The 115,343-nt window shown below is 45.9% G+C and carries 93 protein-coding genes, 3 rRNA genes and 1 riboswitch (2 of these 97 running past the window's edge); of the genes, 65 read left to right on the forward strand and 31 right to left on the reverse strand.

The genetic code is table 11. From position 1 onward, the window contains the following. The 3 genes from V6668_RS04240 to V6668_RS04250 form a co-directional block, all read right to left on the reverse strand. Positions 1 to 743, reverse strand: partial view of a response regulator gene (locus V6668_RS04240; protein ID WP_053061355.1) — the 5' portion only. It extends 379 nt beyond the left edge of the window; the window shows 743 of its 1,122 coding nt (coding positions 1–743); it begins with the start codon at positions 741 to 743; the stop codon falls past the left edge of the window. Further along, the gene (locus tag V6668_RS04245) at positions 740 to 3,871 is read right to left on the reverse strand and encodes an ATP-binding protein (RefSeq protein ID WP_338707774.1); all 3,132 of its coding nucleotides are present in this window, start codon (positions 3,869 to 3,871) and stop codon (positions 740 to 742) included. The genes V6668_RS04240 and V6668_RS04245 overlap by 4 nt, the downstream gene beginning before the upstream one ends. Before the next feature lie 120 nt (positions 3,872 to 3,991). Next, positions 3,992 to 4,939 (reverse strand): AraC family transcriptional regulator, encoded by a 948-nt coding sequence (locus V6668_RS04250; protein ID WP_338707775.1) that lies wholly within the window; start codon positions 4,937 to 4,939, stop codon positions 3,992 to 3,994. A gap of 171 nt (positions 4,940 to 5,110) precedes the next feature. On the opposite strand from V6668_RS04250, the gene V6668_RS04255 reads away from it, so the two are divergent. The 9 genes from V6668_RS04255 (at position 5,111) to V6668_RS04295 (ending at position 18,419) form a co-directional block, all read left to right on the forward strand. Continuing rightward, a complete protein-coding gene (locus V6668_RS04255) occupies positions 5,111 to 6,130 on the forward strand; it encodes a glycoside hydrolase family 88/105 protein (protein WP_338707776.1) in 1,020 nt (339 codons plus the stop codon). A gap of 13 nt (positions 6,131 to 6,143) precedes the next feature. Then, positions 6,144 to 8,324, forward strand: a complete 2,181-nt coding sequence (gnpA, locus tag V6668_RS04260) for a 1,3-beta-galactosyl-N-acetylhexosamine phosphorylase (protein WP_338707777.1) — start codon at positions 6,144 to 6,146, stop codon at positions 8,322 to 8,324. Between the two features lie 210 nt (positions 8,325 to 8,534). Next, the gene (locus tag V6668_RS04265; protein ID WP_338707778.1) at positions 8,535 to 9,383 is read left to right on the forward strand and encodes a GNAT family N-acetyltransferase; all 849 of its coding nucleotides are present in this window, start codon (positions 8,535 to 8,537) and stop codon (positions 9,381 to 9,383) included. A gap of 199 nt (positions 9,384 to 9,582) precedes the next feature. Next, entirely contained in the window at positions 9,583 to 11,385 is a 1,803-nt protein-coding gene (locus tag V6668_RS04270) for a sensor histidine kinase (RefSeq protein WP_338707779.1), read from the forward strand. Positions 11,386 to 11,396: 11 nt separating this feature from the next. After that, the gene (locus tag V6668_RS04275) at positions 11,397 to 12,971 is read left to right on the forward strand and encodes a response regulator (protein WP_100526369.1); all 1,575 of its coding nucleotides are present in this window, start codon (positions 11,397 to 11,399) and stop codon (positions 12,969 to 12,971) included. A 175-nt stretch (positions 12,972 to 13,146) separates the two neighbouring features. Beyond that, a complete protein-coding gene (locus V6668_RS04280; RefSeq protein ID WP_235200699.1) occupies positions 13,147 to 14,820 on the forward strand; it encodes an extracellular solute-binding protein in 1,674 nt (557 codons plus the stop codon). Positions 14,821 to 14,955: 135 nt separating this feature from the next. Then, on the forward strand, positions 14,956 to 15,930 hold the full coding sequence (locus V6668_RS04285; RefSeq protein ID WP_036606005.1) for an ABC transporter permease: 975 nt from the start codon (positions 14,956 to 14,958) through the stop codon (positions 15,928 to 15,930). A gap of 15 nt (positions 15,931 to 15,945) precedes the next feature. Then, positions 15,946 to 16,845 (forward strand): carbohydrate ABC transporter permease, encoded by a 900-nt coding sequence (locus V6668_RS04290; protein ID WP_100526371.1) that lies wholly within the window; start codon positions 15,946 to 15,948, stop codon positions 16,843 to 16,845. Beyond that, entirely contained in the window at positions 16,842 to 18,419 is a 1,578-nt protein-coding gene (locus V6668_RS04295) for a glycoside hydrolase family 43 protein (protein WP_338707780.1), read from the forward strand. Before V6668_RS04290 ends, V6668_RS04295 begins: the two co-directional genes overlap by 4 nt. A gap of 109 nt (positions 18,420 to 18,528) precedes the next feature. Here the strand turns inward: V6668_RS04295 and V6668_RS04300 are convergent, their stop codons facing one another. Next, positions 18,529 to 19,473, reverse strand: a complete 945-nt coding sequence (locus tag V6668_RS04300; protein WP_100526373.1) for an alpha/beta hydrolase fold domain-containing protein — start codon at positions 19,471 to 19,473, stop codon at positions 18,529 to 18,531. A gap of 193 nt (positions 19,474 to 19,666) precedes the next feature. Here V6668_RS04300 and V6668_RS04305 point away from each other — a divergent pair, with 193 nt between their 5' ends. From V6668_RS04305 to V6668_RS04315, 3 genes are all read left to right on the forward strand, one after another. After that, the gene (locus tag V6668_RS04305) at positions 19,667 to 19,996 is read left to right on the forward strand and encodes an ArsR/SmtB family transcription factor (RefSeq protein WP_091038881.1); all 330 of its coding nucleotides are present in this window, start codon (positions 19,667 to 19,669) and stop codon (positions 19,994 to 19,996) included. Between the two features lie 166 nt (positions 19,997 to 20,162). After that, the gene (locus V6668_RS04310; RefSeq protein ID WP_100526374.1) at positions 20,163 to 21,926 is read left to right on the forward strand and encodes a SulP family inorganic anion transporter; all 1,764 of its coding nucleotides are present in this window, start codon (positions 20,163 to 20,165) and stop codon (positions 21,924 to 21,926) included. Between the two features lie 132 nt (positions 21,927 to 22,058). Beyond that, complete coding sequence (locus V6668_RS04315) at positions 22,059 to 23,048, forward strand: phosphotransferase (protein WP_338707781.1); 990 nt, start codon at positions 22,059 to 22,061, stop codon at positions 23,046 to 23,048. A 113-nt stretch (positions 23,049 to 23,161) separates the two neighbouring features. On the opposite strand, the gene V6668_RS04320 is transcribed toward V6668_RS04315, so the two are convergent. Together V6668_RS04320 and V6668_RS04325 are read right to left on the reverse strand one after the other, a co-directional pair. Continuing rightward, entirely contained in the window at positions 23,162 to 24,154 is a 993-nt protein-coding gene (locus tag V6668_RS04320) for a DUF4003 family protein (protein WP_100526376.1), read from the reverse strand. 72 nt (positions 24,155 to 24,226) lie between these two features. Continuing rightward, positions 24,227 to 24,592 (reverse strand): DUF6713 family protein, encoded by a 366-nt coding sequence (locus V6668_RS04325; protein ID WP_338707782.1) that lies wholly within the window; start codon positions 24,590 to 24,592, stop codon positions 24,227 to 24,229. 228 nt (positions 24,593 to 24,820) lie between these two features. On the opposite strand from V6668_RS04325, the gene V6668_RS04330 reads away from it, so the two are divergent. From V6668_RS04330 to V6668_RS04355, 6 genes are all read left to right on the forward strand, one after another. Further along, a complete protein-coding gene (locus tag V6668_RS04330) occupies positions 24,821 to 26,734 on the forward strand; it encodes a serine hydrolase domain-containing protein (protein WP_338707783.1) in 1,914 nt (637 codons plus the stop codon). A 54-nt stretch (positions 26,735 to 26,788) separates the two neighbouring features. Next, complete coding sequence (locus V6668_RS04335) at positions 26,789 to 27,463, forward strand: response regulator transcription factor (RefSeq protein WP_036605998.1); 675 nt, start codon at positions 26,789 to 26,791, stop codon at positions 27,461 to 27,463. Then, positions 27,460 to 28,812 (forward strand): sensor histidine kinase, encoded by a 1,353-nt coding sequence (locus tag V6668_RS04340; RefSeq protein WP_100526379.1) that lies wholly within the window; start codon positions 27,460 to 27,462, stop codon positions 28,810 to 28,812. The genes V6668_RS04335 and V6668_RS04340 overlap by 4 nt, the downstream gene beginning before the upstream one ends. A gap of 306 nt (positions 28,813 to 29,118) precedes the next feature. Next, positions 29,119 to 33,228, forward strand: a complete 4,110-nt coding sequence (locus V6668_RS04345) for an S-layer homology domain-containing protein (protein WP_422395267.1) — start codon at positions 29,119 to 29,121, stop codon at positions 33,226 to 33,228. Between the two features lie 193 nt (positions 33,229 to 33,421). After that, a complete protein-coding gene (locus V6668_RS04350) occupies positions 33,422 to 34,801 on the forward strand; it encodes an amino acid permease (protein ID WP_076319983.1) in 1,380 nt (459 codons plus the stop codon). A gap of 417 nt (positions 34,802 to 35,218) precedes the next feature. Next, entirely contained in the window at positions 35,219 to 36,748 is a 1,530-nt protein-coding gene (locus V6668_RS04355) for an acetylhydrolase (RefSeq protein WP_338707785.1), read from the forward strand. 26 nt (positions 36,749 to 36,774) lie between these two features. Here V6668_RS04355 and V6668_RS04360 read toward each other — a convergent pair whose 3' ends face one another. Next, positions 36,775 to 37,758 (reverse strand): MerR family transcriptional regulator, encoded by a 984-nt coding sequence (locus V6668_RS04360; RefSeq protein ID WP_338707786.1) that lies wholly within the window; start codon positions 37,756 to 37,758, stop codon positions 36,775 to 36,777. Positions 37,759 to 37,970: 212 nt separating this feature from the next. Between V6668_RS04360 and V6668_RS04365 the strand changes: the two genes are divergently transcribed. After that, the gene (locus tag V6668_RS04365) at positions 37,971 to 38,873 is read left to right on the forward strand and encodes an SDR family oxidoreductase (RefSeq protein ID WP_017690578.1); all 903 of its coding nucleotides are present in this window, start codon (positions 37,971 to 37,973) and stop codon (positions 38,871 to 38,873) included. Between the two features lie 255 nt (positions 38,874 to 39,128). Beyond that, the gene (locus V6668_RS04370; protein ID WP_338707787.1) at positions 39,129 to 40,124 is read left to right on the forward strand and encodes a hypothetical protein; all 996 of its coding nucleotides are present in this window, start codon (positions 39,129 to 39,131) and stop codon (positions 40,122 to 40,124) included. A 70-nt stretch (positions 40,125 to 40,194) separates the two neighbouring features. Here V6668_RS04370 and V6668_RS04375 read toward each other — a convergent pair whose 3' ends face one another. Beyond that, positions 40,195 to 42,717: a transglutaminase domain-containing protein gene (locus V6668_RS04375; protein ID WP_338707788.1), complete on the reverse strand. Its 2,523-nt coding sequence runs from the start codon at positions 42,715 to 42,717 to the stop codon at positions 40,195 to 40,197. A gap of 305 nt (positions 42,718 to 43,022) precedes the next feature. Here V6668_RS04375 and V6668_RS04380 point away from each other — a divergent pair, with 305 nt between their 5' ends. Together V6668_RS04380 and V6668_RS04385 are read left to right on the forward strand one after the other, a co-directional pair. Beyond that, positions 43,023 to 43,442: an ester cyclase gene (locus V6668_RS04380; RefSeq protein ID WP_047840564.1), complete on the forward strand. Its 420-nt coding sequence runs from the start codon at positions 43,023 to 43,025 to the stop codon at positions 43,440 to 43,442. Between the two features lie 129 nt (positions 43,443 to 43,571). Beyond that, complete coding sequence (locus V6668_RS04385; RefSeq protein ID WP_338707789.1) at positions 43,572 to 45,950, forward strand: GH36-type glycosyl hydrolase domain-containing protein; 2,379 nt, start codon at positions 43,572 to 43,574, stop codon at positions 45,948 to 45,950. A 186-nt stretch (positions 45,951 to 46,136) separates the two neighbouring features. On the opposite strand, the gene V6668_RS04390 is transcribed toward V6668_RS04385, so the two are convergent. Further along, the gene (locus tag V6668_RS04390; protein WP_338707790.1) at positions 46,137 to 46,892 is read right to left on the reverse strand and encodes a GNAT family N-acetyltransferase; all 756 of its coding nucleotides are present in this window, start codon (positions 46,890 to 46,892) and stop codon (positions 46,137 to 46,139) included. A 148-nt stretch (positions 46,893 to 47,040) separates the two neighbouring features. Here V6668_RS04390 and V6668_RS04395 point away from each other — a divergent pair, with 148 nt between their 5' ends. Then, positions 47,041 to 47,703, forward strand: a complete 663-nt coding sequence (locus V6668_RS04395) for a M48 family metallopeptidase (protein ID WP_100526388.1) — start codon at positions 47,041 to 47,043, stop codon at positions 47,701 to 47,703. A gap of 112 nt (positions 47,704 to 47,815) precedes the next feature. Here V6668_RS04395 and V6668_RS04400 read toward each other — a convergent pair whose 3' ends face one another. From V6668_RS04400 to V6668_RS04415, 4 genes are all read right to left on the reverse strand, one after another. Continuing rightward, positions 47,816 to 48,655, reverse strand: a complete 840-nt coding sequence (locus tag V6668_RS04400; protein WP_306821969.1) for an IS3 family transposase — start codon at positions 48,653 to 48,655, stop codon at positions 47,816 to 47,818. Positions 48,656 to 48,675: 20 nt separating this feature from the next. Beyond that, complete coding sequence (locus V6668_RS04405) at positions 48,676 to 48,996, reverse strand: transposase (protein WP_076319340.1); 321 nt, start codon at positions 48,994 to 48,996, stop codon at positions 48,676 to 48,678. Between the two features lie 126 nt (positions 48,997 to 49,122). Continuing rightward, entirely contained in the window at positions 49,123 to 50,205 is a 1,083-nt protein-coding gene (locus V6668_RS04410) for a saccharopine dehydrogenase (protein WP_338707791.1), read from the reverse strand. A gap of 99 nt (positions 50,206 to 50,304) precedes the next feature. Then, the gene (locus V6668_RS04415) at positions 50,305 to 50,625 is read right to left on the reverse strand and encodes a metalloregulator ArsR/SmtB family transcription factor (RefSeq protein ID WP_338707792.1); all 321 of its coding nucleotides are present in this window, start codon (positions 50,623 to 50,625) and stop codon (positions 50,305 to 50,307) included. A gap of 184 nt (positions 50,626 to 50,809) precedes the next feature. Between V6668_RS04415 and V6668_RS04420 the strand changes: the two genes are divergently transcribed. Further along, the gene (locus tag V6668_RS04420) at positions 50,810 to 51,196 is read left to right on the forward strand and encodes an iron chaperone (protein ID WP_036668305.1); all 387 of its coding nucleotides are present in this window, start codon (positions 50,810 to 50,812) and stop codon (positions 51,194 to 51,196) included. 3 nt (positions 51,197 to 51,199) lie between these two features. After that, positions 51,200 to 51,691: an isochorismatase family protein gene (locus V6668_RS04425; RefSeq protein WP_338707793.1), complete on the forward strand. Its 492-nt coding sequence runs from the start codon at positions 51,200 to 51,202 to the stop codon at positions 51,689 to 51,691. Between the two features lie 184 nt (positions 51,692 to 51,875). Here V6668_RS04425 and V6668_RS32200 read toward each other — a convergent pair whose 3' ends face one another. After that, positions 51,876 to 51,956, reverse strand: a complete 81-nt coding sequence (locus V6668_RS32200) for a putative holin-like toxin (protein WP_373888078.1) — start codon at positions 51,954 to 51,956, stop codon at positions 51,876 to 51,878. A 96-nt stretch (positions 51,957 to 52,052) separates the two neighbouring features. Next, complete coding sequence (locus tag V6668_RS04430; protein ID WP_076253750.1) at positions 52,053 to 52,340, reverse strand: DUF6809 family protein; 288 nt, start codon at positions 52,338 to 52,340, stop codon at positions 52,053 to 52,055. Positions 52,341 to 52,482: 142 nt separating this feature from the next. Between V6668_RS04430 and V6668_RS04435 the strand changes: the two genes are divergently transcribed. The 4 genes from V6668_RS04435 (at position 52,483) to V6668_RS04450 (ending at position 56,419) form a co-directional block, all read left to right on the forward strand. Next, entirely contained in the window at positions 52,483 to 52,692 is a 210-nt protein-coding gene (locus V6668_RS04435) for a helix-turn-helix domain-containing protein (protein ID WP_036668302.1), read from the forward strand. A 198-nt stretch (positions 52,693 to 52,890) separates the two neighbouring features. Beyond that, positions 52,891 to 54,474 (forward strand): ArnT family glycosyltransferase, encoded by a 1,584-nt coding sequence (locus tag V6668_RS04440; protein WP_338707794.1) that lies wholly within the window; start codon positions 52,891 to 52,893, stop codon positions 54,472 to 54,474. Between the two features lie 4 nt (positions 54,475 to 54,478). Further along, positions 54,479 to 55,027, forward strand: coding sequence for a hypothetical protein (locus tag V6668_RS04445; protein WP_338707795.1), 549 nt, complete (start codon positions 54,479 to 54,481; stop codon positions 55,025 to 55,027). A 405-nt stretch (positions 55,028 to 55,432) separates the two neighbouring features. Then, entirely contained in the window at positions 55,433 to 56,419 is a 987-nt protein-coding gene (locus V6668_RS04450) for a phosphotransferase enzyme family protein (RefSeq protein WP_338707796.1), read from the forward strand. A gap of 128 nt (positions 56,420 to 56,547) precedes the next feature. On the opposite strand, the gene V6668_RS04455 is transcribed toward V6668_RS04450, so the two are convergent. Both V6668_RS04455 and V6668_RS04460 read right to left on the reverse strand, forming a co-directional pair. Then, entirely contained in the window at positions 56,548 to 58,788 is a 2,241-nt protein-coding gene (locus V6668_RS04455) for an S-layer homology domain-containing protein (protein ID WP_338707797.1), read from the reverse strand. 236 nt (positions 58,789 to 59,024) lie between these two features. Further along, complete coding sequence (locus tag V6668_RS04460; protein ID WP_235193727.1) at positions 59,025 to 59,591, reverse strand: hypothetical protein; 567 nt, start codon at positions 59,589 to 59,591, stop codon at positions 59,025 to 59,027. Between the two features lie 274 nt (positions 59,592 to 59,865). On the opposite strand from V6668_RS04460, the gene V6668_RS04465 reads away from it, so the two are divergent. From V6668_RS04465 to V6668_RS04495, 7 genes are all read left to right on the forward strand, one after another. Further along, a complete protein-coding gene (locus tag V6668_RS04465; RefSeq protein ID WP_036668294.1) occupies positions 59,866 to 60,438 on the forward strand; it encodes an RNA polymerase sigma factor in 573 nt (190 codons plus the stop codon). Further along, positions 60,413 to 61,261, forward strand: coding sequence for a hypothetical protein (locus tag V6668_RS04470; protein ID WP_036668293.1), 849 nt, complete (start codon positions 60,413 to 60,415; stop codon positions 61,259 to 61,261). Before V6668_RS04465 ends, V6668_RS04470 begins: the two co-directional genes overlap by 26 nt. Further along, on the forward strand, positions 61,242 to 62,117 hold the full coding sequence (locus V6668_RS04475; protein ID WP_036668291.1) for an ABC transporter ATP-binding protein: 876 nt from the start codon (positions 61,242 to 61,244) through the stop codon (positions 62,115 to 62,117). The genes V6668_RS04470 and V6668_RS04475 overlap by 20 nt, the downstream gene beginning before the upstream one ends. Beyond that, on the forward strand, positions 62,114 to 63,181 hold the full coding sequence (locus tag V6668_RS04480) for a hypothetical protein (protein WP_338707798.1): 1,068 nt from the start codon (positions 62,114 to 62,116) through the stop codon (positions 63,179 to 63,181). Before V6668_RS04475 ends, V6668_RS04480 begins: the two co-directional genes overlap by 4 nt. A gap of 216 nt (positions 63,182 to 63,397) precedes the next feature. Next, positions 63,398 to 63,874, forward strand: a complete 477-nt coding sequence (locus tag V6668_RS04485) for a GyrI-like domain-containing protein (protein WP_036668288.1) — start codon at positions 63,398 to 63,400, stop codon at positions 63,872 to 63,874. 25 nt (positions 63,875 to 63,899) lie between these two features. Next, complete coding sequence (locus V6668_RS04490; RefSeq protein WP_036668287.1) at positions 63,900 to 64,349, forward strand: hypothetical protein; 450 nt, start codon at positions 63,900 to 63,902, stop codon at positions 64,347 to 64,349. Continuing rightward, on the forward strand, positions 64,346 to 64,786 hold the full coding sequence (locus V6668_RS04495; protein WP_036668285.1) for a hypothetical protein: 441 nt from the start codon (positions 64,346 to 64,348) through the stop codon (positions 64,784 to 64,786). The genes V6668_RS04490 and V6668_RS04495 overlap by 4 nt, the downstream gene beginning before the upstream one ends. 114 nt (positions 64,787 to 64,900) lie before the next feature. Here V6668_RS04495 and V6668_RS04500 read toward each other — a convergent pair whose 3' ends face one another. Beyond that, positions 64,901 to 65,305 (reverse strand): CBS domain-containing protein, encoded by a 405-nt coding sequence (locus V6668_RS04500; RefSeq protein WP_036605969.1) that lies wholly within the window; start codon positions 65,303 to 65,305, stop codon positions 64,901 to 64,903. A 177-nt stretch (positions 65,306 to 65,482) separates the two neighbouring features. Between V6668_RS04500 and V6668_RS04505 the strand changes: the two genes are divergently transcribed. Next, the gene (locus tag V6668_RS04505; protein ID WP_338707799.1) at positions 65,483 to 67,555 is read left to right on the forward strand and encodes a penicillin-binding transpeptidase domain-containing protein; all 2,073 of its coding nucleotides are present in this window, start codon (positions 65,483 to 65,485) and stop codon (positions 67,553 to 67,555) included. A gap of 113 nt (positions 67,556 to 67,668) precedes the next feature. On the opposite strand, the gene V6668_RS04510 is transcribed toward V6668_RS04505, so the two are convergent. Then, entirely contained in the window at positions 67,669 to 68,424 is a 756-nt protein-coding gene (locus tag V6668_RS04510) for a class I SAM-dependent methyltransferase (RefSeq protein WP_338707800.1), read from the reverse strand. 278 nt (positions 68,425 to 68,702) lie between these two features. Here V6668_RS04510 and V6668_RS04515 point away from each other — a divergent pair, with 278 nt between their 5' ends. The 5 genes from V6668_RS04515 to V6668_RS04535 all read left to right on the forward strand — a co-directional run bounded on the left by V6668_RS04515 (position 68,703) and on the right by V6668_RS04535 (position 73,717). Beyond that, entirely contained in the window at positions 68,703 to 69,119 is a 417-nt protein-coding gene (locus V6668_RS04515; RefSeq protein WP_036606080.1) for a VOC family protein, read from the forward strand. 286 nt (positions 69,120 to 69,405) lie between these two features. Next, positions 69,406 to 70,581, forward strand: coding sequence for an FxLYD domain-containing protein (locus V6668_RS04520; RefSeq protein ID WP_338707801.1), 1,176 nt, complete (start codon positions 69,406 to 69,408; stop codon positions 70,579 to 70,581). Positions 70,582 to 70,595: 14 nt separating this feature from the next. Beyond that, on the forward strand, positions 70,596 to 71,744 hold the full coding sequence (locus tag V6668_RS04525; RefSeq protein WP_338707802.1) for a S1C family serine protease: 1,149 nt from the start codon (positions 70,596 to 70,598) through the stop codon (positions 71,742 to 71,744). 120 nt (positions 71,745 to 71,864) lie between these two features. Further along, the gene (locus V6668_RS04530; RefSeq protein ID WP_036606079.1) at positions 71,865 to 72,464 is read left to right on the forward strand and encodes a TetR/AcrR family transcriptional regulator; all 600 of its coding nucleotides are present in this window, start codon (positions 71,865 to 71,867) and stop codon (positions 72,462 to 72,464) included. A 32-nt stretch (positions 72,465 to 72,496) separates the two neighbouring features. Beyond that, positions 72,497 to 73,717 (forward strand): MFS transporter, encoded by a 1,221-nt coding sequence (locus tag V6668_RS04535; RefSeq protein WP_036668281.1) that lies wholly within the window; start codon positions 72,497 to 72,499, stop codon positions 73,715 to 73,717. A gap of 101 nt (positions 73,718 to 73,818) precedes the next feature. On the opposite strand, the gene V6668_RS04540 is transcribed toward V6668_RS04535, so the two are convergent. From V6668_RS04540 to licT, 3 genes are all read right to left on the reverse strand, one after another. Continuing rightward, positions 73,819 to 75,228, reverse strand: coding sequence for a glycoside hydrolase family 1 protein (locus tag V6668_RS04540; RefSeq protein WP_036605965.1), 1,410 nt, complete (start codon positions 75,226 to 75,228; stop codon positions 73,819 to 73,821). 42 nt (positions 75,229 to 75,270) lie between these two features. Next, complete coding sequence (locus V6668_RS04545; RefSeq protein ID WP_338707803.1) at positions 75,271 to 77,169, reverse strand: beta-glucoside-specific PTS transporter subunit IIABC; 1,899 nt, start codon at positions 77,167 to 77,169, stop codon at positions 75,271 to 75,273. 184 nt (positions 77,170 to 77,353) lie between these two features. After that, positions 77,354 to 78,214, reverse strand: a complete 861-nt coding sequence (gene licT, locus V6668_RS04550; RefSeq protein WP_076319961.1) for a BglG family transcription antiterminator LicT — start codon at positions 78,212 to 78,214, stop codon at positions 77,354 to 77,356. A 312-nt stretch (positions 78,215 to 78,526) separates the two neighbouring features. On the opposite strand from licT, the gene V6668_RS04555 reads away from it, so the two are divergent. The 9 genes from V6668_RS04555 (at position 78,527) to V6668_RS04595 (ending at position 88,503) form a co-directional block, all read left to right on the forward strand. After that, positions 78,527 to 78,694 (forward strand): DUF3934 family protein, encoded by a 168-nt coding sequence (locus tag V6668_RS04555; RefSeq protein WP_074093608.1) that lies wholly within the window; start codon positions 78,527 to 78,529, stop codon positions 78,692 to 78,694. A gap of 165 nt (positions 78,695 to 78,859) precedes the next feature. Further along, positions 78,860 to 79,291, forward strand: a complete 432-nt coding sequence (locus tag V6668_RS04560; RefSeq protein ID WP_036605963.1) for a MarR family winged helix-turn-helix transcriptional regulator — start codon at positions 78,860 to 78,862, stop codon at positions 79,289 to 79,291. A gap of 80 nt (positions 79,292 to 79,371) precedes the next feature. Continuing rightward, positions 79,372 to 80,547: a YhgE/Pip domain-containing protein gene (locus tag V6668_RS04565; RefSeq protein ID WP_076319960.1), complete on the forward strand. Its 1,176-nt coding sequence runs from the start codon at positions 79,372 to 79,374 to the stop codon at positions 80,545 to 80,547. A 701-nt stretch (positions 80,548 to 81,248) separates the two neighbouring features. Next, positions 81,249 to 82,801: ribosomal RNA gene (locus V6668_RS04570) — 16S ribosomal RNA — on the forward strand. A gap of 311 nt (positions 82,802 to 83,112) precedes the next feature. Next, positions 83,113 to 86,038: ribosomal RNA gene (locus tag V6668_RS04575) — 23S ribosomal RNA — on the forward strand. A 78-nt stretch (positions 86,039 to 86,116) separates the two neighbouring features. Beyond that, positions 86,117 to 86,233: ribosomal RNA gene (gene rrf, locus V6668_RS04580) — 5S ribosomal RNA — on the forward strand. The 16S, 23S and 5S rRNA genes sit together here, the layout of an rRNA operon. A 185-nt stretch (positions 86,234 to 86,418) precedes the next feature. After that, a complete protein-coding gene (locus V6668_RS04585; RefSeq protein WP_076329815.1) occupies positions 86,419 to 87,042 on the forward strand; it encodes a deoxynucleoside kinase in 624 nt (207 codons plus the stop codon). Then, entirely contained in the window at positions 87,039 to 87,695 is a 657-nt protein-coding gene (locus V6668_RS04590; protein ID WP_036672670.1) for a deoxynucleoside kinase, read from the forward strand. Before V6668_RS04585 ends, V6668_RS04590 begins: the two co-directional genes overlap by 4 nt. Positions 87,696 to 88,020: 325 nt before the next feature. Beyond that, entirely contained in the window at positions 88,021 to 88,503 is a 483-nt protein-coding gene (locus V6668_RS04595; RefSeq protein ID WP_338707804.1) for a hypothetical protein, read from the forward strand. Positions 88,504 to 89,057: 554 nt separating this feature from the next. Here the strand turns inward: V6668_RS04595 and V6668_RS04600 are convergent. The 4 genes from V6668_RS04600 to thiM all read right to left on the reverse strand — a co-directional run bounded on the left by V6668_RS04600 (position 89,058) and on the right by thiM (position 92,410). Next, positions 89,058 to 89,801 carry a MerR family transcriptional regulator gene (locus V6668_RS04600; protein WP_338707805.1) on the reverse strand — a complete coding sequence of 248 codons (744 nt, stop codon included), beginning with the start codon at positions 89,799 to 89,801 and terminating at the stop codon, positions 89,058 to 89,060. A 322-nt stretch (positions 89,802 to 90,123) separates the two neighbouring features. Then, the gene (gene thiE, locus V6668_RS04605; RefSeq protein WP_338707806.1) at positions 90,124 to 90,789 is read right to left on the reverse strand and encodes a thiamine phosphate synthase; all 666 of its coding nucleotides are present in this window, start codon (positions 90,787 to 90,789) and stop codon (positions 90,124 to 90,126) included. Further along, positions 90,789 to 91,601 (reverse strand): bifunctional hydroxymethylpyrimidine kinase/phosphomethylpyrimidine kinase, encoded by an 813-nt coding sequence (gene thiD / locus V6668_RS04610; RefSeq protein ID WP_338707807.1) that lies wholly within the window; start codon positions 91,599 to 91,601, stop codon positions 90,789 to 90,791. The genes thiE and thiD overlap by 1 nt, the downstream gene beginning before the upstream one ends. Then, positions 91,598 to 92,410: a hydroxyethylthiazole kinase gene (thiM, locus tag V6668_RS04615; RefSeq protein WP_338707808.1), complete on the reverse strand. Its 813-nt coding sequence runs from the start codon at positions 92,408 to 92,410 to the stop codon at positions 91,598 to 91,600. Before thiM ends, thiD begins: the two co-directional genes overlap by 4 nt. A 323-nt stretch (positions 92,411 to 92,733) precedes the next feature. On the opposite strand from thiM, the gene V6668_RS04620 reads away from it, so the two are divergent. Continuing rightward, on the forward strand, positions 92,734 to 92,883 hold the full coding sequence (locus V6668_RS04620; protein ID WP_179087934.1) for a hypothetical protein: 150 nt from the start codon (positions 92,734 to 92,736) through the stop codon (positions 92,881 to 92,883). Positions 92,884 to 93,336: 453 nt separating this feature from the next. Here the strand turns inward: V6668_RS04620 and V6668_RS04625 are convergent, their stop codons facing one another. The 3 genes from V6668_RS04625 to V6668_RS04635 all read right to left on the reverse strand — a co-directional run bounded on the left by V6668_RS04625 (position 93,337) and on the right by V6668_RS04635 (position 96,162). Further along, the gene (locus V6668_RS04625) at positions 93,337 to 94,410 is read right to left on the reverse strand and encodes an ABC transporter substrate-binding protein (protein ID WP_338707809.1); all 1,074 of its coding nucleotides are present in this window, start codon (positions 94,408 to 94,410) and stop codon (positions 93,337 to 93,339) included. Between the two features lie 167 nt (positions 94,411 to 94,577). Further along, entirely contained in the window at positions 94,578 to 95,408 is an 831-nt protein-coding gene (locus V6668_RS04630) for an ABC transporter permease (RefSeq protein ID WP_338707810.1), read from the reverse strand. Next, positions 95,398 to 96,162, reverse strand: coding sequence for an ABC transporter ATP-binding protein (locus V6668_RS04635; RefSeq protein WP_338707811.1), 765 nt, complete (start codon positions 96,160 to 96,162; stop codon positions 95,398 to 95,400). Before V6668_RS04635 ends, V6668_RS04630 begins: the two co-directional genes overlap by 11 nt. A 157-nt stretch (positions 96,163 to 96,319) precedes the next feature. Then, a riboswitch (TPP riboswitch) is annotated at positions 96,320 to 96,422 on the reverse strand. Positions 96,423 to 96,639: 217 nt separating this feature from the next. On the opposite strand from V6668_RS04635, the gene V6668_RS04640 reads away from it, so the two are divergent. From V6668_RS04640 to V6668_RS04695, 12 genes are all read left to right on the forward strand, one after another. Continuing rightward, positions 96,640 to 97,515 carry a radical SAM/SPASM domain-containing protein gene (locus tag V6668_RS04640; RefSeq protein WP_076329806.1) on the forward strand — a complete coding sequence of 292 codons (876 nt, stop codon included), beginning with the start codon at positions 96,640 to 96,642 and terminating at the stop codon, positions 97,513 to 97,515. A gap of 347 nt (positions 97,516 to 97,862) precedes the next feature. Next, a complete protein-coding gene (locus tag V6668_RS04645; protein ID WP_076329805.1) occupies positions 97,863 to 98,531 on the forward strand; it encodes a pectate lyase in 669 nt (222 codons plus the stop codon). A gap of 512 nt (positions 98,532 to 99,043) precedes the next feature. Then, on the forward strand, positions 99,044 to 99,637 hold the full coding sequence (locus tag V6668_RS04650) for an ECF transporter S component (RefSeq protein WP_338707812.1): 594 nt from the start codon (positions 99,044 to 99,046) through the stop codon (positions 99,635 to 99,637). Next, positions 99,638 to 101,209, forward strand: a complete 1,572-nt coding sequence (locus tag V6668_RS04655) for an ABC transporter ATP-binding protein (protein ID WP_338707813.1) — start codon at positions 99,638 to 99,640, stop codon at positions 101,207 to 101,209. Next, on the forward strand, positions 101,184 to 101,978 hold the full coding sequence (locus V6668_RS04660) for an energy-coupling factor transporter transmembrane component T (protein ID WP_338707814.1): 795 nt from the start codon (positions 101,184 to 101,186) through the stop codon (positions 101,976 to 101,978). The genes V6668_RS04655 and V6668_RS04660 overlap by 26 nt, the downstream gene beginning before the upstream one ends. Positions 101,979 to 102,079: 101 nt before the next feature. Continuing rightward, the gene (locus V6668_RS04665) at positions 102,080 to 104,383 is read left to right on the forward strand and encodes a PQQ-binding-like beta-propeller repeat protein (protein WP_338707815.1); all 2,304 of its coding nucleotides are present in this window, start codon (positions 102,080 to 102,082) and stop codon (positions 104,381 to 104,383) included. A 131-nt stretch (positions 104,384 to 104,514) separates the two neighbouring features. After that, entirely contained in the window at positions 104,515 to 105,324 is an 810-nt protein-coding gene (locus tag V6668_RS04670; protein WP_338707816.1) for a methionine ABC transporter ATP-binding protein, read from the forward strand. Beyond that, on the forward strand, positions 105,321 to 105,992 hold the full coding sequence (locus V6668_RS04675) for a methionine ABC transporter permease (protein ID WP_047841707.1): 672 nt from the start codon (positions 105,321 to 105,323) through the stop codon (positions 105,990 to 105,992). The genes V6668_RS04670 and V6668_RS04675 overlap by 4 nt, the downstream gene beginning before the upstream one ends. 46 nt (positions 105,993 to 106,038) lie before the next feature. Then, a complete protein-coding gene (locus tag V6668_RS04680) occupies positions 106,039 to 106,896 on the forward strand; it encodes a MetQ/NlpA family ABC transporter substrate-binding protein (RefSeq protein ID WP_422395241.1) in 858 nt (285 codons plus the stop codon). Positions 106,897 to 107,232: 336 nt separating this feature from the next. Beyond that, positions 107,233 to 109,230 (forward strand): methyl-accepting chemotaxis protein, encoded by a 1,998-nt coding sequence (locus V6668_RS04685; RefSeq protein ID WP_338707818.1) that lies wholly within the window; start codon positions 107,233 to 107,235, stop codon positions 109,228 to 109,230. Between the two features lie 69 nt (positions 109,231 to 109,299). Continuing rightward, positions 109,300 to 109,605, forward strand: a complete 306-nt coding sequence (locus tag V6668_RS04690) for a PAS domain-containing protein (RefSeq protein ID WP_338707819.1) — start codon at positions 109,300 to 109,302, stop codon at positions 109,603 to 109,605. A gap of 259 nt (positions 109,606 to 109,864) precedes the next feature. Continuing rightward, positions 109,865 to 113,017 carry a response regulator gene (locus V6668_RS04695; RefSeq protein ID WP_338707820.1) on the forward strand — a complete coding sequence of 1,051 codons (3,153 nt, stop codon included), beginning with the start codon at positions 109,865 to 109,867 and terminating at the stop codon, positions 113,015 to 113,017. Between the two features lie 19 nt (positions 113,018 to 113,036). Here the strand turns inward: V6668_RS04695 and V6668_RS04700 are convergent, their stop codons facing one another. Next, entirely contained in the window at positions 113,037 to 113,711 is a 675-nt protein-coding gene (locus V6668_RS04700) for a response regulator transcription factor (protein ID WP_338707821.1), read from the reverse strand. Between the two features lie 151 nt (positions 113,712 to 113,862). Beyond that, complete coding sequence (locus V6668_RS04705) at positions 113,863 to 114,726, reverse strand: helix-turn-helix transcriptional regulator (RefSeq protein ID WP_338708890.1); 864 nt, start codon at positions 114,724 to 114,726, stop codon at positions 113,863 to 113,865. 138 nt (positions 114,727 to 114,864) lie between these two features. Here V6668_RS04705 and fabF point away from each other — a divergent pair, with 138 nt between their 5' ends. Beyond that, positions 114,865 to 115,343 carry the beginning of a beta-ketoacyl-ACP synthase II gene (gene fabF / locus V6668_RS04710; RefSeq protein WP_338707822.1) on the forward strand. It continues 760 nt past the right edge of the window, so the window shows 479 of its 1,239 coding nt (coding positions 1–479); it begins with the start codon at positions 114,865 to 114,867; the stop codon falls past the right edge of the window.

The following is a 115,343-nucleotide window of genomic DNA, read 5'->3' on the forward strand; positions in this document are numbered from 1 at the left end:
CGCATCTGCCGGAACAAAGTCTCGAACTCGTACAGATCACAGTTAATCGCTTCCCGGTCGATACGGATACCGTTTCTGTCCTTGAGAATGATCGGCACGTCACTGTTATCACCGATGGCACGTCGCACGTAGTACAGTGTGGAATTGATGTTGGTCCAGGCTTTCTGCGGACTGAGGTCCTTCCACAACGTATCGGCCAAGGCATCGCGGGTGGTTGATTTGGTATACAGCAAGAATGCAAGTAACTCTTCGGTTTTGGGCGTTCTAAGCTTGATGGGACTGTCTGCTCCGGCACCGCCAAACACGGTGAATTCACCGAACAGACGAACGTTCAGTTTGGGTCCAGGCACCGCTGGTTCAGGTGTTGTCACGGACTTGTGAAGCTTTTCCTGCAACCGTTTGATGCTGCGGTTCAGTCGCTCAGCCGTGACCGGCTTGATGACGTAATCGATGACCTCTTTGTCGAAGGCCTGCACCGCATATTCCTCATAACCGGTCACCAGCACGATTGGAAGCGAAGGATGATGTTTACGCAGTTCACCAATGAGTTGCATACCCGAGATGCGAGGCATCGTAATGTCCAGAAATGCCGCATCGAAGCTATTCTCTGCCGCATATTCACAGGCTTCCTCCGGGTCATGAAACGCACGAGATACCTTGACTTCTCCGCTTTCTGTCAAAATGCGATTCAGTCGCTTCAGCGACAAATCCTCATCGTCCACGATGATGACTTTCATCTTCATGTTTCATAACCCCCGTTCCCATCTGTGCTTAGACGTTGATTTGGAAGATCAAATGTAATCCGCGTTCCCTCGCCGTCCAGACTTTCCATCTGAAGGTGTCTGCCATACAGCAGGTTCAACCGGCTGGAAATATTCCATAGTCCAACGCCGTTACTGCCGTCCGTGGATTGCCGAATTTCGTCCATCCGTTGCTTGGTTATGCCAATTCCGTTGTCCTCGATGGTGAACCGTGTTTCCGTATCATTCAGGTTGCGGATAGACAACATGACCCGACCACCGCGAATGCTGGACATCAGCCCATGCCGAATTGCGTTTTCGATCAGGGGCTGTAACGTGAGCGGTGGAATGTCCATGTTCCGGTTCACATCAGCATCCACATCGATAATGACCTCCAACCTTGAGCCAAAGCGGGCTTGCTCAATCGCTACGTATGCCTCGATCATCTCCAGTTCGTTCATTAGGCTAGTTTTTGAGTCCAGATGTTTAAAGTGCACACTCCGTCGTAAGTAACTCGATAATTGCAAAATCAATTGTTCTGCCCGATTTGGCGCATCCACGCACAATTCGGCAATGGCGTTCAGGGCGTTATACAGAAAGTGCGGGTTCATCTGTGACCGCAAAAAAGATATTTCCGCATCTCGCGCAGCTTGCACGGATGTTTTCATCCGAGTCAAACCGCCGATCCGTGCCAGCAGTTCCTCCGATTCGAACGGCTTGGATACAAAATCATTGGCGCCTTTCTCCAAGGCCAGCTTCAATTGATGGGCTTTATTACTCGCCGTCAGCATGAGTACAGGCAACTCGGAAGGAGAGAAGCGCTCCCTGATCCGTTCCAGCAATTCGTAACCCGACATGTCAGGCATCATGATATCAGCAATGACGAGTTGCACGGCAGGTAGCTTGTCCAGCAGCTCCAGTACTGAAGGTGAGCGTGAAGTGACTGCATAACTGTATCCTTCCAGCTTCAAGAGATTAACAATCGTCTGCAAATTAGCCGAGTCGTCATCCACAACGATGATCCATTCGTCTTTATTCCCTTGTACAATCGTTGGTTCTTCGAACCGGAGTAGCCGATTACCAGGACCTGTAGGAGCGATGGTAAGTGGCATGACGTTGGAACGTTTCTCTCCTTTATTCTCTGCCAGCGGAAAGGTCAGGATGAACGTAGCACCCATGCCGGGTGCTGATTCCGCATGAATGGTTCCGCCATGCAGCTCGACCAGCTTGCGCGTAATGCTTAGTCCTAGACCGGTGCCTCCAGCAACGACTGGCCCCGTATCCGCTTCCTGCTCGAACGGCAGGAAGATATGTTCCAGCTTGTCCGTACCGATACCACGGCCGGTATCCACAATGCGTATTTCCGCTTTGCCTTGCACAACCGTAGCTTTGATGCTTACCGTGCCACGTTCCGTGAACTTAACGGCATTGCCGATCAGATTATGCAAAATCTGAATCAGTCGGTTGCCGTCTGCATAGATCGGCGGGAAATGCGCCGGGATGCGGTTGATAAGCTCCACCTTTTTCGCGCCAAGCAGGAAGGAGTGCATACGCATGACCGATTCGACAAACGAGTACAGATCGGTCGAAGACCGGTGGAGCGGGATGTCGCCATGTTTCATTTTCGAATAATCCAGTAATTCATCGACCAGATAGGTTAATCGTCTGCCACTTCCCGTCACGATCGCCAGATTGTGCGCTTGCTCATCGGTAAGGGGACCTTCTGCGCCTTTAAGCAGGCTTTCACTGATGTTAACAATCGCGTTCAGCGGTGTTTTGAGCTCATGCGAAGTATTGGACAGGAAGTCGTCCTTCACCTTGTCCAGCAAGAGCAACTGATCTTTGAGGGTGCGGACCGTACGATAGGCCTCGAAGAACCGAAGCACCGCCAGAAACAGCATCAGGATGCTGAACAGGACAATGGAAGCCTGTCCGATGTTCATATTTTCCTTGAGCGAGATCGAGAAGAGATTAATGTCCAGACAGTACAGCATGATGCTTAAGAGAGCTGCGTACCACAGAAAAGTAGACAGCCGTTCGCCCTTCTCACTGGTTAGGAATTGTTTTGCACATTGATACAGCAACCAGAGCAGCATCAACGTGTACATAACGACGACGTAAGGTGCAGCCAGCCCATAGATGGAAATAGGCAGGAGCGTGACCATACATAAGTAAGCTCCGAAGATGATCAGGATCACCGCCGTGAGCAAACCGGACAGGATGCGTGTTTTGAATCGGTAGAAGTAAAAGGTTAACAGACCCAGACATGCGACGGAGCAGAAATCTTTTAATTTATAGAGCGTGCTAAAGGAAATTTCCGTGCCGGCCATGGATAACACACGTTCGCTGATCATGCCGTTATAGAGTGCATACAGCAGACAGATTAGACCAAGCAGCAGCAGGGAATCGTCCCTGTTTCGGTAGAGCGCAGACCCCAGGTAACTGATGAGGAATATGATCGAAATGGTAGCCAATACAGCAAGCGTGCCGAATTCAACGGCTGTGCTGATTTGATGTTTTTTCAGCATGGCTGCTTGTTCGCCGAAAAAGAGTGGCCCCGGAATGCCAGCGTCCGTGTAATCATAATTAGCCACCCGGATCAGAATCTCAATGTCACCGCCATGATAAGGGAAAAAGCCAATCTGGGGGGAGTTTCCTGGTCGGTAACCTGCGGATTTCTCCACGGCATGCCCATCTTCCAGTAGCTTGTTGCCATTGATATAGATTTCGCTGGCAAAACGAATGTTCATTTTTTTGATCGCCAGCGTTCCTTCAACAGGTGCATTACGCAGCACCAGTCGATACGTGGCGAAGCCGTGGGTTGGCAGTCGTTCACCATCCACTTTAAGTCGATTCCAGGAGCCGGGAACGGTTGCATAAGTGTCGGGTGCTTTCGTTGGACCAGCCTGATTCGATGTTGCAGATTCGTCAGGAAGCAATCGCTCCCAGTAAAATTCCCACTCCCCGTCCAGCTTGATCCGCTCGTCTTGTTCAGGGTCCCAAGCCGAGAGGTCCAGAACACCTTGACGGGCATGAAGCGCAGCAGATTGTGGTTCTCTGATTGTTGACAGGAGCAGTACGGTAACAGCGACTACAACCGTCAGGACAACGCCTGAAATTTTTAATAACACGAAATGCTGCTCCTTTAGAGATTGTTCAATCCTTTGGTAGCTTCGGACAAAATCTCTTGTATTCTATCGGCATTGTAGCGAATATCTCTGGGGGGTGCAATCACATTTCGACAAATTTCTTCATACCCACCCCGTGAATTCCAATATCGACGCTTTTGCAGACTGTGCTTCTGTATGAGCGCCTTTGCGCCAGGCTTTGGGTGATTCTCCCATCAGTTTGGCGAAGCAACGGTTAAAGCTGGAGATGGATTGGAAGCCGACCTGCTCAGAGATGGACAGAACGGAGGCCTCCGTGCTTTTTAATCGCTTGCACGCCTCTTCGACCCGGGTACTATTCAGAAAATCGAGCGGTGTGGTTCCCATAATTTCATGGAACTTGCGGCGAAAATGCGTTGTACTCAGATGACACAGTTCAGCGAGGTAATCGATGGTCACAGGCATCATATAGTTTTTGGTGATAAACTCCAGCACGGGTGAGATGACCAAGTTACCTTGGAGGTCTCGTTCCCGTTCCTGATCCTGAGATGACAAGCGCTCGCTGCTCGCATGAATTCGAAGCAGTTCGATATATAGAGACATCAACAAGCCGTACGCGCTCTCCCGATAGTAGGGGGACTGCTGCTTCATTTCTTCTACTACTGATGTTGCGAGCATGTGAATTTTGGGATGTTGTTCTTTATTCAGGATGCAATTGGTCCCCTGAATCGCCCATAAATTCGGTTCAATGTGAGTTTGTGCTGCTTTGAGCGAATGGCGGAAGAGTTCTTCCGGTGAAAAAAAGATATAAGCCCACAGGCTGGCGTTATTAGGTGAACTGTACGTGGTATGCGGAAGATAGCGGGGAATGAACGTGACATCGCCTGCTCGAAAAGGCACAGATTCTCCCTTAATCTCCATGATTCCTCCATCGGAATAACAGATGCCAATCTCCATGTGGTTATGGAAATGAAGATGCTCACTCTTGATATCGGATATTCTCCAGCGGTCTCCACTGAGTAACAGGACAGGAAAATCAATGGGCAGGCTATAGTGACGATATTCAATGACAGGTTTCTTCGGTTTAGGCATTTTCGAGGACTCCTATGTATAAATGATTGAAATTGCACAGTTTTGTTGTGAATATGCTTAGATTGAGACTATTTTACTGCGTACAATGGAATAAGTAAAGCGTTTACAAAAATGGACGGACACCTCTCAGGGTGCACTTGGGGGCGTGTGCGCAGGGAGAGGGGAATAACAATGCTTCAAGTGAAATATGACAGAGAACAGATTCTGAACGTAATCGAGAACGTTACCAAGAAAACACTGGATATGGATCTGACATGGGATTGGCCCGGCGGTGTGGCGTATTACGGTGTATCCAGAGCCTATCAGACGACAGGCAACCAAGAAATACTGGACAGGCTGGTGAAATGGGCGGACGAATATATCGAGCTGGGTCTGCCAAGTTGGACTGTAAATACATGTGCCATGGGTCATGTGCTCATCACTTTATATGAAGAAACCGGGGATCAGAAATATTGGGATATTGTTCTCAGCAAAGTCGATTATCTCCAGAATCATGCGCTTCGCTTTGGAGACAACGTGCTTCAGCATACAGTATCCGTTTCCAATGATTTTCCGGAACAGGCTTGGGCGGATACCTTGTTTATGGCGGCATTTTTCCTGCTCCGTGTAGGTAGCAAATTAAAAGACGAAGCCATGATCCAGGATGCGCTGAATCAGTATTACTGGCATATCAAATACCTGCAAGATCCGAGCAGCAGTCTGTGGTATCACGGTTATAACCATATCAACAAGGACCACATGTCCGGATTTTACTGGGGAAGAGCGAATGCTTGGGGAGCCTATACCATGTCTCAGGTGAAACCGCAATTGAACGACTGGTACTTGTATCCGCAATGTATGGATGTAGAGTGTGCCCTTCGCGATCAGTTGGCGGCTCTCAAGCTGGTGCAGACCGAGAACGGCTTGTGGCGTACGGTTTTGGATGACGAAGAATCGTATGAAGAGGTGTCGGCTTCCGCGGGTATTGCAGCAGCCATGATCAATAACGGTAATCCACTGCATACGAAATATGTGCAAAAAGCACTGGAAGGTATCCTGAACAACATTAGCGAAGATGGGCGTGTGCTTGGTGTATCTGGCGGTACGGCGGTAATGAAGGATCGGGATGGCTATCGCAATATTCCAAAAGACTGGATTCAGGGCTGGGGTCAGGGCCTGGCGCTCGCTTTTCTGTCCGATATGTTGAGATAGGGAGGGAACCACATTGTCCAAAACAACCAAAGGCTCCTTTACACTACCGGGAGAATCCGGTTATGAAGCACTGACGCTGGAACTTGCCGATCGCTGGGGTGCCGATGTAATCCGTGACAGTGACGGTACGAAATTGTCCGATGAGATTATCAATGCCGGATATGGCATCTATTCAACCATTTGCATTATTCGGGATCATAATGAGTGGGCATCCCGTAATCTGGATAAACTGCAGCAATGTTTTCTCATTACGAATCCGAAGGTCGCTGTGCAAGATTATGTATCCATCTATCTGATGGAGGACTTCTTCGCTGAACAATTCAGGGTGAATGATTCCAAAGAAGCGTTTAAATATTGGCAGGTTTATGATCGAACGACTGGGGAAGAGGTACCTAGAGGACAATGGAATTATGAAAGGGAATCTGGCAATGTTGTCATTACTGGTGTTGCTCCTTGGCATAAATACACGGTGAGTTTCATGGTCTATCGGATATGGGAAGAGATTTCCATGTACAATCATACGACGAATAACTGGGATAAAGAGCATCTGATGCAGATTGACCCGATCTATACGGAAACGCAAACGTATCTACTAGATTGGATGGAAACATGGTGTCAAAACCATCCGGAAACAACGGTTGTACGTTTTACCTCCTTATTCTATAACTTCGCCTGGATCTGGGGCAGTGATGAACGGAATCGCCATCTGTTCTCGGATTGGGGTTCATACGATTTCACGGTAAGTTCGAGAGCGCTGGATCTGTTTGCTCAGAAATTTGGGTATTCACTCTCAGCCGAGGACTTTGTGAATGGCGGTAAATATCAGGTCACTCATATGCCTGCGGATCAGCGCAAACTGGACTGGATGGCATTTATCAATGATTTTGTCATTGAATTCGGTAAGAAATTAATTGATATGGTGCACAAACATAACAAGCTGGCGTATGTCTTCTATGATGACAGCTGGGTGGGAATGGAGCCGTACAATGATCGCTTTCAGGAGTTTGGATTCGACGGCATGATCAAATGTGTGTTCTCCGGTTATGAGGCTAGAATGTGCTCAGGCGTTAAGGCTGATACCCATGAGATTCGATTGCATCCCTACTTGTTTCCGGTTGGCTTAGGCGGGCTTCCTACCTTTAAGGAGGGAGGAGACCCTACCCTGGATGCGAAGAAATACTGGATTAATATCCGGCGTGCGCTGCTGCGTGAGTCGATTGACCGGATTGGATTGGGTGGATATTTGCATCTGGTTGAGCCTTACCCGGACTTTGTGGATTATATCGAGAAGATTGCCCATGAATTCAGGGAAATGAAAGAGCTGCATCAGGCTGGAAAGCCTTATCAGATCAAAACAAAGGTAGCCGTGCTGCATAGCTGGGGCAAGTTAAGATCGTGGACCTTGTCCGGTCATTTTCATGAAACACATATGCATGATCTGATTCATGTGAATGAGGCCTTAGCCGGGTTGCCTGTTGACGTGCAGTTTATTGATTTTGATGATATTCAACAGGGGGCATTGAAGGATGTAGATGTCGTCATCAATGCCGGCTCTGCAGGTTCAGCATGGAGCGGTGGAGCGCATTGGAGTGACCACAAGTCTGTGGACTTATTGACCCAATGGGTGTATGAGGGTGGTACCTTTATTGGCATTAACCAGCCTTCGGCAATGGACGGGTACGACAGCTATTTTAGAATGGCCCACGTGCTTGGGGTGGATGAGGATACAGGCGCCAGAGTTGTCCATGGAAAATGGTCGTATGAGGTTAGTGATGAGTATGGTTTGGTGCCTGAGGGGGCTAGCATACTTCCGAAAAATAACATTTATCTTACTGATGGATCAGCAGCTGTAGTGAGTGAAACGGATGGTCAGATCACACTGTCCACACATGCTTTTGGAAAAGGAAAAGGGATCTACCTGCCTTCCTTCGAATTCAGCTGGGAAAATACAAGGCTACTTCTGAATTTGATTCGATTTGCGGGCAATGAATTCCATGAAACAAAGTACATCACGGATAACTTGTATACGGAGTGCGCCTACTACCCCGAGAGCAACATATTGGTTGTGATCAATAATAGCAATCAGGTTCAGTCCACGACGATCAATACAGAGCATGGAAAACAGACCGTGGAATTGGAGCCGTATGATACGGTGATCACCAAAATTGGTTTAACAAAATCGGTATCCCCATAGAATGATGACTCGATAGACCGTATTCCTTAACCAGGAAGCGGTCTATTTTAGTTATTAGGGCGTGTCTGAAAACTTCGAAGGAAGAAGATTTTATCTTACGGATTTCACTGTATAGTGTTAATACTATTTAGTAGAATATTTAAATAAGGATAGGGATCATGAGCCCTAATATTTTATTGTTTTCATCTTTTTAAAGGAGAGAGTGCCCTAATGTACAGTTATAAATTGTTGGACACAATAAGCATGGAGACACTTCACGAGGCGTTTGTGGATGCGTTCTCCGACTACCAGGTTAAAATGGATTTGCCTTTTTGGAAGTTTCAACAGATGCTTCAACGAAGGGGTTATCACCCCGAAATATCTATGGGAGCCTTTAAGGATGAGAGAATGGTCGGATTTGTTATCAATGGACTTCGAAGCTGGAATGGAAAGACAACTGCATATGATCTTGGGACAGGCGTTGTAAAAGATTGCAGACGGCAAGGCATTACAAGCAATCTGCTCTTGAATATTCAAAAGCTGTTAAAAGAAAAAAATGTAGAGCAATATTTGCTGGAAGTCATCCAATCCAACGAATCTGCAGTTCAGCTGTACAGTAAACAAAACTTCAAAATTCAAAGGGAATTTTCATGTTTCCAGTTGCAAAAAGATCAATTCATACCGCAAACGACCTGCACGGTGGAATGTGTGGAGAGAATCGATGTAGAGCAGTTTAAGGAATTTTGGGATGTGGAGCCCTCCTGGCAAAATTCAATTGATTCCATCTACGCTGTACCGGAGGCTTTTATCTATGTGGTAGCACGTCAGGATCACAGCATTGTTGGTTATGGCATTATAGATCAAAAAACAGGTGATATTCCCCAGCTTGCAGTGAACCAAAATTACCGGGGCAAAGGTATTGCAAGCAGCATCCTGACAGAGATGGTCCAACGCACAGAATCTCCTAGAATCAGTGTCCTCAATGTGGAGTCTCATCTGAAACCGATGGAAGATTTCCTCCTGGTCAAATCAGGTTTTACATATCATGTGGGCCAGTACGAAATGCTCTTGAAATTATAACGAGATACCCGTTTCGACTTAAGATCAGATCGGGTTCATACGAAAATATGTGGGGTGTTAGTGTCTGTCTTGTTGGGCCAGTTGAACGGGAGGTTGATTAAAGGCTTCCCGGAAATCCTGGATTGCAGTATCCAACCCATCCTGTACTCGTTATAATAATGTTGATATATGACATGGTTAGAGGAGACAAAGACATAACATGAGCCGAAAGAAATACTGTAAGCGTATTCAGTTTCTGGATGATTGGAGTCTCAAAACCAAGTTGTACATATTGTTCATTTTTTGTGTGCTGATCCCGGTCCTGGTCACAAATACCGTGTTTTACCAAAGCATCAAAGGTAACATTGAAGAGAAGGAGCATAGCCGATTCAATGAAATGCAGCAAAGGATCAAGTTCAACCTGCGGAACAGTATAGACAATAGCTTGTATGTGTCCAATTTTCTCTATACCGATGGAACGCTGAACCGGTTCATGGAGTTCAAGTATCGCGATCAGGAAGACTATTACTCTGCCTACTATGATATGCTTAGCAACAACAATCTGGTCAGGTACTATTACAGCTACCAGCAGGTGAATCAAATTACGTTTTATGTTGGCAATGATACCTTCGTCAATGGAGGAAACTTCATTAAGCTGGATGAAGAGGTGAAGAAAAGTGATTGGTATCAAGCGCTGATGAAAACGAGCGACCATATCATGATCTATTCGTATTTTGACAAACAACAGGCGGAGATGTCGCAAAGTCAGGGAGGACGCAAAGTAAGCATTATTCGTAAGCTGGATTACTTTGGGGAGCAGCAGGTTGAAAAGGTGTTAAAGGTTGATCTGGACTACGCTTTCATCAACAAATCGCTTAAAAATGAGGGAGCAAATGGGAAGGTGTATGTCGTTTCGGATGGCAGGGTCATTTTCTCGAACGATTCAAAAATGAATCAGATGCGCAAGCCATTTAATCTGATTGCAAACAGTCCAATTGATCCTGTTCAATCCATGCAATCGATTCCAGTCGTATCCGAGGATTGGCAGATTGTCGTCAGCACGGAGAAATTGGACGTTCTGTCGGAGATTGTTAATTCCAAGCTTAATTTGACTTTACTAATCATTCTTAATCTGTTGGTGCCGACACTGCTAATCTGGTTGATATCCAGATCACTGGTCATCAGAGTTGATCGGATAGCGAAGCACCTGGATCAAGTGAAGCATGAGAAATTTGAGGTGATATCGGGACCTGTGGGCAAAGACGAGATCGGCAGCCTGACCCATAGTTATAACATGATGGTCATCAAGATCAAGAACCTGATTGAGATTGTGTTTAAGGGTCAGGTGGAGCGGCAAGCCCTTGAGCTCTCCAAGAAGCAGGCGGAGCTGAAAGCCCTTCAGAGTCAGGTGAATCCCCATTTCATGTTCAACACGCTTGAAACGATCCGTATGAGGAGTCTGATCAAGGACGAGCTTGAAACCTCCGATGTCATTCATAAACTGGCACTGCTGTTACGTCAGACGATCAATTGGGGCGATGATCTGATTACAATCGCAGAGGAAATCAATTTTGTGGAGAGTTATCTGAGTATCCAGCAGTATCGCTTTGGCGAAAAGCTGCAATTTGCAATCCGGATCACAGACGAATCCATTGCTGCCATGATGATACCCAAGTTAACCGTTCTCACCTTTGTGGAGAATGCTTGTATCCATGGTATTGAGGGGACGTCGAATGATGGGGTCGTGGAGGTATTATTCGAAATTCGAAGTAATGAGCTGTACATTTCCATTCGAGATACCGGAGTCGGTATGGATCAGGACAAGCTGGCCTCGCTCCGCAAAATGATGCAAGACCCGAGTATGGATCAGATGAGCGAGCTTAGCAGCATTGGTATGATGAATGCATATATTCGGCTGCGGATGTATTTTGATGATTTCGTTCAGGTGCACATATTCAGTGAAAAGGGGAAGGGAACAACGATTGGCATTCAAATTCCTCTTATGCAGGCATCTCAAGAATAAGGAGCGAGGATATGATCAACGTGCTGATTGTGGACGATGAGCCATTTATTCGCCAAGGACTTCTATTGTTAATTGATTGGGAGTCTTACGGATTTCAGATTTGCGGTCAGGCCTCCAATGGTATGCAGGCATTGGAGTGCATACGCGCTGTGCAGCCCGATCTGGTGATTTCCGACATTAAGATGCCGGAAATGGACGGAATGCAGCTTGCCAAAACCTTGTACGAGCAATATAACGGTGACATCAAGCTGATTCTTCTAAGTGGATTCTATGAGTTCGGATATGCCAAGCAGGCGATTAAATACCAGGTGGATGACTACATTCTCAAGCCTATTGTGAAGACCGAACTGGTTCAGGTGCTTGAGGAGTTCAGGGTCGCATTTAATGCGCGGACGGAAGAGAAGCGATATCAGCAAAAAAAAGATCGAATTATTATGGCTCAGCATATGCAGTCAATCTTGCTTGGGGTGGCTGAGGAGGATGCTGTTACGAGTCTGCAGCCCCACTATCAAGATGCCGGCATACTGCGTTGCATCCTGATTGAGGCGGAAGCCGGTCCAGAACAGGGAACGGATTGGTGTGCTCGGGTTGAGGCATGGGTGGGCAAGCCCTTGCCGGGACAAATTTTGAAGCCCTTCACAGGTGATAAAAATGCGGTTCTGCTTATGGTTACGGACCTGATGGTGAACCGTGAGGCAGTGACCTTGGAGCAATATTTGACCCGATTACATGCCGATCTGAGCCATGGTCAAGAGGCGGCTATTGCTTGTTATGTCGGGAAGGAAGTACATGAGTTGGAGGCGCTGCACGAGTCTTATCAATCCTGCGGCATAATGAAAAGCTTACGTTTCTTCACCACTTGCAGGCCCATTTATTACTTCGAACTTATGGATACGACCTTATTTGTTAATCGGCCGGGACAGTTCGAAAAACAATTGTTTGATGGGCTAGTCAAGTCTATTGAGGAACAGCAGACGGATGAGTTATACAGTCATGCAAAGGCCATTTTTCAATTTTTTCTGGATGAGAGAATCGAGCCTGGTATGGTCCGCATCCACTTGCATTATTTGGCATACACTTTGCTGGATCTCGTGAATAACGATGCGGTTACTCCAGATTCCGGGCTGATGGAATCGACTTTTCTGAAGGTGAACTACGCGATGTTATCCATGGAGGAAAACATTGATCATTTATGCGAATTCTCGCTCATGTGCGCAGAGAAACTGAAGGAGCAGCAAAAGTCAAATGCGATGGGCGTATTAGCCAAAATTGAGGCCTTCATTCACGAGCATTACAGAGAAAATATCAGCCTGAAATTGCTCGGGGAGCAGTTTTACATGAATAGTGCATATCTGGGTCAGATTTTTAAAAAGCATTTCTCGATCAGCTTCAGTGATTATTTGAATCAATTGCGTATTGAGGAAGCCGCCCGGCTGTTGCGCAGAACAGATCAAAGAGTATACGAAATCGCAACAATGGTGGGATATCGGGATTCCGATTACTTTATTAGCCGGTTCGAGAAACTCATGGGGGAGACTCCTGCACAATATCGTAAAAGTGCCCATGCTGCGTACTCTCTTGATTAACATCCTGCACTCCTTGAAGGAGCGGCGGGATATTTTTTTTCGCAGATGCTGGAATTAGTGGGATTCCATCTATAGTTTATCCCGTTGAGAGGGGCATGGAAGCATGATAATTTTAAGTCAGCCTTTGGAAAGCGCTTTCCAAAAAGCTTCTGTCAATATAATCGATGGAGGGGTCATGATGAAAAAGGATGTTAGAAAAAGAATCAAGTATAGTGCTCTGCTCGCTTTAATACTGGTCATCGCACTCACTGGATGTACACCGGGATCGTCCTCGAAAGGGGAAAAGACAGCAGATGGAAGGGAATTGAAACAATTTTCCGCATTTTTTGCCGTACCGGGAAAAATTGCGCCTGACGATAATCGGGTGTTAAAGGCTATTGAGGAGAAAACAGGCGCCAGAGTCACGATGGACTGGCTTACGGGCCAAACAGCCAAAGAGCGGATTGGTGTACTCATTGCAGGCGGCGAATATCCCGATTTTATCGATGGGAGTGATGGTACTCAGCAACTGGTAGCAGCAGGAGCGTTAGTACCTCTTGAGGATTACATCGATAAATATCCAAACATCAAAAATTACCTGGGCGAAGACTGGAAGAAGATGAAAAATACGACGGATGGACATATCTACTTCATTCCTCAATTCGGCAATATACAAGAAAAGTCGATGAAAGTATCCCATGACGGAGAAGCATTCTGGATTCAGAAGGCCGTACTGGAGTGGGATAATTATCCGACAATCAAAACGCTTGACCAATACTTCGACTTGATTGAACGGTATAAAGCAGCTCACCCGACCGTTGATGGTCAGCCCACAATTGGATTTGAAATTATCTCCTATGACTGGCGTTATTTCGCACTGGAGAACCCTCCGCTCTTCATGGCTGGTTATCCTAACGAAGGCGCAGCCATCGTTGATAAAGAAACGCTGACGGCCAAAAACTATAATACCATTCCGGAAGCGAAGGCATATTTCAAGAAGATCAATGAGGTATATCATCAAGGTTTGGTCGATAACGAAACCTTTACAGCAAACTATGATCAATATATCTCCAAAATTTCAACCGGACGTGTGCTGGGCATGGTGGATCAAGGATGGCAGTTCCTTGATGCCGAGGCATCACTCGTGAAGCAAAAATTGTATGACAAAACCTATGTACCGTTGTCCATTACACTCTCCGAGGATGTTAAAGGGCGTTATCAGAACAATCCAATCCTTAACGTGAATGGTGGCTTGGCCATTACAAAAAGCTGCGAGGATATCGAGGGAGCACTTCAATATATTAATGATTTGCTGGACCCTGAGATGGAGGTATTGAGAACCTGGGGGCAGGAAGGCGTGGATTACCAAGTCGATGACAAAGGTGTGTTCTCCAGGAATGAAGAGCAACGTGCGAATTCCAAAGATCCGGACTGGGTGCTGGCAAACACGGGAAGCCCGTTGGTCTATTTCCCGCATCATGAAGGCATGACCGCTGACGGGAAGAATGCCCTTGACCCTAAGGAGCAGCCGGAGGAGTACCTTGCCACATTGAATGACATCGACAAAAAAGTGCTGAAGGCTTATGGATATACGAAGTTTACCGACTTCCTTGAGCCTGCGGAGGAAAATGAACCGTGGTTCCCAATCTATACCTATAATTTTGAACCGAATAAACCGGAGACCATCGCCAGACAGAAAATGGACGATGTAAAACGCAAATGGCTGCCAAAAGTGATTATGACTTCACCAGCCGAATTTGATAAGGCTTGGGAAGAATATCAAGCCACGCTCAAGGAAAGTGCAGATATTAAAGCGTATGAAGATGCGCTGACGGAAGAAGTCCGCAGACGTATGGAACTGTGGGGATAAAGGCCTGTCACACAGAAAGGCTATGGGGAACCCCGTAGCCTTTCTTACACGCTAGATTGGGAGATTGGATAGGAATGGAATCGATTCACCCAGACTGGGTGATATAGATAAACTCGTAAGCAAGGAGAGAAAAACATGGCCAAAAAGGAGTTGCAGCCTTCGTTAAAAACCAGCCATATCCCAGCGGGAACAAGCTGGATCGGGTACAACCTGTCCAGAATGAAAAGTCAGCGACAATTAATGTGGATGTCATTTCCGTTTATTGCGTTTATCGCTATTTTTGCGTATGGACCATTATGGGGCTGGTTGATGGCGTTTCAGAATTATAGACCGGGCATTGGTTTTATGGAGCAGGATTGGGTTGGGGTGGATCATTTTCGAACGTTATTCACGGACCCTACATTTTTACGTGTCATTCGCAATACGCTGGCGATGAGCCTGATCAGTCTGTTTCTGGGATTTGTCGGCTCGATTGGTCTGGCGCTCTTATTGAATGAACTGCGAATGGTATTGTTCAAACGCGTGGTACAGACGGTTTCCTACCTTCCGCATTTCCTGTCATGGATCATCGTAACAGGTATTGTTGCGAATGTATTATCAACGGAAACAGGAATAGTGAATGTGCTGTTGACGAAATTGGGCCTGATTGATGCACCGATCAATTTTTTTGCCGAACCAAAGTACTTCTGGGGGATTGTAGGTCTGTCCAGCATGTGGAAGGAAATCGGCTGGGGCACGATTATTTATCTGGCGGCCATGGCGTCGATTAATCCGAGCTTGTACGAGGCAGCTTCCATCGACGGAGCCGGACGGTTTCGTAAAATGTTCAATGTCACACTTCCAAGCATCAAACCAACAATTATTATCCTGCTCATCATCAACGTTGGTAACGTACTGAACGCAGGTTTTGAGATTCAATACTTGCTGGGGAACGGACTTGTGCAGGATGTATCCGAGACGATCGACATTTTTGTTTTGAAATACGGGATTAATCTCGGCAACTACTCACTTGCCACCGCAGCAGGCATTTTCAAAAGTGTGGTCAGTCTGGTGCTCATATTTATCGCCAACGGGATTGCCAAGTCTCTTGGTGAAGAGCGATTGATATGATAAGGGGGCAGAACTGTGAAGCGATTTAGCAGAAAACGAAGCTTGAGTGACTCTATTTTTTCCATCACCAATGGCATATTTATGTTGCTTGTCATGGTTGTTACGTTATATCCTTTTTTAAACACCATTGCCGTATCTTTCAATAACGGGCTGGATACGATCCGCGGGGGGATCTATCTCTGGCCGAGGGAATGGACGCTGCAAAATTACGTCTCCGTATTCCAAAACCCGAATCTGACACAAGCCGCATTTGTTTCGGTCGCCAGAACTGTGGTGGGAACGGTTGTACAGCTGTTCTGTACAGCCATGCTGGCCTATGTGCTGAGCCGCAAGGAGTATATGTTCAACAAATTGGTCACAACGCTGTTTGTCATGACGATGTATTTCAGCGGTGGTTTAATTCCGGGATACATGCTGATCAAACAAGTGGGGCTGCTGAACAGCTTCTGGGTATACATTATTCCCGGGTTGATCGGGGTGTTCAACATGATCGTCATTCGTACCTACATTCAGGGACTGTCGGAGGGATTGATTGAATCCGCGAAGATGGATGGAGCCGGAGATTTTCGGATTTTCATGCGTATCGTGCTTCCCCTATCCAAGCCGGTTCTGGCTACGGTTGCACTGTTTATTGCTGTAGGTCAGTGGAACTCCTGGTTTGACTCCATGTTGTACACGGCAGGAAATCGGAATTTGACCACCTTGCAGTATGAGCTGATGAAATTGTTATCCTCTGCGACCTCACAGGGGGGAACCGTCAACGTGGATTCATTCAAAAATGTAACCAACATGGTGACGCCTGTATCCATTCGGGCAGCAATCACGGTTGTGACGGCAATGCCGATTGTTTTACTGTATCCGTTCTTGCAAAAATACTTTGTGACTGGACTAACCATTGGAGGGGTAAAAGAATGAAGAATGCAAATCAAGGCGAAAAATGCACGTATAACAATCCGATTATGCCCGGGTTTTATCCAGATCCATCCGTATGCCGGGTGGGTGAAGATTTTTATCTGGTGACATCAACATTTGCCTATTTTCCTGGCGTTCCGATCTTTCAGAGCCGTGATCTAGTGAATTGGAAACAGATTGGCAATGTGCTGGACCGCCCTTCACAGTTAAATCTTCAGGGAGCAGGCCATTCACAGGGGATATTCGCACCAACGCTCCGGTATCATGAAGGCACCTTCTATATGATTACAACCAATGTATCACATGGCGGCAATTTTGTTGTAACCGCTACCGACCCGGCTGGGCCATGGTCTGATCCTTATTTTATTGAAGGCGCAGAAGGCATAGACCCTACGATTTTCTTCGATGATGGCAAAGCGTATTACCTTGGTACACGTCCTTGCTCCGAGGGAGTTCGTTACAATGGGAACTGGGAAGTGTGGCTGCGGGAGTTGGATCTGGGCAGTATGAAGCTGGTGGGAGACAGTTACGTTCTGTGGCGCGGGGCGATGGTGGATGTCATCTGGCCGGAAGGCCCGCATCTGTATAAGATCGATGAATATTACTATTTATTGATTGCAGAGGGAGGCACAGGGCCAAACCATGCGGTGACCATTGCTCGTAGTAAAAATTTGACCGAAGGATACGTCGGGAATCCGAATAATCCAATCATTACACATCGCCATTTGGGTAAACGATACCCTGTTGTTAATGTAGGACATGCCGACTTGGTGCAGGCTGCGAACGGTCAATGGTTCATGGTCATGCTTGCTTCGCGTCCATATGGAGGGAGCTATAGCAACCTGGGGCGGGAGACGTTCCTTGCTTCTGTCGTTTGGGAGGACGGATGGCCTGTTGTCAATGAGGGCCGCGGAATCCTGGAGGAGCAGGGCACGTTGGATTTGAAGCCTGTTCCGGTAGAGCCGCAACTGCGTTTTGACCATTTTGACAGTGATAAACTGGGCTTGCAATGGATGTTCCTGCGCAATCCTCAGGAAGATCTCTATTCATTAACCGAACGAAAAGGATACTTGCGACTGAAGCTGAAACCGCAAACATTGAAGGAAAAAGAAAATTCCAGCTTTGTTTGTCTGCGTCAAAGGCATATGGATTATGTCGCAGCTACAGCGATGGAATTTGTGCCCGGGAATGCCAACGAAACGGCTGGTCTTGTCGTCATTCAGAACGATCTGTATCACGTACGGATTGAGCGTGCTCTGGCGGATAAACAGCAGGTGCTGCGTGTGGTGACCATTATAGATGGTCAGGATAGCCACATTGCGCAAATCGCGCTGGAGGGTGATGTATCGCGGGTGTATATCAAACTGGCCGCAACAGGTCAGCAACTAAACTTCTATTACAGCACAGATGGAAGTCAGTATCATCTGGTGGCGGAACAGGTGGATACAAGCAGCCTGAGCACCGAAGTAGCCGGCGGTTTTGTTGGCTGTTGTATCGGAATGTTTAGCAGCAGCAACGGTATTTCTTCCGATCAGGTAGCGGACTTTGACTGGTTTGAATATGGTTCATATAAATAATATTTAGATGATAGAATAACAGAAAGTAAGCTCAATCCGGTGGCGGTAGTCCAGGGATTGAGCTTTTTTTCGTTCTTTTTGCCAAACGGCTATGGGGAGGCGTTACAGTTTATTGTCCAGCTTCATGTGCTGAGCTTTTTATGATGTTAACCATTTTACGCTGAGCATCCCTGGCCTCCGGAATCGGATAGAGGACAAAGACATGGTTCATTTTGGGGTAAACGTACGTTTGATGATCGATTCTTTGATCCGTCAGCAGTTTGTCGAGCTTCATATTATCAGGAAACAAACCCTCGTGGGTTCCGATAAAGATGCTGATTTTGCCCAGACCGGCGAAATCTCCGTAGATTGGACTGATTAACGGATCGTCCAACGGTTTGTCAGCTGCCCAGATCCGCCGGATGACATCATACCCTTCCACAGCGAGCATAGGGTCTCGGGTCTCGTAATCAAATATGACCGGATTGTCCAACACCATATCCACACAAGGTGATAACAAGATGATATCTTTGGGCTGCGGGAGATCATGCATCTTCAGATAATGGGCCAAGGCTAGGGATATGTTCCCACCTGCGGAATCCCCCATAATGGTGAGTTGTGCCGGGTCGTCCACGGAGGCAAGCAGATCCCGGTATAGATTGAGCAGTTTCGGATATGTGTGCTGATAGTTAAAATGAGGAACCTTTGGATAGATGGGAGCAACAACTTTGGCATTCAGGGCCTGAGCCATATGGTCCATGAATTTCCAGTGTAAAGACAGCGGCTGGTGTGTATGCGCCCCGCCATGAATGTAGAGAATGACTCTCTGTTCACGGGAATGCTGATCGTTTAAGGTGAACACCTGCATGTCTTCATGGGAGCGCTCTTTGATGGAAGATGACAGTTTTGTTTTACCCAAGATATAAGGTTTAATGTTTTCCAAGCCCATATGATCCAGGTGTTTGCGGGTAAGCTCGCGTGTTGAAAAAATTTTCTTGGTATCTAACGTTCCGATATATTTCTCGAATAGAAAGCTCGTCAACGAGCGTTTGTGATTATGGATATACATGTTCATTGAGGAATCACCCTTCCTGATGGAGTTCAGATATACGGTCTGTGGAGACTATAAGTAAAGTATAAAGGTTGAAGTGTACTTCAAGGTCAATCTTAATTTTTCCATCAAACCGTTATGGTTAGAGTAAAGCATGGTACCCGTTCTATGTTATGATATTTGCATCTTCAAAAGTTCGATTGAAGGGGCATAGCGTATGAATCAGAGCATACAACAGTTTAAAGCGGATTTTTTCAAAGCATTGGCACACCCGATGCGGATTCAGATTCTGGAACTGCTGAGTGAAGGAGCCAAGAACGTGAATGAACTGCAAAGCATTCTGGGATCGGAAGGCTCTGCCGTTTCACAGCAACTGGCTGTATTGCGCAGCAAAAACGTTGTCCAGGGAATTAAAGAAGGGACAACCGTCACCTATTCGCTGCGTGATCCGCTGATTAAGGACCTGCTGGCAGTCACCAAACAGATTTTTGACAATCATCTGGTTGATGCCATTTCCATGCTGGAAGATATTCGTAAAGAGTCCTGACACAATAAACAAGAGCAACTGGGTGTAAGCTCCGGAGGTTCTTGTTTTTTTGTGTTAGGTTCCTGCTGGGATTGTGCGTAATCCGATTGACAAGACGTATGCAGGGGAGTAGTCTTTTAAATATATTCAAATATTCAAATATATGAAGAAAAGAAGGTTTTGGTACATGAAATGGATGGGGAGATATGCAGGGTACAATGCTGCCGCTTTTCGCAAGGATCTGTTATCAGGACTGATTGTAGGTATCATTGCGATTCCACTCGGTATGGCCTTTGCCATCGCTTCCGGGGTCAAACCGGAGTATGGATTATATACCACAGTAATCGCAGGGATTCTCATTTCCTTGCTGGGTGGGTCCAAGTTCCAGATTGGCGGGCCAACGGGGGCATTCATTCCGATCCTATTTGCCATTGTGATGCAGTATGGATATGAGAATCTGCTGATCGCCGGAATGATGGCCGGTTTGATGCTTGTACTAATGGGCGTATTCAAGCTCGGGGCATTAATTAAGTTTATTCCAAAGCCGGTGACTATCGGTTTTACGGCAGGGATCGCCGTCATTATTTTTAGCGGACAAATTACGAACTTTCTGGGACTTCGAGGCATCGAGAAACACGAGGATTTCTGGTCCAATATGAAAGAAATCGGGATGCATATCTCGACGATTAATATATACAGTGTGCTTACAGCTGGAATCTGTCTGGCTGTTCTTCTGCTTGTGCCCAAGTTTGCACCAAAGGTGCCTGCATCACTGGTGGGGCTGGTTCTTTCGACGGTAGTCGCGGCGTTCTTTTTTGAAGGGCAGGTGGCTACAATTGGTTCGTCCTTTGGCGCCATACCTAACTCTTTGCCTCAGTTTCATGTGCCTGAGATCACTTGGGGACGTATCGTGAACTTGCTGCAACCCGCTTTTGTCATCGCCATGCTGGGTGGAATTGAATCGCTGTTATCCGCAGTTGTTGCCGATGGCATGACTGGAAGTCGGCATAACAGCAATCGAGAGTTGATTGGGCAGGGGATTGCTAATATGGTGACGCCGCTATTCGGGGGTATTCCTGCAACAGGAGCGATTGCACGTACAGCAACAAATATCAAATCCGGCGCAGTATCGCCATGGTCTGGCGTGATTCACGGTGTAGTGGTTTTGCTGGTACTTGTTCTCTTTGCGCCATATGCATCCCACATTCCTCTTGCCAGTATGGCCCCCTTTCTCATGCTGGTTGCTTGGAATATGAGTGAACGAAGATCCTTCATACATGTTATGAAAACCAAAACGAGTGATTCACTCGTTCTGCTGATTACCTTTTTGCTGACCGTATTTACAAGTTTAACAACGGCTGTAGAGGTTGGGTTGATTCTGGCTGTCCTTTTATTTGTTAAACGGATGAGTGAGATGTTGAAGGTTGCCAAAGTACTGCCCGATCCCGATCATAAACATGAGAAAGTCATGGCCCACATGGTTCAGGAAGGACATGACTGTCCGCAAATAAGCCTGTATACAATTGAAGGGCCACTGTTTTTCGGCGCAGCGGATATGTTCGAGAAGTCGGTCATGGATTCGATTCATCGGCGACCAGGCACTCTGCTGTTGCGAATGGGTAAGGTGCCTTTTATGGATACAACAGGTGAATCCAATCTGGCCCGTGTTGTCAAACATATGGAGAGATCGGGGGGCAGGATTTTACTTTCAGGCATTCAGGCGCAACCGTTGGAGATGTTGAAGAGAACAGGTTTGATTGAACGGATTGGTCCCGATCATATGTTTGAGCACACGGGTGAAGCCATCAATTATGCATTATTGCATCTGGATGTTCAGAAATGCAGGGGGTGCAAACATTTTGCCTTTCGTGAATGTGCTGCATTGTCGAGCGCTGGCACCGACCCAGAGTGTAATAACCTGCTGATGAGAGATGGAGCTATAAGAGTCTAGAGAGTATTTGCTTATCAAAATATATATTCTGGAAAATAAACGAAAAATATACTATGTTATAGGTTGATAGGTGAAAGGATTACATCGTTCATCAGATGAGAAATAATCATATTAAACCGAAGGAGCAACCATATGTCCATTCAACCGACTGCTTTACGTTCAGTGCTTAACCCCAGGTACCTGGAGTCTACATTGAGTAATCAATATGACATTGGAACATGGGAAGAATGTTTGTTTTGGCTTAGAGGATTAAATGATACTTACCGGGTTCGCACGTCCAGTGGCATGTACATTCTCCGTATCTACCGCACTGAAATCACGGAGGCAGATGTTCAGTATGAGCTTTCAATATTGTCTCAACTCAAGAACGTTCTAGGTTCTGCGGAACATACCGACATTGGAGAATACATCGAGAAGAAAGATCATACGGGATATACGGTGTTGGAGGCTGCGGAAGGCAAGCGGGTTGCTGTGATGTTTCGGTATATTGAGGGTACGGAGAACAACCTGGAGGATGAGGAGTCTTGTTACGCCTTTGGCCAATCTGCCGCTGAATTGCATGAGGCTATGGATCAGGTGAACATGGAGCTGCCACGATATGAGCTGGATCTGAAGTTACTTATTGACGAACCTCTTGAGCGAATTATTCACTATATCGGTGAGAACAATGAAGCAGCAGCATTTCTCCATACGTTTGCCACAACATTAAAAGAACGCATCGTTGCCACTTCCAGGCAAGACCTGGACTTTGGTCTGTGCCATGGCGATATGCATGGGAATAACAATGTATTTCAACAGGAACATCAGTTCATCCATTATGACTTCGAGTGGGCAGCCAAAGGCTGGCGTGCCTATGATTTAGCTCAAGTAAAAGTTCGAAAAAGACAGTCTGATGAGCGAAAAGCAGCATTATGGGATGCGCTCATGGCAGGATATCGTTCAGTCAGAAGTTTCTCTGCCGAAGATGAGCAGGCGGTTGATCTCTTTATTGTTGCTCGCCGATTTTGGGTGATGGGACTAGATGTTGCTTTTATTGAGAGTGATACGGGTGCGCTGGACTATGGTCCGGATTGGCTGGATAGTTTCGTGGAAGAATTCCGGGATACGGGGATTATATCCTAGCGAATGATGAACATTATTTTAGGTGTAGGTTTGAATGCTTTAAGACCCTTCCGAGTCAACTTAAACTCGGGAGGGTCTTTTTCATCTTATATTGAAGGTAACAGGGTCACTTATTAATTCGATGATGATGAAGAAGCGGCAGCAGCCGATGCTGCGGCAGTTGCGGCCATGGCGGCCTGCTGGGCGATGATAATATTTGTGATACTGGTTGAGATTGCTGTCGTAAGCACACCGTTCCGCAGATTCTCCACATGTTGAATGGCTACCAGAGCAGACGAGAACAGGAGCAACTCCTGTTTGTCGATTGACCAGGCACCGAAGCCTTTTTGAGTCCGTAACCAGTCATTTGTTTCCGCGACTTCATCCACTAATGAGTCTCTGTCCGAAGGCAGTAGAGAAAGTATCCCGAGAGATGGTAACGTATAAGTTTTGTCCATTCGAAAATCCCTTTTACGAAAAGCTTCATTTAAAGCAATCACACGAGCACCTGCATCCGGGGGATCATCTCCAAGAACAAGGACATGTGTTAACGCCTGCACACTATTTCTGGAAGAGAACTCTGGTTTTAATTCCCCGTAGAGTTGTTCCATGCGTGCCACACCAGTATCTACGTTGAGATCGGAAAGGGCTAACATGGCAGCGAAAATGTAGTCGTCCTGTCCAGTGAGGAAACGATGCTCTGCTTTCATGCCGTCATAAAATAATTTGGCCCGCTCTACCGTAGGTTGAAACTGGTCAGGTGATGTCTGAGTAGCGATCTGATAGGCGGCAATAACCAGATAATCGGAGTTACGGAATTTGATTTCTTTCATCAAGTCATAGACATGCAAGGTGTCTGCCAGTCTTGTCTCTTCATCCGCTGTAAGGGAGAGCATGGTAGCAATGCTAATGACCGAATTACCTCTGAATGCAGAGAAAAGCTTTGTGTTTTGCTTAATCAACTCATGGCTTTGACGAATAGCTTCCCCATCCGCTGTTTTATTCTCCGCTGCATAGAGCAGGGCAGCCAGACGTTGCATCATCGCATGTTGCCATTTGAACGACTCCTTGATGATCTGGGTATTGGAAACAAATAAATCAACTCGTTCTGCATGATGCTGCTGCATAGGCACACCTCCATATTCACTGTTATTCTATAATACCCTTCCAGCTTCCTTCATTCTGTCGGTGTAAACAGATTAGATGATTAGAAATATTAAATGAACTAAAGCGATTATTCCCATAGGGTAGATCAATGATCTGGAGAACCCGTTTTTAAATTCATTTCGAGGATGTTTTTCGAAAAAGAAGTGTACTACGGTATGTATGATGAAAAAGATATCCAGCACCCAAAATGTAATGGTCTGATATGAGCTAAAAAGAAGAGAGAGGATGATGGTATACATTGGCAGGTGAATCCAAGTGAAATACCTATAGGCTTTATCATCTTCCATATCTTTTAACACCATAAACAATTTCCACTCGGACCGCCTGATGGCATCCATTTCGTGAAGCAGAAAGAGAGACAGGTTAAACAAAAATAAAACCAGTAAAAAGTCAGGCATGTAAAGTCTCCTTTTCCTATTCAATCTGTTCCTATCTTACTAAAGGTAATTTAATTTGGCAAAATATGAAAAAAAGATTCACGCTCCGTTCATACGTGCTTGATATGCTCTCGAAAGAAAGCGTAAGGAACAGGTTTTAAAAAATATGCGGAGTGGTGGGGACAAGTCATGTCATCGTTGATAAGAAAGATTTTTGGGAAAATGATTTTACTGGTGTTATTGTTAGGCATGATATTAGAGGCAACTGGATTAGGGACCATGCCACTATCGGCAGCAGTATCCAATCAGGGATTAAATCCGGGTAAATTGGAGCAAGGAGTCGTAGCTAATCTGGAGGATACTGATCAGTTAACGGCATTCATGGATGGGATGATGGATGTGCAAATGCGATCTTTACAGATTCCAGGCGCAGTCATTTCGATTGTGAAGGATGGGAAGATCCTGCTCTCCAAAGGGTACGGACATTCCAACATCGAAGAAAATAAACCCGTTGATCCCGAAACCAGCTTATTTCGAATTGCTTCAACAACAAAGCTCTTCACATGGACCGCCGTGATGCAATTGGTTGAGGCGGGCAAGCTTGATCTTGATACAGACGTCAACACTTATCTGAAAACGGTGAAAATACCGAAAACCTATGAGGAACCGATTACGTTGCGCCATCTCATGACCCATACCGCAGGGTTCGAGGAAGGCGGTGTTGGTTATCAGATTACTACCGATCCGGGGAAACTTCCCGTCTCTATTGCTGAAACGATGGCAAAACATATGCCTGCACGGGTTAAGCCACCAGGCGAGATGCTGTCGTATTCCAATTATGGCGCCTCACTCGCGGGACTTATCGTCGAAGAAGTGAGCGGTGTTGCCTACAATGACTATATACAGAAAAATATCTTTGATCCGCTGGGCATGAATTATGCTACGGTAGAGGAGCCTGTTCCAGCGTCTCTGGAACCTTATGCCGCCCTTGGATACGCCCGAGCTAACGGCGAGTTTGTAACCAAACGGCCAACGTATGAGGGAGGATTTCGTCCTGCGGGATCAGGGAGCGTGTCGGCGAACGATATGGCTCATTTTATGATTGCCCATCTTCAAGACGGGCGATATGAAGATAAACAAATACTCAAGCCGGAAACAGCCAAACTCATGCATTCTCCGGCATTCCAGTTTGATGAACGTTTACCCGCCATGGATCTGGGCTTTTACGAGTTGAATATGAATGGGCTACGTGTGATCTCTCATGGAGGGGCCGATGAGCTGTTTAATACAGCCCTTTATCTTGTACCGGACAAAAAAGTGGGCATCTTTGTTTCCTATAGTGGAGGGGAAGGCGGAACGGCAGCAGAAGGGTTGGCGCAAGCCTTTTTTGACCGATACTATCCTGTACATGCAACTAAGCAGCCTAATGAAACTTCTATTGAATTCGGGGAGTCTCTGGAAAAATATGCAGGCTCCTATCAATTTACACGCCGTAATCACACGAAGATCGACAAGTTTTTCAGTTTTCTGACTCAAATCAATATTGAGTTTTCGGATAACCGACTGTTTATTGGAAGTGGTGCAGATCAGCAAGTATATACTCCGATTGGGGTGAATTTATTCCAGGAGGTCGGAGGGTCACATCAGATGGGGTTCCGCACCGATGCAGAGGGCAAGGTCACGTATCTGTTTCTGGATATATTAAACCCAATGCCGCTGGAACCTGCACCGTTAATGAACCAATCGAAGTTCTGGCTCCTCTTGCTGGGCATTTCGGTTGTTCTGTTCATCACTGTATTGCATGGATTTGTTTATCGCAGACGCGAAATCAGAGTGATGCCAAAAGCGCAAAAATGGGCAGTCCGGTTGTCAGCTATTACGTCTATATGGGGACTATTAACCTTGGGCGCAACACTTCTGGTGTTAAACATGAATCTGATTGATCGGCTTAGCCATATTCCACTATCTTTACGTCTCTATCTGTTTATGCCGATTATCCTTGTAGGGTTGACTGCTGCAATATTCATCATGGGCGTCCTGGCATGGAAAAACCAATATTGGACGTTATTGAAGCGTGTGCACTATACGTTTGTAATGGTAGCAGCGGTGATCTTGAGTTTATTTTTCTATCATTGGAACCTGCTGGGCTGGCATTTTGGTTGAAGACTTCCTCCCAAGTGGAAGAAACAAGATAGATATCGGAGGCATACATTTGATATGACCAAAATCCTAGTTGTGGATGACGATGTGCATATTCGTGAGCTGATTACCTTGTTTTTGCGGAATGAAGGATTCGAGATTGTGGTAGCTAAGGACGGAGCGGAAGCACTGGAGATCGTGGGGAAATCCCCAATCGATCTGGTTATCCTTGATATTATGATGCCGCGATTGGATGGTTGGGAATTATGCAGGGAGATCCGGCGTATGGATCTGAATATGCCATTGCTAATGGTCACGGTAAAAGGGGAATCGGCCCAGAAAGTAAAGGGATTTCAGTTGGGAACAGATGATTATTTAACGAAGCCCTTTGATCCACTAGAGCTTGTAATGCGAGTAAAAGCTTTGCTGAAACGTTACCTGATTGTCTCCTCCCAGACCATTCAACTAGGGGGCATTATGCTGAATCGACGCAGCTTTCAAGTAATTCGTGGAGAGGAAACAATCAATTTGCCTTTAAAAGAGTTTGAATTGCTGTTCATGCTGGCAAACCAGCCTGGGCAGATTTTTACCCGAGAACAGTTAATCATCAAGATCTGGGGGAGTGATTACGAAGGGGATGACCGGACAGTTGATGTTCACATCAAGCGACTAAGGGAAAAATTCGCTGGTGATGCACACCATTTTCAGATTGAAACGGCTCGTAGTCTGGGCTACCGGTTAGTCATCACATGATCAAAACCTTATATGTTCGTATTATTTGCACGTTTCTGGTCGTCATTGTTTTCAGCTTGCTGACCTCTTTCTTCATGGGGATCTTCCTTTTCAAAAAAGAAGTAAATCATATCGGTCAGAATGACATGATTTCTGTAGGGGAGGAACTGATCCGTCTATATGAGCAAACGCAACCTGAGGACAGGGATGCTTTCATCAAAAGTATGGTGAAAGTGTCCACCTATCCCATTCATCTATATGACGTTTCGGGTAACGTAACCTATTATGACCTAGACCATACAGAGACCGTTGAAATCGCACCAGAAGTGGTTCAAAAGGTGTTGCAGGGTCAGGTCTATCGTTCTCCCGGAGAAGTGGAGCAGACGTTCATAGGTCTTCCTTTTCCATACAAAGGGGAACCACAAGCCATGTTTATGCAGTATTCTCCGCAGAATGAAAATATCATTAATCGGATGGTTTTGCTGGTATTATTGCTTGCACTGTTGATCGGAAGTTTGTGTATCCTTATTGCTGCAAGGTATTTGGTCAAACCGATCCAGGTGTTGACGCGGGCAACCAAACGACTGGCGAAGGGTGATTTTAATGTGGAAATCCAAACAAAGCGCGTGGACGAAATGGGAGCATTGACGCAGAGTTTCAATGAAATGGCGAGTGAGCTTAAACAGCTGGAACAGATGAGACAGGATTTTGTTTCCAATGTATCTCACGAGATTCAAACGCCGCTGACCTCTATTTCCGGTTTTGCCATGGCGTTGAAAAACAGCAGCCTGGTTGCGGAGGCCGATCGTAACTATTACCTCGATATCATTATTACGGAGAGTGGACGACTATCCAGACTAAGTGATAATCTGCTGGAGCTTGCGTCTCTGGATTCTGATCATCATCCGTTCGAGACAACCACCTATAATCTTGATGAGCAAATCAGGCAAGTGGTGGTGACTTGCGAGCCTCAATGGTCAGCCAAAGGCATTCCAGTTCATTTAGAATTGGCGGACGGTATCAAAATAAGGGCAGATCAGGACCAGCTTAACCAAGTGTGGATGAATTTACTAGGCAACAGCATTAAGTTTACTCCCGTGGGTGGGCGTATCGAAATACGCACGAGCCAGTCGGTAGATGGAATCTTTTTCACGATAACCGATTCGGGCATTGGAATAGCGCCAGAGCAACTGGATTATGTTTTCGAGCGGTTTTATAAAACAGACCTGTCACGCGATCGTAGCATCAGTGGTAACGGTCTGGGCCTCGCCATCGTCAAAAAAATCGTGATGCTTCATCACGGAACTGTCGAAATGAAAAGTCAGGTGGGCGTGGGGACAACGGTGATGGTTCATTTGCCTTCCGGATGATTACAAAAATCAATTTAGAGCTGCCAAAGATATTTTTCTGGTAGCTCTTTTTTGTATGGATTTTTAGATCCCTATTCCAGTGGCGATAAATGGAGGATATAAAATAGTTTAAAAATAAATATTTTATTGTTTAATGCACTAAAGGATTTCGCAGAAAAATGTCGAATAATGTCTATCGATAAGGCATTTTCAGTTGATGGGGGTCGATATGAAGCAGCAATGGTTTGGACGGTATCTCATTTCATAACGAGGAAGGAACTGATGAATATCAACAGTTCAGTGAACATGTACAAGAGAGTCTTAATCATGCTTCTATGCTTTATCTTGGTTTTAGCAAATGGATTCTTCGGGAGTCAATGGGCGGGGGTTGCAGCAGCAGCGGTGGGTCCAACAACAGTAACCTTCTCCACAACTGATAGTAGTGCCTGGGCTGATGGAATTGCTGAAGATGGCGAAGGTTCTTCAACGAATATCTCAGGTAAAGTTTTTCAATTCTACAATATTAGTGATACCAGTAGTGGAGCTATAATGTCGGAACCTCTCAGATATGCAAATACAGTGGAAGATGGGTGGTTTCCTTTTCTAACTACTTATGAGACTGACATTAATATTGGTTGGAAAGGGATGGGGATTAGAACAAGCGATGCATCTGAATTCCAAATTAACGGATTCTTTTATTCAAACTGGGGTGAAGGACCAATAAACCTTACGGTTGAAGGATATCGCGATGGTGCAAAGGTTGCAACCTACTCATTCCAAAATGACGAAGTAATTGCAGATTATCATTCTAAACATGTTTCATTAAATGAAGATTTCGATAATGTGGATATGGTTCTCTTATATTCAGCCGATAAGAACAGTTGGCATGGTATTAATGACATTGTGCTTGATGATGCTGTCCTTTCTGCAGTAGAACCAACGATCAACACACAGCCAGCGAATGAGACGGCCAATGAGGGAGCGAGCAGTCCAACACTGAGCGTAGGTGCTACGGTCAGTGACGGGGGAACGCTGAGCTACAAGTGGTATAGCAACGTAACGAACAGCACAATAGGTGGCACGCCAATCAATGCTGCAACAGGCTCAACGTATGATGCGCCAACGACGAGTGCAGGAACGACCTACTATTATGTGATCGTGACCAACACCAACGATGGTGTAAATGGAACGAAGACCGCAACGACGACGAGCAATGCAGCACAAGTAACGGTGAAAGCGCTGGTTCATGCAGCAGTACCAACGATCAACACACAGCCAGCAGATGAGACAGCCAATGAGGGAGCAAGCAGTCCAACACTGAGCGTAGGTGCTACGGTCAGTGACGGGGGAATGCTGAGCTACCAGTGGTACACCAACGCAACCAACAGCACCTCAGGCGGCACGCCAATCAATGCAGCAACAGGCTCAACATATGCAGCTCCAACGACAAGTGTAGGAACGACCTATTATTATGTAATCGTGACCAACACCAACAATGGCGTAAATGGAACAAAGACCGCAACGGCGACCAGCAATGCGGCACAAGTGACGGTGAATGCGCTGGTTCATGCAGCAGCGCCAACGATCCATACACAGCCAGCAGATGAAACGGCCATTTTAGGAGCGAGTAGTCCAACGCTGAGCTTAGGCGCTACGGTAAGTGACGGAGGAATGCTGAGCTACCAGTGGTACAGCAACGCAACCAACAGCACAACGGGTGGCACGCCAATCAATGCGGCAACGGGCTCAACGTATGATGCGCCAACGACGAGTACAGGCACGACCTACTATTATGTAATCGTGACCAACACCAACAATGGCGTAAATGGAACCAAGACGGCAACAACAACAAGCAATGCGGCACAAGTAACGGTGAATACGCTGGTTCATGCAGCAGCGCCAACGATCAACACACAGCCAGCAGATGAGACAGCCAACGAGGGAGCGAGCAGTCCAACGCTGAGCGTAGGCGCTATAGTCAGTGACGGAGGCACGTTGAGCTACCAGTGGTACAGCAACACGACCAACAACACTACAGGCGGTACGCTGATCAATGGGGCAACGAATCCAACGTATGCCGCGCCAACGACAAGTGTGGGAACGACCTACTATTATGTGATCGTAACCAACACCAATAATGGTGTAAATGGAACGATGACCGCAACAACGATGAGCAATGTTGCTGTAGTTGCCATTCAACCAGCACTAACGTATATCATTGAGAATATTGCGGATCAAACCCCAGCAGCACTGATTCAGGGCTATGTCTCGGGTAGTCAAGAAACATTAACCATTACCGTGAAAAATATCGGTACGGGTACATTGACTAACTTGGAGGTAACATCTGGTGGGGCGAGCGGGTCGGATCTTGAAGTAACACAACCTACAGTGTCGACTCTTAACCATGGGGCTGAAACCAGCTTCACGGTGATGGTTAAGGATGGTTTGCCAGCGGGCACCTACACTGCGACGGTTCTTGTAACTGCGGACAATATGCTGGACCAGACATTCCAAGTTGTTCAAGCTATCAACTTGCCAAATGCGCCTGCCAATCCTCAGGATCTGGTAGTGATCCCTGGAGATCATCAGGCTCAGCTGAATTGGAGTAACGTGCCGGGAGCGACATATTACGAAGTTTATTTATCAACAGTATCTGGTCAATTTAGCAGTAACGCCATTACCACCGTAACGGACGGGAATTATCGTGTGGAAAATCTGCTTAATGGAACCACTTATTACTTTATGGTGAAAGCAGGCGGATTGGGTGGTTTGAGTGCTGAGTCCAATGTGGAAAGTGCAACTCCATTAACGGTTCCAGAAGCACCATCATCCGTTATAGCAGTCGCGGGGAACGGACAGGCTACGCTTAGCTTTAATCCTCCAGCAGACAATGGAGGAAGTGCCGTAACGGCATATGAGGTGAATGTTCTACCAGACAATAGAGTCGTGACTGGAACACGTAGCCCAATAATCATCACGGGATTAACCAACGGAACGAGCTATACGTTTACAGTGAAGGCAAAGAACAAGGCAGGAGGTAGTGAGTCTTCGTTACTATCCAATGCAATCATCCCGTTGGTACCAACAGGTAATGGTGGCAATACCGGTGGTGGAGGAGGAAGTACTGGCGGTATTGGAGGTAATACGACTCCAAGCCAGCCACCTACATCAGGAACTCAAGTTCCGAACCCAGGAAATTCAGGGGTGGATGTAATGGTCAACGGGAAAGTGGAAAACATCGGATCAGCAACTTCAAGTGAGCGAAATAGTCAAAGTGTAACCACAATAACGGTAGATTCCGTGAAACTGGATGAAAAGCTCTCGGCTGAAGGAAATGGGGCTACGGTCACCATTCTGCTAAATACACAATCTGATGTTGTCATTGGGGAACTTAATGGTCAGATGATCAAGAACATGGAGGAAAAAAACGCAACTCTGAAAATTCAAACGCCTTCTGCGACCTACACATTACCTTCTCGGCAAATCAATATCCAAGCGCTGTCCAATCAACTGGGGCAGTCAATTAATCTCAAAGATATTCAGATTCAGATTGAGATTTCGACTCCTGGAGCAGAGATGCTGCGGGTAATAACAGATGCGATTGAAAAAAACAGATTTACGCTTGTTGCCCCAACATATAATTTTGAAGTACGCGGCATTAGTGGTAATCGTACGATTAACATTACCCATTTCAATGCATATGTTGAACGAACGATTGCGATTCCTGAGGGAGTAGATCCTAACCGAATCACGACAGGTATAGTCATCGACACGGATGGATCAGTTCGTCACGTACCGACTCAAGTCATTGTTAATGGTGCCAAATATTATGCCAAAGTGAACAGTCTGACCAATAGTACTTATTCTATTATATGGAATCCAATTGAGTTTCAGGATGTTCAGAACCATTGGGCTAAGGCCCAGGTAAACGATATGGGTTCACGTATGGTCATGGATGGAACGGGAAAAGGTATGTTTACTCCTGATCGAGATATTACGCGAGCAGAATTCGCCACGATATTGGTACGCGGTTTGGGACTGAAACTGGATACATCCAATAATGTTTTCTCGGATGTATCCACCGATGTTTGGTATAGTAGGGCGATCAATACGGCATATGACTACCAATTGCTAGATGGCTTCAAAGATGGAACTTTCCGTCCTGATGACAAAATTACACGGGAGCAAGCCATGAACATTATGGCAAGAGCCATGGCAATTACGGGGCTAAAAGTTCCATCTGGATCAGCTGGTCTTCAGATGTATACAGATGCAGCAGACTCATCAGTGTGGGCATACAGTGGTATAGCTGAAAGTGTACAAGCCGGAATTTTTTCAGGGAGAAGTGATGGGAAACTTGCGCCCAAGGCATATATTACAAGGGCTGAAGTGGCTGCAATCGTCTCGCGGCTTCTCCAAAAATCAGGATTGATCTGATTGTAATAAACTTTAAGGGGTTATCCTAATCATGTCCAATAAGGGCGTGAGGAGGAGGCCCTTTTTTGCCATACAAGAGTCGTCTCCACCCAACTTCCTCACATTCCTTGTTGTATTTCTGCGGCACATCTCGTACAATTTGGTGAAGTAATTCTGCATTGCGTTAATGTGAATGTGAAAAGGGGAGAATCGTTTGGAATCAAAGCAACTATCTAGAGGGCTAAAGCCCCGCCATGTAGAGCTGATTGCACTCGGAGGTACAATCGGCGTTGGTTTGTTCATGGGATCGGCGAGTACGATCAAATGGGCAGGGCCATCCGTGTTGCTGGCCTATTTACTGGCCGGTATCGTTATCTTTTTTGTCATGCGTATTATGGGTGAAATGTTGATTCAGGAGCCGGTCACGGGTTCGTTTGCAACATTTGCTCACAAATATATTAGTCCGCTTGCCGGATTTCTGACCGCCTGGAGCTATTGGTTCCTGTGGGTTACGGTTGGTATGGCGGAAGTTACGGCGATTGGCATCTATGTCGGGTATTGGTTCCCGGATATTCCACAGTGGCTGCCTGCACTTGCTGGGGTGCTCATCATTGCGGCGGCAAATCTGGCGGCTGTGAAGTTCTATGGAGAATTTGAATTCTGGTTTGCGATGATCAAAGTGACGGCTATTGTGGCGATGATCGTGATCGGAACAGGACTCATTTTCTTCGGCTGGGGGAATGGGGGTCAGGCCATTGGTCTGTCGAATCTGTTCAGCCATGGTGGCTTCTTCCCTGGAGGCATCAAAGGTTTCCTCTTCGCGCTGTGTATCGTAACGGCTGCGTATCAAGGGGTGGAGATGGTCGGTATTACAGCAGGCGAAGCGGAGAATCCGAAACACACTTTGCGTAAAGCGATCAAAAATATCGTGTGGCGTATTCTTATTTTCTACGTTGGTGCCATATTTGTTATCGTAACCCTGTACCCTTGGAACGAAGTGGGCGAGACGGGCAGCCCGTTTGTGCTCACCTTTGCCAAAGTTGGTATTGTTGCTGCAGCGGGGATCATTAACTTTGTGGTGCTCACGGCGGCCATGTCGGGATGTAACAGCGGGATCTACAGTGCAGGACGGATGTTATACACACTGGCTGAGAATGGGCAGGCACCTGCCTTTTTCAAAAAGCTGTCCAAAGGCGGGGTTCCCCGCAACAGTATCGTCATTACAATCTCCTTGCTGCTGATAGGGGTTGTGCTGAACTACCTGATGCCGGACTCCAAGCTGTTCCTGTACATCTACAGTGCAAGTGTTCTTCCGGGCATGGTTCCATGGTTCGCGCTGGCGTTCAGCCAGTTCCGATTCAGAAAGCGTTGGGGCAACGAGATGGCGGATCATAACTTCAAGTCCAAATGGTTCCCGATCAGCAATTACATTATTATTGTGTATCTGATCCTCGTCATTATCGGTATGGCGTTTAACCCGGATACGCGCTTGCCTCTGGTTGTTGGAGCTACGTTTATGGCAATCGTGGTGGCTGGATATTTCGCATTTGGCATTGGCAAAAGACAACGGATAGATGGCGGCGAAGATCGCTAGTCCAATATTCAAAAATCAACTTATATCGTAATTTCATACGTGCATTCCTTGAATACAATGGAGAACCTGCGGGTGATTCAGCGTCATTCAAGGAGTGCATTTTTTTATCCGCAAAATTCATACTTGAATCTCCTGTAACTGGAGGTTTTAAGATTGGAGTTATAAAGATTGCACTAAAGCCTATTTACACTTGCCACTTCGATGACAGAACAACCTTCTGATCGCTGTTATCCCCTGATTTTTTGATTCAATTTTACAAAGGTGAAAATCTGGGGATAAAGGCGAACGCATCCGCTTCTTCAGGTTATTTCTGTCCTCTACGTTCTCGTGTAAATGTTTAGTTCAATCTATATAATAGCTGCTGCGCAATAATATCATTCCGATGTAATCCGTGGCAGGATGGGAGGCTTTAAGTATATGAGGACAGTAGAATGGATTTATCTTATTTTTAACCTGCTTATGTTAGTGGGGGTAATCGGGATTGGGAAACAGAGTCAACATTTTCGGAAAATGGTATGGGGTGGATTTGCCATATCAGGTGTGCTGCTGATCATCCATGGTGTGGTCGAAGGACTTCGTTGGCCGATGATTCCGGCGTATCTGCTCACGTTGGTTCCACTGGTTGTGTTATTTACAAAGGCAAGACGCCAGCAACAGTCAGGTGTAACCTCGCTGAACAGCAAAGGTTCCGGGTCATCTGCTTCCACATCGACTGTGACGAGGAAATTCGGACGTGTTCGAATCATCGCAACGTCTCTTCTGGTGTTGGTATACGCTATTGTGAGCATTGGCTTGCCGCTGCTGTTCCCGGTGTTTTCGTTTGCCAAGCCAGCAGGTCCTTATGGAATCGGAACGGTATCCTACGATTGGACAGATAACAGCCGTGAGGAGTTGCTGACGAGTTCTGCCGGTGATCAACGGGAGCTGATGGTACAGATCTGGTACCCAACGAATTCAGACGCAGAGGGCGCAACAGCTCCTTATGTTAATAAGCCGGATATCTATGCGACAGCCTTCAATGAAGTGCTGAAACTGCCAAAGCTTTTATTTTCCAGTCTGAGTCAGGTCAAAACACATGCGATACAGGAAGCTCAGTTGTCTGAGGCCGAAGCCAAGTATCCGGTTGTTCTCTTCTCTCATGGTCTGCATGGGTATGAAAATCAGAATACGTTCCAGATCGAGCAGCTGGTCAGTCAAGGTTACATTGTTGTAGGCATTAATCACACGTATAGCAGTCTGGTATCCGTATTCCCGGATGGACGTGTGGCGCAGTTTGAATCGGAAGGGAAAGAAGGTTTTGAGCAGCTACAATTCAGTTACATGGACAAGTTGAATGAGACATGGGTGAAGGATGCACTGTTTGTACTGGATGAGGTAGAGAAGTTGGGTACGGGAGATCCGAGCGGACGCTTTACCGGACGTATGGATCTGGACAATATCGGCATGTTTGGGCATTCATTTGGCGGAGCAACGACAGTACAGATGTTAATGGATGATCCACGTGTGAAAGCAGGCATGAATATGGACGGTGTATTGTTTGGCGAGAAACGTATCCCTACGGAAGGCGTGGGCAAGCCGTTCCTGATGATGAGTGCAGACTCAACCGTTGCAGGTACAAGTGTGATGAGTGACGAAGAGATTGCTGCGATGGGCACGACCCGTCCGGAAGCCGAGAAATATTACGAGGAAGTGTATGAGCGCTATGAGCCGGTAACCGCAGGAGGTAACTTCTGGATGGAGCTGACCAACACCAAACATCTGAGTTTCTCCGACCTCTACCTGATCTCTCCACTGCTCGAATGGACACAGGGTGTAGAAGCGCGGGGGACACAACAATTGGTTAACGATACAACGATTGATTTCTTCAACCACTACTTGAAAGGGAAACCGCTCCATATGGACAAGGAAGTGGGAGAACATGAATCCTATTTGTTGAAAAAAGGCTAAACGTATAAATGGAAGGAGACTGAATTTCAGTCTTCTTCCATTTGTTTTAATCGTAACCGCATGCCCTCCTGCAACAGGTTAATGCCATCTACAATCTGGCTCCATTCGGGATTCATCAGCTTGCACAGTTTGTTAAAACGCAGAATGCGATCCGTCACAGAGTCCAGCATATATCGGGCCTGTTTGCGAAAAAATACTTCTGGTGCTTCCGCATGCTCAGCACTTGCATACATCAACACAAAGTCCCACACCATGCTTTGCACAGCAGGGCTATCGATTGCCCAACGTTTGTCCAGCGCTTCGGTAGTGCGAATGCGAATTGCTTCCATTTTCTTCACCCAGACGTCTGCTTCAACTTGTGGCTGATTCGCCATAATGAAGAATGGAACCTCCAGCTGAGCCAGATCGGCCCAATAGGCCGGATCATTGATCAGTTCCTGAATTTCCTTCCAGGCCAGTGTTTGCTGAGCCGTCAGTTTGGTATCTTTCATCATGTATTTATCGAAAAAGTGCAGAAACGACACTCTCCAATCCTGCGGAATGCTGTCCAGCAGATGGGATTCATCCACCTTGGCAGCAACGAATTGTTTCCGACTGCTCGCATGGGCCGTTAGGGATTCAACCAGACTGGAGATGTAGGTAAGAGACTGTTCCGAATGCAGTGAAGTGTCTTCTTCATGCTGCTTCGCTTGCTGCAAAATGGAGAGCATGGAATTCATCGTGCCGATCTGGGTTTCCAACGCTTCAATCTGCAGATCCAGTGCCTGTGCTACCGCCAGTTCACCCGACATGAGCTTTCGAATATCCGGTATGCTGAAATTCAGATAACGAAGTGTTGTAATGAGTTCGAGTTGCCACAGGTCTTGCGTTGTATAGAGCCGATGCCCACCTTCCGTATGATTGGAGGGTTGTAACAGTTCAATCTCATCGTAATAACGGATCGTTTTCACCGTGGAGCCGATCAGTTTGGCTGCTTCACCGATGGAATAGGGTTCTTTATTTGGGTTCAACGAGATCACCTCATGTTCTATTATACAATCTCCAGTTAGGGGAGATTCGATATGTGACGATCGTCAGTGAATTCGGGCGGGCTTAGTTTAAATTCCACCCATCTCGGTTACAAAGGAAAGAGTGCAACTTTTATGAAAATTAAATTCACAACAAATAAAAAAATACGTTTATACGATGGTTATCGTGTAAATAACCAAGGAGGAAATTGAACATGGCTAATCAAGACCAGCACACCATGCAAGATCCAACGACACAATATCCGAAGGCTACACCGGAGTGGAAACAGCAGCAGGATGAGCCGGGGCTCCAGCGTGAGATGACACCTGTTCCCGATGCGGGTGAGAAAAGTTATAAAGGCAGCGGACGTTTAACAGGACGCAAAGCAGTTGTGACCGGAGCCGACAGCGGAATTGGCCGGGCGGCAGCGATTGCGTTTGCCCGTGAAGGTGCAGATGTTGTTCTGGCCTATCTGCCGGAAGAGGAAGCAGATGCGCAGGAAGTTGTGAAGCTGATTGAGGAAGCCGGTCGTAAAGCAATTACGATGCCAGGTGACCTGAAGGATGAGAAATATTGTGAAGAACTCATTGAATCTGCGGTAAAAGAGCTTGGCGGGATTGATATCCTTGCTAACGTGGCAGGTAAACAGCAGTTTGTGGAGCAGATTGCGGATCTGACTACCGAGCAATTCGATGCAACGTTCAAAACAAATGTCTATTCCATGTTCTGGCTCTGCAAAGCAGCTGTGAAACACATGAAGCCGGGCAGCTCCATTATCAACACATCATCGATTCAGGCGTACAAACCTTCGCCAATCCTGCTGGATTATGCAACAACGAAGGCATCCATTAACACGTTCAGCAAAGCGCTGGCACAACAGGTGGGTAGCAAAGGGATACGTGTCAACGTTGTTGCACCAGGGCCGGTATGGACACCGCTCCAGGTCGTGGGTGGACAACCAGTCGAGAAGCTAGCCGATTTTGGCTCCAACACACCGCTTGGTCGAGCAGGACAACCTGCCGAGATGGCTCCGGCATTTGTGTTCCTGGCAAGCCAGGAATCCAGTTATGTAAGCGGGGAGACATTGAATGCGAATGGTGGTACGGTTAGTCCGTAAATAGTTTTAGATAATCCGATCAGGGTATCAGAGGATACGGTCTCCATATTGGGGGCGGTATCCTCTTTTTTGTCGTTAAGATGAAAGAAATAAAATATTTTTATAATGAAAGCGTTCTTATATAAAACGGAAAAGGTACATGGTAATATATTCAAGAACAAGATCTTCACTCCCAGCTCTGAGAGTGCGTTGCTTATACAATGAATCTGTTCAGATCAATACACTATGCCTAGGAATCGAAGGAGGAATTCTGTAATGGCCAAGAATGTACTTAAACTAGGTGACCCTGTCATAAGCACGTACACATCATATGGGACATTAACATCCGTTATGAACGAAGATTTATGGCCATGGATTTTCAATAACTTTATACAAATCAGGTATGCACATGGATGGGGAATTTTTTCGTTTGATTCTCATCAGTTTCTGCTAAGTACCTGTCCGGGAATTTCCTTTTACAACCTGCCACAAGAAATTGTGATTAGCAAATGGGGAACATCACTTAAGCAAGTGATTACGGAAGCGATAGATATGGGATATTATCTATATATTTATGCAGATAGATACTATATTGCGTGTACAGACTATTATCAAAAAGAACATCTCATGCATGAATTATTAGTGTATGGGTATGACCTGGATCAAAATTTGATATACATTGCTGATAATCTTGATGATGGTAAATTCATACAAAGCGTATGTAGTCTGGATGAACTTGAGAAAGGCTACTGGACCATGTCTAATGAGTACAGTTTTTGGACAGAAGTGAGATTCCTCAAGCCAATTCAGAATATCAATTATGCAATTCATGTGGAGCAGATTATAACGGCGATGGAAAACTATCTTAACTCAAGCGAGACATATGACTTAGTGCGAGATCAGAAATACGATTTTGGAATGCAAGCCATTCAACGCATCTTTACCGACATTGAGCAGGCAGCCCTAGTTGGAGAAGCATTGGATTCACGAGTCTTTCATCTCTTGTATGAACATAAGTTACTTATGGAGTTACGTTTATCTTACTTAATGGAGAAATCAATCATTGAACGAGATTCAACCTTTATGGAATTAAGCACTATTCTGAAACAGGACTACTTTAAATTGAGAAATATAGTTCTGAAATACAATATAACGCGTGATGCAAGTACACTCAGTAAAATAAGTGAGAGATTGCAACAGAATCTCACAAAAGAGAAAGCATTTATTTCTACTTTTATTACCAGATTGCAACAGGTTAAATCAATGGCTTGAAGTCATCTAATAATAGACAAAAAATCCCCTTTGCTTGTTAGAAAGCCAAGGGGATTGCTGTGTAATTAAATTACTTTTGTTCTGGTTTCGGGTCCAGAATGGCATAACTGCCTAGCGTGGCTAATTGTGCTGTGTTCAGAAGCGCTTCATCCACTGCTGCGAGGGCTTCGCCGGCAGCTGTCATCAGCTCATCAGAGTCAACAGGTGAGGCGAAACGGAGAATGACCCGGTTCTCTCCTTTTTTGAGTTCACTCTCAGCCTTGGTTTTGTACTCATTAATGGACGCGACTTCGAGATCATTCTGCACATAATAATCATTGGCATCGCTCTCGCCATTAAACATCGTGAGCTCGGAATCAAGCCAATAATCTTGATCCGCTATCGTTTTCTGACTTGCAGCAGTCTCATCATTGGCATTGTACAGGAAATACGGGATGCCGGAGTTCGTCAGGTTGTTGGTGGCATCTACATGGAACCATTCGTTCCCGATTTTGACCTTGTTCCATGCATGTGGAACGCCGCTGGAAGCGCCCGTTACAACGATGCTTTCCAATCCCGAGAGATCGGAGAGCAATTTGTAAACGGAAGCATAGCTGGCACATACCCCAACTCCTTTGACCAGAATACCGTATGTGGTAAACGAGTCATTAAACTGTGGATCGACATTTTTGAAGTTGTTTTGCTCCGCATTTTCCAGCGCTGCATCGTCATACTTCGCGTTATCGTTCAGATAATCGTAGATGGCTTTCCGTTTCTCGTCTTCGTTCATACCATTCTTGATAATGGAAGCCACCACTTCGTTCGCTTTGGCAATAATCTCATCTTGCTTCTTCTGGATTCCACTAGCCGATTCATTGTAATGAATCGAAAGGGTAAGTGTACCATAGTTGTATTCGAAACCTTCCACACCAAGAATCAATGGATTCTGGTACATCACTTTCAGGACAACATCTGAGAGTGTCGTGAAATTTTGAGCTTCGGGGAAAGCCTTTAACGAAATTTTATCTTGTGCCGCAATCATGTTTTTGGCTAAAACTTCTTCCAATGCGGAATCTGCATTGATCATTGCATCGCCTGTAGCAGGCTGAGGCACGGTTTCCTGATTACCTTGTTCTACATTTTGCTGTGTATTGGATTTCTGCTCATCTACCAGGTTGTCTTCTACAGCTTCTGGAGCTGAAGCAGGTGTTTCATTGGAAGCTTCTTCAGAAGCCATATCTGAAGAATTATCAGAAGTATCATCTAAAGCCTCAGTAGATAGAGGATCAGTTGCAGCTTCTGACGTTCCAGTATCGGTTGTAGACTCTGGAGTTGAAGTTTCCGAAGCCGGTGCTTCTTCTGTTTCCGTTGCAGACTCAGGTGCATCATGATTGTTGATGATCGTTGGCACGTCAGGTGCAGGAATGTAAGGTGTGTCATTCTTTGGTTCCACCAGTCCGTTGCTGGAATCGGCTACGGTTTGCTGAGAAAGTTTGTCCAAATCTGCTTGAGTTACATTCTCTACGCGTACGTAACTTTTCAAAGCTGTTCCTTTAATATGAAAAGGAATATTCGTTTCATTGAACTCTGAAATCTCTACGCTTTTGGTATCATAGACAATGGTTTCACGAGCTAGAGAGCCGTCATTGTACTCAACTGTTGCTTTCTGAGGAAGTACATCTATATTCTTTAATTTCTCCCTATACAATTGTTCTTTCAGAGATGTTGGCAACTGGGAAGCAAGCGGAGCTGTAGGGACACCTCTGCTAAAATTGGATTCTTTGCCTCCACCGATTGCAGTGACGTAATATTCTCCTCGTATACCGTGGTTCTGAGTGGTAGTTATCATTTCATTATAAGTGCCGAGCCCGCCTTTTCCGTCTCTCAAAAAATCATTGAAAGACGTCTCTGTCGTTACCGCAATATCTAAAGGCAGACTATTACTGAACGCGTCCTCTGCGCCAGTTAGAGGTACATTTGTATCGAAGTTGGTTAGGTCAGAACGTTTATAAATTTTATATTCGGTGGCACCTTCAACCTTGTCCCAGACCAACTTGAACCGTCTATCTTTGTCAATTTCGTATCTTAGGTTAGGTACGGGTAACTCCGATTTCACTGTAAACGGAATAATGATGGGCTGATCGAGTAGTGTTAGATTTTCCGCATCTGGATCATAATTCAGACGAATGTAATAAATGGGGGCACCGCCCCAAGAACTTTGATCCTTGTTCATCATGGAATCTGAACTTAAAACGCCCCATCCAAGAGGCTTAATGGAAACACTATTGTCGTTTGTCTCTGGAATGGCATATACATCGCTTGCTTTGAGTGCTTTAATATCGGTATGTACACTAATAATGTCACTAGCTCGCAGGTTACTTTTACGTAAATCGGCTTTAAACTTGAACATAAATTCTTCATCCTGAGCTACGTTGTACATCGGCATGATCGCTTGTTCCGATTCAGAGCCGTATTTCTGCTTCAAACTTAAAATGGTAGAACCTTCTACTACTTCTGTAGGGTTATTTTCGGACGGACTACTCTCCTGTTCAGTACTCTGGCATCCAGCCAGTAACAGGGTGAGTGCAAACATAATGAAAAATAGACGTTTCATGATACACCGCTTTCTTGTTTTTCTGAGTTGCTCTAATGCTACGTTTCTACACACCGAAAGATTATCAAAATTGGTTAAAACCCATACTCGAACCTCTTAACGGCCAAACCTCCTATTAATTTCCTAATATCCTTTGCTAGTTTATGGTCATATTGACGCATTGTCAAGGTGAGAGGGTAGGTTTTAAGTCCTGTAGATCAATAGAACAGTTGTAATTCCATAGCGGGGGGACCATGTTAAAATACAAGAGTTACTACATATTTATATATATAACAGTTGAATAATTGAGGAGGCTGGATTGGCGTATGACAGCAGAACAGATTGTCAGAACCTTTTTTGAAGAAGTCCGATCAGGCCGAAATCCTGATTATGCAAGCAGCGTGATGGCGGAACAAGTACTGGCTCATCAAGTAATATCCGAAGCTGAGGTCACGGTCACCCGAACACCTTCCGATTATACGGATCATGTGCGAGAGATGATCGAAGCTTACGGGGAATTTTCACTCGAAATTCTGGAGTTGCTGACGCAAGGTGATAAAGTTTATGTTCGCTGGAGACAAACGGGTACCCATATTGGCGAAGTGGACGGATACAGTCCAACCAACCTCCCAGTGATTGAAATTGCCAGTGCGGTATACCGAGTGGAAAACGAACAAATTGCAGAGTATTGGATACAGATCGACAGGTTGGGCATCGAGAAACAATTGGAGCGTAATCGGAGCTGAGTTTCTCAGCTCTTTTTTAGTTTTCAGTTCTTTGTAAGCGTTCCCGTGTTATAATGAACAAAGTTGTATACAAGTTACCTAAAACGTTTTCTGTCTTTTAACTCCATAATCTGAAAGTGAGGTTCAGTGATGATTAAAGCAACGGAAGATAATCAATATGTTGAACTAACAAGCCCGACAAGTTTACCGAAGGCATCCGGATTCCTTTGGAATGAAAAGATGATGATTCATGTGAATTGCCGGGGGTACGCGGTGGCCCAATTCATGCAGCCCGAACCTGCTAAATACTCGTATGCGCCCAACCTGGAAGCCAAGACGTTTATGCAACCGGAGCAGCCATACTATGCCCACCATCCGGGACGGTTTGTCTACATTAAAGATGAAGTAAGTGGCGAAATCTTCTCCGCCCCGTATGAACCCGTTCGCAAGCAGGCGGATAGCTATACGTTCGCTGTCGGTAAACACGATATTCATTGGAAAGTGATTCAGGACGACATTTGCATCGAGATGTCCCTGCGTTTGCCGAAGGAAGATGTCATGGAGCTGTGGCGTGTGAAGGTAACCAATCTGTCTTCGAGAAAACGCAAGTTTAGTATCTACCCGTATTATACGGTCGGCTATATGTCATGGATGAACCAGTCCGGTTCGTATTTGGAAGATTTGCAGGGCATTGTCTGCTCGGCGATTACGCCGTATCAGAAATATCAGGATTATAGCAAAATCAAAAATTACAGCGACAAAACCTATCTGCTTGCAGATCACCAACCGACTGGCTGGGAAGTAAATCATGAGACTTTTGAAGGCGAAGGTGGACTACATAATCCTTCGGCCCTGCAGTCGGAGACACTGGCTGGTGGAGATGCACGGTACGAGACACCTGTAGCTGTATTGCAATATAGAGTCGAACTGGAAGCAGGAGCGGAGCAGGCGTATCGATTCATCTTTGGTCCGGCTCATGATGAGACAGAGATTGAGGGCATTCGTCAGCATTATTTTGTGAAGCAGAATGAGGAAGGACAGGATGGTTTCACCGCAGCCGAGCAGGAGTATGCTGGTTATATTGCGGAAGGGCAAGGGAACATCCAGATTGAGACACCGGACAGCTGGCTAGATAATGTCGTGAATCATTGGTTGCCTCGCCAGATGTACTATCATGGCAAAACCAACCGTCTGACAACCGATCCGCAGACGCGGAATTATTTGCAAGACAACATGGGCATGAGTTATATTCAGCCGCAGATTGCACGAGCTGCGTTCTTGACCGCTTTGTCTCAGCAGCATATAAGCGGCGCGATGCCAGACGGCATTATTTTGCACCCGGACGCAGAACTGAAATATATTAACCAGGTTCCTCATACTGATCACTGCATCTGGCTTCCGGTCTGTATGAAGACCTATTTGGATGAAACGAATGACTATAGCATTTTGGAGGAACAGGTTGCTTTTACAGACAGTGAACAAAAGGTTTCCGTACTGGAGCATATGAATCTTGCGATGCGCTGGTTGATCCATGAGCGTGATACGCGTGGGTTGAACTATATCAATCAGGGTGACTGGTGTGATCCGATGAACATGGTGGGATACAAAGGCAAAGGCGTATCCGGCTGGCTGACCATTGCGACGGCATATGCGTTCAATGTGTGGGCAGATATTGGTGAACAGGCAGGGCATGCCGAGGTTGCAGCGGAATTCCGTCAGGAAGCCAATCAGACCAACACGGTAGCCAATGAGTATCTGTGGGATGGTAACTGGTACGCGCGCGGAATTACAGATGATAACGTTGTGTTTGGCGTAAGCAAAGACGTGGAAGGACGCATCTATATCAATCCTCAGAGCTGGGCACTTATGAGCGGTGCTGCAGATCAGGAGAAACAGGAGAAGTTAATCCGTGCCGTAGAGGAGCAATTGGAGACGCCATATGGTGTCGAGAAGCTCGCGCCGTCTTTCACCGCGATGCGGGAAGATGTAGGCCGTGTTACGCAGAAACATCCGGGAAGTGCAGAGAATGGTGCAGTGTACAATCACGCGGCGGCGTTCTATATTTACGCGTTGTACCTGGTGGGCGAGAAGGAGAAGGCGTATCGTTTGCTGCGTAAAATGATTCCGGGTCCTGATGGCGAGGATATTCTCCAGCGGGGTCAGCTACCTGTATTTATTCCGAATTATTATCGTGGAGCCTATCGGCAATTCCCACGTACAGCTGGGCGCTCTAGCCATCTATTCAATACCGGCACGGTGCCTTGGGTGTATCGTTGTCTGATCGACGGAATGTTTGGATTGCAGGGTCATGCACAAGGGCTTCAGGTTCGTCCGCAGTTACCAGAAGATTGGAACGAGGCATCGGTAACGAGGTTGTTCCGCGGGGCTGAGCTGCATGTAAACATGAAAAAGGATGCAACTGTCCAGCAAATTGAGGTGCATGTTGACGGTCAACGGATTGCAGGCGACATCATCAAGAATATACAGGCCGGCGTGAAATATGAGGTGCTGGTGAAGCTGCCTTTGTAGAAAAGCGCAAGGAGTAATGCTGAACGATCTGAAGAGTTTTGGAAAATTACGAAGACAAATTAAAAACTGCCTTTCCTTTATAGAAGGAGGGCAGTTTTTGCTTTCAAGATGTTGTTTTGAATTGATACGTTTGTCAGACTGAATATGATGAAAGAATCCACAAGCTAAGCTTGATTAGCAAACACTCTATTCTTTGACTCTGTACCAATAGGTATAAATCTCTGAATAACCCAGCTTGGCGTAAAGTTTCAAGGCAGGTGCATTATTCGCAACCACTTGCAGGTAACTGGAGGTAGCGCCCTGTCTTTTTGCCCAATGCAATAGATGCAAGATCATCTGTTCAGCAAGTCCCCGATTCCGGAAGTTAGCGTCTGTTATGATGTCATACAATCCAATGTAGCCACGTTCGATGACACCAAACCCACAAGCGACGACTTGCCCATCGATCAACAGCGAGATGAAACCTACCTTTGTCCGGATATTGTCCAACATTAATTCCGTCGTTCCCCGTTGCAGATCATTCACCTGATTTAGCCTGCAAAAATGATCCAGCCACGCTGTGGTCAACTGTTCGTCGATCTGTACAGTTTGGTGCACAGGCTCTTTGATCTCTTCCAGACTCCGAGTCTGGATACGGGTCAGATCGACAACGCCATACCCTTTGTCTTGCAAAAGTTGGTCGAGATGATCCGGCTGAATAAACGGTGTGATTTTAAATATGGTACTTAACTGATTGGAAGCATAAATACGCTCACATTCCTCAATCTTTTCATGCACATCCAGAGTTGAATAGTGTATGGGTTGAACGGAGTTGGCACGTTTGGTATATCCTTTGGCAAAACGCAGTACCCATCCGTCATATAATAAGGTAGACAAGGGTTGCCAGTGATTAAGCGATAGTTCTTCAATGGTTTTGTGTTCTGAATCTATGGTATGCGTCATATCCAACCTCCGATTTTATGATTAAATAATAATACATAATTGTGTATAAAAATACAATAAAAACATATATATCGCCGAACAGTATGCATTATGGTCGGAGATGGTATACAATTTGATTGAATGAATAATTTCAGAAGCGGAGCGCATTATGTTAACTATAGAATTAAATAATCACAGCATTAACTGTCATATCCAATACGGCAAACGGAAGAAAGTGTCCATCACGATGGACTTGCCTTATATGGTAACAATCAAAGCACCCAATGGTACCAGTGAAGACATGATCCGGCAACTTGTAGAGCAGCACGGGGATGTAATTTTGAAGAAATCCGCTCTGATGCAGCGGGCGCTCGATGGTCCTCAAGCCAAGGAATACGAAGATGAGGGCAAGGGGAAGTTTCTGCTTTTTGGCAAGGAGCATGCACTGCATGACTTAATCCCTGTAGAGGGTCTGACAGAAGAAGAGCTGCGAGCGAATCTGAAGAAGTTTTATTTTGCCGAGTGTAAACGTATGATTGGGGAGCGCATCGGTCGCTATCAGCAGGAGTTGAAGGTGAAGCCGAAGTCAGTAGAGATCGTAGATTCTCCCACCAAGTGGGGCAGTTGCAGCTGGGACAAAAAGCTTACGTTCAATTATCGCCTGGCTATGGCACCACTGGAAGTGATCGATTATGTCATCATTCATGAACTGTGCCATATTCACCACATGAATCATGATCGCTCTTTCTGGCGGCGAATCGGCAGCATCATGCCGGATTACAAAACAAAAGAAGATTACCTGATGCGAAATGGTCGGGCTATGACACTATAATTCCAGACCCAAGTTTGTACTTGATACGATAGATCCCTCCATTATAATTCGTAAAATCCGCGATGGTCCCACTGTTTGGTCATACCCCTGTCAAGTAGACAGATGAAAAAAGCTATGCTGCCAGCGCGCATCGATATTCAATCGGTGCGCGCTGTTTGAGTTTGGCTTGAAAGCGTCGGTAGTTGTAATTGTACACGTAATCTTCCACGGCTTGTCGAATCTCGGCTTCTGAATTACACTGGATAAGGTACAGCTTCTCTGTTTTGAGATGCGAAAAGAAAGATTCGATGCATGCGTTATCCAGGCAGGTTGCTTTGCGAGAGTGGCTGCCTTTGACGCCGAATGCTTCTAATCGTGAGTTGTACACCTGAGACGTGTATTGGAAGCCCTGATCCGAATGGAGCACGGCTTCCGAAACGTCTCTTTTTTGTGTCCATTGTTCCACCGTATCCAATACGAGCTGAACATCGTTCCGTTTAGATAATTGCCAAGCGACAATTTCGTTGTTGAACAAGTCTTGAATCACAGACAGGTAAACAAACGTGTTTCCATCCGAAATATAAGTTATATCCGTCACCATTTTTTGCTGAGGTGCTGTGGCATGAAATTTGCGCTTTAGGCGATTCGGATAAATCACAGATGGCGTATAGCTGGACTTCTTCCGCTTCTTGCGAATTACCGATTGGATCGATAGTTCCCGCATGATTCGCCATACTTTCTTGTGATTAACGTTCAGACCAGACTCCCAGAGCGCCGTTGTCATGCGAGGATAACCAAACTCTCGATTTGCAAAATGAATAGCCATCATGTGCTCTTTGATCTCACGCTCACGGTCTTGTCTTGCGTCTCGCTGTGGCTGTGTTGCTCGCCATTTGTAGTAACTGGAACGGGGTATTCCTGTAATCGATAATAGGCGTGTAATGCCATGCGAGCAACGCAATTCGTCTATGATATCGTAGTTCTCCCGTTGGCTTAGTGCTTCTCCTTTACTAGATTTGGATACCGCTTTTTTAAATAATCTACCTGTGCTTGAAGGTAGTCCCGTTCCTCTTCTACACTGCTAAAGGCAGTACGAGGCCGTCCTTTCAGTGGATTCGGAACATTGTTTTTTCGCTCATCGAATGCTTCCCCGTTTTTCCATTTTTTTACCCACACCTTCAGTTGTGAACAGTTTCGAATTCCTTCGCGATCAGCGACCACCTTGTAACTTGAAGAACCTTCGACATAGGATCTAACCGCATTCAATTTAAATTCTTCGGTATACGTGTGAAATGTTTGTCCTTTTTTGGCCATAAAAATATCCCCTCCAAGTGTCACTTGAACCCTCATGATAACATGAAGGTTTTTTCAAGTGTCTACTTAAAGGGGATAATACCAGTTTGCAGTGAGCGACTTCGCGGATTTTTTGTTATGTCTGGATCAGGAGTGGGTTACTTGAACGCCGTATTGTGTGAAAAAATGAGTAACCGCATCCATGTTCATTCGATCATCGAACAGATGCTCAGGATAATAGATGCCTGGAGCCATAGGCTTGTCCGTTGGCATCATCAGTATCTTCTCGGCTTGCACCGCAGCGCCGAGTGCAGTCATATGGGTCTGACCAAGTGGGTCAGAGACCGTCATCGTTCGTTCAACCTTGTTCCCTTTTGCATCCAATCCTTTCAATTGAATGACCAGATGATGTGCACTCCCAGTTCCCGGATTATAGAGCAATTTCCGCCGGAATGGCTGGAAACGTTCACCACTGATCATCTTCCATACTCCAGTTTTAACCAGTCCCGTGAGTGCATAGGTAGATACTTTACTATCGAATGCAATGCGGAAGCTGGTTGAATCAATATGACTGGTATGAGGTAATGTGACGTGATCGGGTGTATCCAATCTGTAACATGGAGTCGTATACCCGTTCGGGAAATGAACTTTGATCGGATCTGTCATGGGATAGACGAGTCGATGTGTATTGGCTTCGGTTATCTGAAAAGGAATACTCATCCGGTCCATGAAGGCTGCCGAATCAGGCCCGGCCTTATCCCGCAGCGACCATAGGGCATGAATGTTTACTTCGACATGTTGCAGAGAGTTAGAAAGTATCATCGCAAAGAGTGACGCCGTTCCTGCCATCCATCCAGAGGACAGCACTACCGGAGCATGAAGCTCTTCCTGCTCTACTGTACGGATCGCTTGATTGAACACCTCAGTCCAGCGTGTTATATCGATGAGGGGAATTTTTCTCCGCACTGCCGATACCAGTAGCCGATCATCCAGATCGTTCACTGCATTAATGATTAACGATATATTCTCTCCTGCGTGAATCAGTGGATCGTTTGCATTGGTATCAACAACAACCGTTTGGACACGATTGGATGGAAAAGGTGCTGTTTTACCCGCAGAACGACCTCCCAATACCAATTCCAGATCAGGATGCCTGTCATGCAAAATGCGGGCAAGCTGTGCACCTACAGCACCATAACCTCCAGCGATGAGAACTCTTTTTCTATTCATTCGATAAACCTCCGTTGATATGTTTATGTACTTATATGTTTAAACTAATGAACATAATAGAGTGAAGAAAAGGAATGCGGTTCACCAGCGCGGTATGCGCTAGCTCTGACATTCCACTTCCACGAGATGAACGAGCTGTTTGAGTAATTCGATCGCATCGTTGAACTCCAGCTTGTAATACATCTCCGTACCTTTTTTCTGAACCGATAACAGCCCAGATTGACGCAATATTTTCAAGTGATGAGAGACCGTAGGGCGTGACATGGGGACATGCTCTGCAATCTGCGATACGTTCATGCTCTCTTGATCAATGAGCAGCGATATGATTCGCTGGCGAACGGGGTCTCCCAATCCTTGAAGATAAGGACTTAGATTCTCGAAAATATTAATAACTTTTTGGTTACCCATCGATTCCTTCATGGCTCACTCCGTTATAATGTTTAATTGTTTAAACGTATTATAAGGCTTAGTTCACTTAAAAATCAAATTTAACATTCCAAGTTGCAGGAAATTAGCTGTTCCGCTTGTCCATTTGAAGTACAATATAAGCAAATATGCCCGTACCACGAATCCATTGATGTATCCGTGGTGGAAGGAGTCCAAGATGGCTGAGAGTAACCATTATTCGGTGCTGGTAGATGAATATATCTCGGAGTTTGCACCTGATGTACAGGTGAGATTACAGGCAATAAGACAGATTATTCGTGAAGCGGCTCCGAACGCCGAAGAGAAGATCAGTTACAAGATGCCTACGTATGCACAGCATGGGAATCTGGTTCATTTTGCCGCATACCAGCATCATATTGGGTTTTACCCTGCTCCCAGGGGAATTCAAGCTTTCCAGGAGGAACTCTCCAAGTATAAAGGGGGGAAGGGGTCTGTCCAGTTTCCGCTGGATCAGCCATTGCCGGAGGATCTGATCCGCCGGATTGTGGAGTATCGAGTGAAAGAAAATGTGGAAAAAGCTCGGGAGAAGAAGCAGAAGAAGTGATAAATGGTAAAAACGGATCTCACAGCTCAGTTGGGCAAGATTGAAGCGGTTATCGCTGATTTTGAACAGCAACATGAGCCAATCATATACATGAAACATGTAGATTACGATCAGGAGGGTTCTTCACTGTTCTATAAAAATGTTGAGAACCTGGAAATTATAATGGGTACCGGTCAGTATCCTGTTATGGAGAAAAGCAAACCAAGTGCCTTCAGCAATCCGGAGCTAAGAACTTGGCTACATGAGCATCAGGTAGAACATGTATTTATTGTTGGATTCAACATGGAATATTGTTGTCTGTTTACGGCAATTACTGCGGAACACGAAGGGGTTAAGGTAACCTTGATTGAGGACGCAACAGGTTCGGTGAACACAGCGGAGACGTATGAGATGCCGGGTCTGGATATTCAGGATTTTGTCGGTTCGATTCTGAATTGGTCGAATTGTATTGAAGTTTTATATGTGGATGAGTATAAAGAAATGTATCGTATCTAGCGTGGTTTACATGTGACGCCTGAGATTTGAGTATGGTATAATAAGAGCAGATTAGACGTAAAATGCAAAGAGAGCCGTGCTGGTAACACGACTCCTCCGAGCAATAGCCGCTTTTAAGGGCGGTGGGCTTCGGTAACATAAGGGCACGATGAAATAGACCGCATTCCTTTGCTACGGGGGCGGTCTATTTGCGTTTATCGGACAGAATGGCAACGATGAGCGTACCAAAGGTAAGCATCAGCAAGATTGCTTCAAAAACTGTCACAGGGCATCCCTCCCTTCATGGCGAGGTAGCCGACCGACCCTTTAAGCCTATTCTATTGCTTTGTTGATTATAGCATATTTTGTAAGAAGCCAGTTGTTAGAAGCTGTTTATATGTAATTCGTTCATTAGCTGAAGAGCATCCCGAAACCCTTGTAAATAAATCTCTCTTTCCAGAAGTGTTTGCATAGAGAGTTGAGTATCTTCATATAGAAAAAGGGTTTGATTCAGTTGCTCCGGTAAAGCTTGGCGAATATTCTGAAAGTATTGATCAGATTCTTTAGATAGTTGGGTATAATCAGGCTGCGTGTGAGACAAATTGTTGTATAATAACTCTAAGCGCGTTCGGATTAACGGTTCTGCTAAAGATTCCAAGGATTCTTTCACTATGTACACCTCTTTTTGAGTATTTGTAGATATTAAGTTTCCATTCGAACACTACAGTGTGCATTATGTTTATTTGAATATACAACTTGTAGTGTGCTTTGTCAACATCACAGTGTGCATTTTAGTTTGGAGGGGAATTCGTATGATCAAGGTTCATTTATCTCGTATTATGGGTGAGAAAAGAATTAATATTGCTGATTTATCCCGACTAACCGGATTACATAGAAATGGGATTGCCAAATTATATAATGAAGAAACCGATGGTGTGAAGTTCGATACGCTGAATCGAATATGTGAGGCTTTGGATTGTGAAATCCAGGATATCATTGAGTTTATCAAGGACGAGAAGTGATCTTCAACATTTAGCTGAGGCCCTATACTTTTAAAAAATTGGACATATAGATCGTTACCTTATCGAAGGGACGGTCTTTTTCTGTTTGTATACACATACTGAGCTGCACCGATCGCAAGCGTTACTCCTTTTCAGCGATTTTTCAGCCAGAGCCATTATAATACTCACGGAATCCTGTAATCGAAAAGGAGTTTTTGCATGTCTAAGGTGCTGCATAAGTCGTTTTATCTCATTTTGCTCGTGTTTGTTGCGGTGTTTATTGCTTCGTCCTTGTTGGTTCGGGCACAGTACAACTACGCCTTGTATGGGGACAATCCCATTTTGGGCATGCAGCAGTGGAGTATTTTTCTCCCGGTCATTCTTTTGCTTCTTGGTTCAGGTGTCGGGTTATATGCTCTATGTCTGAAGCTGAACAAATACAGTCCGAAGGTTGTCATTCCGATTGTGCTGCTAAGTTCTTTGGCCATTCAGATCATCATCATTTTTGTATTTCCGAGAGTACCCACCGATGATTCACAGACCGTTCTCTCACTCGCCATGAACATGCTGTATGACCAAGACTACTCTTCGTTTGAAGCGGGTGGTTATCTGCACATGTTCCCGTTTAACTACTCGATCGTGTTGTACCTGAAGACATTGCTGTACCTGTTCCCGGACAACTATCTGGTCATCAAACTTTTTAATATTTTGTTTTCAACTTTAACGACGTTCATGATTTATCTTATCTACAAACAAGTGAATGACAGATCCACGGAACGTGATTATGGTGTGTTAATCTTTGCAGCAACGTACCTGCCTTCCTTATTCCTGAACAACCTGATCTATAACGATGTGATTGCTACAGCATTTCTGACATCGTGCCTATACTTTATCATTCGTTTTGTGCGTGAAAAGTCTTGGAAAACCATCGTCATTGCCGCCGTTTTTCTCGCGATGGGCAATTACTTCCGAAGCATCGGCGTGATCGTGCTAATCGCTGCCATCATAACTATTCTGCTGAATTTGCGGAGCATCGGAATGAAGAAAGTCATCATTTCCATTGGTGTGCTGGCTATGTTGTTTAATGTACCAACCTGGACTCAGAATGCGGTTCTTCAATCCTCCGGTGCTGTGAGCGAACTCGTCGGAGAAAATGCTGCACCGGTCTATATGTGGCTGAATATGGGCATTAATCTGGAGCGTTTTGGCTTCTGGGACAATATGGAGAGTTATCAGATCTATCAGAGGCAGGCCAACTACAATAAGGCTGAGAGCGCAGCATTGTTCAAACAAGAGATCGGCAACAAGCTGTCTGAAGCAAGTGCAAGTGACTTGGTGCAGATGTATTACAAAAAGATCATATGGACCTGGACCGAAGGAACGTACCAGATGGACCGCTACGGAATCGGCAATGAAAGTTCCATGGGTGCCGGAAGAGGAAGGGGAGGCGGAATTGCAGGCTCCTATAGTTATACCAATGCGATAACCGAGTTGTTGCAGGGGGATTCCGCTTCTCGGACAGATTTGCTCTGGATTGTATATGTGATGAATTTCTTGATGTACTGTTTTATTTCCATCCGGTTGGTTGGTGGAATTCGTCGTAAACGGTATGATGAAGTCTCCTTAATCCTGGTCATTCTCGGATTCATCGGATTTTATATTCTGTGGGAGATTAAGTCCAGATACATCTACCCTGTATATCCGTTGTTGGTTGTGCTGTCCTATATGGGTTTCAAAGATACGTATGACTTCATATTCCATCGTAAAGGTACCTTGGAGAAATATTCCCTGAGAAAAAGGTGATCATATGCGAAAAAATAAATATTTCACATCGGTTACAATACTCCTTTTGCTGGGGTGCTCGGTTATGCTTACGGCCTGTGATGTGATAACCGCCCAGAATATTACCAAGACCAGTTCTGTGCAAGGGATGAACGGTGGCGCTATGCCGAATGGTGGTGGCATGGGCATGAATGGAGGAACACCGAGAGGTGGAAGGGGCACCCCGGACATGAATGATAGATCAGGCAGTCCTGGCATGACGCAGGGGATGATGAATGCCAACATTACTGGTAGAGTCATCTCCGTGAATGGAAACACAGTTACGCTGGCGTTACTTGAGGTGCAGGACAACTCATCCCCAAGCATGGAGTGGAAGGATACCGGAATGGAGATGAAATTGAATATAAGTGATGATGTTGTTATCACTGAAGGTATGGGGACGCCGGGCTCGGGCAATTCCAGCTCACGTGCGAATTCGTCCATTCAAGTGTCTGATCTTCAAAAAGAAAACATCGTGATGGTGTGGTATAAGGACAACACCGAGACGGTGGAACGGGTGAGGGTTGTCCAGTAAAAAATGATGGGATTATCGTCATTTTGTAATTGCTTACATTTGGCTTATCGGCTATTATGGTAACAACTGGTTTTTTGAAGGGAGTGAGCGTCATGAAACGACGGTCTAAGATGGTATGTTCTATTACTACAATGAAGGTAAGCATAAACTGAATAATTCCGGCAGACCATTCAGATGCAGGGTGAAAACATCCAGTTTCCCAGTCCGATCTGAGATCTGCCGATATATAGGGATATAACTGCTCATTTTTTCTGGCGTATGCGAGGTTTATTTGCTTGTGCAAATTTCTCATACACTCAGAATTTTTAAAAGCCGCAGGCATAGCCTGCGGCTTTTTGCGCGCAAAAATAGGCATTCGGTGGTTACAAGCAATGCACCTAAAACGATCAAAAAGGAGAAATGTCCATGTTAAAATTAAAATATTTATTCCAAAATAAAGACCTTGCCGAGATGATTCTAAAGAATTGGAGTTATGATCCTGAGTCGCTGGATATGTTTCAGTATTATCGCATATCCTCCAATGCCGTGTATCCGTTCAGAGATCAGGGGGAAGTGAGATTGCTTCGTTTTGCCCCGGTAGAGGAAAAAAATCAAATCAACCTTAGCGCGGAATTGGATTTCCTCCGTTATCTTCGAACGAATCAGTATGGAGCCATGGAGACTGTACCTTCTCATTCAGGGACGGAACTTGTAGAGGCTCACACCCCATGGGGAACGTACTATGCTTCCGTATTCAAGCGAGTATCTGGATCGCAGTTAGGAAGCATTGATTTGAATGACTCCATCCTGTACAGCTATGGTCAGGCATTGGGTGAGCTGCATCATCTATCGCGCGCATTCATGCCTGAGCAGAAGGAGGAACGCTGGACCTATACGGATGTTTTGGATTGGATGCAGGAGATCCTGAAGGGTTTTTCTGGTGAAACGGCTGCTTTGAATGAGGTGGAGTTTCTTCGAACGTATTTTGCGACTTGGCCGATGACCCAGCAAAATTTCGGTCTCATCCACTACGATTTTGAACTGGACAATGTCTTCTATGACGAAGGTAACCAGTCTTGTTATGCCATTGATTTTGATGATTCGATGTATCATTGGTACGCAATGGACGTGGAACAGAGTCTAGCTAGTTTACGTGAGGAGATCGAGCCTGAACAATGGGAGCAGAAGAAACAATTGTTCCTGAACGGGTACTGGTCCGAGGCAGGAGAACGTTATGATCTGGAGAGTATGTTCCCCGCTTGTCGCCGTTTTGCCAACTTGTACGGTTATGTGCGTATGCTTCGATCTGTTGCAGAGCAGTGGTCACATGAGCCAGAGTGGATGAGCGGACTAAGAGCGAGGTTAACGAGGATAATGACAGAAAAGGCAGAGCAATTCGGTCATCCGCTTTAATTTCTAGTGCAGCCGATGCTTCTCCAATTCCATAAAAATATGTCATGTTCACACCAGAAATAATATGTTTCGAGAAAAAAAACCAGCTGGGAATTCCATGTAGAATTCCTAAGCTGGTTTTTTACATGTTACTCGGTATAATCACTTATCGCAGTACGCCCCGCTTCTACACTGATCCAGTAGGAATAATCTTCGCGCACGTCCACATAGAGGTTAAGTTCCTTCGCATCAAGGTTACTTACCGTTAGTTTAAAATTGCCATAGGCATCTGTTGTAACCTGCTGCGTCTGGATGTCCTCTACAGCAGGCGAAGGACCATGGATTTTAATTGGCATCGTCTGGTTGGCATACGCCGGGAACGTACCTTGAAGGACCAGCGTGTGACCGGCAGAGTATACTGCTTTCATGGTCTGATCCGGTAGTCCGCCGTTCTTTTCATTCTCGGTAGCTTCAGTGGCATTTTTCGGTCTGCTCCATAGTTCGAAGCCTTTTTCCTTCAGGTTCTGGAGAAAAACAACGGCCTCTGCCCGGGTCAAGGATTCTTGTCCCGCATAACCTTGCACCGTAGCTGCAGTTTTGCCCGAAGAGTATCCCATGTTCAGCAGATACCTGATGGCATCGCCATCCTGGGTATAATTTTTACCGCCAAGCCCCGCCACGATTACGGCTACTTCTGTTCGATTCAAGGCATGATTGCGCAGCTTCGGATTCTGTTTGCTGGCATCCAGTTTCAGATTCAACGCGGAAGCATAGGTATAATAACGATCACTCCAGATGTTTCCTTTGATAGCTTGTCCCTCTACAGCATCGATGCTCTGAATGACATGGGAATTCGCATACAGCTTGAACAACATAGAGAGGAACTCGGCTTCACTCACCTGATTGTTGGGTTTGAACGTTCCATCCTCGTATCCACTGGCCATCTCCTGTTGAACGGCCCATTGAATGGCATCTTTCGCCCAATGTGTACGGACATCAGTTAATTGGGGAATTCCCGTGACAGTAACAGAGACAACCGCTTCTTTCCCTTCAAAACGAATCCGAATTTCGGCTTTACCAGCCTGAAGTCCAATGATTTTTCCATCCTTGATGGCGATGCGATCTGACGTCGTGGTGAAGGAAACGTTAGACTGTGGAACATAGGATGTTCCGTTATCATTCACGGCAGTGATTGAAGGTAGATCAATCTGTTCTCCTGCTCGGACTTTCAGGTTTGGTTGTCCTGGCGTTATACGGGTAAGTGTTGTATCTTGAACACCGTCCACATGGAAGAAACGTGTGGAGTATGAGATTTCCGCTGCTGTACCGTTTTTCTTTTGCAGACCTGTAATTCGAATGTTGAACGTATCGCCGTTCTTTAACAATTGCACATCGTCAGGACGGAAGATAATGGCGTAGCCATATCCATATCCACCTGTCTCTACATTGAAATAGGCCTGATTAAACCATTGTTTATCCGCAGGGTCCACGTTGTAATAACCGGTTGGAAAGCCACTGTTCTGATTCTTGGCATTAAAGGTCCATGTACGTTGATCGGAAGTCCTAGTCATCTCGACCTGTACCTCAGACAGTGATGGTTTCGCAAATACATCTGTATTCAGTTGAACAGACCAGGCCTGTGTACTGCCAAAGGCTTCAATTGGAAAAGCTCCCTGATTCGGGAACAGGCTGTAGTTGAACGAAGTTCCCCCAGTTCTGCTTTTATCAAATACCTGCATGGCACTATAGTACTGATCATATGTCTTGCCTGCTTCACTATGAGTGGCGAGTCCAAATCCGATTCGTTGCAGTTGTGGACTCAAAATCCAGCGCCGGTGTCCCAGGCGATCAATATTGGAGGCATCTGAATCATTCATGTAGGCCTGAATGCTTTTTGTCAGGACGTTATTCTTGGCACTGCTGGTAACATACAGATTGGAGCTGCTGGCAGACTTTGAACCGGTGTCAAAGAAATCCTTTGGCATATCTCCTGGCTGTTTTGGAGAATGGGACAGGTATCCACCCGTGGAGATCACAACAGCCCCATGCTGGGCTTGACGATTCAAAGCCGGATCAAGGACAAGATCGCCCTGTAGCCCCGTGATAAAACGATAAAAGTTGGCTGCATTCAGCCCTTGTTCCAGATAGGCGTCACTTACCACACCAGCAGAGTAGGGAGCACTTGTCGAAGGTGTCTTTGTATACAGGGGAGATGTATCATTGCCATTCATCCACTGATTCCACTTTTGGACAATCTCCTGCTGACTTCGCTCAGGTAACAAACTGTCGACCTGTTCCGCATGTGCCGCTTGAGCACCCCCTAACAGAAACAGCAAACCTGCCAAGGGCAGAGTGAACAGTGAATGTATTTTATTTTTCCGGTAAACCATGTTTCCAACCCCTCTCATATCTGAACGTACGAAGAACATATGCATGTTCAGCATTATGGTATATTCATCGACATTACAGTTGATTTTGCTTAGAGCCAGGCATGAGAGCATAAGGCCGAGCATGTGAAGGAGGATATTTTAATTAGGGAGTTGGTGGTTCATTTGTTAAAAAAAGAGCACAGGCCACCCCGCTGATTGGGGACAGCTTATGCTCTTTCTACATATGTATCTACTTTTTAGTCGATACTCAGGTCGAAATCAGGCTCACACATATAATCTAATGGGTACAGATCATCTCGTGCCGAGATTAATGCACGGAAATGAAGATCCCTGATACCGTGCTCAGTTGCACTTTCATCTGAGCGATTGGAGACAAGTTCAGCTACCACAAAAACGTCTTCTGCGAGGTTACATTTAAAAAGGACATTTTTCGGATGAATGACTTCCTCCAGGTAACTGTACGTCATCACGTGAAATGTTTGTCCGCACCAGTTTGTCTTGATCACTTTATAGGACTTTGTGCGAACCAGATCCAGATAACGTTCCAGCTGGAACGTATGCTCGAATTGCGTAATATAACCTTTTTTATCTACATCAATCGTAAATTCGACATCATAGCTCACATGCATTTCATCTTTATAAGTTCCGTTCATAACCTTCATGTTGTCAAAGTGTGATCCGAATTCCGGATCTTCTACATAGGGAATGGTAACGAGTTCGGGGTCAACATATTCTGTGATCTTACTGTTACTGGAAGGTGGGGTGTAATACTTCGATGGCTGAAGATCAATCGATCCAATCATGCTTCCAGGAAAACCGGGGCTGCAAGTTATTCGCATAGTCATCTCCTTCGTTGTTGGTCAGTAGTTAGACGAACGAGTAACAATAAAGTTGCACCAGAATAAGGAAATGAAGGATGAAGCCAGTAGTTCGCACGCCTGAGTAAATTTGGATCAGAGCCAATGTATTAATACTTCTTTTTTGAAATTTTGTTATATTCAGAAAAATATACTTCTATGCTTTTGATCTTTTACTATCCAAATTTCGTTAATTGTTTATAGAGGGGGTGAGGGAGCGTTGAATGATGAAGAGCTTATTCAAGAGATTCGCGAAGGTAGCCGTGCTGCCATGGAAGTACTGGTGAAGCGGCACTATCAGTCGATATTTGCTTATGTTTACCGGAAAACCGGAGAGTACCATACTGCTTATGATCTAACACAAGAGGTATTTGTAAAAATGATGAATTCCTTGGACAAGTATCAGAACACAGGTAAATTCAGTCACTGGCTACTGAAGATTGCAGTGAACCATTGTAGAGATTATTATCGTGGGCGGGAGTTCAAGCAGCAACAAAGAGAGAGTGAATTAACTGAGGATGCGTTCCCTGCCAGTGAACAACAGAATGTTTGGAATATTTTTCATAAGCGATTTCAGAATGAGCAAGTCAGGCGCGCAGTATTAAGTTTGCCTGATCACCAGCGAGATGCAGTCATTCTAAACTATTACAATGGATTGAAGATCAGGGAAGTTGCTGAACTTACGGGAACCAACGAATCGACCGTGAAGTCGCGCATTCGATTGGGGATAACGAAATTAAAGGAGATTATTGTGGGAGGTGAACGGGATGAAAAGCAGAGGAAACGGAGATGAACTGAATCCTGTAACAGAGTTGGAAATAGAAGAGTACAACGAAATTGCTTCATATCTGGATGAGTATCCGGTCGAATTTCCATCCGAGATGGAGATTGACAAGACAATTAGAATACTGGATACATATATGCCAGATCACATGAATGCTCACCTGAAACAAAAATCATCTGGGAATTCAGTCAAGGAATTGTTCCAGTTAGTTTATGGTGAGGTTGCTGTCTTCCACAAATCTTACTGGTTAGTTTGTTCAATGCTCTTGTTGTTCGGCTATTGGCTAGGTACTCACAGTACGACAGACCCGTACATGAGTGTGCTCTTTATAGTTCCTGTTCCATTTGTACTTGGTTTGCTAGAAGTTTTTAAAGGTCGAGATCAAGGATTAATGGAAATCGAACTGACCTGCAAAATCACGGCACAGCAACTGATGCTTACCCGTCTAATCGTAGTACTTATTGGGAATATGGCGTTTGTTGTTTTGCTTAATTTACTTATATCAAGCGAAAAAGATGTTTCCATATCATGGAGTGCTATCGGCCTCTCGTATACACAGCTTATGATAGCAGCAGGTACAAGTCTATGGCTTGCGATGCGTGTCAGAGGTGGGACAGCCGTCAGTATCTTTTTAATTGTATGGTTCGCGCTGGTTTGGCTTGTACTAAGTAATCCCGAATTGAAGACTCTACTTCAATCGATCCAGCCCACAGTACTTATAGCGATGGCTCTATGCGGAGTTTTACTATTAATCAGTCAGATCTATGAGATGGCAAGGAAATATACATCACAGACAGAAAGAGGTTACTCCTTTGATACTGACCATGGATAACGTATCCAAGAAATACAGGAACAAGTTGGCTGTAAAAGAAGTCTCACTAGAACTATCCAGTGGTGGTGTTTACGGTCTTCTTGGGCCGAATGGAGCAGGGAAGACAACATTGCTTCGCATGATTGTAGACATTTCCAAGCCCACGTCTGGACAAATTTTGTTGAACGGGCAGTCTATCCAAAACATGGGAGACCGTTATCGAAGTTTGTTGGGCTACATGCCCCAGCGATTTGGATTTTATAACCGATTCAGTGCTTATAAATTTCTCATGTATATGTGCTCTTTGAAAGGGATCGGTATTAGTCAAGCTTCAGCACGTGTGCAGGAAACGCTAGTGACGGTGGGCCTTGAAAATCAAGCACAACATAAAATCCGCACATTCTCCGAAGGAATGAAGCAGCGATTGGGAATTGCCCAAGCTTTGTTGAATGATCCACAAATTTTGATTCTTGACGAACCTACAGCTGGATTGGACCCCAAAGAGCGCATTCGATTTCGTAACATTATCGGCGAGCTGGGAAGAGATCGTATTGTAATGTTATCTACGCATATCATTTCTGATTTGGAGTTTTCATGTAAGGAGATGATTTTGTTGAATGAAGGGCAACTCATCGCCCATAATACTCCGGAAGAGATTATGAACCGGATGAAAAATAACGTATGGAAAGCGAAATTAAATCCGCAGCAACTTGCTGATCTTACCTCTCATTTCAAAGTAAGTGGTTTGTCTTATGAGTCTGATGGAATCGTAGCCAGAATACTGGCCAAAGAACAGCCTGTCCCGCAAGCCGTACGAGAATCACCTCGGCTTGAAGATGTATATATGCACTATTTTGGAGAGGAGACGAAGTCTTGATTCGTTTAACTCAATTCGAGTTTTATAAAATTATAACGCGTAAAAGTATTGGCATAGCATTGTCTATTTTAATTGTTTTTCTAGTCGTATACTCATTTTGGAGGCATCCTGGGATAATGGATGGTTCCGCCTTTTACAAACCTTATGAAGGTGCTATTACAACAGAGAAGGTAAAAGTCGCACATAATCAATATGATTCCATTTGGGATAGTACCAAAGGTAGATACCAATATGGTGCATTGTACGATATTGTGTTTTTTTCTCCAGAGGCGATTAAGAACAGTACACGATATGATGATCATGGCAACATCATGGAGCGAACAGTGAATGTATCCGAAATTTATTATAATAAACCTTGGGGTTACCTACTGGAATACATTGATCAATTCGGTGTAGTTTTTATGATGATTATGATTCTGCTAGGGTTGGCTCCGGTATTTACCGAAGAATATGTACTAGGTACAGCATCATTACTGCGTAGCAGCAAAAGAGGAAAAAGCAAGCTTGTATCAGCAAAATGCATTGCTTCCATATTGTACGTTGTGATGTGTGCCGTTTTATTTACTGGGGTAAACTTGGTTTTATATTGGTTAAGGTTTGGTAATCTGGCTGGGGCGGATACTTCCATACAGAGCGTGGGCATGTATGTTTACAGCTTTGATTATGAGTTCTCACCATATACGTTTACTGCTTTTCAATATTATTTAGTTCAATTGTTTACTCATATAGCAGGTAGCTTGGTCTTTGCATCTATTGTTTTACTGGTATCCGTCCTCAGTTCTACATCCTTTATAGCTATAATTGTGAATACCGTGATAGTAGGTCTGCCATACTTGGCCTTTGACGTATTAAATTTGAATTCCGGGTCATTAAATTGGGTCGAAAAATTTTCGATAAGTACCATGATACGGGTAACAGGGCTTTATCAAACACAAATAAACTATTCCTTATTCGGACTGAATATATCTTATTTAACCTTATATATAGTTGAGATGGCTTTCATGACTGTTTCGACTATACTTGCCACATATCGTATATTCCATAGCCGGGAAGTGTTTTCTTGAGTGAAGCTATGAGTGATTCCTTTTAGAGATATGGTTCGCAGTCACTGCGGACTTTTTTTATTTGCAGGAGTACTGGCACTATTTCCAATCTACTTACTCTTTTGATACAGTAACTGTAGGACATATCGGAGGTATATATCATGTATGGGACAATGTTTTCATGAATGGGTCATGGAGAACCGTGCCCCGTATCGCTCTCGGAGAGGAGTCCATCTAATGAATGTGAATGAACATGTGATCGAACAACAGTCTCTTACCTTTGTAGGCATCAAACGAACGTTCTCTTGTGTGGATGGTGAGAATTTAATAGAAATTCCTAAGATGTGGCAGGATGCTTTGGCAGACGGCATTGAGGAACGTTTAAACGGGTTCAATAACGGAGCTATTCCCGGTCTGGTGGGCATCTGTGTAGATCAGAGAGAGCTGAAGGATAATCAAATGGAGTATTGGATTGCTACCTCTTACTCAGGTGAAGTGCCTGAAGGTTTGGTGTCCATCGAACTTCCTGCGTCCCATTGGGTCGTATTTGAAGCTGATGAACTAGAGCCGGAAGCGATACAACGGTTGTGGCACTATATTATGACAGAGTGGTTTCCTTCCACTTCATATCAGCATGCAGGGATTCCAGAACTTGAAGTGTACAAAGGTGATGGCACACCTCCCCAAGTCTGGATACCTGTAAAATCTGTGTGAGCAAAATTGAATTAGGAGGTCTGCGATGTTATCCCATAAAGTGATTGATCATTGCCAGGAGCAAGGCTGGTGGCATGAAGATGTTCCAGCAACCTACGAAGAAGCATTGCAAAAGCTGGAGATTGATCTTCAATCGGATTTTGCACAATTTTATTTACATGTAGAGGATGGACCAACTTTCTACAGCAGGCATCAGGAGTTGTATCAGATCTGCTGGTTTATGGAGAACACCGTATATATGGAAGACATGGATGTAGCACAGCTTACACTGGGACTTCCCGAGGCGTATATTCCACTGGACAGTTTTGAAGGTGAAGGTGGATTTTTCTACAACCGTCAGACGGGAGAAGTGGTACTGGTGGAACTGGGTGAATCGATTGAACGGTTTCTTAATGGCGAGAGTGAGCCGCAGTGGGCTGATTTCAATGCTTTTCTGGAGTGGTATTTCGTTCTGGAGGAGGAGACGGTGCAATGAAAGATCTGACACCGGAACATGCCGAACTGGAGCGACAAATTGTAGAAACGGTAGAAGTCGGTAATGTGCTGGATGAGACGCAACAACATGAACAAGCACTTATCTATTATGATCAGGCATGGGGCATGTTGCCCGAGCCGAAGATGGAATGGGAGATTGCAAGCTGGATCGCATCCTGTCATGCGAATGCACATATCGATCTGAAACAGTATGGACTGGCCAAGCCTTGGGCTGAGATATCGTTAAGTACGCGGAGTTCGGATAGAAGTACGAGTCCGTTGATCGATCTCGGCATGATCTGCATGAGACTTGAACAGCATGACGAGGCGTATTCATATTTGCATCAGGCGTATGAGTTCGGCAGAGAGCGTGCATTTCAGGGAAGTCCGAGGGACGTGTTGAGTTATTACATTGAAGAGCGGGCTAAGCGTAACTAGAATGATTCCGACCAGACCATGAAACAAAAAGGGTACCCCGGTTTGGCCAAAACATGACCACAGGAGTACCCTTTCGAGTTGAATATTCGTTTATTACAGGATGTTTGACTTCATTTAATCCGAAATGTTACGCGTATAGTATTCAATAATATCCTTACGACGGATAATACCGAGGAAGACACGATCGACATCCACCACGGGCACAAAATTTTGGTCTGCTGCAAGTGTCAGCATATCCTCCATTTCAGCCTCAATGAATACACATTCATTATATACCCGATTGTTAATCTCATGGACTTGAACCTGATCCATCGTATCAAAAGTCAATCCGGGTGTATTTCGCATTTTCCATAACAAATCGCCTTCGGACAGGGTAGCAACATATTTTCCATCCTGGTCAATCACGGGAACGGCGGTGTAGTGTTGCGATTCCAATTGCTCAATAGCATCTTTCATGGAAGCGGTAGACTTGATATAGGCCACTTCGGCTTTGGGGAGTAAAAAATAGCTGATTTCCATCATCGGGCTCCTTTTCAGCCTTTTGCATAGCAAAAAAGCTTTAGTATGTAATCTCACTCTCCTTATTTAAACATATTATGTGAGCTTTCGGCTATTTTTAATGATAAATTCGTCAGATTTGTTTCATTGTTTAAATGGCTCTGGAAATCTATAGTGTATATTAGAGGTGATGTAACCATGAAATCAAAACGTAAATTAATGTACGGACTGCTGCCCATCTTGTTTGCAGGTGGAATCGGAATGTATCTATACATGCAGAATAACAAAGAAGCAGAGGCTAAGCCCCAGACTACCGTGAATCAATACATAGAGCATCTGCAAAAAAAAGAATTTGACCAGTTGTACACCTTGATGACACCTGCTTCGTTGCAAGAGTCGGGCATGAACAAGGAACAATTTGTTGAGAAATACAATGCGATCTATTCGGGTATGGAAGTATCCACCGTCAAGGCGGAGGTTGACGAAACGGCTTCCGATGGCAGTAAGACCGATGCAGAGAAACAAAACCCGGATACCTATGAGGTGGATTACAACCTGCAACTGACAACTTTTTTGGGTGAAGTCAGTGAGACGCATACATTAAAACTGGTCCGGCAGGAGCTTGAGGACGGGGGAAAAAACTGGAAAATTAACTGGCAGCCTTCACTGATCCTGGATGACATGGTTAAGGGCAGTAAGGTACGAGTGAGGACACTGTTCCCGGATCGTGGAGACATTGTGGATCGTGATGGTTTGCCACTCGCTACCAAGGGCACGATGAATGAATGGGGCATTGTACCTGAGAAACTTGGTGATAACCCGGACCAGATGATTGCCCGAATCGCGAGCCATTATCAGGTTTCGGAAGATGCCATTCATAAGGCGCTTGCGCAGACATGGGTGAAGCCGGAGTATTTTGTCCCGATTGGTTCAACGGAGGAGTTTGACGTACCAGAATCTTTAAGCGGGGTTACGATGCAAAGCAAGGAAATCCGATATTATCCACTCGGCGAGGCGGCTGCGCATCTGATTGGTTACGTGCGCAAAGCCACCAAGGAAGATCTGGATAAGGATACGGAAGGGTATTATCGCGCAGAAGATTGGATCGGCAAAGCGGGTTTGGAGCAGTCCATGGAGAAGCAGCTGCGTGGTGAACGTGGTGGTCTGATCGAAATCACCGATGAATCCGGTAACTCTCGTTCTGAGCTTATTCGCAAGGAAGCTGTAGATGGACAGGATGTTCAGCTGACGATTAGCTCCAAACAACAAAAGAAATTGTATCAGACTTTATCCAGTGGTGGAGACGCCGGTGCAATGGTTCTGATGAATCCGACGGACGGCAACCTGCTGGCGTTAGTCAGTGCGCCTTCCTATAACCCGAACAAGATGGTTACAGGACTTACTCAGGCAGAATGGGATGCTTATTCGGCGAATGAGAAGCTTCCTTTTATCAACAGAGTCACTACCCGGTATGCACCAGGATCAACCTTCAAAGCGATTACAGCCGCAGCGGGACTGGTGGAGAAGGTGACCACAGCAGACAAAACCCATGATATCTCTGGCTTGCAATGGCGTAAAGACGATAGTTGGGGCGGTTATTATGTCAAGCGTGTGAAGAGTTTATCGCCGGTTAACATGGTCGATGCTCTGGTGTACTCGGACAATATTTACTTTGCCATGGAAGCGATCGAGATGGGCAGCGCCAAGTTTATTGATGGGATCCAGAAATTTGGTTTTGGCGATAACTTTGGACTGGATGAACTGTATCTGAAGCCAAGCCAATATGCCAACGAAGCACATCTGGATCTGTCGTCTGAGGTGTTACTCGCTGATACGTCCTACGGGCAAGGGGAGATGTTAATGTCCCCGATTCATCTGGCGTCGTCATTTACACCTTTTATTAATGAAGGGAAGCTGGTGAAACCTGTTCTGATCGAGGGAAAAGAAAGCACTGACCCTGAGGTAATTATTACTCCGGAAGCCGCAAATACGGTCAAGGATGCTTTGGGAGAAGTTGTTTCCCGGCAGGGAGGCACCGCCCATACCTTGAATTCAATTCCTGGGGGGCTCGCAGGCAAGACGGGAACAGCGGAACTGAAAGCGAAGAAGGGAGAGAAGGGTCAGGAAAACGGATTTTTCGTAGTGTTTGATACCGACTCTCCGACCTTCCTGTTATCCGCTGTGATCGAAGAGGTTAACGGCCGGGGCGGAAGCCACTATGTCGTAGATAAATTAAAGCCTTTTTTGGAAAAGTTGGAGATTACGCAGTAAATCCGATTTAATATATAGCCTCGCAAACATCATAAAAAGACCCGGTAACCATGTTATAGTTCTCACATGAGACTGGGTCTTTTTTAGTTTCATTTTATTCAATATGGGATCATTTATTTCCTTGCAGTGATCATGAAGCGTGCCGAGTTGGTACGAATGCCCTTCTCGTCGTGATGTTCATTCACAAACTGCTGGAATCGCTCGAAGTCAGTGTCTACCTTTCCGAAATCAGGAATGATGGGTGCATGGGTTAGGAGAAACATCAAATCTTCGGGTGTAGCGTAATGCTCCACCACATTATATTCACGGACCTGAATGTCATGGAAACCTGCTATTTGAAGTTCATGCTTGTATCGTTCCATCAATGTGCCAGGTTGAATGCCAAGGCTCTGTCCACGGCCAAAAGCTTCTGAAAGGTTGGATTTATCATGTTCGCTGACCTGCTGGGTTAGAAATATCCCACCCTGAGCAAGAACCCTAAATACTTCTGAAGCAGAGAATCCGGAGTGTCTGGAAGATACCACATTAAAGAAGCAATCTGGAAAATCCAGTTTTTCTGCGTCCATATGAAGAAAGCGTACATTGGAATGACCGCCCATAGCCTGAAGATTATGCTGTGCGGTCTCAATCATTCCTTGAGCGAGATCAATTCCCACTAGCAATAAAGCTTCTTCTGCAATGGACAGAATGGCTTCTCCACCACCTGTTCCAATATCCAGCAACAGATCGGACGATCGCGTATGGCGGACAACTTCCTCATAGAAGTTCCATCCGATGTTCTCCGAGACAACGTTCATGGAGCTGAAGTTCCAGCCATTCGTCCGGCCTACGCGTTCATAAAAGTCATCGTAATCTATTTTGTTTTTCATTCTCATATTCCTCCAATGTGATTTGTTTGAACAGGACAAGAGCGTTGTGCCAAATCGTTCTAGTGTAAATGCTCGAATAGGATCAAATGGACAGACGTGTCCCTTGATAGCTGGTACGCGTTTTTGACCCAGCCCGACGACTAATTACTTCGAACAATACGGAGCAACATCCGTGTCACCTCACAAGTTGGAATGTCTCCATTATATTCAATTGACAGCGTATTCGCGAGGTGTTATTTTGAGGTGGAATGTATTCTATGAGTTCGAGGTGATCGATGGTGGCTATTCGTGCTAAGCAGATTTTTGTCAATTTACCTGTACAAGATTTGAAGAAATCCGTTGAGTTTTTTACCAAGGTGGGATTTGAGTTTGACGCCAATTTTACGGACGAGTCTGCTACTTGTATGATTATCGGGGATAATATTTATGCCATGCTTCTGGTGGAGGAACGTTTCCAATCCTTCATTTCAAAAAAAATCTCCAATGCCGCCGATACAACCGAAGTCATCGTTGCCCTGTCTGTAGATAGCCGTGAGCAGGTAGATGTGATTGTACAAGCTGCCCTCGATGCAGGAGGGAAGCCATCCAACGAACCACAAGATCACGGATTTATGTACGGATGGAGTTTTCAGGATCTGGATGATCATCTGTGGGAAGTTTCCTATATGGATCTCAGCGCTTTTCCTTCAGAGTGATAAAATGAAAATAACTAGAGCCTTCCTAGATTAATAGGAAGGCTTTTTTGCATCCAGTATGACTCGTTTAAACATGATATCTACAGAACATATGGTGTAATATTCCTTTTTGCTATATGATAATTATCGATTCATGTTGGTGTTTTTTAGCAATTGATGCGATAGGCGAACCCCGGGAAAGCGAAGTATACATATGTTCTTAAGTGGAGGGATCAGGGTGTATTGTCATGTATGTGGGACCAAAAACAGTCCGGCGGATAACACGTGCAGAAAGTGTAGAACCAAATTGAAAGAAACAAGCTCTACAGAGGAACAGATCTGGGCAGAAACAGCCATTGACTTGGATAAAGGAACGCAAAAAGCAATTGATTCGTTGTCCCGTCAGCAGCAACCAGCTTCCAAACAGGGAAATACGGGTCAAGGCCTTGCATTTAGCTGGATTATTCCCATACTTCTGGCAGTAGTTGTAGGAGCTTTGCTAACGTATTATTACAAGCAGGAAACAGGTATAAATGCAGAGGTTAAATCACTGCACCAACAGGCGGAACAGGCTGCACTAGAGGGAAAATATAAAGAGGCTCTCCAACTGCTGGACAGCGCTCTAACGAAACGACCGAACTATGATGCACTTATACAGGATCGGCAAATTACGGCGAAGGCGTTCAACTTGATGAATCAGCTGGATGAGGCATCCACAAGTCTGAAGACAGGAAAGCTGTCCGCAGGAGACAAGACCATTCAGGCTGTAGCCAAAGCGTTGATGGAGCGGGAAGAACCTGTTTTTGCCAAAGTGCGTGCCGCATTCAACAACAGAAAGGTAACACTGGCCGTATTGAAGGTGAAAAAGGAAATCGACAGTTTGACAACAATTGAGGCACTAGCCGAGAAGTTGGACACCATATCAGACTTGAAAGGCAAGGAAGCTGAGACAGTAGAGAAGCAAATTGTCGACAAGCTCGCAAGCATAAGTTATAAAGAGGCGGAACAGCAAGTAAAGCAAAAGAATTTCACAATTGCGTTACAAACGGTCGACCAGGGATTGTCCTATGCGCCGGAAAATGAAAAACTGACTTCGTATCGTGAACGGGTGCTCAGTGAAAAAAAGGCATTTGAAAAAGCGGAAGCGGATCGGATTCAACTGGCGGAGCAACAGGCTGCAGAAGAAGATCTGATGAATCGAACGGCGGCAGTAAGTGTCGTGAACGTTGATGCGACGCTTGATATGTACGGGGATCTTTATATTAGCGGTTCATTGATCAATAATGCAACTCGTCCGATCTCTTCCATTACAGTGTTGATTGATATTTATAATATAGACGGTATATATCTGGGCCAAACTTATGCAGATGTGTATCCAAGCTGGCTGGATGTGGGCGAAGAAGGTTTTTTTGAAACCTATTATTATGGTGTGTACGAGGAAGTGGAAATCTCTGTTGTGAATGCAACGTGGTATCTCGAATAGGAGGACAGGTTGGAATGACCAAACGAACATGGAGTACGATCATATCCAGTGCTATTATCATTGGTGCTGGAGCAGGAGGCGTGTTCTGGATACACCAGCATTCAGCAGATCAGTTGCAGGATGGGCCCAGACTGGCAGTTGTTGCCGCGAAGGAAACGGAAAATGCGGCAGCGACGACTGCCTCCAAGCAACCTGTGAAGAAGACACGCAAACAGATTATAGAAGAAAGTCAGAAGAAAGTTGTAACGATCGAGAGTAGCAGCGGATTGGGCTCTGGCTTTCTCTACAATGATCTGGGAGATGTTGTGACCAATGCTCATGTAGTGGAGGGGGCGAATGAAGTAACTATTCGGACCTTGAACCATGAGGAATATAAGGGGACGGTTATTGGTATTGGGGATGAAACAGACGTAGCTGTAGTCAGGGTTCCTGATTTGAAAAAAGTTAAGCCGTTAATCATCGCCAAATCCAAAGCTGAGACCGGAGACGAGATTCTGGCATTGGGTAGTCCACTTGGGCTAGAGAATACCGTAACAACCGGAATCATCAGTGGATTGGGGCGTAGCTTTGAAATAGCGCCTTACATCTATAGTAACCTCTATCAGATCTCGGCACCAATAACCCATGGCAACAGTGGTGGACCACTCATTAGTGCGGAGACTGGTGAAGTGATCGGCATTAATTCGGCGGTCGTGGAACAGGAGGGGGGAATAGGATTCAGTATCCCTATGACTAGTGTGCTCAAGCAGGTGCAGGCATGGTCCAAAAATCCTTCTGGCACAACGTCGGTGCGGACGGCTGGAGATACTCACCTGGGTTCAGCCACTAAGACATTGCAAGCAGAAGGAATTGTAACGGACTTTTATACAAGCCTTAATCTGAGTGATTATGTCACCGCTTATGCACTGCTCGGAAGCGAGTGGCAGAGTGCTACAACATATGCCAAGTTCAGAGAAGGATATCTGAATACAAGTGAGGTGACCATCAGTGAGGTATCCTCGGTCAACAAAGGCGATGAGGAGATGGAAGTGAAGGCAATGATTACAGCAAATGAACGCAAAGATGGGGAATATATAATATCGCAATATCGGGTCGAGTATCAGTTGGGTTATGAGAATGGTCAACTGAAAATATTGCATGGTAAAGGTAAAAAAGTGAAATGATTGTGGAGGGAGAGTGGGCATGCGTGCCAATTCTCCTTTTTCATTGCTTATATTGGGTGCATCTGTTAAAATACAGAACGAATGTTCAGTATGGATGGGACGGAGTGAAATGGAATGAATATGAATAAAAAGCAACTTCAAACCGAGCAGACCAAGAAAAAACTTGCGGATGCTTCCAAAGCCCTTTTTGTACAAAAAGGTTATAAAGCAACGTCCATTGAGGATATTGTAGCTGCGACAGGCAGCAGCAAAGGCAATATATATTACCATTTTAAAAGTAAGGAAGGTCTGTTCCTCTATCTAATCGATGAGTGGGACCGGGAGTGGGAAGAGAGCTGGGCGGCCAAAGAACATCTCTATCGCACCTCCACGGAGAAAATTTATGGTTTGGCGGAACAACTCGTCATGGATGATATGAATCACCCGCTGACGAAGGCAGCTGATGAGTTCTTCACAGGGGAAAAGAAAGAAAATGATATTGAGGAGCGGATCTCCTTAATGTTTGAGCGGCATATTCAATTTAATAAACAAATGATAGAGCAAGGCATTGAGAGCGGTGAGTTCAAAGCAGACAATGTAGATAATCTCGCGCTCATATTGGAAAGTACCATTATTGGCCTTAGTCAGATGTCACGGGGGATGGAGCCTGATCAGGCTCTTGCGTTATACCGCCAGGCCGCTAGTGTATTCTTGCACGGGATTGCAAAAGATAAAGCTTAAGCAACATTTTGACAACTACGGAGGATGGAATCATGGCATTACTAACACGGAACAGGGGCGCACTGCTGCTGTTAATGTTTAATATTTTTCTCGTTTTTACGGGTATTGGTCTGGTTGTACCGATCATGCCTGCGTATATGGATCTACTGCATATCACCGGATTCACGGTTGGATTGCTGGTAGCGGCATTTTCCTTCACCCAGTTTCTGTTCTCCCCGCTTGCGGGTCGTTGGTCGGATACATGGGGACGTAAAAAAATTATCGTTGGCGGCATGCTGATCTTTGCCGTATCCGAGTTTATGTTTGGTGCGGTCAATGCACCAGTCTTGCTCTTCGCAGCCCGGATGTTAGGCGGTATTGGTGCGGCGATGATCTTCCCGGCGGTTATGGCTTACACCGCAGATATTACAACAGAGGAAGAACGCGGCAAAGGTATGGGCTTGATTAATGCAGCGATTACAACCGGATTTATCATCGGTCCGGGAATTGGTGGATACATTGCGGACTTTGGCATTCGAATTCCATTCTACGCCGCTGGGGTTGCCGGTTTGCTGGCATCCATCATTACATTGATTATTTTGCCGGAATCCACGCGAAGCACAGGAGAACAAAGTAAACCTATCCCTGGTTTAACGAAGGTCAAAGCTCCGGGTATGGTATCCCAATTGCTGAATTCATACCGTGAACCGTACTTTTTCAGCTTGATTATTGTGTTTGTTATGGCATTTGGTCTGGCGAACTATGAGACGGTATTTTCACTATTTGTGGATCACAAGTTTGGCTTCACGACCAAAGACATTGCATTTATTATTACATTTGGCTCCATCGCGGGTGCGGTTGTGCAAGTATCTCTGATCGGTTGGTTGCTCAATCGGTTTGGTGAAAAGATGGTTATATCGGTCTGTCTGTTATTTGTAGCCGTATTTGTACTGTTGACCTTGTTTGTAAGTACGTACTGGATGATTCTTGTCGTAACGTTTATCGTCTTTCTGGGTATGGATATTTTACGTCCGGCGATTAGTACACAGATGTCCAAACTGGCACAAGAACAACAGGGCTTTGTGGCCGGATTGAACTCGGCGTATACCAGTTTGGGGAATATCGCAGGTCCAATCGTAGCTGGAGCACTGTTCGATGTGAATATTAACTATCCTTATGTTTCAGCAGCAGCCGTTTTGGCGATCTGTTTCCTGTTATCCCTGCGGGTACTCAGAGGGGCCAAAGCGGTAAAGCAACCGAAGGCTGAAATGTAATTTTATAATTGGAAAAGAAAGCTTTCACATCAATGCATCAACACCAAAAAAGTCGACTACACATGTTTCATGTGCAGTCGACTTTTTTAATAGTACGTGTATTAACGGACTTCTCCATTCGTTTCAATCAGTTTTTGATACCAGTGGAAACTCTGTTTGCGGATACGTCTCAATTCCTTGATATCGAATTCCTCACGATCCACATAGATGAATCCATAACGTTTGCTCGACCCTTGATGTGTGCTGACCAGATCGATCGCAGACCAAGGGCAGAAGCCAAATACATCCACGCCGTCCGTAATCGCCAGTTGAATCTGTTCGATATGTTTATTGAAGAATTCAATACGATATGGATCGTTAACCACGTCGCCTTCCTCCAGTTTATCAAAGGCACCCAGACCATTTTCCGTAACAATCAATGGCAGGTGATAACGGGAGTAGATCTGGCGCAGGGTAGAGCGGAAGCCCACGGGATCAATTTCCCAGCCAAACTCCGTTTTTTGCAGATTGGGATTCACAGATCCTCTATATGCGCCCGGTTCACCTACGATTTCATGCTGGTCTCCTGTATGGGAGAAGTCATTACCATCGTTCAGGCTTTCACCAACCGTTTGGGAAGTATAATAGTTAAACGCAATAAAGTCAGGGTTTCCTTGAGCCAGGATGTCCATATCTCCGTCTTCAATGACAGGCGTATATCCTTTCTCTTCGAGATAACTCCAGGCAATATGGTTATAACGTCCATATACCGCCATATCGAGATAGAGCCAGTTACGAATGGCAGCATAGTTATCAGCCGCGAGTGTGTCTTCTGGTTTGGAACTCGCCGGGTAAATTACACCGATATTGGGAGCTGGGCCAATTTTGGCTTCAGGCAGCATTTCATGACACAGGACCATGGCTTTAGCTTGAGCAACCAGCATGTGGTGATTTTGCTGATACAGTGTTTTTTGCGGATCAACAAGTGTTGTATCCAGTGTACCCAGAGAGCCAGGATGCAGGATCAGCATATTTTGTTCGTTGATGGTCAGCCAATATTTAACCCGATCTCCGTAGTTTTCATAAAGAGTCTTGGCATATTGTTCAAAAGCATCAATCGTTGCTCGGTTGGACCAGCCGCCTTTTTCTTCAAGCGCATAAGGAAGATCGAAGTGATACATCGTCACAATGGGCTCAATACCGTATTTAATTAACTCATTAATGAGGGAATCGTAAAAGGCGAGGCCCTTCGGATTCACTTCACCTGCTCCTTGCGGATAGATGCGTGTCCATGCGATGGAGAAGCGGTAGGCTTTAAAGCCCATTTCGGCGAGCAACGCCACATCTTCTTTGTACATATGATAGTGATCACTGGTTACCTTGAAGTCGGTTACGCCTTCCACATGATTCCCCATGTCGATGACAGAAGGGCCTTTACCATCTTCATTCCAGGCTCCCTCAATCTGATAGGCAGAGGTTGAACCTCCCCAGAAAAAATCTTTAGGAAATGGTTTTAGTTGAGTATGTTTCATGGTTAGTTCCTCCTAAATTAAATTCGTATAATATAAGTTGGGTCAGACTACGAGAGTCAGCAGGACATCATTTTTCTGTACCTGTTCCTGAGTTGTTTCGAACACATCCACTTCTTGTTGCGTTAGAGTGACAATGACAGGTGTTACGGTTTCGTATCCGGCTTCCTTGATCTTATCGATGTCAAACTGGATCAACAGATCGCCCTGTCTTACGATATCACCTTCTTGAACGACAGGAGTGAAGTGTTTTCCCTTCAGCGCTACTGTGTTGATGCCAATATGAATCAGGATTTCTGTTCCTGCGTTGGTGGTTAATCCAATGGCATGTCCAGTCGGGAAGAGGGAAGTGACAACACCGTCTACCGGAGCGACAACTTCACCAATCTCAGGGACAATCGCCAAACCTTTGCCCATAGCACCAGTCGAAAAAGCCGGGTCATTAATGGTACTCAGTGCTACGGCTTTACCTGTGAGCGGGCTATAAATTTGTTCTTTCTTGATTTCTGTTGTTTTGGACTCAGGTACGACAGGAAGCTCTGCCGGCGTACTTTCAACTGACGTGTGGGAGACAGATTCATTGGTCCCGGAAACTTTGTCTTTGGTTTTGCTTTCATAACCAAACATCACCGTTAATACCGCGGCTACCGCAAAGGAGCAGGCAATCGCAATTACGTAGACAACCGTTGGTGTATAGACAGGAATGGCAAATATATTGTGGAACACATAAGCAGTCATTTTAACACCAAAGTGACCATTGATGGCACCGCCGATCGCACCTGCGATAACCACGATAGGAATCACACGTTTATAACGCAGGATCAGACCATATACAATTGGTTCAGTGACTCCTGCAAGTAAACCTGTAAGGCTGGTTGAGCCAGCAAGAGTGCGCAGGGTTTTGTTCTTTTTGGCTTTCAAGAAAATACCGAAGGCTACACCGATTTGTGCAAATACAGCTGCAGCAGCCATGGCTTCAATCGGATCGCCGCCAACCCCGATATTCTGTATCGTGATTGGAGTGAAGCCCCAGTGGAGTCCGAACACAACCATGAAGGTCATGAATCCACCGAGTACAACCCCTGATAATATACCGCTGACACCAATGAGCCAAGTTACGCCGGAGGAGATCCAGTCACCTACCGTGGTACCGAATGGTCCAAAGGCCATTGCGGACAGCGGAACCATAATCATCAAAGCAATCATTGGTACAAGGAACAATTGCAGGTCTTTCAAAATGATTTTCTTGAGTAATTTATCGAGAACAGCGTAGATACTAATGGATATGAAGATTGGGAATACGCTGGCTGAATAATTCATCATGACAACCGGTATACCCAGGAACGATACATCTGAGCCCTTATCCATCAGCCCGGTGAAGCTCGGTTCCATCAGAGCGGCACCAATTACGCCAGCTACATAAGGATTGGCTTTCAGCTTCATACCCAGTGTGATTCCAAGGAAAATAGGCAAGAAATAAAATACAGCGTTGCCGGCAGCGGATAAAATCAGGTATGTGTCACTTGTGTCCGACATCCATCCGAGCATGGTCAGGACAGTCAGCAAAGCTTTTAGCATGCCTGATCCTGCCATAGCCGGGATTAATGGCGAGAAACTTCCGGATATAATTTCAAAAACTTTGGATAATAGCGAGGTTTTTTCCCCTGTAGACTCAGCCGATGAAGAGGAATCTCCTCCGAAATCCCGGTTTTTCATAATCTCCGCATATACATGAGCCACGTTACTACCGATGACAACCTGGAACTGGCCGCCGCTTTCGACAACGGTAATAATACCATCGTGTTTTTCCAGCGTTTCGCGTTCGGCCTTTTTCGAATCTTTCAGGTCGAATCTCAATCGGGTCGCACAGTGTACAAGACCGTTGATATTGGCTTCTCCGCCGACGAGACGAACGATGTCATCCCCCATTTTTTTATGATCCATGTTCATTCTCCTTTGTTGTTAAGATTGCCTGAAAACAAAAAAATACCTAAACGAATGGCTATGATCATCGGAAAGATGACCTGTTGCCAATCATTTAGGTATCGCCTGCTTGAGCAGTAACAATCCTTGTCGTTAAGTTGTGAGACCTACTATATCTGACGCCGAAATCGTTTGCAAGCTTTTTTTATTCCACGTCAAGCAAATCGTTACGGGAAGTGACACGTTGAATATGGATCGTTAAATACACCTTTTCATCAATGGACATGGCACTTTCAAACTTGTCTTCAAGGTACTGATTGATTAATTGGGTGCACTGAAAAGCCTTGCTATATTTGTCCTTCACCTGCTCATACAGAAAGTTATCTCCTGAAGCAAATTGCTCCTGTTCATTACTCAACATTCTTTGCACAAAATATTGAAGGTGGGTAATAAACCGGGAATAATTAAATGAATTTTCATCCAGGGCGATCTGGTAGTGGTTGGTCACAATGTTGAAGATATCATCAATAACTTCGGTAATTTCAACGGTTTGTTTCATGCCCTGAGCATCTTGACGAGCGTTTACAAAATGCATCGCAATAAAGCTGGCCTCATGTTCATCCATTTGGATACCGAATTGTTCCTGAATCAGCTCCACAGCGTTCATGCCAATCCCAAACTCCTTTTTGTAGAACTTCTTGATCTGCCACAAAAGAGAATTCTTCAGCCCGACGGATTTACGGTACCGGGTAATAGCAAACTGAATATGATCGATCAATGATATATAGATATTATCACTAAAAATATCGCCCATTTCCTTTTTGGCATGGCCCACAATTTCGTCCGCTAACTTCAAATATTCGACCGATGTTTCCCCAATCAGATCGATTAATTTTTGTGGTATTTTATCCGATTTCAGCACAAAGGTTTTTTCGATTTTATCCTCATCCACGGGCTGTCCGTTTTTCTTTTTGAAGCCAAGACCGTTGCCAATGACAACAAATTCGTGACCAACCTGGTTCTCAGCCCGGATGACATTGTTGTTAAAAATCTGACGGATGATCATATATGTGTTTCACCTCAATTGGTCGTAATAAAAACAAAAAACCCAAACTAAGGCTTAATAGACAGCCTTGGTTTGGGTATCGCCTGCTTACCAGTAACAATCCCGAAGAAGACGCAGCTTCCTCTTTCAATTATGTCCACTATACCGCTTTCATAACAGAATAACAATACAATGATTTATGGAAATGGACGTAAAGACGTGGATTTTTGGTATAATAAGAAATGCTGGAAGTGAATTAGATGGGCTGGGTTGCATAATAAGTTACCGAGGACGGTCATTTTTAAGCATATACAGGATTATTGGAGTGATAACATGAGCAATGCAAAAGGAAAAGGCGGCACCGGCCGTGGTACGGGTAAAAAAGGCTGGAACCGTTGGCAAGCCGCTGCTAACCGGGCGAAAAGTGCCCCGAAACCTTATAAAAGTAAAGGTACAAAGAAGAAGGACGATACCGAAACTTCAAGTGGCAAGCCCGAGTAAGTGTGGCTTGACGATGCCAGAGGAGAGAGCTGCCTGACTAACGGGTGGGTCTCTTTTTGCTTGAAAAGATAAAAAAATAAATTGACAGTATTGTAAATATGGTAATAATATAGAGCTTACACAAATTAGATGGTAGTGCTACTATATAGAGAAAGGAGCAACAGCATGCCTGTTAATATGGATGAAAATCCACTTGGACTGATTCTGTCACGGACGTATCTGGCATACAAAAAAACAACAACCAGAAATCTGAGTGAACAGGATATTACTCCGGAACAATTTGCAGTCTTGAATGAATTGAGCAAGGCTGGAAGTCATATATCACAGAAAAAACTGGCTGAATTAACAGTGCGGGACCAGACAACGGTAGGCAAAATTATAGACAAGTTGATTCGCAAAGGTCTGGTGACAAGAGAAGAAGATCCACAGGACCGCAGAGCGGTTTTGCTTTGTTTGACGGCGGAAGGACTGGAAATGAATAACGTTCTGACACCAAAGGCAAAACAGCAAGAGCAAGAGGCACTCGCCGAATGTTCTCCTGAAGAGCTTGAAGCATTCATGAATGTGATGAATCGTATCTATGAAAAGATGAAATAAATTTTTTTGAGCAATTATGTGCATGTGCATATATATGTAGTGCAATTATTTTAATTTTTACTAATGGGAGCCGTGAACGAATGAAAAGCTTCAAAGATTTTCTTAAAGTGCCACAGACAAAAATAGGGTTGGTTTTTGCATTAATTGTTCCGCTGTTATTTGTTGTGATCTGGATGACGGGTTATCATCAAGCCACGGAGAGAGTGGATCAACTTCAAGTTGCTCTGGTGAACGAAGACGGGATACAGGGAACAGAGGTGCAGAAGCAGATTGAAACGCTCGCGCCTTTCCATGTCAATGTTCTGGGATCTGCCGAGGAAGCTGAGCAACAGATGAATGCAGGTAACTATGCGATGGTTATTGTTATTCCGGAAGGATTCACTGACCAGATTGCAGGAGGCACAGAGGCGAGCTTACCCTTTTATATCAATCAGGGAAATGCCGATGTAGCCAAATCCATTGTGGAACATGCTGCGACCGGAATGACTGCACAAATGGGTCAAGGGATTCTGGAATCCAAGGTTCAAGTGACACTCAATAACGATAGTATAAACAGCGATGAACTGAGTGCAGCTATTGGACAAGCGATGGCGAAGATGAATGAAGGGCCTGTGAAGGCTGAAATTAATAAAACGAACAGCGTGAGTGATTTTGCAACATCGATGTTGCCCATGATTCTGGGTTTTATCACCTATATTGCTTCGATGACTATGAATATTCAGTTTAATATTACGTCGAATATCATGAAGCGTACCCATTCCAAATGGGAAATCTTCTGGGGACGGCAATTGCTGTTATTGTGTATAGCTGTGATTGTTCCCCTAATTGTGGATACAGTAGCTCTTCAGTTCACAGATGTTGCGAGCTCCTTCGGCGCTTTGTATCTGTATCATGTGCTGGTGAGTCTGGCTTGTATCTGTTTTACACAAATGAGTTTTGCCCTGTTTGGCAATGCAGGTCCTCTATTTAATGTAGCGATGGTTCCGCTCCAGTTGATGACAGCAGGAAATATAATTCCAGCCGAGATGCTGGCGCCATTCTACCGTTATATCGGAAACTTTCTGCCCGCTTCCAATGGGGTACAGGGATTTATGCGTTTGATCTATAGTGGAGAAGCAGTTGGGGGATACATGGTTCATCTTCTATTGATCTCGATTATTACGTGGGGAATTACGTTGCTGCGAGTTGGTATGCAAAAAGCAGGTAATGGACAAATGACGATGACGCCTCCAGCATCAGCACAGGCACAACATTAAGAGTTTCCTTCTATATATAATGTAATAACACACAAGAAAGTGGTTCACGTATAGTTATATGCGTGCATCACTTTTTTTGTTTATCTTTTATAATACCTCTACTTATACTCGTGGTAACTTACAGTGCCCCCAGTATCTTGCATGACCTTGATAAAAGGACAACCTAAATTGAGCATATTAATGAAGCTAAAATATAAGAGAGGAGATGTAGGCTAATAAGTTTAAAAGCAATTAGACATGTATTGCGATGTATGAATGGAAAGAATGTCATTTAAGCTATAATAAACTTTAGGCTGGGATAGAGGAGAGCAACATAGTAAAGGTAGTTGATTTGTGGTAAATGAATTTTATTAAATTAAGTATTGTAATTAATATCTATACGTGATATATTATTAATCCGGCCAAGAAAACACGGTTTAACACTGGTGCGGCAAGCGAATTAAATAAGCTTCGAAAGAAACTTAAAAAAAGAGCTTGCAAAGTTGGTTCGGACATGATATTATATAAGAGTTGCTGAAGAGAACAACATTCGGTAACGAAACGAGTTTGATCTTTGAAAACTGAACAACGAGTGAGTAAACATTCTGCTTGCAGAATGGACGCAAAAGTTTGAGACAAGCCTTGGCTTGAATCGACTGGAGCACAATTGAGATTTTTAATCTCGTCAGATTCAAAATGAGCTTATCGCTCTTTTCAATACTTTATTGGAGAGTTTGATCCTGGCTCAGGACGAACGCTGGCGGCATGCCTAATACATGCAAGTCGAGCGGACTTGAAGAGAAGCTTGCTTCTTGGATGGTTAGCGGCGGACGGGTGAGTAACACGTAGGCAACCTGCCCTCAAGTTTGGGACAACTACCGGAAACGGTAGCTAATACCGAATAATTGTTTTCTTCGCCTGAAGGAAACTGGAAAGACGGAGCAATCTGTCACTTGGGGATGGGCCTGCGGCGCATTAGCTAGTTGGTGAGGTAACGGCTCACCAAGGCGACGATGCGTAGCCGACCTGAGAGGGTGATCGGCCACACTGGGACTGAGACACGGCCCAGACTCCTACGGGAGGCAGCAGTAGGGAATCTTCCGCAATGGGCGAAAGCCTGACGGAGCAATGCCGCGTGAGTGATGAAGGTTTTCGGATCGTAAAGCTCTGTTGCCAGGGAAGAACGCTTGGGAGAGTAACTGCTCTCAAGGTGACGGTACCTGAGAAGAAAGCCCCGGCTAACTACGTGCCAGCAGCCGCGGTAATACGTAGGGGGCAAGCGTTGTCCGGAATTATTGGGCGTAAAGCGCGCGCAGGCGGTCATTTAAGTCTGGTGTTTAATCCCGGGGCTCAACCCCGGATCGCACTGGAAACTGGGTGACTTGAGTGCAGAAGAGGAGAGTGGAATTCCACGTGTAGCGGTGAAATGCGTAGATATGTGGAGGAACACCAGTGGCGAAGGCGACTCTCTGGGCTGTAACTGACGCTGAGGCGCGAAAGCGTGGGGAGCAAACAGGATTAGATACCCTGGTAGTCCACGCCGTAAACGATGAGTGCTAGGTGTTAGGGGTTTCGATACCCTTGGTGCCGAAGTTAACACATTAAGCACTCCGCCTGGGGAGTACGGTCGCAAGACTGAAACTCAAAGGAATTGACGGGGACCCGCACAAGCAGTGGAGTATGTGGTTTAATTCGAAGCAACGCGAAGAACCTTACCAGGTCTTGACATCTGAATGACCGGTGCAGAGATGTACCTTTTCTTCGGAACATTCAAGACAGGTGGTGCATGGTTGTCGTCAGCTCGTGTCGTGAGATGTTGGGTTAAGTCCCGCAACGAGCGCAACCCTTATATTTAGTTGCCAGCATTTCGGATGGGCACTCTAGATAGACTGCCGGTGACAAACCGGAGGAAGGTGGGGATGACGTCAAATCATCATGCCCCTTATGACCTGGGCTACACACGTACTACAATGGCCGGTACAACGGGCTGCGAAATCGCGAGATGGAGCCAATCCCAACAAAGCCGGTCTCAGTTCGGATTGCAGGCTGCAACTCGCCTGCATGAAGTCGGAATTGCTAGTAATCGCGGATCAGCATGCCGCGGTGAATACGTTCCCGGGTCTTGTACACACCGCCCGTCACACCACGAGAGTTTATAACACCCGAAGTCGGTGGGGTAACCGCAAGGAGCCAGCCGCCGAAGGTGGGATAGATGATTGGGGTGAAGTCGTAACAAGGTAGCCGTATCGGAAGGTGCGGCTGGATCACCTCCTTTCTATGGAGAATCGTTTCCTGCAACGGAAACATTCAAATACGCAGCTTAGCTGCAAAACACTCACTCGTTGTTCGGTTTTGAGAGCTCAAACTCTCAAACAGCTTGCTTTTGCATGGAGCTTGTTCTTTGAAAACTAGATATCGAAACGAAACAAACGCGAATTAGAACATTCCTTTTTAGCTGAACTTGTGTTAAACAAGTTTCAATAAAAACGGTAGTCAAATTGCTTTTGTGAGGGTATCGGGTGAGAGCGACTTTTGGCTTTGCGCAAGCAAAACAAGGGAAGCGAGCGACCGAAACCGGAACAAAATGGTTAAGCTACTAAGAGCACACGGAGGATGCCTAGGCGCTAGGAGCCGATGAAGGACGTGGCGAACAACGAAACTGCCTCGGGGAGCTGTAAGCAAGCTTTGATCCGGGGGTGTCCGAATGGGGAAACCCAGCTGGGGTAATTTCCAGTTACTCATAACTGAATACATAGGTTATGCAGAGGCATACCAGGGGAACTGAAACATCTAAGTACCCTGAGGAAGAGAAAACAATAGTGATTCCGTCAGTAGCGGCGAGCGAACGCGGAGAAGCCCAAACCAAAGAGCTTGCTCTTTGGGGTTGTGGGACGTCTCACATGGAGTTACAAAGGAACCGGTTAAGCGAAGAGGTCTGGAAAGGCCCGCCAAAGAAGGTAAAAGCCCTGTAGTTGAAAGTCTGTTCCCTCCGAGACGGATCCCGAGTAGTGCGGGGCACGTGAAACCCCGTATGAATCCGGCAGGACCATCTGCCAAGGCTAAATACTTCCTAGCGACCGATAGTGAAGCAGTACCGTGAGGGAAAGGTGAAAAGCACCCCGGAAGGGGAGTGAAATAGAACCTGAAACCGTGTGCTTACAAAAAGTCAGAGCCCGTTTTAGGGGTGATGGCGTGCCTTTTGTAGAATGAACCGGCGAGTTACGTTCCCGTGCAAGGTTAAGGTGAAGAGCCGGAGCCGCAGCGAAAGCGAGTCTGAATAGGGCGAATGAGTACGTGGACGTAGACCCGAAACCGGGTGATCTACCCCTGTCCAGGGTGAAGGTGCGGTAACACGCACTGGAGGCCCGAACCCACGCATGTTGAAAAATGCGGGGATGAGGTGGGGGTAGCGGAGAAATTCCAATCGAACTCGGAGATAGCTGGTTCTCCCCGAAATAGCTTTAGGGCTAGCCTCGGAAAACAGAGTCGTGGAGGTAGAGCACTGATTGGGTGCGGGGCCCGCAAGGGTTACCAAGCTCAGTCAAACTCCGAATGCCATAGACTTACTTCCGGGAGTCAGACAGTGAGTGCTAAGATCCATTGTCAAAAGGGAAACAGCCCAGACCATCAGCTAAGGTCCCCAAGTGTGTGTTAAGTGGGAAAGGATGTGGAGTTGCACAGACAACCAGGATGTTGGCTTAGAAGCAGCCATCATTGAAAGAGTGCGTAATAGCTCACTGGTCGAGTGACTCTGCGCCGAAAATGTAACGGGGCTAAACACACCACCGAAGCTATGGCTTGATGCTTTGCATCAGGGGTAGGGGAGCGTTGTATAAGGGTTGAAGGTGTACCGTAAGGAGCGCTGGACATTATACAAGTGAGAATGCCGGTATGAGTAACGAAAAGATCAGTGAGAATCTGATCCGCCGAAAGCCTAAGGGTTCCTGAGGAAGGCTCGTCCGCTCAGGGTAAGTCGGGACCTAAGGCGAGGCCGAAAGGCGTAGTCGAAGGACAACAGGTCGAAATTCCTGTACCACCGTAAGCCGTTATGAGCAATGGGGGGACGCAGTAGGGTAGTGACGCGGACTGATGGATGTCCGTCTAAGCAGTGAGGCTGATGTGTAGGCAAATCCGCACATTGTAAGGCTGAGCTGTGATGGGGAGCGAAAATTATAGTAGCGAAGGTCATGATCTCACACTGCCAAGAAAAGCCTCTAGCCAGGTGATGGTGCCCGTACCGCAAACCGACACAGGTAGGCGAGAAGAGTATTCTAAGGCGCGCGGAAGAACTCTCGTTAAGGAACTCGGCAAAATGACCCCGTAACTTCGGGAGAAGGGGTGCCCCGGTAGTGTGAATAGCACGAGGGGGCCGCAGTGAAAAGGCCCAAGCGACTGTTTAGCAAAAACACAGGTCTGTGCGAAGCCGTAAGGCGAAGTATACGGGCTGACGCCTGCCCGGTGCTGGAAGGTTAAGGGGAGTGGTTAGGAGCAATCCGAAGCTGTGAACCGAAGCCCCAGTAAACGGCGGCCGTAACTATAACGGTCCTAAGGTAGCGAAATTCCTTGTCAGGTAAATTCTGACCCGCACGAATGGCGTAACGACTTGGGCGCTGTCTCAACGAGAGATCCGGTGAAATTTTAATACCTGTGAAGATGCAGGTTACCCGCGACAAGACGGAAAGACCCCATGGAGCTTTACTGCAGCTTGATATTGAATTTGGGTACGATCTGTACAGGATAGGTGGGAGCCTTTGAAACGTGAGCGCCAGCTTGCGTGGAGGCAACGTTGGGATACCACCCTGATCGTATCTAGGTTCTAACCTGGTACCGTAATCCGGTGCGGGGACAGTGTCAGGTGGGCAGTTTGACTGGGGCGGTCGCCTCCTAAAGAGTAACGGAGGCGCCCAAAGGTTCCCTCAGAATGGTTGGAAATCATTCGAAGAGTGCAAAGGCATAAGGGAGCTTGACTGCGAGACCTACAAGTCGAGCAGGGACGAAAGTCGGGCTTAGTGATCCGGTGGTACCGCATGGAAGGGCCATCGCTCAACGGATAAAAGCTACCCTGGGGATAACAGGCTTATCTCCCCCAAGAGTCCACATCGACGGGGAGGTTTGGCACCTCGATGTCGGCTCATCGCATCCTGGGGCTGAAGTAGGTCCCAAGGGTTGGGCTGTTCGCCCATTAAAGCGGTACGCGAGCTGGGTTCAGAACGTCGTGAGACAGTTCGGTCCCTATCTGTCGTGGGCGTAGGAAATTTGAGAGGAGCTGTCCTTAGTACGAGAGGACCGGGATGGACGTACCGCTGGTGTACCAGTTGTTCCGCCAGGAGCACCGCTGGGTAGCTATGTACGGACGGGATAAACGCTGAAAGCATCTAAGCGTGAAGCCCCCCTCAAGATGAGATTTCCCAGTATGTAAGACCCCTTGAAGACGACGAGGTAGATAGGCTGGGGGTGGAAGTGCAGCAATGCATGGAGCTGACCAGTACTAATCGGTCGAGGGCTTATCCAATAGCAAGTTGTAATTCGCATGTTTCGTTTCGAATCTAGTTTTCAGAGAACGATCTCTGAATGTAAGCTAAGCGTTGCGTTTGGTGGCGATGGCGGAGGGGTTCCACACGTACCCATCCCGAACACGACCGTTAAGCCCTCTAGCGCCGATGGTACTTGGACCGCAGGGTCCTGGGAGAGTAGGACGCCGCCAAGCAACAGGAAGACACACTTGATGATATCGAGTGTGTCTTTTTTATTTTAATGTAATTCAATAGTTGTGATTTGACTTGTTATATACATAAAATACTGGCGTTCCAATCCTTAAAGCTGTGATACAATAGGTGAGGTCTATATAGAAAACGGAAACACGCATAAGTACGAGGAGGAACAGTGAACACGATGAAATCAGCCCCGTTTATTGCTGTGGAAGGTCCGATCGGAGCGGGGAAAACAACGCTGGCAACGATGCTTTCCCATGAATTGAATCTTCCGTTAGTTAAAGAAATCGTAGAAGAGAATCCATTTCTGGCTTCCTTTTATCAGGATATCGACGAGTGGAGTTTCCAATTGGAAATGTTTTTTCTGTGTAATCGGTTTAAACAACTGGAAGACACGGGCGTTCATTATGTAGAGCAGAATACCCCAGTCATTTCAGACTATCATATCTATAAAAATATGATTTTTGCCGATCGTACCTTAAAGGGAACGAAACGGGATAAATATCGTCAAATCTATCATCTGTTAACAGATGATCTGCCAAAGCCCAATCTGGTGCTTTATATTGAAGCTGAACTCGATACGTTGATGTACCGCATTAACAAGCGTGGACGCTCATTTGAGCAGGACATGGACCCGGCATATATGGAACAACTCATTGCTGATTACAAAACAGGCATGGATTATCTGGCAAATAGCACAAATCCGCCAGTAATCATTAAGGTCAATGCAGAGCAACTCGACTTTGTGGAACATCCTGAACACTTCAGGCAAATTGTTAATCAGGTAAAGGAGTATATCATATGAATAACTATGGCATTCCAACGAATGCATTAATTACGGTAGCAGGTACGGTTGGGGTGGGTAAATCCACGTTAACGGCTGCACTTGCGCAGCGTTTGAACTTCAAGACCTCTCTAGAGCAAGTTGATCATAATCCATATTTGGAGAAGTTCTATCATGACTTTGAGCGTTGGAGCTTCCATCTGCAGATTTATTTCCTTGCAGAGCGCTTCAAGGAACAGAAAAAGATTTTTGAACTAGGTGGGGGATTCGTACAGGATCGTTCCATCTATGAAGATACGGGCATTTTTGCACAAATGCATGCAGATCAAGGAACCATGTCTGCTACAGATTTCGAGACATACAGCAGTTTATTTGAAGCAATGGTAATGACACCGTATTTCCCACATCCAGACGTGCTGATCTATCTGGAAGGCAGTCTGCCTTCGATTTTAAACCGTATTACGGAACGCGGACGCGAGATGGAGATTCAGACGGACCGTTCGTACTGGGAACACATGCACGAGCGCTATTCCGTGTGGATTGATCAGTTTACAGCTTGCCCTGTGCTGCGTCTGAACATTGATGAGTATGATGTGCATGATCCGGCATCGGTGGATGCCATTTTGGCACAGATTGCAGCTGTCATTCAGCCTTCCAAGGAAGTGCAAAGGTAAGATAGAGAGAGCTTTTCAATGTAGTTTTCTCGGTTACATTGGTTATATCTATGATACAGATATGGACAACATCCCTTCTACGGCTATTATGCTGTTGGAGGGGTGTTTTTTTATGTGCCAAGGGAATGATTATGAGAGGTTTGTGGACAAAACTAAAATGATATTCGAGCGAATAAGGAAATGGATGCTTAATATATCTTTTCTATTATGTAAATACATGGCACCAAAAGTAGAAAAATGTTGAATAATAAGTCTTTTTGTGGTTTCATAGGAAAGGTGAATTCTGGAAAAGAAGCATATGCATGACTCAGGAGGGAAAGACAACGTGGAAGAGAAACAAGGAGTTAAAATCGGTATGCCGATCATTGGTGGCTTAATTGCAGCCATTCTGGGAGGCATCGTATGGGCAGCTATTGCTGCAATGACCGATTATGAGGTGGGATTAATTGCGATTCTGATTGGAGCGCTCACAGGTTACGCAGTTGTGTTGTTCTCCAATAAACAAATTGCGACGGTACATAAGATTATTGCCGTACTGTTTGCGCTTGTTGGTATTTTGTTGGGTAAATATCTGACGGTCGTATATTTTACTTCCGAACTGTTTGGTGATGTAGGCGTGATGGAACTTGTGTTTGATAGCGAGATGATCAGTGCGTTTATGGAAACCTTCCAGGACTATTTCAGTCAACCGATTGATTTATTATTCATCGTGCTTGCGATTGTGTCTGCATGGCAGATTCCTGGCCGGATGGCGAGAACCAGTCTAGCTACGGATGTATCTTCATCGGATCACGCACCAAGAGCTTAATCGGATAGACGGTGGACGCTGACAGCAAAATGAAGAACGTTTGACAGAAGAAACTTAATGCTCATCATCCTAAGCACTTATGAAGTTATATCGAAGGACTGGGAGCAGAAGAAAAACGTAGTAAAGAGCATCTACTTTAAAAGATATTTATAGAGTACTCAGAGTGAGCAGCAGTTAGGCTTGTTCACATTGCGGCTGAGATACTTCCATACATAGGGACGATACGCCTGAGGGTGTACGTCCCTTTTGTGTATACACCAGGTAGGGGGATATTGCTCATAACTTTTGCAACACTTCGGATCGATTTAAATTACTTACCACATAACCCTAGTAAATATCCAACATGTTCATAAGGTTAATTACAAGAAAGATATGTTCACCCCAAAAGGTAGGTTCAGTTATCCGAAGGGTCATTTACTGCGAATAAAGCTGATGACGAGAGATTACTTTTATCACTACGGACAGAGGTTAAATTTCCAGACTATTTTTTACTATCCACATCTGACGGCAATGAGAGTTGAATAATACTGTATGTGGTTGAAGACAGGGCTATATTATTTGTTTTGGTCAGCAAATACAGCCATGGCATCCCTCATAAATACTGCCAAACCATCGCCAAACTGATCAATATTGCGTGTGAAGCGTTCATCGTCCACGTACATCTGACCGAGTCCCCTGAAGGCTTCAGGCGAGTAGCTTCCCATCTGGTTCAGCAAGGTGTACCATTCTTGAATACCGGCCTGTGCCTCGGCAGATACTGGTTCTGTGTGACGAAGTGCGGCCAGACTCTTGTAGATTTCGTTCATTTGATTGGACAGAGCCTCTTGCTCTGTGGTTGATTTACTGTGTAGCTTCTGATTTGCGTGATCGACGGCATGGTCTCCCCAACGTTCCCGAGCTTCTTGTTCATACGGATTCTGGCTAAAATCAAATCCTTCGAATTGTTCTTTGGCTGTCATTTTAATTTCTCCTCTCACGTGTAAAACCGTTCTATCAATGGTAGCAATCATCTGGTCCAAGCGTTGGCGCTTCTCCAGCAGTATAAGTCGATGCATTTTAAGTGCTTCTTCCGGATTGAAGGAGGGGTTGGTTATAATGTTTTTGATCTCCTTCAGAGAGAAGTCGAGTTCCTTGAAAAACAATATCTGCTGCAACCGTTCCAGGTTGGCATCTGAATATAATCGATATCCGGCAGAAGTTACTTCGTCCGGGGTTAATAGTCCGATCTCATCATAGTGATGCAGTGTGCGCACACTGATCGAGGCAAGTTCGGCAACTTCTTTTACCTTCATGGCCATGTGTGAAACCTCCTTACAACACCGATTGTACAGTGTCACGTTACGTGAGAGTCAACCGTTGAAAATGAGAAAACAAGATGCAAGCATGGAAGCTGCATCTTGATCATGGATTGATGACTGGATGTGAATAGGTGTGACTAAATTATTGTAACATTCAGTCACTGTAGGGGAGCGGCTGTGCTTCTATGTCGAAGACATAGGTTGCTGCCGCGCCGCGGGGGTGTTTTGAGGCTCCTCTGTTATGGAGAGGAGCGTGAGCGGTTGTGGGCTGCACCATGTATGCGGTGCAGCCCACGGGGCTGGCAGTGCAGGGAGAGCAGGGCTACGCCTGCATCCCGCGCACTGCCGCAGCGAACTGCGCAGCCGCTGCGCGCACGTCGGCCGCGCCCGCGATGGCGGAGATGACGGCTACTCCGTCGGCTCCAGCCGCCATCACGGCGGCCGTGGTATCGGGCGTAATGCCGCCGATACCCACAATCGGAACTGCGATGCCTGCGGCGCGCAGTTCCGCCACCCCTGCGGGGCCCAGCACAGCGTGGGCATCCGCTTTGGAGCGCGTCGGGTACATGGGCCCGACGCCAAGGTAGTCGGCGCCCGCCTGCAACGCACGGCGCGCCTCATCCACGGAGTGGGCGGATACGCCAAGCATCCGCCCATCTCCAATGCGGGCGCGTACTAGCGCCGCGTCCGCATCTTCCTGGCCGACATGCACGCCGTCGGCCTCCACCGCTACAGCCAGCTCCACATCATCGTTCACGATGAACGGGACCCCGTGCTGGCTACACACCTCGCGAAGCCGCATCGCAAGCGTGATGCGAGCTTCGCCAACCAGGGCGCCAGTTCCCTTTTCACGGAACTGGAACAGCGTGATGCCGCCAGCAATGGCCTGGCGCAATACTTCCATAGGGTCTTGCTTTGTATTGACGCTGCCCATCACTAAATACACCTGCATCGCGCGTTGTACCGCTTCTGCATTCCAAGGGTGCATCACTGCTCACCCCGCTGTCTGCGCTGATACGCAAAATGATTTGTCGGCCCATGTCCGGCCCCAATCCCCAGCTCATCTTCGATGGCTGCCTGAATGAATGCTCGCGCGGTCATAACGGCAGCCAGAACAGGTGAACCCTTGGCTAACTCTGAGGTGATGGCAGCAGAGTATGTGCACCCCGTTCCGTGTGTATGACGTGTTACCACACGAACATTCTCCAGATAATGAAAAGACTGCCCATCATAGAGCACATCCACGATCATACCACTTCCTTCATCATGACCACCTTTGACCAAAGCATACGTTGAGCCCATCTGTACAATCCGTCTTGCGGCTTCTTCCCGCTGATTCAGATTCGTGATGGACATTTCGGTAAGCAGTTCCGCTTCCGGTATATTAGGTGTTGTGATCAGGGCATGGGGCAACAACTCCGTAACCAACGCCTGTACAGCTTCCTGCTGGAGAAGGGGGGCGCCACCTTTGGCTACCATCACAGGGTCGATGACCAGATTTGACCAACGGTATTGCTGCCATTTCTCAGCCACTAGACGAATAATCTCGGCACTATATAACATGCCGGTCTTCGTTGCAGTTGGTTGAAAGTCTTCGCCGGTCGAGTCCAATTGCTGGGCAATGCCATCGTAAGGGATGGGAAAAACGCCCTGCACACCAGTTGTATTTTGGGCAGCAATAGCGGTGATAACGGTCATGCCGTATACACCAAGCTCCTGAAATGTTTTCAGATCGGCCTGAATGCCTGCGCCGCCCCCGTTATCGGAGCCTGCAATGGTTAGCGCTTGAGCAATACTCATACTGCACCTCCACGGATCTGACGGATCTGTGCGCGTTCTGCCAAGAGGTCTGGTGTTACTTGTGCCAGTTGATTCAACAATTCAATCTGGAAGCTGCCCGGCCCCTGATGAGCTGTCCGCTCTGCCGCCAGTTCAGCTGCTACACCATAAAACGCTAGCGCTTCAACAACACTGCCTAGAAGATCGGCTCCTGATTCCGCTATGGCTGTAAAAGCGCCAATCACTGAACTGAGCAGACAGCCAGCACCTGTGACCTGAGTGAGCAGGGCATGACCATTACTCGTGAGGAATGTGGATTGTCCATCAGTAATAATATCTTCTTTTCCGGTAATGACCACGACACAGCCAAGTTTATGCGCTGCCCGCTCGGCAATGCCGATTCGGTCGCCCTCACCTGATCCTGCATCCACACCTTTAATACTCCAACTCTCACCGATGACATTAGCGACCTCTGCCACATTGCCGCGCAGTACTGTGAGACGAAGTTCACGAACGAGTAGCTGCACGGTTTCCGTGCGATAAGTGGTTGCGCCTGCGCCGACGGGATCAAGCACCACAGGCACGTGATGCGCATTAGCCGATTGACCTGCCAGACGGATCGCCTGAACGACTTTGTCATCGAGAGTACCGATGTTGAGTACGACGGCTCCTGACATCTTGGCGACATCAGCCACCTCTTCATGAGCATAGGCCATAAAAGGGGACGCACCGAGTGCAAGCAGACCATTGGCTGTGAAGGGAGCCACGACAAGGTTAGTGATATTGTGTACCAGCGGATTTTGCGTACGAACACGTTCCAGATAAGACATATAATTTCCTCCTTGTTTTGAAGTAACCCGATCGGCGGAAGTCCGATATCTGGAGTCACTCAACAGAATAATTGGATATGAGTTCCCTTGTTGAGTTGGGGCGCAGAGTCTAACAACAGCCAGATGCATTAATGCGGGAAAAGCAGAAACGTAAAATCTAAATTAATTTCATAACTCACTAAAATGGATTTTTGGAACTGGATATAGACAAATTGAATCATTCTGATCGATATCTAGCGAAACAATAAAAAACGAAACGATACAAAATACAGAAAGTGAACAGAGTGAATTTCTCCAAACTTAGGCAAGCAATACTGTGATGGATGTTAGCATCCAACCAGTGTCTTGAAGTCCAGGCTGGTCGATACCCAACTGATTGGGGCACGATCGATCGGGGCACGACTGGTCAGACGATGTTTCTAAAGAACACAGGACGTCTTATTTGGCTGTCAGGTCCTCCTTTTGAAATGTAAGGAACATCAGACACGTTATTCCCAGAATCTCCTGACCAAAACGCTGCAAACAGCTATTTATTCTGATATAACATGTTTCAGGTTCTTTAGATTTCTGCAACCGCTCCAAATCCCTGAATAGGACGCCTCAGATTCGTTAGCAGTCGTAGCATGCTCTGTTTCGATCAAGTTAAGGAGCGTTTCAGCTCCCAGTAGGCTTGAAGATAAGCGCTAATTACATTACCAAATACATATCAACAAGCCACCCAAACGCATATCAAGCTGCCCAATTGCACATCAAGCCACTTAGGATTGTTATAAATTCTGATCCTCCGATGCTTGCTTCAGGCCAATTCCATTTCGCAAAACTTCATGCATTCGATCCTACGTTTTGCTAACTTTGCTTTTAATCACATTGCTTTCATTCCCTTTATGTTCAATCACTTTTCCTTTATTCGCGTTGCTCTCCTTTATTTACTCTCCTTGCAGAGTAATAAAAGCATCCTCGGCTTTCACCGATTCAGGAATCAAATCCTGTTCAACGAGCCATGCACGTACATTTTCCCACGATTCCATTTCCTGCCGACCAAATGGTTGGCCTTCTTCATTCATGAGTGGTAGCAGAATTGCCAGGCTTTTGGTTTCGATCTCCGGGTCAAGCGGTGATGTTTCATTCTCATGAGCGAGCAGAATACTCAAGGCTTCTTCTGGATGCTCAGTCACATATTTTTGTCCTTCCTGGACCGCTTTGACGAACCGGGTAAGTTGGTCTTTTTTCGCTTCAATGCCAGCTTCACTTGCAGTCAGGACCAATTCATAATAATCAGGCACGCCATAATCGGTGGGGTTAATTGATTTCATGGCATGTCCTTCTTTCTCCAAAATCAATTGTTCATGGTTAATGAAACCACCCATAATTGCATCCGCCTGTCCGGAAGCCAGCGAAGGAATCAGATCGAACCCAACGTCGACCAGATTTATGTTGTCGGGATTGCCGCCATCCTTACTGATCATCGTACGTACCATCGCTTCGTACAGAGGAATGGAGGAATAACCAACAGTCTTTTCTTCAAGATCTTTGGGTGAACTTACGTTGCCATTCGCTTCGGTCAACAGATGCACAAGCGGGTGGCGAACAACAGCAGCAATGGAACGTACAGGAATGTTCTCACCACGAGCGAGTAAGATTTGGGGCTGGTAGCTTAGAGCCAGATCAATTTTTCCGGCAGCAACAAGTTTGAGTGAATCATTGGTATCCGCAGGCATCTGAATTTCAACATCCAGACCTTGGTCTGCAAAGTATCCTTTTTCCTGAGCCACATAGATGAAGGAGTGTACTGCATTCGGGTACCAGTCGAGCATGATAGACAGTTTATCTTTGGCGTCTGATGCTGGTTCGGTTGCAGACGGATCTGTTTGCTGTGTATTGGTTGCCGAATCTGTTGTTGGCCTATTTTGGCTAGTGTCTGTGGTGCTGCATCCGCTAACGATCAGCAAAAGGCTAATGAGTATGATGGGAAGCAGGGAGTATATACCTTTGTTATTCATAAATGAAGTTCCTCATTTCATCGTTTTGATTTGTAGAAAATGGGCAACAGCATGTTAACGACAATGTGACAATGAACTGATTGAAGATGCTGCTGAAATTGTGCATAAGATATGTTTTTTTTTTTTGATTGTAACTACTGTATTTACATCTAATTTCTGTCTAAGTATTATCCAACTTTTCTGTTGCCTCCATGACGATGACGCCGTATGTTAAACCGTTTCTCCAGCCAGGCAATCAGTACAAACAAAACGATCCCAAGCAGGGATAACAGCACAATAGCGGCAAACATCGCATCCGTGTTCATGTTGCTGGACATGCGGCGGCTGAAGTATCCGAGACCTTTGCTGCCACCGAGCCATTCACCAATCGTTGCCCCAACCACGCAGTACACCACTGACATCTTTAACCCGGAGAAAAAAGAGGGAAGTGCCAGCGGAACCTGGAGTTTGCGAAAAATATCCCACTTGCTGGCGCCCATGGTGAGCAGCAGTTCACGCTGCTCTGGATCGCCTTGGCGGAGTCCATCGTAGGTACTGACTACAATGGGGAAGAATGCGATTAAGAATACCACCGCGACTTTGCTCCACAACGTGTAACCAAACCACAAGATAAATACGGGGGACAAGGCGATCAGCGGGATGGTTTGACTGATCACGATGAAGGGATATAGGGCCTTTTCAATCGATCGGTTCATATGCATGCCTGTTGCCAGAGTAATTCCAGTCACTATGGACAAGACAAAACCAACAATAACCTCCATAAAGGTAGCAGGTAGATGGATAGTCAACAGCAGACGACGATGCTCAACCAGTGAGCTTACGATGGCCGTGGGTGCAGGAATGATGAAGGAGGGCACCCATCCCATACGCACAATCACTTCCCAGATCGCCAGTAAAAAGAACATGAGCAGAATAAACAAACCATATTGGGAAAACCATTTCGAGAGCCACTTTGAACACCACGTCCAAACGCTAACCTCAGCTCTATCATTTTGCATGTAATTGTTCCTCCAGTTGTTGCCTCATCTGCACGAGAGCTGGTTCGTAGATCATGTCCGAATGCCTTGGGCGTGGTAAAGGAACCGTCATCTCCCGCAACTGCTGACCTTGCCCCCCTGGAGTTAACAGAATGATACGGTCACTTAACAGCAGGGCTTCCTCGATGTCATGGGTAATGAACAGCACGGTTTGTCCAAAGTCCTCCCACAGCTCCAGCAACCAGCGATGCATTTCTCGTTTGGTTAAGGCGTCGAGTGCACCGAAGGGTTCATCCAGCAACATGAGCTGCCCGCCTGTAAGCAAGGTACGCAGCAATGCCACCCGCTGCCGCATGCCGCCGGATAACTCATCTGGATAGGCCTGCTCATAACCGGACAAGCCGAACCTTGCCAATCCTGCGATGATATCGGCTCGTAGTTTGTCCTTGTCCTGTCGGCCTGGTGCAAGCTCGGCAGGTAGCATGCAGTTCTCCATGACGGTACGCCAGGATAACAGCAGATCTTTCTGCGGCATATAGGCGACTCGTCCGAGCCGTTGTCCTTGCGGGACATCAGCTATATCGATGGTGCCAACGGTTGGCTCATGCAAGCCTGCGAGCAGCTTGAAGAGTGTGCTTTTACCTGATCCGCTGGAGCCGATGAGCGAGACAAATTCTCCTTGTTGAACCTGAAGTGACACATTGACGAGCACAGGGGACTCTTTTTTTTCGGGAAAAGCAAAGCTTACGTTGTGAATGGTTACATGGTTATCCATCTGATCCTCACCCCCTTGATGTCAGACTACTGCAATAACAACGGCATCCTATACTCTGCAAAAGGAACAAAAAAGACCCACCCATTTCCGGAGAAATGAGTGGGTCTGTAAGTTAAATCCGCAATTTATCTTCACATACATGAAAAATTCCGCTTACTAAAAGGCCGCTCCACTTCCCTCCGCTGGTATGATCCAGATCAGGTTCAAAGGGTCCGAATAGTCATATTCGTCTCAGCCGCAAGGCTCCCCTAGTGCAAAAGTTCAAGATATGCAGTTGTGTGTTCAGCATATATCACTTGAACATGAACTGTAAAGAGGCAGCATGATGGAATTCTTGAGATGAACTTGGAGTCAGACCCGAACAACTGAACAATTTACCTGGGCTCCCTAACCCGATATAATAGTGGTGGCGCATATTGGCCGGATCACAAATGCAGGTGGGATTGTTCTCCCTCCTAGGCAGAATGGGGACCCGAGTTGAAAACGTTCAAAAAAGTATATATTGAGATCACGAGTATCTGCAATCTGGCATGCAGCTTCTGTCCGCAGACACAGCGTGCCAAAGGATTCATTGACCCTGAAGTCTTCAACAATATACTGGATCAAGTTAAACCACACACCAATCATATTTATCTACATGTCAAAGGCGAACCCTTGTTGCATCCCAAAATAGATCTGTTGCTCGATTCCGCACATGAGAAGGGACTCAAGGTGAACATTACAACGAATGGTACACTGCTGCCCAAGACTCAGCATAAATTGCTTGGCAAACCAGCGCTGCGGCAGATGAATTTCTCCCTGCACAGTTTCGATGGGCATGAAGGTTCAACAGACCGTGACGGATACCTGCGTCATATTTTGTCCTTTGTACACGAGGCCGTTAAGCACAATGTCATCATCTCATTTCGGTTGTGGAATCTGACACAGGATAACTTCACAAATGCTCAGATGAATCGAAATCGGGAGACCCTTGAAGTATTGGAACGTGAGTTCAATCTGGATTTCCGCATTGAGGAAAAAGTAGTTCCAGGTAGCGGGGTCAAAATTGCCCCGAATGTATACCTGAATCAGGACCATGAGTTCCAGTGGCCAAGTCTGGATGCACCTGAAGATGACGGTAAAGGCTTTTGCCATGCACTTCGCGGTCAGGCAGCTGTGCTTGTAGATGGAACGGTGGTTCCATGCTGTCTCGATGGCGAGGGTGTGATTAACCTGGGTAATGTGCACGAGAAGTCATTCTCGGAGATTATTGAGGGTGAGCGAGCGAACAATCTGGTATATGGCTTCTCCAAGCGGGAAGCTGTGGAAGAGTTGTGTCGAAAGTGCGGTTATCGTAAGAGATTCGGAGCCTGATATTTTATAACAGCAAGCCAGAAGACATTCAAGATCACACATTTGGAGACAAATGTAGTGGTCTTTCTTTGTTATTGGGGATTAAGTGAGGGGTACCAACGTTACAAATGAGCATACCAGAGGTTGATATGAGCATATTGCTTGAGAGACCTAGCATGCAAAAAATGCCGATATGACAGGGATTGTACGATGTCATGATATATCTGATCTAATGATTATTCTAGTTACCTTCCTTATTTGGTAGGATTAGGTTGTGGTTCGGACAGAGGTGCACCTCTGGCGAACTTCCAGTACAAGCCCAGACTGTACACTACCAAAAAACGAGAGAATAAGGGAGGAATAAAGTTATGAAAAAAATGTTGACGTTGTTACTGTCCGCTGGTTTGGTTGCTTCTATATTTGGTGCAGTTCCGGTTGCGGCTGCGCCTACGGTTGTAAATTCAACTATTGTTGTTCCAAAGGGCACGACCTATGATGGTCAAGGCAAAACATTTGTAGCTAATCCTTCCACACTGGGCGACGGATCTCAAGCAGAAAATCAGAAGCCAGTCTTCCGTCTGGAGGCAGGGGCCACGCTCAAAAACGTAAACATTGGATCACCAGCTGCTGATGGTGTTCACTGTTATGGCAACTGTAATATATCGAATGTGGTCTGGCAGGACGTGGGCGAGGATGCACTGACATTGAAGTCTGCCGGAACGGTTAACATTACCGGTGGGGCAGCGTATAAGGCTTATGATAAAGTGTTCCAGATGAATGCAGCTGGAACAATTAACATCAAAAATTTCCGTGCAGATGATATTGGCAAACTGGTTCGCCAAAATGGTGGAACTTCCTTTGCAGTTAACATGACGCTGGATAACTCCAACATTTCCAATGTAAAAGATTCGATTATGCGTACAGACAGCAGCACATCACAAGGGAAAATTACGAATACCCGTTATTCCAAAGTACCAACGTTGTTCAAGGGGTTTGCTTCGGGGAAAACGAGCCAGTCTGGGAACACGCAATATTAAGAACAGGGATACCTTGGAATACGGATTGAAGGCGTGTACGGATAAGGTAGCTATTTCACATTGTGAAGTATGTCCAAAAGGCATCCAGGGGGATGCCTTTTCCTATGCCAACTTTTGATTTTTGTAGAGACCATTGCCACAAATACCCATCTGATGTACATTAGAAGCAATGAAATAAGTGAACCGGGAGCTCAATGAAGTTGGGCTGAGAGAGTGGCCTTGTGCCGCTGACCGTACATCTGATCTGGGTAATGCCAGCGTAGAGAACATGGATTTGCGATATGTAAGGGTGAATTGTGGGAATGAACGTGGATGAACAACAGACCTCTTTGAACTGTGGTGGTGTATCTGCCATGACGGAGGGGGGCTGGTTGATATTCCGTATTTTCGACATCCATCCAATACATCATTGTGAAGATTGTCCACTGTGCGTGAGGCCTGCCCGGAACCGGGGAGGCTTTTTCGTTTATTGTGATAACCCCCACAGGGAACAAAGGAAGGACGTAGAGAACATGGCAACAACAGCAGGCAACAAGCGATTGAAACTAACGGATATTCTGGTAACCATCGTGATCGCAGTAGTGTTTGGGGTGATTTACAAGATATGGGGACCTACATATGACTTGATGAAACCATTTGGTGTTCATGCGGAGCAGATGATCTACGGCATGTGGTTTATGGCGGGCACGTTTGCTTTTGTTATCATTCGTAAACCAGGCGTGGCTATTCTTGCCGAAGTTGCGGCTTCAACGGTAAGTGCTTTCTTGGGTAGTGAATGGGGCATGTCCACACTGGTGTATGGCCTGTTGCAAGGATTGGGAGCTGAGATATTCTTCGCAGCATTTTTCTATCGCAAAACGAATCTGTTTGTTACCTGTCTTGCAGCCATAGGAGCTGCAGCGGCTTCGCTTTTGCTGGATTACCAGTACGGGTATATTGATTCACTCTCGACGTGGAATTATACGTTATTTATCGGGTTCCGCTTCATTGGAAGTATTCTGATTGCTGGAGTGTTCGCTTATTATCTTGCCAAAGCATTGGAACTCACCGGTGTAACACGTTCGCTCAGGCCGGTATCCAAACAAGATTATGAGGCGCTGGATTAGATGAACGGGGAAGGGAATTCGCAAGCGGTAAGTGTGACAAATCTAAGATGCAAGTTCCCGGGAGAGAAAGCCTTGGTATTTCAAGGCTTGTCTCTTTCTGTGCGTCAAGGAGAGAAAGTGCTGTTGCTTGGCCCAAGTGGCTCCGGTAAATCGACGTTATTGCAAATTTTGAGCGGTTTAATTCCACGTTCGGTTGAGATTCCGATGAAATGTGATGATATTCAGGTTCCCGCCAAAGCAGGAGTGGTCTTTCAAGATCCGGATACCCAGTTCTGTATGTCATTTACAGATGAAGAGATCGCATTTGTTCTGGAAAACCGAAATATTCCGCGTGAAGAGATGCCTGCTCTGATTGAATATTATCTGAAACAAGTGGGGTTATCCTTTGAACAGAATCGTGTATTGATCCAGTCCATGTCTCAGGGGATGAAGCAACGTCTTGCGATTGCTTCGATGCTTGCCATGGACCCGGAGGTATTGTTTTTGGATGAACCCACTGCACTGCTGGATGATGAGGGGACTTCCCAGGTGTGGGATACGGTCAGACGGATCGCCAGTGACAAAACAATCATCATCGTTGAACACAAAATAAACGAGATTGTGGATATGGTCGACCGCATCATTGTGTTATCACCTGAAGGAAAGATTGTGGCGGATGGGCCAGCACAGCAGGTATTTACTCATGAACGGGAAAAGCTGAAGGCTTATGGAATCTGGTATCCGGGTGTGTGGGATGAGCACGAGCAGGCAGCTAAGCAAGAAGAGGGAAGTGCTTCTGGAGAGCTTCAAGTGTGTGTGGATCACGGCATCTCAAGTTTGGAAGCACAGCAATCGTCTGGCTTATCCGATACACCGGGTATATCCCCCATATCTCACGTCTCACCCTTATCACCTGTATCACCCGGCTATCAGCCTGCACTGGACTTGCAGCAGTTCACCGGATGGCGTGGGAAAACACCCTTCATTCAGGTAGAACAGGCCAAAGTATGGCATGGGGATTGGATTGGTATTGTCGGAACTAATGGAGCTGGCAAGAGTTCATTGTTGTTATCTCTGATGAATATCCTGAAAACAACAGGTCATTATGAGGTGGACGGTCTGCCTTCTGGCAAAACGGAGCAGCTTGCAGATCAAATTGCATTTGTATTTCAGAACCCGGAGTTTCAATTTGTGACTAACACCGTCGCGGAAGAAGTGGAATTTTCATTGCTGGGGAGCAGGTTGACAACGGAAGAAAGACTTGTCAGGACTGATCATATGTTGAATCAATTTGGACTAATCGACCTCTCCGAGCGCCATCCCTACCAATTATCGATGGGGCAGAAACGACGCTTGAGCGTTGCCTCTGCACTGGTGAGAGAGCAGCGAATATTGCTGTTGGATGAACCTACTTTTGGACAGGATGCACGCAATACGTTTGCCATGTTAGCACAGCTGGAGCAATTGCGGAGAGAGGGAACAGCTATTGTTATGGTTACCCATGATCGTGAAATTGTAAAAAGATATTGCACCCGAATCTGGACGGTAGATGAGGGGAGGTTATCTGATGCAACTGTCGTTTCCTCACCGTGAAACCTGGCTTCATAACGTCAATCCGGGATTAAAGATGATCATTCTGACGATGATGTTTGTCATCGTTATCCTCATTCACAATCTGAATGTAATGGCCAACGTTGCGTTAGCGATGATACTGTTACTGTGCTGGACAGGTCATCCGTGGTACAGATTGATGCTGTACGCATCACCATTCATTCTAGTGTTTATCTCCACGTCTACAGGTATGATGATGTTTGGTAAGGGCGAGACCACATGGTATAAGTGGGGACTGATCCACATAACCGAAGAGAGTTTCTATCGCGGTCTGCACTTGGGTTTTCGCTCGCTGACTATGGCCGCGGCTGGGTTACTTTTTGGTCTTACGACCAAGCCTGTGAGACTGTTTTATTCCCTGATGCAGCAGTGGCGGCTTCCCGCAAAATATGCCTATAGCTTTTTGGCCGCGATGCGCATGATCCCCATTTTGCTGGATGAATTCCAGACGCTCCGTTATGCGATTCGTATTCGTGGAACACAGCAACGCGGCTCTCGCTGGAATGTGTATGGTACAATCAAGCGTTACGCTATTCCGCTGCTGGCACAGAGCATTCGCCGTGCACAGCGAATGGCGGTAGCAATGGAAGCGAAAGGGTTCACAGATGGCGCGAGCCGCACGTATTACATTCAGATTGGCTATTCGCGAGCTGATCTGTGGTTTGTATTTTATTATATGCTCACCTTAACGGCTGCTTATTACATCGGGGTTACCTTTCCTTATCATGCTACGATGGTGGATGTAAGGTAATACGGGCAGATAGATAGAAATATATTGAGGTAAACGGTAACCTTTTCCTTTTTACTGCGTCTCTATTGGAAATAACTTCTAATGAATGGGGATGAACGAGAGTGAAGACGGGTCCTGACTGGCAGAGAACGGGGTACAAATGGATTACCGTGACTGGATTATCAGCTGTGCTGTTGACGGGCTGGATGCTGCTGGATTCCAAAATGGTCGCCCTTGAAGGACAAGCTTTGGCTACAACGCCACAAGCATTGGGGGAAAGTTCCCAAGTCTTAACTGCAAAGTTAGCTTACAAACAAGGAGACACCGTTACGCTTATTAATGACATCCCTCTGTTCAAAAACAGAAGGGACGGCAGTGTGGCTGCTGACAAGCTGGGGATTGAATACTATACAACAAAAAACGAAAAGTATACGTTGGCCTCGGTTCGAGGTGAGTGGGTGCAGCTTAAGTCAACCGATCATGGAAACTTTTGGCTGCCAAGTTGGTATGCACTGAAGGAGAGCAGAAGTATGACGGAAACAGCTCCCCAAAGCTTCACACTCCAATCAGGCAGCAAGCTGTATCTGGCACCAGATAGTTCTACAACCTGGTCTTTTGAGAAAGTGCTAACAGATAAGGCTGTTATTGTTGCAAAGTGGAAAGGCTGGTATGGGGTATCCATTGCTCCACGAGTCTGGAATAAAGAATCCTCCACGTATCGGCCAGGACTCTTCTGGATCAAGGCACAGGCTATAGAACAGCGGATGAATGTGGCTGATGGCTGGTTCAATCAGGAGGCATCGCTGCCAACTTCGGTTATACGCCATCTGACAGATATGAAGCTGAACAAGGCAACCACCTCCAAACAAGTGGCTGGGTGGTTAGGCGAGCCGGATTGGAAAGAGAGTTCAAGCAATCTAAATTTCACGGGTTATTCAATGAGTATTGGACAGACCTGGAGATATGAGCGGGAAGATGCGCAATTTCTGGTCACATTAAACAAGAATGGCAGACTGGCCAGAACACGCTGGAATTTAGCACAGGATAATCGAAATGCTGTTGTTTCCGATTGGAACATCAGTCGGGCGGATGAATATGGGTTCACAACAAAAATCTATGGCACAACACTGCCAACGACAATCCCTTGGAAACCGGTATGGACCAACCAGGGGGATATTAACTACACTTTTTTACAAGCAGCCACGGATGATGTGCTTCTGATGAAAGGGGATGACGGTGGATTCAGCGGGGGTTACTACGAAGGTTCTATATATGCCCTTGACCGACATTCCGGCCAGCAATTATGGGAGATCAACGGGGGTTTTGGAAGACAGCAGGCAGTGGTGGATGCAGAGCGCAAATACGTTACAATCTACACCGATTATGACCCTGATAAGAAAAAATACGTGGATCGTATTCGTCATCTGAACTTGAAGAACGGAAAGGTCATGTGGACGTACACTCCTAAGCAAAATTTTAAACTAAATGGCATCACCGCTGCGAAGAACGTTGTGGTTGTAGATAACCCGGTTGTTGAGAGCTCAAGCAACAGTTGGTTAACGGTTCTGGACAGTGCAAACGGAAAAACATTGTGGACGCGAAAACTGGCTAAGGGTTATGAATTATTGAACAAGAGTGCAGATGACCCCTATGTGTTGTATTGGGAAAAGAATAAGCTAGTTGCAGCCGATCCGCAATCGGGCCGAACCGTATGGAGCTTGAAAGCTAAACGATCTACCATAGAACAATTTGTGAATGATCCATATTTTGATGGAATCGAACGTATGGATCCCTTTGCAACCACGAATGCTGAAAGATGGCTATCGTTAGATAATCAGTGGCTTCTGCTTGATCTGAACACGGGGAAAAAGCTTGCCCAATTCCCTGTTCTGGTAGGACAGAGATTTGAGGCGCTGGATGATGGCATGTTGTTGATCCGTGAGAACAAAAACGGCGATCATTACGGCGAATATGAAGATTTTACAACCACCCTGTATGATGCCAAGACAGGCAAAACACGCTGGACGATCAAGGGCAAGATTGAACGAGGACTGGTGGAAGAGGATCAGTTGTATGTGATTAAGAACGGTTATCCAGCGGCTGTGGATTATAAAACGGGGGAGACGCGTTGGAATGCCAAAGATACGATTGCAACACTAAGGCATCCGACGAATCAGGGAAGTTATCTGGTCATTGATGATCAGTTGCTGTTGCCCATGGACGAAAATCTTCTCGTAATGAACAAAAAGAATGGAGCACTGTTAGGTCGTGTACATGACGTTGTGATGGGAAACCCGGAGCACCGGGACCGGGATGCGAAGAATGGAATGATTAACCGGATCGGTAATGAAGTGTATGTGGGTTCGTCCAACGGACGTTTTCGTGTACATGAAGCCAGCCGCCTGCAGGAGGCAATCTCACCTTAAAAGCTTGTCTCGTAAGGGATGTTGATTTATTATAAATGAACAGGCTTGCTCGCGCTCCGGTTATCGGCTGTGCGGGCTTTCTTCATGTGTTCTTGAAGAACCATGCATGATCATTCACGGGAGGACTCTCCATGATCTCATTATATGGTGTAAGCAAACGTTATAACGAGCGCGGTTCCCGTGCAGATCAGGGATTCGAAGCATTAAGCTCGGTGTCCCTCGAAGTGGGACAAGGAGAAATACATGGCATCATTGGATCAAGTGGTGCAGGCAAATCCACACTTCTGCGGATGCTCAACGGGTTGGAAAAGCCGGATGATGGTGAGGTTGTTGTGAATGGGCAGCACCTGCCCCAGATGAATGAACAGAGTCTGCGTCAGGCACGAAGATCCATTGGCATGATCTTTCAACACTTCAATCTTGTCAGTAACCGAACGGTGAGTGGCAATGTCTGCATGCCATTGGAGCTTGCGGGTATGCCCCGTGCGCAGCGAGTTGAACGTGGACTTGAGGTACTGCAGTTTGTTGGACTGGAAGACAAGGCGGGTCAATATCCTGCTCAGCTTAGCGGAGGACAGAAGCAGCGTGTGGCGATTGCACGAGCGCTGGCCAGTCGTCCGGATGTGCTGCTCTGTGATGAACCGACCTCTTCGCTTGATCCACAGACCACGAACGGTATCCTGGATGTGCTGCGTCATATCAATGAAACGCTGGGCGTGACCATTGTTGTAGTAACGCATGAGATGGAAGTGGCTCGCAGACTATGTCACAGGATATCCGTCATGAAGGATGGGCGACTCGTTCGTACGTTGTCTAAAGCGGAAGTGAGCAGTATCCCTACTCCGCAGCCTGATCTGCTGACCTCCTTGCTTGCGGGTGACGAATACGGGATGACAGGTTCGTCTCTGTTCCGTAAGGCAGAACAGGAGGACAAGTCATGAGGTTACCTGAGTCTGTGCTGAAATATCAGCATGAGATATGGCAGGCGATCGGAGAGACTTTTGTCATGGTGGGTATCTCCATTGCGGCAGCTGTTCTGATCGGGTTACCTCTGGGTACACTGCTGTACTTATTCCGGAGAGGACAACGGTATCAGAATCAAACGCTGTCCTTTGTACTTGGCAGTGTCGTTAACATCGTTCGTTCGTTTCCGTTCTTACTGCTGGTTGTATTCATGATTCCATTCACACGGATTGTTGTGGGAACGTCCATAGGTACGCTGGCGGCAACCGTGCCACTCTCGGTCATTGCAATTGCCTACTACGCCAGACTGGTGGAACAAGCGTTGTTGGATGTACCGAGGGGAGTGGTTGAAGCGGCTGCTTCCATGGGGGCATCGACGATGCAACTTGTGGTGAAATTCTTGTACGTGGAGGCACGATCTGGTCTTGTACTGGGACTCACGACAGCTACGATTAGCTTCATCTCCTACTCGACGGTGATGGGCATTGTAGGTGGCGGCGGGGTTGGTGATTTCGCCATTCGCTACGGTTATCAGCGCTTCGAAACGGAGATTATGGTATTTACGATCATCATTATGATTATCCTGGTACAGATGATCCAATTCACAGGCAGCAGACTGTCCCACTGGCTGGATCGCAGATCCTGAACGGTTGGACCGTGCATTATTACGAATAACCAATACAGATTATACGATGAGGGGTAGACATGAAATGAAAATGAAAATGATGCTTATGTTGCTTGCAGTAATGCTGGTTGTAGCTGCTTGTGGCAAAAAAGAAGAAACACCTGCGGCTGAAGGAACAAAAGAAGATACACAAGTTGCACAAGAAGTTACGCTGAAGGTAGCCACGTTGATTCCACCGATGACAGATGTGCTGGATATTGTTAAACCGCTATTGAAGGAAGATGGTGTCAACCTGGAAGTTGTTGTGTTGTCAGATAACGTACAGCCGAATACGGCACTCGCGAACAAGGAAGTGGATGCAAACTTCTTCCAACACGTACCTTACATGACCCAGTATAATGAAGCGAACAATGCCAATCTGGTGGCTATACAGCCTATCTATAATGCCATCTATGGCGGCTACTCCAAAAAGTACAAAACGATTGAGGAATTGCCAGAAGGTGCAACGATTGCAATTGCAAACGATCCTTCCAACATTGGTCGCTCTCTTGTGATGCTGGAGCAGAACGGATTGATTAAGCTGAAAGAGGGCGTAGGTTTTAACGCCACACAGGCAGACATCACCGAGAATACAAAGAACTTCAAGTTTGAGGAAGTGGACTTGTTGATGCTGGCTCGCATGATGGATGATGCTGATCTGGTAGCCATGACACCGGCATATGCCAGTCCGCTCGGTCTTACACCGAAGAAGGATGCATTGTTAACCGAGAAGGATGATTCCCATTTTGCCATCACCATGGTTGCTCGTGAGGATAATAAGGACTCCGAAGCGATCCAGAAGCTGGCTAAACGCATGGCGGGTCCAGAGGTCAAAGCCTTCTTCGAAGAGAAATATGCAGATATCGCGATCCCGGCATTTAAATAGAGAATACGTAGTCCTATGTGAACAGCTTTTGAGATCTGAGCGATAACGCTTGGATCTTTTTTTATGGAATTCGGCAAGTTACTGTAACAAGTATTTAAAAATTTAACAATTTGGTCATATCGCTGGGTTACTTTATTTAATAGTTTTTTCGTATAATTTGTTTGAAAGTAGTTCTTTAGGATTATAAATTAAGAGATTTAAGTAATATTTCTAGTGCGAAAATTGTCTTTTGCGAGAGGCAGGACCTAATTTTTAATATCTTGAGGAAGGAGGGCTCTGTACTCTAAGAGAGCTAGACCAAGTAAAACTAAATTAATCTGGAAGAGGTAGAGAAATTTGTCCCGAAAAAATAGCAAATCGAATTGGTTCAACAAGATCCATAATAATTTTAAGACGAAACTGGTGGTGTCTTTTATTGCTTTCTTGGCCATTCCATCGTTTAGTATTGGAGTTTTGTCTTATAACAGTGCGAAGAATGAAGTTGAGAAGCAAATTCTACATAGTGCAATGGAAAACGTGAACCTTGCCAGTGCGACCATCGATCTTTCGATTAATGCCAAGCGTGACCACATTGAATATTATGCGAATACACTCGCCGAGGAATTACGTCAAGAAGATGCAGAGGTTCGGGTTGTGAACGAATTGAAGGGGTACGCTGCACAGAACAAAGACATTATCACCATAGGAGTGGGAACAGAAGCCGGTGTCTACCTGATGTCCTCCAATGCGGAAATGCCTGAAGATTACGATCCGCGAACAAGACCATGGTACACAGAAGCGATGAGTACTCCAGAGCAGGTCATTGTTACAGACCCTTATATTTCCGCCGAGACAAACGAAATCACCATCACCATCGCCAAGGCATTGAATGGCCGATCTGGTGTAGTCCAGCTGGATCTGAATCTGTCGAATATCAGTACCTTGGTAAGTGGAATTAACGTGGGAGAACAGGGATATCTGATCCTATTGGATGCCAGCGAAAAGTATATCTACCATCCCACGGTAGAACCCGGAACAGATGCAACAGAGGATTTTTGGAAACCGGTGTATGCGAATGAATCGGGCAATTTCAAATATACCGTTGATCAAACGGATAAAGTGATGTATTACGCCACGAATGCATCCACGGGATGGAAGGTCGCTGGCACCATGTTCTCTTCTGAGGTAGACGATGCGGCAGCACCAATTCTAAAACGAATGATTATTGTTATTGTCTCCTGCCTCGTCGTTGGTATTGTGATTATCTGGCTTGTGATGCGATCCATCATTAGACCCATTCGTCAGTTGAAGGATCAGGCGATCCAGGTGAGTGAAGGGGATCTAACCCAAACCATTACTAGCACAAGCCATGATGAGATTGGTGAACTGAGTGATGCCTTTGGCAAAATGCAGCACAATCTGCGTGTGCTGATTCAAAATGTGGAGAACAGCGCCAGTCAGGTAGTCATCTCATCGGATGAAATGACTCAGAGTGCGGAATCAACCAGTGCAGCCAGTGAGCAGGTAGCGCGAGCCATTCAGGAAATTGCGAGTGGTGCGGAGAAACAGACCGAAGGTATTGAACATAACCATCAGGCCATGAATGAAATTACAATTGGGATAACACGAATCGCCGAACGTTCCATACAAGTTGCTGATTTGGCGAAACATACAACCGTACAAGCAGAAGAAGGCGGCAACACCGTCAAGCAGACGGTGAGTCAGATGCAATCGATTCAAGAGACGGTAGAACAGACAAACCAATTGATTCAGGCGTTATATGAACGATCACACCAAATCTCAGCCATCACGGAGTTAATCGGAAATATAGCCAAACAGACAAACCTGCTCGCGCTGAACGCATCCATTGAAGCTGCTCGTGCAGGTACACATGGCAATGGATTCGCTGTTGTAGCAGCAGAGGTTCGCAAGTTGGCAGAGCAATCCGGGCAGTCCGTCAATGAAATCACCGTGCTGACTACGGCGGTACAGGAAGATATGGCTGCTTCCGTTCGCATGATGGAGAAGGTGACTTCAGAGGTTGGAGAGGGCATGGACATCTCTACAGAAGCGATTCGGAAGTTTGAACGTATTCTGGATAGCATGCGGGAAACGACACCTCAGATTGAAGAGATTGCTGCCACATCGCAAGAGATCACAGCAGGTGTGCAGGAAGTATCTGCAGTATCCAATGAGTTGGCAGGTATTGCTTCAGGCAACGCCGCGGCCTCCGAAGAAGTGGCTGCTTCCTCAGAGGAGCAATTGGCAGCGATGGAGCAGATTTCTTCCTCGGCTCGGGGCTTGTCTACCCTGGCTGAAGAGCTACAGCGTCTGATTAGACAGTTTAAGTATTAAACGGGATCGTAGAAGAGAGTATCACAGGGACAGCATCACATCATGTTTCATTAGAGGGAGTGGACAACCATGCAACTGGAACTCAAAGCCTTCTTACTGCTAACGGATGCGGTCATGATTACAGATGAGGAGGGTGTGATTCTGGATGTGAATTCCGTTTATGTAACCAAAACAGGATTCTCACGGGAGAGCACCATAGGTCAGCCTGCCCGATTGCTAATGGATACCCACTGGAGAGGGAACCAGACCTGGTCCGGCGTAGCCAAACTAATGAAGGTTGATCAGGAAGTATGGGAAGCTCAGGTCACCATAACATCGGTACATTTGGATGACTCTCTCTTTTATATCAGTATATTTAATGATGAACTTTCATGAGAAAACACGTCATCTAGCGATAAGAGTATGTTAGCTGAAAGGATCAGTTATTTTCTAAAAAATGGTCAATATCGTCGATTGAATAAGGGAGCACGGCATACTATGATTTGTGTACTGAGGAACTGCGACCATGAATCTGACAACATTCATTGAATGCATGAAATCCTGAAGTCGTAATGTGGACGGTGACCATTTGCTACGCGATCTTGTATTAAATTTCACGCTAATTTTGATCTTTGTTTTCCTGATTCATCACTATTTGAACCATACAAATGCTACCCGTTCAACATCCATCACCACTCGGATCATTATTGGTATTACGCTGAGCATGTTGGGCACGGCGCTCTATTATTTCTCTATTGTGCTTGAGGATGGTACATTGTTGAATTTCCGGGGCAGTGTGTATCTGCTAGCCGCTTATTTTGGTGGGAGTGGCTCTGCTTTCGTTACTTTTGCATTCATGTGGATGTTTCGGATTAATATGGGGCGTAATCCCTTGTTGGAGAACTGGCAGTATGCATTGACAGAGTTGTTGTTTGTCGTAGCCATATGTCTGATCTTTAAGTATATCAGGGGATTTATACAGAAGTGGTTGTCCGGAGCATTGCTGTTGATTACTGTGTATGAGTTTTCTGCACTAAGGACAAATTCCCCTTCTCTGCTAATGATGGGGCAGATTCTCTTTTTTCAATGTATCTGCCTGCTGTCCATTATATTATTCCTGTATTATCTGAACCAAAATCATCGATATAGGAGATTGATCATTCAAAGGGATCAGGAAATGCTCGAAATGCTTCGTATGCAGCCAGGGTTCACGTTCAAAATTCATAAACAGAATGGGAAATTCGAATATCTTCTGCTTGAAGGGCAGATGCTCTCTCAACTGGGACTAGATATGAGTAGTTTGAAGCAAGATTACACGTTGGGTACGTTGAACATTCTACCTCAGGAGAAGATAGAGTTCCTTCGAAAGCAGTTCGACCGGGCATGGAAAGGGGAGTCTTTCTTTTACGAGATTGAGCATGGAGGTTACTATTCACTGGTGAAGCTTCGTCCGCTGCGAGAAGAAGGTATGGTGAAGTATGTCATAGGATATGGACTTGATATTACGGAACACAGAGCGGTTAAACGAAGGATTCAAGAAAGTGAAGAGCGATATCAAACACTTGAGCGGGTGTCGGCAGACTGGCTTGTCGGCTTGGATAACAACAGATGTATTGTGTCAGTGAATCAGAAATTTCTGGATGTTCTCGGTCTCGCCAGGCAGGAAGTGATTGGGCGTCAGCTTGAAGAATTGTTGTTCATTAAGCAGCTGGAGAACTGGTTGTTCGTTTTCCAAAAAGCCTTACATCACAATATAGCACAGGATACGGAACTGAGTTTCATTGTTGGAGAAGGTCATGAGCAGTATGTTCGGGTTCACCTATCCCCTGTTAAAGTATTAAACTCGAGTGAGAAAATTAAGGCAGTTATTCATGACATTTCGGATCACTATAGACGTGTTAAGGCCGACAAAGCAAGCCAGGCGAAGAGTGAGTTTCTCGCATTCATGAGCCACGAGATTCGTACCCCACTGAGCGGTATTATCAACTTTTCGTTGTTGCTTCAACGGACAGATCTATCTCCACAACAAAAGGATTATTTGAGTAAAATCAATGCGTCTTCACAAACCCTGCTTACTCTGGTGAATGATATTCTTGATTTTTCGAAAATAGAGGCAGGCAAGCTGATTTTGGAGAAGGTCTCTTTTTCACCAGAGGATGTGATCAAACGTGTGGCAGATCAGATCGGTGTGGCCATCGGGCACAAAGATATCGAAGTGATCTTTACAACCGATCCCGATCTGCCATTAACGGTGATTGGTGATCCGTTCCGACTTGAACAGGTGTTATTGAATCTGCTCAGTAATGCGATTAAATTTACGGGGCATGGATATGTAACGTTGCAGGCAGAGGTTCTTTCATTGGAGGCGGAGCGAGTTCATGTCCGTTTTGAGGTACAGGACACGGGAATCGGAATGTCACCCGAACAATTGGAACGGCTCTTTGTCCCGTTTACTCAAGCGGAACCCTCGACGTATCGAACATATGGTGGCTCTGGTCTTGGGCTGGTCATCTGTTACCTTCTGGTCACCTCTTTGGGAGGAAGTTTGCGGGTGGATAGTGTGCTGGGAGAGTACAGTCTGTTTTCATTCGACTTGATATTTGAACTTGCAGATTCGGAAGAAGAAGAGAGTTTCTCCCTGCATACACACCCACTCCTATATGGTGCGAATGATGCGGTTATCATTGAAGATGATGAACGGATGGGCGAAAACCTGAAGCAGCTGCTCTATTCATTCGGGATGAATCCGACGCTGTATACTTCCTTGAACCATATGATGGAGAGTGATGGGTATACTCCTGAAGCTGAAGCGATGTTGATCATGTTGGATATGGATATAGAAGACACAGTCAACGGTTCGTTATGGGACAACTTCATGAAGCGATTGGATCGAACGAAAATTCAGGTGTTGGGGTACACACGGGCATTTAGCGAAAATGCGCTGTGGATTGAGAAGAGATCCGTGCACCCTGATATCATGATGGTCAAACCGATTACACGTCTGGGATTATTCGAAGTCATTCTTGCACTTCAGGGTGAAGGTCCGTTGGTCAAAAGTCAGTTGGCTGAAGGCGACGATCCCTATTCGCTTGATCAGAACGGACATATCCTGATAGCTGAGGATCATGAGATCAATCAACTGGCGATTCGGGCAATGCTGGAACATAAGGGGTTTCATGTGACGCTGGCAGCTAGTGGCACAGAGGTTCTGAGAAAGTTAGACGAACAAGTATGGGAATTGATTCTAATGGATCTGTACATGCCTGACATGAATGGAGTGGAAGCAACGCGACATATTCGCAAGATGAGGGAATATGATCGTACACCCATAATCGCACTAACAGCAAATGCTCTACAAATAGATCATGAGAGATGTATGGAGGCTGGGATGAATGCCATCCTGACCAAACCCATCCATGAACAACAGATGGCAGACATATTGGCAACATGGATTGATCTGAGAGGTATGCGGAAGATTAGCGGAATTGATGTAGATAAGGCGATCAGGCAGATGGACGGCAAGCCACATATTCTGCAATATGCGCTCACGAAATTCAGGATGGAGTATGACTCGTTTCAGAACAAACTGACCACTCAACTTCGCCAGCAGCAGATTGCTGGTGCGATCCGCAGCGTTCATTCTCTCCGAGGCGTGGCTGCCAATCTGCATGCAGTGGAGCTGTTACGTCTAATTCTTCAACTGGAATCGCTTTTGTCCCGTTCGTTATTCGAAGAAGAGGAACTGAGTTCGGTTTTGGAGAAGGTACAAAAAGAGATTGATATCATTACAGGGTCTCTGCCCTGGTGACATGAATGAAGCTGATGTGTTAAGGTGTGAACTTATATCCGACCCCCCAGATGGTTTGAATATATTGGGGGTTTTTCGGGTTTTCTTCAATTTTTTTACGAAGCTTGGTAATGTGCACATCGATGGTGCGATCATTAATATAAGCATCAATACCACGAATGGCTTCAATCAAGGCATAACGACTGTAGACTTTGCCGGGATTGAGGACAAATAGCTTCATGATCTCAAATTCGGAGAATGTCATCTCCACTCGCTGGTTATTCAACAGGACGGCTCGCCGAGCCAAATCGAGAGAAATTCCGCAATCCTGTACAGTGACAATGGAGCTGTTCAATATGGAGTACCGACGTAATACAGCCTCAATACGTGCTTTCACTTCCTGCATGCTGAAAGGCTTGCATACATAATCATCAGCTCCATCTATTAATGATCGAATTCGCTCCGAGACTTCGGTTAACGAAGAGATGACGATGATGGGAATTGCTGTATGCTGACGTATGAGAGAACAGGGATTCTTGCCTTCCGAATCAGGGAGCAATAGGTCAAGAAGCAGGATATCAGGCCGCGCTTGAAGTTGTAGAAGACCATCTCTTACGTTAGCGACACGGATAACGTCATACCCCTCACCTTGCAAATACAGGGATAATGTATCTCCTAACATGTTATCGTCCTCAATGATAAGCACTTTGGTCATGATATTCCTTTCTGAATCCACTTCGTGTAGAAGGTCTAGGATCCATGGGTTAGCTTAATATACTTGATCATGTATACCCTGATAATTAAAATATGCAACAAAAGGATGTCAGGATTCTAACATGATTGGGCAAGACCTGAGAGATTCTGAGTCAATGCTTGCCAAGATGTGAATCGGTTTCACGCTCGATCAGGCGCATCAGTTTGCGCTCGGTAGCGCTCTCTGGGGCAGGGGTGTAGACACTGCATCGCAGATCGGAACTACCCTGAACCTGCAACGAAGTCAGATCAAACAACATTTTGCCTGCTTTGGAATGCCTGAATTCGATTAATACGTCCGGGGCACTGCTGACGCTGCTTTGTTTCCAAAGGGTATGAAAATCGGGATGTCTGTTCATCATGTCATCCAAAAATAAATTATACCATTCATCATCAACATACTGGCCATAGTAAGCACGAAAAATCGCCAGAAATCCACTAACAAAATCCTCCCAGTTTACCGCGAGCCTGCGAAACTCCTTTCGATCAAATAACAGACTGATCATATTCCGTTGTTCGGGGGCAATCTGTTCAAAATCCATAAAAACATGCCGGGCTGCATCATTCCAGCCGACAATGTAACAACGCCGATCCGAGATCACGGTAGGACAGTGATGAAGCTCTTGCAAAATTTTCTGCAAAGAAGGGTGAAGTTGAACCGGTTCTTCTTCTAGTGTGGGCAGCTCCGTATGATGCTCCATGGCGAGCGAAAACAGATACTTTCGTTCATCGGCAGTAAGCCTCAGTGCCAAAGCAATGTTATCCAACACGGAATGGGATACCTGAATATCCCGACCTTGTTCAAGCCAGGTATACCATGTTGTACTCACTCCTGCCAGTTGGGAAACCTCTTCTCTCCTCAGCCCAGGCGTTCTTCTCCGACTTCCAGTGGGTAAACCGACCGATTCGGGAGAAATTTTGGAACGCTGTGTTTTCAGAAAAGTGGACAATGCCTGCAACCTGACATCGTAGTTCAATCCATCACCTTCAATCCTCGTTATCATGGTAGTCATTATACTATTATAATTGACAACTTGTAATAGGATATTCAAAAGTGCACTATTAGTGGCAGAGCGTAAGAGTAAGGTAGACAACAGCGCTGAAGGAGGATGGACATGGAACGAGTCGTGATTACAGGTATGGGAGTCATCTCTCCTTTGGGAAATGATGTAGATACATTCTGGAATGGATTAATTGAGGGTAGATCAGGTGTATCCCCTATAGAACATTTTGATACAGCTTCGTACAAAACCAGAATCGCAGGAGTGGTCCGTGATTTTGATGGTGAAGAGCGTTTTGGACGCAAGGAAGCAAGACGTATGGATCGATTCGTTCAATTTGCTGTTGCTGCTGCGGATCAGGCTGTATCGCAATCGGGTCTTGTAATGGATGAACTGGACCGTGAACGGGTAGGTGTATATATTGGTTCAGGCATAGGTGGCATCCAGACATTGATGGAACAAGGCAAGGTCCTGTCAGATCGGGGACCTGCGCGAGTCAGCCCAACACTGGTACCGATGATGATCTCCAATATGGCGGCAGCTATGGTCAGTATGAGGTTTGGTTGCTGGGGACCGACATTGTCGCCAGTAAC

This window comes from Paenibacillus amylolyticus, assembly GCF_036894225.1.
In the GTDB taxonomy this organism is placed as follows: domain Bacteria; phylum Bacillota; class Bacilli; order Paenibacillales; family Paenibacillaceae; genus Paenibacillus; species Paenibacillus amylolyticus.

Excerpts from the sequence above, each read along its gene's own strand:
- V6668_RS04250 (WP_338707775.1), bottom strand. The coding sequence starts at position 4,939 with ATGCCTAAACCGAAGAAACCTGTCATTGAATATCGTCACTATAGCCTG.
- V6668_RS04255 (WP_338707776.1), top strand. The coding sequence starts at position 5,111 with ATGCTTCAAGTGAAATATGACAGAGAACAGATTCTGAACGTAATCGAG.
- V6668_RS04265 (WP_338707778.1), top strand. The coding sequence starts at position 8,535 with ATGTACAGTTATAAATTGTTGGACACAATAAGCATGGAGACACTTCAC.
- V6668_RS04270 (WP_338707779.1), top strand. The coding sequence starts at position 9,583 with ATGAGCCGAAAGAAATACTGTAAGCGTATTCAGTTTCTGGATGATTGG.
- V6668_RS04275 (WP_100526369.1), top strand. The coding sequence starts at position 11,397 with ATGATCAACGTGCTGATTGTGGACGATGAGCCATTTATTCGCCAAGGA.
- V6668_RS04280 (WP_235200699.1), top strand. The coding sequence starts at position 13,147 with ATGATGAAAAAGGATGTTAGAAAAAGAATCAAGTATAGTGCTCTGCTC.
- V6668_RS04285 (WP_036606005.1), top strand. The coding sequence starts at position 14,956 with ATGGCCAAAAAGGAGTTGCAGCCTTCGTTAAAAACCAGCCATATCCCA.
- V6668_RS04295 (WP_338707780.1), top strand. The coding sequence starts at position 16,842 with ATGAAGAATGCAAATCAAGGCGAAAAATGCACGTATAACAATCCGATT.
- V6668_RS04300 (WP_100526373.1), bottom strand. The coding sequence starts at position 19,473 with ATGAACATGTATATCCATAATCACAAACGCTCGTTGACGAGCTTTCTA.
- V6668_RS04305 (WP_091038881.1), top strand. The coding sequence starts at position 19,667 with ATGAATCAGAGCATACAACAGTTTAAAGCGGATTTTTTCAAAGCATTG.
- V6668_RS04310 (WP_100526374.1), top strand. The coding sequence starts at position 20,163 with ATGAAATGGATGGGGAGATATGCAGGGTACAATGCTGCCGCTTTTCGC.
- V6668_RS04315 (WP_338707781.1), top strand. The coding sequence starts at position 22,059 with ATGTCCATTCAACCGACTGCTTTACGTTCAGTGCTTAACCCCAGGTAC.
- V6668_RS04320 (WP_100526376.1), bottom strand. The coding sequence starts at position 24,154 with ATGCAGCAGCATCATGCAGAACGAGTTGATTTATTTGTTTCCAATACC.
- V6668_RS04325 (WP_338707782.1), bottom strand. The coding sequence starts at position 24,592 with ATGCCTGACTTTTTACTGGTTTTATTTTTGTTTAACCTGTCTCTCTTT.
- V6668_RS04330 (WP_338707783.1), top strand. The coding sequence starts at position 24,821 with ATGATATTAGAGGCAACTGGATTAGGGACCATGCCACTATCGGCAGCA.
- V6668_RS04335 (WP_036605998.1), top strand. The coding sequence starts at position 26,789 with ATGACCAAAATCCTAGTTGTGGATGACGATGTGCATATTCGTGAGCTG.
- V6668_RS04340 (WP_100526379.1), top strand. The coding sequence starts at position 27,460 with ATGATCAAAACCTTATATGTTCGTATTATTTGCACGTTTCTGGTCGTC.
- V6668_RS04345 (WP_422395267.1), top strand. The coding sequence starts at position 29,119 with ATGCTTCTATGCTTTATCTTGGTTTTAGCAAATGGATTCTTCGGGAGT.
- V6668_RS04355 (WP_338707785.1), top strand. The coding sequence starts at position 35,219 with ATGAGGACAGTAGAATGGATTTATCTTATTTTTAACCTGCTTATGTTA.
- V6668_RS04365 (WP_017690578.1), top strand. The coding sequence starts at position 37,971 with ATGGCTAATCAAGACCAGCACACCATGCAAGATCCAACGACACAATAT.
- V6668_RS04370 (WP_338707787.1), top strand. The coding sequence starts at position 39,129 with ATGGCCAAGAATGTACTTAAACTAGGTGACCCTGTCATAAGCACGTAC.
- V6668_RS04375 (WP_338707788.1), bottom strand. The coding sequence starts at position 42,717 with ATGAAACGTCTATTTTTCATTATGTTTGCACTCACCCTGTTACTGGCT.
- V6668_RS04380 (WP_047840564.1), top strand. The coding sequence starts at position 43,023 with ATGACAGCAGAACAGATTGTCAGAACCTTTTTTGAAGAAGTCCGATCA.
- V6668_RS04385 (WP_338707789.1), top strand. The coding sequence starts at position 43,572 with ATGATTAAAGCAACGGAAGATAATCAATATGTTGAACTAACAAGCCCG.
- V6668_RS04390 (WP_338707790.1), bottom strand. The coding sequence starts at position 46,892 with ATGACGCATACCATAGATTCAGAACACAAAACCATTGAAGAACTATCG.
- V6668_RS04395 (WP_100526388.1), top strand. The coding sequence starts at position 47,041 with ATGTTAACTATAGAATTAAATAATCACAGCATTAACTGTCATATCCAA.
- V6668_RS04405 (WP_076319340.1), bottom strand. The coding sequence starts at position 48,996 with ATGGCCAAAAAAGGACAAACATTTCACACGTATACCGAAGAATTTAAA.
- V6668_RS04410 (WP_338707791.1), bottom strand. The coding sequence starts at position 50,205 with ATGAATAGAAAAAGAGTTCTCATCGCTGGAGGTTATGGTGCTGTAGGT.
- V6668_RS04415 (WP_338707792.1), bottom strand. The coding sequence starts at position 50,625 with ATGAAGGAATCGATGGGTAACCAAAAAGTTATTAATATTTTCGAGAAT.
- V6668_RS04420 (WP_036668305.1), top strand. The coding sequence starts at position 50,810 with ATGGCTGAGAGTAACCATTATTCGGTGCTGGTAGATGAATATATCTCG.
- V6668_RS04425 (WP_338707793.1), top strand. The coding sequence starts at position 51,200 with ATGGTAAAAACGGATCTCACAGCTCAGTTGGGCAAGATTGAAGCGGTT.
- V6668_RS04435 (WP_036668302.1), top strand. The coding sequence starts at position 52,483 with ATGATCAAGGTTCATTTATCTCGTATTATGGGTGAGAAAAGAATTAAT.
- V6668_RS04440 (WP_338707794.1), top strand. The coding sequence starts at position 52,891 with ATGTCTAAGGTGCTGCATAAGTCGTTTTATCTCATTTTGCTCGTGTTT.
- V6668_RS04445 (WP_338707795.1), top strand. The coding sequence starts at position 54,479 with ATGCGAAAAAATAAATATTTCACATCGGTTACAATACTCCTTTTGCTG.
- V6668_RS04450 (WP_338707796.1), top strand. The coding sequence starts at position 55,433 with ATGTTAAAATTAAAATATTTATTCCAAAATAAAGACCTTGCCGAGATG.
- V6668_RS04455 (WP_338707797.1), bottom strand. The coding sequence starts at position 58,788 with ATGGTTTACCGGAAAAATAAAATACATTCACTGTTCACTCTGCCCTTG.
- V6668_RS04460 (WP_235193727.1), bottom strand. The coding sequence starts at position 59,591 with ATGATTGGATCGATTGATCTTCAGCCATCGAAGTATTACACCCCACCT.
- V6668_RS04470 (WP_036668293.1), top strand. The coding sequence starts at position 60,413 with ATGAAAAGCAGAGGAAACGGAGATGAACTGAATCCTGTAACAGAGTTG.
- V6668_RS04485 (WP_036668288.1), top strand. The coding sequence starts at position 63,398 with ATGAATGTGAATGAACATGTGATCGAACAACAGTCTCTTACCTTTGTA.
- V6668_RS04490 (WP_036668287.1), top strand. The coding sequence starts at position 63,900 with ATGTTATCCCATAAAGTGATTGATCATTGCCAGGAGCAAGGCTGGTGG.
- V6668_RS04495 (WP_036668285.1), top strand. The coding sequence starts at position 64,346 with ATGAAAGATCTGACACCGGAACATGCCGAACTGGAGCGACAAATTGTA.
- V6668_RS04500 (WP_036605969.1), bottom strand. The coding sequence starts at position 65,305 with ATGGAAATCAGCTATTTTTTACTCCCCAAAGCCGAAGTGGCCTATATC.
- V6668_RS04505 (WP_338707799.1), top strand. The coding sequence starts at position 65,483 with ATGAAATCAAAACGTAAATTAATGTACGGACTGCTGCCCATCTTGTTT.
- V6668_RS04510 (WP_338707800.1), bottom strand. The coding sequence starts at position 68,424 with ATGAAAAACAAAATAGATTACGATGACTTTTATGAACGCGTAGGCCGG.
- V6668_RS04525 (WP_338707802.1), top strand. The coding sequence starts at position 70,596 with ATGACCAAACGAACATGGAGTACGATCATATCCAGTGCTATTATCATT.
- V6668_RS04530 (WP_036606079.1), top strand. The coding sequence starts at position 71,865 with ATGAATAAAAAGCAACTTCAAACCGAGCAGACCAAGAAAAAACTTGCG.
- V6668_RS04535 (WP_036668281.1), top strand. The coding sequence starts at position 72,497 with ATGGCATTACTAACACGGAACAGGGGCGCACTGCTGCTGTTAATGTTT.
- V6668_RS04540 (WP_036605965.1), bottom strand. The coding sequence starts at position 75,228 with ATGAAACATACTCAACTAAAACCATTTCCTAAAGATTTTTTCTGGGGA.
- V6668_RS04545 (WP_338707803.1), bottom strand. The coding sequence starts at position 77,169 with ATGGATCATAAAAAAATGGGGGATGACATCGTTCGTCTCGTCGGCGGA.
- licT (WP_076319961.1), bottom strand. The coding sequence starts at position 78,214 with ATGATCATCCGTCAGATTTTTAACAACAATGTCATCCGGGCTGAGAAC.
- V6668_RS04555 (WP_074093608.1), top strand. The coding sequence starts at position 78,527 with ATGAGCAATGCAAAAGGAAAAGGCGGCACCGGCCGTGGTACGGGTAAA.
- V6668_RS04560 (WP_036605963.1), top strand. The coding sequence starts at position 78,860 with ATGCCTGTTAATATGGATGAAAATCCACTTGGACTGATTCTGTCACGG.
- V6668_RS04565 (WP_076319960.1), top strand. The coding sequence starts at position 79,372 with ATGAAAAGCTTCAAAGATTTTCTTAAAGTGCCACAGACAAAAATAGGG.
- V6668_RS04585 (WP_076329815.1), top strand. The coding sequence starts at position 86,419 with ATGAAATCAGCCCCGTTTATTGCTGTGGAAGGTCCGATCGGAGCGGGG.
- V6668_RS04590 (WP_036672670.1), top strand. The coding sequence starts at position 87,039 with ATGAATAACTATGGCATTCCAACGAATGCATTAATTACGGTAGCAGGT.
- V6668_RS04600 (WP_338707805.1), bottom strand. The coding sequence starts at position 89,801 with ATGGCCATGAAGGTAAAAGAAGTTGCCGAACTTGCCTCGATCAGTGTG.
- thiE (WP_338707806.1), bottom strand. The coding sequence starts at position 90,789 with ATGCACCCTTGGAATGCAGAAGCGGTACAACGCGCGATGCAGGTGTAT.
- thiD (WP_338707807.1), bottom strand. The coding sequence starts at position 91,601 with ATGAGTATTGCTCAAGCGCTAACCATTGCAGGCTCCGATAACGGGGGC.
- thiM (WP_338707808.1), bottom strand. The coding sequence starts at position 92,410 with ATGTCTTATCTGGAACGTGTTCGTACGCAAAATCCGCTGGTACACAAT.
- V6668_RS04620 (WP_179087934.1), top strand. The coding sequence starts at position 92,734 with ATGTTAGCATCCAACCAGTGTCTTGAAGTCCAGGCTGGTCGATACCCA.
- V6668_RS04625 (WP_338707809.1), bottom strand. The coding sequence starts at position 94,410 with ATGAATAACAAAGGTATATACTCCCTGCTTCCCATCATACTCATTAGC.
- V6668_RS04630 (WP_338707810.1), bottom strand. The coding sequence starts at position 95,408 with ATGCAAAATGATAGAGCTGAGGTTAGCGTTTGGACGTGGTGTTCAAAG.
- V6668_RS04635 (WP_338707811.1), bottom strand. The coding sequence starts at position 96,162 with ATGGATAACCATGTAACCATTCACAACGTAAGCTTTGCTTTTCCCGAA.
- V6668_RS04645 (WP_076329805.1), top strand. The coding sequence starts at position 97,863 with ATGAAAAAAATGTTGACGTTGTTACTGTCCGCTGGTTTGGTTGCTTCT.
- V6668_RS04650 (WP_338707812.1), top strand. The coding sequence starts at position 99,044 with ATGGCAACAACAGCAGGCAACAAGCGATTGAAACTAACGGATATTCTG.
- V6668_RS04655 (WP_338707813.1), top strand. The coding sequence starts at position 99,638 with ATGAACGGGGAAGGGAATTCGCAAGCGGTAAGTGTGACAAATCTAAGA.
- V6668_RS04660 (WP_338707814.1), top strand. The coding sequence starts at position 101,184 with ATGCAACTGTCGTTTCCTCACCGTGAAACCTGGCTTCATAACGTCAAT.
- V6668_RS04670 (WP_338707816.1), top strand. The coding sequence starts at position 104,515 with ATGATCTCATTATATGGTGTAAGCAAACGTTATAACGAGCGCGGTTCC.
- V6668_RS04675 (WP_047841707.1), top strand. The coding sequence starts at position 105,321 with ATGAGGTTACCTGAGTCTGTGCTGAAATATCAGCATGAGATATGGCAG.
- V6668_RS04680 (WP_422395241.1), top strand. The coding sequence starts at position 106,039 with ATGAGGGGTAGACATGAAATGAAAATGAAAATGATGCTTATGTTGCTT.
- V6668_RS04690 (WP_338707819.1), top strand. The coding sequence starts at position 109,300 with ATGCAACTGGAACTCAAAGCCTTCTTACTGCTAACGGATGCGGTCATG.
- V6668_RS04700 (WP_338707821.1), bottom strand. The coding sequence starts at position 113,711 with ATGACCAAAGTGCTTATCATTGAGGACGATAACATGTTAGGAGATACA.